109 protein-coding genes and 1 pseudogene (1 of these 110 running past the window's edge) are annotated in these 108890 nt (G+C 68.6%); 55 read left to right on the top strand and 55 right to left on the bottom strand.

Translation table 11 applies throughout. The features are described from left to right. The 6 genes from AC07ZS_RS02735 to AC07ZS_RS02710 form a co-directional block, all read left to right on the top strand. Nucleotides 1-257, top strand: the 3' portion of a protein-coding gene (locus AC07ZS_RS02735) for a CreA family protein (RefSeq protein ID WP_494797100.1). 217 nt of this gene lie to the left of the window's left edge; 257 of the gene's 474 nt are visible here — the last part of the coding sequence; its start codon lies off the left edge, out of view; the stop codon is at nucleotides 255-257. A gap of 34 nt (nucleotides 258-291) precedes the next feature. Further along, entirely contained in the window at nucleotides 292-771 is a 480-nt protein-coding gene (locus tag AC07ZS_RS02730) for a hypothetical protein (protein WP_494797099.1), read from the top strand. Further along, nucleotides 768-1079, top strand: coding sequence for a single-stranded DNA-binding protein (locus tag AC07ZS_RS02725; protein WP_494797098.1), 312 nt, complete (start codon nucleotides 768-770; stop codon nucleotides 1077-1079). Before AC07ZS_RS02730 ends, AC07ZS_RS02725 begins: the two co-directional genes overlap by 4 nt. A 44-nt stretch (nucleotides 1080-1123) precedes the next feature. Continuing rightward, nucleotides 1124-2404: a glutamate-5-semialdehyde dehydrogenase gene (locus AC07ZS_RS02720; RefSeq protein ID WP_494797097.1), complete on the top strand. Its 1281-nt coding sequence runs from the start codon at nucleotides 1124-1126 to the stop codon at nucleotides 2402-2404. Between the two features lie 23 nt (nucleotides 2405-2427). Next, on the top strand, nucleotides 2428-2703 hold the full coding sequence (locus tag AC07ZS_RS02715; protein ID WP_494797096.1) for a DUF2277 domain-containing protein: 276 nt from the start codon (nucleotides 2428-2430) through the stop codon (nucleotides 2701-2703). Between the two features lie 63 nt (nucleotides 2704-2766). After that, the gene (locus AC07ZS_RS02710) at nucleotides 2767-3537 is read left to right on the top strand and encodes a hypothetical protein (protein WP_494797095.1); all 771 of its coding nucleotides are present in this window, start codon (nucleotides 2767-2769) and stop codon (nucleotides 3535-3537) included. Between the two features lie 11 nt (nucleotides 3538-3548). Here AC07ZS_RS02710 and AC07ZS_RS02705 read toward each other — a convergent pair whose 3' ends face one another. Next, a complete protein-coding gene (locus tag AC07ZS_RS02705; protein ID WP_494797094.1) occupies nucleotides 3549-3836 on the bottom strand; it encodes a hypothetical protein in 288 nt (95 codons plus the stop codon). Between the two features lie 120 nt (nucleotides 3837-3956). Here AC07ZS_RS02705 and gshA point away from each other — a divergent pair, with 120 nt between their 5' ends. Together gshA and AC07ZS_RS02695 are read left to right on the top strand one after the other, a co-directional pair. Then, nucleotides 3957-5249: a glutamate--cysteine ligase gene (gene gshA / locus AC07ZS_RS02700; RefSeq protein WP_494797093.1), complete on the top strand. Its 1293-nt coding sequence runs from the start codon at nucleotides 3957-3959 to the stop codon at nucleotides 5247-5249. Nucleotides 5250-5382: 133 nt separating this feature from the next. Further along, complete coding sequence (locus tag AC07ZS_RS02695; protein ID WP_494797092.1) at nucleotides 5383-7251, top strand: potassium transporter Kup; 1869 nt, start codon at nucleotides 5383-5385, stop codon at nucleotides 7249-7251. Here AC07ZS_RS02695 and AC07ZS_RS02690 read toward each other — a convergent pair. Continuing rightward, the gene (locus AC07ZS_RS02690) at nucleotides 7248-7793 is read right to left on the bottom strand and encodes a cysteine hydrolase family protein (protein ID WP_494797091.1); all 546 of its coding nucleotides are present in this window, start codon (nucleotides 7791-7793) and stop codon (nucleotides 7248-7250) included. The two genes, AC07ZS_RS02695 and AC07ZS_RS02690, sit on opposite strands and share 4 nt — an antisense overlap. Before the next feature lie 127 nt (nucleotides 7794-7920). Here AC07ZS_RS02690 and AC07ZS_RS02685 point away from each other — a divergent pair, with 127 nt between their 5' ends. From AC07ZS_RS02685 to AC07ZS_RS02665, 5 genes are all read left to right on the top strand, one after another. Continuing rightward, a complete protein-coding gene (locus AC07ZS_RS02685; RefSeq protein WP_494797090.1) occupies nucleotides 7921-8889 on the top strand; it encodes a GlxA family transcriptional regulator in 969 nt (322 codons plus the stop codon). Nucleotides 8890-8953: 64 nt separating this feature from the next. Next, nucleotides 8954-10138 (top strand): benzoate/H(+) symporter BenE family transporter, encoded by a 1185-nt coding sequence (locus AC07ZS_RS02680; RefSeq protein WP_494797089.1) that lies wholly within the window; start codon nucleotides 8954-8956, stop codon nucleotides 10136-10138. A gap of 9 nt (nucleotides 10139-10147) precedes the next feature. Then, the gene (gene gshB, locus AC07ZS_RS02675) at nucleotides 10148-11095 is read left to right on the top strand and encodes a glutathione synthase (RefSeq protein WP_494797088.1); all 948 of its coding nucleotides are present in this window, start codon (nucleotides 10148-10150) and stop codon (nucleotides 11093-11095) included. Further along, nucleotides 11092-11346 (top strand): VF530 family protein, encoded by a 255-nt coding sequence (locus AC07ZS_RS02670; RefSeq protein WP_494797087.1) that lies wholly within the window; start codon nucleotides 11092-11094, stop codon nucleotides 11344-11346. Before gshB ends, AC07ZS_RS02670 begins: the two co-directional genes overlap by 4 nt. Before the next feature lie 72 nt (nucleotides 11347-11418). After that, the gene (locus AC07ZS_RS02665; RefSeq protein WP_494797086.1) at nucleotides 11419-11952 is read left to right on the top strand and encodes a MarR family winged helix-turn-helix transcriptional regulator; all 534 of its coding nucleotides are present in this window, start codon (nucleotides 11419-11421) and stop codon (nucleotides 11950-11952) included. Between the two features lies 1 nt (nucleotide 11953). Here the strand turns inward: AC07ZS_RS02665 and AC07ZS_RS02660 are convergent, their stop codons facing one another. Genes AC07ZS_RS02660 through AC07ZS_RS02635 form a run of 6 tightly spaced genes read right to left on the bottom strand, consistent with a single transcriptional unit; the run spans nucleotide 11954 to nucleotide 18125 of the window. Continuing rightward, nucleotides 11954-12355, bottom strand: coding sequence for a Na+/H+ antiporter subunit G (locus tag AC07ZS_RS02660; RefSeq protein WP_494797085.1), 402 nt, complete (start codon nucleotides 12353-12355; stop codon nucleotides 11954-11956). Next, complete coding sequence (locus AC07ZS_RS02655; protein WP_291116828.1) at nucleotides 12352-12630, bottom strand: K+/H+ antiporter subunit F; 279 nt, start codon at nucleotides 12628-12630, stop codon at nucleotides 12352-12354. The genes AC07ZS_RS02660 and AC07ZS_RS02655 overlap by 4 nt, the downstream gene beginning before the upstream one ends. After that, nucleotides 12627-13118, bottom strand: coding sequence for a Na+/H+ antiporter subunit E (locus tag AC07ZS_RS02650; protein ID WP_494797084.1), 492 nt, complete (start codon nucleotides 13116-13118; stop codon nucleotides 12627-12629). The genes AC07ZS_RS02655 and AC07ZS_RS02650 overlap by 4 nt, the downstream gene beginning before the upstream one ends. After that, entirely contained in the window at nucleotides 13115-14824 is a 1710-nt protein-coding gene (locus tag AC07ZS_RS02645) for a monovalent cation/H+ antiporter subunit D (RefSeq protein WP_494797083.1), read from the bottom strand. Before AC07ZS_RS02645 ends, AC07ZS_RS02650 begins: the two co-directional genes overlap by 4 nt. Nucleotides 14825-14832: 8 nt before the next feature. After that, nucleotides 14833-15177: a Na+/H+ antiporter subunit C gene (locus AC07ZS_RS02640; protein WP_494797082.1), complete on the bottom strand. Its 345-nt coding sequence runs from the start codon at nucleotides 15175-15177 to the stop codon at nucleotides 14833-14835. Beyond that, nucleotides 15177-18125 (bottom strand): monovalent cation/H+ antiporter subunit A, encoded by a 2949-nt coding sequence (locus AC07ZS_RS02635; protein WP_494797081.1) that lies wholly within the window; start codon nucleotides 18123-18125, stop codon nucleotides 15177-15179. The genes AC07ZS_RS02640 and AC07ZS_RS02635 overlap by 1 nt, the downstream gene beginning before the upstream one ends. Before the next feature lie 516 nt (nucleotides 18126-18641). Here AC07ZS_RS02635 and AC07ZS_RS02630 point away from each other — a divergent pair. The 5 genes from AC07ZS_RS02630 (at nucleotide 18642) to AC07ZS_RS02610 (ending at nucleotide 22904) form a co-directional block, all read left to right on the top strand. Further along, a complete protein-coding gene (locus tag AC07ZS_RS02630; RefSeq protein WP_494797080.1) occupies nucleotides 18642-19835 on the top strand; it encodes a Bcr/CflA family efflux MFS transporter in 1194 nt (397 codons plus the stop codon). Nucleotides 19836-19881: 46 nt separating this feature from the next. After that, a complete protein-coding gene (locus AC07ZS_RS02625; RefSeq protein ID WP_494797079.1) occupies nucleotides 19882-20238 on the top strand; it encodes a hypothetical protein in 357 nt (118 codons plus the stop codon). A gap of 130 nt (nucleotides 20239-20368) precedes the next feature. Continuing rightward, on the top strand, nucleotides 20369-21064 hold the full coding sequence (locus AC07ZS_RS02620) for a Bax inhibitor-1 family protein (RefSeq protein WP_494797078.1): 696 nt from the start codon (nucleotides 20369-20371) through the stop codon (nucleotides 21062-21064). Nucleotides 21065-21165: 101 nt separating this feature from the next. After that, the gene (locus AC07ZS_RS02615; RefSeq protein ID WP_494797077.1) at nucleotides 21166-22482 is read left to right on the top strand and encodes a hemolysin family protein; all 1317 of its coding nucleotides are present in this window, start codon (nucleotides 21166-21168) and stop codon (nucleotides 22480-22482) included. Then, nucleotides 22479-22904 carry a hypothetical protein gene (locus tag AC07ZS_RS02610; protein ID WP_494797076.1) on the top strand — a complete coding sequence of 142 codons (426 nt, stop codon included), beginning with the start codon at nucleotides 22479-22481 and terminating at the stop codon, nucleotides 22902-22904. Before AC07ZS_RS02615 ends, AC07ZS_RS02610 begins: the two co-directional genes overlap by 4 nt. 15 nt (nucleotides 22905-22919) lie before the next feature. On the opposite strand, the gene AC07ZS_RS02605 is transcribed toward AC07ZS_RS02610, so the two are convergent. The 5 genes from AC07ZS_RS02605 to AC07ZS_RS02585 are packed head-to-tail and all read right to left on the bottom strand — an operon-like array spanning nucleotide 22920 to nucleotide 26917. Further along, the gene (locus tag AC07ZS_RS02605) at nucleotides 22920-23255 is read right to left on the bottom strand and encodes a hypothetical protein (RefSeq protein WP_494797075.1); all 336 of its coding nucleotides are present in this window, start codon (nucleotides 23253-23255) and stop codon (nucleotides 22920-22922) included. After that, entirely contained in the window at nucleotides 23252-23911 is a 660-nt protein-coding gene (locus AC07ZS_RS02600; protein WP_494797074.1) for an RNA polymerase sigma factor, read from the bottom strand. The genes AC07ZS_RS02605 and AC07ZS_RS02600 overlap by 4 nt, the downstream gene beginning before the upstream one ends. A gap of 12 nt (nucleotides 23912-23923) precedes the next feature. Beyond that, entirely contained in the window at nucleotides 23924-24367 is a 444-nt protein-coding gene (locus tag AC07ZS_RS02595; RefSeq protein ID WP_494797073.1) for a DUF3106 domain-containing protein, read from the bottom strand. Next, on the bottom strand, nucleotides 24367-25581 hold the full coding sequence (locus tag AC07ZS_RS02590; RefSeq protein WP_494797072.1) for a DUF1501 domain-containing protein: 1215 nt from the start codon (nucleotides 25579-25581) through the stop codon (nucleotides 24367-24369). Before AC07ZS_RS02590 ends, AC07ZS_RS02595 begins: the two co-directional genes overlap by 1 nt. A 22-nt stretch (nucleotides 25582-25603) precedes the next feature. Beyond that, on the bottom strand, nucleotides 25604-26917 hold the full coding sequence (locus AC07ZS_RS02585) for a DUF1800 domain-containing protein (RefSeq protein ID WP_494797071.1): 1314 nt from the start codon (nucleotides 26915-26917) through the stop codon (nucleotides 25604-25606). A gap of 192 nt (nucleotides 26918-27109) precedes the next feature. Here AC07ZS_RS02585 and AC07ZS_RS02580 point away from each other — a divergent pair, with 192 nt between their 5' ends. Continuing rightward, complete coding sequence (locus AC07ZS_RS02580; RefSeq protein ID WP_494797070.1) at nucleotides 27110-27454, top strand: hypothetical protein; 345 nt, start codon at nucleotides 27110-27112, stop codon at nucleotides 27452-27454. A 76-nt stretch (nucleotides 27455-27530) separates the two neighbouring features. Here AC07ZS_RS02580 and AC07ZS_RS02575 read toward each other — a convergent pair whose 3' ends face one another. The 4 genes from AC07ZS_RS02575 to AC07ZS_RS02560 all read right to left on the bottom strand — a co-directional run bounded on the left by AC07ZS_RS02575 (nucleotide 27531) and on the right by AC07ZS_RS02560 (nucleotide 29663). After that, nucleotides 27531-27893: a hypothetical protein gene (locus AC07ZS_RS02575; RefSeq protein ID WP_494797069.1), complete on the bottom strand. Its 363-nt coding sequence runs from the start codon at nucleotides 27891-27893 to the stop codon at nucleotides 27531-27533. Then, nucleotides 27890-28162, bottom strand: coding sequence for a hypothetical protein (locus AC07ZS_RS02570; protein ID WP_494797068.1), 273 nt, complete (start codon nucleotides 28160-28162; stop codon nucleotides 27890-27892). The genes AC07ZS_RS02575 and AC07ZS_RS02570 overlap by 4 nt, the downstream gene beginning before the upstream one ends. Nucleotides 28163-28271: 109 nt before the next feature. Beyond that, entirely contained in the window at nucleotides 28272-28631 is a 360-nt protein-coding gene (locus AC07ZS_RS02565; RefSeq protein ID WP_494797067.1) for a hypothetical protein, read from the bottom strand. 105 nt (nucleotides 28632-28736) lie between these two features. Next, the gene (locus tag AC07ZS_RS02560) at nucleotides 28737-29663 is read right to left on the bottom strand and encodes a LysR substrate-binding domain-containing protein (RefSeq protein ID WP_494797066.1); all 927 of its coding nucleotides are present in this window, start codon (nucleotides 29661-29663) and stop codon (nucleotides 28737-28739) included. 112 nt (nucleotides 29664-29775) lie between these two features. On the opposite strand from AC07ZS_RS02560, the gene AC07ZS_RS02555 reads away from it, so the two are divergent. Both AC07ZS_RS02555 and AC07ZS_RS02550 read left to right on the top strand, forming a co-directional pair. Then, entirely contained in the window at nucleotides 29776-30864 is a 1089-nt protein-coding gene (locus tag AC07ZS_RS02555; protein WP_494797065.1) for a tartrate dehydrogenase, read from the top strand. 255 nt (nucleotides 30865-31119) lie between these two features. Next, nucleotides 31120-32106 carry a Bug family tripartite tricarboxylate transporter substrate binding protein gene (locus AC07ZS_RS02550; RefSeq protein ID WP_494797064.1) on the top strand — a complete coding sequence of 329 codons (987 nt, stop codon included), beginning with the start codon at nucleotides 31120-31122 and terminating at the stop codon, nucleotides 32104-32106. On the opposite strand, the gene AC07ZS_RS02545 is transcribed toward AC07ZS_RS02550, so the two are convergent. Beyond that, nucleotides 32078-32596 carry a MarR family winged helix-turn-helix transcriptional regulator gene (locus AC07ZS_RS02545; protein ID WP_494797063.1) on the bottom strand — a complete coding sequence of 173 codons (519 nt, stop codon included), beginning with the start codon at nucleotides 32594-32596 and terminating at the stop codon, nucleotides 32078-32080. The two genes, AC07ZS_RS02550 and AC07ZS_RS02545, sit on opposite strands and share 29 nt — an antisense overlap. 53 nt (nucleotides 32597-32649) lie before the next feature. On the opposite strand from AC07ZS_RS02545, the gene AC07ZS_RS02540 reads away from it, so the two are divergent. Beyond that, nucleotides 32650-34356 carry an FAD-dependent oxidoreductase gene (locus tag AC07ZS_RS02540; RefSeq protein ID WP_494797062.1) on the top strand — a complete coding sequence of 569 codons (1707 nt, stop codon included), beginning with the start codon at nucleotides 32650-32652 and terminating at the stop codon, nucleotides 34354-34356. Nucleotides 34357-34471: 115 nt separating this feature from the next. Beyond that, nucleotides 34472-35626, top strand: a complete 1155-nt coding sequence (locus AC07ZS_RS02535; protein ID WP_494797061.1) for an ABC transporter substrate-binding protein — start codon at nucleotides 34472-34474, stop codon at nucleotides 35624-35626. A gap of 3 nt (nucleotides 35627-35629) precedes the next feature. Here AC07ZS_RS02535 and AC07ZS_RS02530 read toward each other — a convergent pair whose 3' ends face one another. Next, nucleotides 35630-36103, bottom strand: a complete 474-nt coding sequence (locus AC07ZS_RS02530) for an acyl-CoA thioesterase (protein WP_494797060.1) — start codon at nucleotides 36101-36103, stop codon at nucleotides 35630-35632. Nucleotides 36104-36117: 14 nt separating this feature from the next. Continuing rightward, nucleotides 36118-37788 carry a SulP family inorganic anion transporter gene (locus AC07ZS_RS02525; protein WP_494797059.1) on the bottom strand — a complete coding sequence of 557 codons (1671 nt, stop codon included), beginning with the start codon at nucleotides 37786-37788 and terminating at the stop codon, nucleotides 36118-36120. Between the two features lie 193 nt (nucleotides 37789-37981). Here AC07ZS_RS02525 and AC07ZS_RS02520 point away from each other — a divergent pair, with 193 nt between their 5' ends. After that, nucleotides 37982-39496, top strand: a complete 1515-nt coding sequence (locus AC07ZS_RS02520; protein WP_494797058.1) for a hypothetical protein — start codon at nucleotides 37982-37984, stop codon at nucleotides 39494-39496. A gap of 36 nt (nucleotides 39497-39532) precedes the next feature. Here the strand turns inward: AC07ZS_RS02520 and AC07ZS_RS02515 are convergent. Then, a pseudogene (locus AC07ZS_RS02515) lies at nucleotides 39533-39787 on the bottom strand (aldehyde dehydrogenase family protein); the annotation flags it as partial. Between the two features lie 41 nt (nucleotides 39788-39828). Here AC07ZS_RS02515 and AC07ZS_RS02510 point away from each other — a divergent pair. Both AC07ZS_RS02510 and AC07ZS_RS02505 read left to right on the top strand, forming a co-directional pair. Continuing rightward, nucleotides 39829-40167 (top strand): hypothetical protein, encoded by a 339-nt coding sequence (locus tag AC07ZS_RS02510; protein ID WP_494797057.1) that lies wholly within the window; start codon nucleotides 39829-39831, stop codon nucleotides 40165-40167. A 152-nt stretch (nucleotides 40168-40319) separates the two neighbouring features. Continuing rightward, nucleotides 40320-41054, top strand: a complete 735-nt coding sequence (locus tag AC07ZS_RS02505) for a hypothetical protein (RefSeq protein ID WP_494797056.1) — start codon at nucleotides 40320-40322, stop codon at nucleotides 41052-41054. Here AC07ZS_RS02505 and AC07ZS_RS02500 read toward each other — a convergent pair. From AC07ZS_RS02500 to AC07ZS_RS02490, 3 genes are read right to left on the bottom strand one after another with little or no spacing between them, the layout of a single operon-like run. Further along, entirely contained in the window at nucleotides 41024-42361 is a 1338-nt protein-coding gene (locus tag AC07ZS_RS02500) for a sulfatase family protein (RefSeq protein WP_494797055.1), read from the bottom strand. The two genes, AC07ZS_RS02505 and AC07ZS_RS02500, sit on opposite strands and share 31 nt — an antisense overlap. Before the next feature lie 7 nt (nucleotides 42362-42368). Continuing rightward, entirely contained in the window at nucleotides 42369-43334 is a 966-nt protein-coding gene (locus AC07ZS_RS02495) for a Bug family tripartite tricarboxylate transporter substrate binding protein (protein WP_494797054.1), read from the bottom strand. Between the two features lie 31 nt (nucleotides 43335-43365). Continuing rightward, complete coding sequence (locus AC07ZS_RS02490; protein WP_494797053.1) at nucleotides 43366-44331, bottom strand: Bug family tripartite tricarboxylate transporter substrate binding protein; 966 nt, start codon at nucleotides 44329-44331, stop codon at nucleotides 43366-43368. A 100-nt stretch (nucleotides 44332-44431) separates the two neighbouring features. On the opposite strand from AC07ZS_RS02490, the gene AC07ZS_RS02485 reads away from it, so the two are divergent. Genes AC07ZS_RS02485 through AC07ZS_RS02475 form a run of 3 tightly spaced genes read left to right on the top strand, consistent with a single transcriptional unit; the run spans nucleotide 44432 to nucleotide 47144 of the window. Beyond that, nucleotides 44432-44929 (top strand): MarR family winged helix-turn-helix transcriptional regulator, encoded by a 498-nt coding sequence (locus tag AC07ZS_RS02485; protein WP_494797052.1) that lies wholly within the window; start codon nucleotides 44432-44434, stop codon nucleotides 44927-44929. Between the two features lie 13 nt (nucleotides 44930-44942). Further along, the gene (locus tag AC07ZS_RS02480; protein ID WP_494797051.1) at nucleotides 44943-46457 is read left to right on the top strand and encodes a BCCT family transporter; all 1515 of its coding nucleotides are present in this window, start codon (nucleotides 44943-44945) and stop codon (nucleotides 46455-46457) included. A gap of 3 nt (nucleotides 46458-46460) precedes the next feature. Further along, nucleotides 46461-47144, top strand: coding sequence for a MarC family protein (locus AC07ZS_RS02475; protein WP_494797050.1), 684 nt, complete (start codon nucleotides 46461-46463; stop codon nucleotides 47142-47144). Here AC07ZS_RS02475 and AC07ZS_RS02470 read toward each other — a convergent pair. The 4 genes from AC07ZS_RS02470 to AC07ZS_RS02455 all read right to left on the bottom strand — a co-directional run bounded on the left by AC07ZS_RS02470 (nucleotide 47107) and on the right by AC07ZS_RS02455 (nucleotide 49571). After that, nucleotides 47107-47781 carry a glutathione S-transferase gene (locus AC07ZS_RS02470; protein WP_494797049.1) on the bottom strand — a complete coding sequence of 225 codons (675 nt, stop codon included), beginning with the start codon at nucleotides 47779-47781 and terminating at the stop codon, nucleotides 47107-47109. The two genes, AC07ZS_RS02475 and AC07ZS_RS02470, sit on opposite strands and share 38 nt — an antisense overlap. A 10-nt stretch (nucleotides 47782-47791) precedes the next feature. After that, complete coding sequence (locus tag AC07ZS_RS02465; RefSeq protein ID WP_494797048.1) at nucleotides 47792-48085, bottom strand: GNAT family N-acetyltransferase; 294 nt, start codon at nucleotides 48083-48085, stop codon at nucleotides 47792-47794. 31 nt (nucleotides 48086-48116) lie between these two features. Further along, nucleotides 48117-48404 carry a GNAT family N-acetyltransferase gene (locus AC07ZS_RS02460; RefSeq protein WP_494797047.1) on the bottom strand — a complete coding sequence of 96 codons (288 nt, stop codon included), beginning with the start codon at nucleotides 48402-48404 and terminating at the stop codon, nucleotides 48117-48119. An 87-nt stretch (nucleotides 48405-48491) separates the two neighbouring features. Continuing rightward, the gene (locus tag AC07ZS_RS02455) at nucleotides 48492-49571 is read right to left on the bottom strand and encodes a patatin-like phospholipase family protein (protein ID WP_494797046.1); all 1080 of its coding nucleotides are present in this window, start codon (nucleotides 49569-49571) and stop codon (nucleotides 48492-48494) included. A 94-nt stretch (nucleotides 49572-49665) separates the two neighbouring features. On the opposite strand from AC07ZS_RS02455, the gene dinG reads away from it, so the two are divergent. Genes dinG through AC07ZS_RS02440 form a run of 3 tightly spaced genes read left to right on the top strand, consistent with a single transcriptional unit; the run spans nucleotide 49666 to nucleotide 54047 of the window. Further along, nucleotides 49666-51999, top strand: a complete 2334-nt coding sequence (gene dinG, locus AC07ZS_RS02450) for an ATP-dependent DNA helicase DinG (RefSeq protein ID WP_494797045.1) — start codon at nucleotides 49666-49668, stop codon at nucleotides 51997-51999. Nucleotides 52000-52023: 24 nt separating this feature from the next. After that, the gene (locus AC07ZS_RS02445) at nucleotides 52024-52494 is read left to right on the top strand and encodes a CopD family protein (protein ID WP_494797044.1); all 471 of its coding nucleotides are present in this window, start codon (nucleotides 52024-52026) and stop codon (nucleotides 52492-52494) included. Nucleotides 52495-52523: 29 nt separating this feature from the next. Continuing rightward, a complete protein-coding gene (locus AC07ZS_RS02440; RefSeq protein ID WP_494797043.1) occupies nucleotides 52524-54047 on the top strand; it encodes a phospholipase D family protein in 1524 nt (507 codons plus the stop codon). Here the strand turns inward: AC07ZS_RS02440 and AC07ZS_RS02435 are convergent. The 3 genes from AC07ZS_RS02435 to AC07ZS_RS02425 form a co-directional block, all read right to left on the bottom strand. Continuing rightward, nucleotides 54044-54433 (bottom strand): response regulator, encoded by a 390-nt coding sequence (locus AC07ZS_RS02435; RefSeq protein ID WP_494797042.1) that lies wholly within the window; start codon nucleotides 54431-54433, stop codon nucleotides 54044-54046. The genes AC07ZS_RS02440 and AC07ZS_RS02435 overlap by 4 nt on opposite strands. A gap of 6 nt (nucleotides 54434-54439) precedes the next feature. Then, nucleotides 54440-56068 carry a sensor histidine kinase gene (locus tag AC07ZS_RS02430; protein WP_494797041.1) on the bottom strand — a complete coding sequence of 543 codons (1629 nt, stop codon included), beginning with the start codon at nucleotides 56066-56068 and terminating at the stop codon, nucleotides 54440-54442. A gap of 216 nt (nucleotides 56069-56284) precedes the next feature. Next, a complete protein-coding gene (locus AC07ZS_RS02425) occupies nucleotides 56285-56773 on the bottom strand; it encodes an Lrp/AsnC family transcriptional regulator (RefSeq protein WP_494797040.1) in 489 nt (162 codons plus the stop codon). A 100-nt stretch (nucleotides 56774-56873) separates the two neighbouring features. Here AC07ZS_RS02425 and mdeB point away from each other — a divergent pair, with 100 nt between their 5' ends. After that, nucleotides 56874-59459 carry an alpha-ketoglutarate dehydrogenase gene (gene mdeB, locus AC07ZS_RS02420; RefSeq protein WP_494797039.1) on the top strand — a complete coding sequence of 862 codons (2586 nt, stop codon included), beginning with the start codon at nucleotides 56874-56876 and terminating at the stop codon, nucleotides 59457-59459. A gap of 3 nt (nucleotides 59460-59462) precedes the next feature. On the opposite strand, the gene AC07ZS_RS02415 is transcribed toward mdeB, so the two are convergent. From AC07ZS_RS02415 to AC07ZS_RS02405, 3 genes are read right to left on the bottom strand one after another with little or no spacing between them, the layout of a single operon-like run. Then, nucleotides 59463-60479 carry a metal-dependent hydrolase gene (locus AC07ZS_RS02415; protein ID WP_494797038.1) on the bottom strand — a complete coding sequence of 339 codons (1017 nt, stop codon included), beginning with the start codon at nucleotides 60477-60479 and terminating at the stop codon, nucleotides 59463-59465. A 23-nt stretch (nucleotides 60480-60502) separates the two neighbouring features. Further along, nucleotides 60503-61126: a dioxygenase family protein gene (locus AC07ZS_RS02410; RefSeq protein ID WP_494797037.1), complete on the bottom strand. Its 624-nt coding sequence runs from the start codon at nucleotides 61124-61126 to the stop codon at nucleotides 60503-60505. A gap of 57 nt (nucleotides 61127-61183) precedes the next feature. Then, nucleotides 61184-61780, bottom strand: a complete 597-nt coding sequence (locus AC07ZS_RS02405; RefSeq protein WP_494797036.1) for a DUF502 domain-containing protein — start codon at nucleotides 61778-61780, stop codon at nucleotides 61184-61186. A 139-nt stretch (nucleotides 61781-61919) separates the two neighbouring features. Here AC07ZS_RS02405 and AC07ZS_RS02400 point away from each other — a divergent pair, with 139 nt between their 5' ends. Next, on the top strand, nucleotides 61920-62273 hold the full coding sequence (locus tag AC07ZS_RS02400) for a hypothetical protein (RefSeq protein WP_494797035.1): 354 nt from the start codon (nucleotides 61920-61922) through the stop codon (nucleotides 62271-62273). 9 nt (nucleotides 62274-62282) lie between these two features. On the opposite strand, the gene AC07ZS_RS02395 is transcribed toward AC07ZS_RS02400, so the two are convergent. Genes AC07ZS_RS02395 through AC07ZS_RS02380 form a run of 4 tightly spaced genes read right to left on the bottom strand, consistent with a single transcriptional unit; the run spans nucleotide 62283 to nucleotide 66069 of the window. Beyond that, the gene (locus AC07ZS_RS02395) at nucleotides 62283-63206 is read right to left on the bottom strand and encodes a LysR family transcriptional regulator (RefSeq protein ID WP_494797034.1); all 924 of its coding nucleotides are present in this window, start codon (nucleotides 63204-63206) and stop codon (nucleotides 62283-62285) included. Between the two features lie 13 nt (nucleotides 63207-63219). Further along, on the bottom strand, nucleotides 63220-64017 hold the full coding sequence (locus AC07ZS_RS02390; RefSeq protein ID WP_494797033.1) for a maleate cis-trans isomerase family protein: 798 nt from the start codon (nucleotides 64015-64017) through the stop codon (nucleotides 63220-63222). Between the two features lie 16 nt (nucleotides 64018-64033). Beyond that, on the bottom strand, nucleotides 64034-65002 hold the full coding sequence (locus AC07ZS_RS02385; protein WP_494797032.1) for a Bug family tripartite tricarboxylate transporter substrate binding protein: 969 nt from the start codon (nucleotides 65000-65002) through the stop codon (nucleotides 64034-64036). A 29-nt stretch (nucleotides 65003-65031) separates the two neighbouring features. Next, complete coding sequence (locus AC07ZS_RS02380; protein ID WP_494797031.1) at nucleotides 65032-66069, bottom strand: glutamate cyclase domain-containing protein; 1038 nt, start codon at nucleotides 66067-66069, stop codon at nucleotides 65032-65034. Between the two features lie 149 nt (nucleotides 66070-66218). Between AC07ZS_RS02380 and AC07ZS_RS02375 the strand changes: the two genes are divergently transcribed. The 5 genes from AC07ZS_RS02375 (at nucleotide 66219) to AC07ZS_RS02355 (ending at nucleotide 71484) form a co-directional block, all read left to right on the top strand. Further along, nucleotides 66219-67154, top strand: coding sequence for a LysR family transcriptional regulator (locus AC07ZS_RS02375; RefSeq protein WP_494797030.1), 936 nt, complete (start codon nucleotides 66219-66221; stop codon nucleotides 67152-67154). 90 nt (nucleotides 67155-67244) lie between these two features. Further along, nucleotides 67245-68225: a Bug family tripartite tricarboxylate transporter substrate binding protein gene (locus AC07ZS_RS02370; RefSeq protein ID WP_494797029.1), complete on the top strand. Its 981-nt coding sequence runs from the start codon at nucleotides 67245-67247 to the stop codon at nucleotides 68223-68225. A gap of 33 nt (nucleotides 68226-68258) precedes the next feature. Continuing rightward, complete coding sequence (locus AC07ZS_RS02365; protein ID WP_494797028.1) at nucleotides 68259-68930, top strand: dienelactone hydrolase family protein; 672 nt, start codon at nucleotides 68259-68261, stop codon at nucleotides 68928-68930. Continuing rightward, nucleotides 68927-70252, top strand: coding sequence for a M28 family peptidase (locus tag AC07ZS_RS02360; protein ID WP_494797027.1), 1326 nt, complete (start codon nucleotides 68927-68929; stop codon nucleotides 70250-70252). The genes AC07ZS_RS02365 and AC07ZS_RS02360 overlap by 4 nt, the downstream gene beginning before the upstream one ends. Next, a complete protein-coding gene (locus AC07ZS_RS02355; RefSeq protein WP_494797026.1) occupies nucleotides 70249-71484 on the top strand; it encodes an NAD(P)/FAD-dependent oxidoreductase in 1236 nt (411 codons plus the stop codon). Before AC07ZS_RS02360 ends, AC07ZS_RS02355 begins: the two co-directional genes overlap by 4 nt. Before the next feature lie 19 nt (nucleotides 71485-71503). On the opposite strand, the gene rsmI is transcribed toward AC07ZS_RS02355, so the two are convergent. Then, entirely contained in the window at nucleotides 71504-72436 is a 933-nt protein-coding gene (gene rsmI, locus AC07ZS_RS02350; protein ID WP_494797025.1) for a 16S rRNA (cytidine(1402)-2'-O)-methyltransferase, read from the bottom strand. On the opposite strand from rsmI, the gene AC07ZS_RS02345 reads away from it, so the two are divergent. From AC07ZS_RS02345 to AC07ZS_RS02335, 3 genes are read left to right on the top strand one after another with little or no spacing between them, the layout of a single operon-like run. Then, the gene (locus AC07ZS_RS02345; protein WP_494797024.1) at nucleotides 72427-72831 is read left to right on the top strand and encodes a YraN family protein; all 405 of its coding nucleotides are present in this window, start codon (nucleotides 72427-72429) and stop codon (nucleotides 72829-72831) included. The two genes, rsmI and AC07ZS_RS02345, sit on opposite strands and share 10 nt — an antisense overlap. A 36-nt stretch (nucleotides 72832-72867) precedes the next feature. Beyond that, nucleotides 72868-73491, top strand: a complete 624-nt coding sequence (locus tag AC07ZS_RS02340; RefSeq protein WP_494797023.1) for an SIS domain-containing protein — start codon at nucleotides 72868-72870, stop codon at nucleotides 73489-73491. After that, nucleotides 73488-74147 carry a BON domain-containing protein gene (locus AC07ZS_RS02335; protein WP_494797022.1) on the top strand — a complete coding sequence of 220 codons (660 nt, stop codon included), beginning with the start codon at nucleotides 73488-73490 and terminating at the stop codon, nucleotides 74145-74147. Before AC07ZS_RS02340 ends, AC07ZS_RS02335 begins: the two co-directional genes overlap by 4 nt. Nucleotides 74148-74256: 109 nt before the next feature. Here AC07ZS_RS02335 and AC07ZS_RS02330 read toward each other — a convergent pair whose 3' ends face one another. The 3 genes from AC07ZS_RS02330 to AC07ZS_RS02320 all read right to left on the bottom strand — a co-directional run bounded on the left by AC07ZS_RS02330 (nucleotide 74257) and on the right by AC07ZS_RS02320 (nucleotide 77467). Then, nucleotides 74257-75159 (bottom strand): NAD(P)-dependent oxidoreductase, encoded by a 903-nt coding sequence (locus AC07ZS_RS02330; RefSeq protein WP_494797021.1) that lies wholly within the window; start codon nucleotides 75157-75159, stop codon nucleotides 74257-74259. A 105-nt stretch (nucleotides 75160-75264) separates the two neighbouring features. Next, nucleotides 75265-76401, bottom strand: coding sequence for a PilT/PilU family type 4a pilus ATPase (locus AC07ZS_RS02325; RefSeq protein ID WP_494797020.1), 1137 nt, complete (start codon nucleotides 76399-76401; stop codon nucleotides 75265-75267). Nucleotides 76402-76423: 22 nt separating this feature from the next. After that, nucleotides 76424-77467, bottom strand: a complete 1044-nt coding sequence (locus tag AC07ZS_RS02320; RefSeq protein ID WP_494797019.1) for a type IV pilus twitching motility protein PilT — start codon at nucleotides 77465-77467, stop codon at nucleotides 76424-76426. 39 nt (nucleotides 77468-77506) lie between these two features. Between AC07ZS_RS02320 and AC07ZS_RS02315 the strand changes: the two genes are divergently transcribed. Next, nucleotides 77507-78226 carry a YggS family pyridoxal phosphate-dependent enzyme gene (locus AC07ZS_RS02315; protein WP_494797018.1) on the top strand — a complete coding sequence of 240 codons (720 nt, stop codon included), beginning with the start codon at nucleotides 77507-77509 and terminating at the stop codon, nucleotides 78224-78226. Here AC07ZS_RS02315 and AC07ZS_RS02310 read toward each other — a convergent pair. Then, on the bottom strand, nucleotides 78210-78758 hold the full coding sequence (locus AC07ZS_RS02310) for a DUF3617 domain-containing protein (protein ID WP_494797017.1): 549 nt from the start codon (nucleotides 78756-78758) through the stop codon (nucleotides 78210-78212). The genes AC07ZS_RS02315 and AC07ZS_RS02310 overlap by 17 nt on opposite strands. A 147-nt stretch (nucleotides 78759-78905) precedes the next feature. Here AC07ZS_RS02310 and AC07ZS_RS02305 point away from each other — a divergent pair, with 147 nt between their 5' ends. Together AC07ZS_RS02305 and AC07ZS_RS02300 are read left to right on the top strand one after the other, a co-directional pair. Further along, nucleotides 78906-79436 (top strand): hypothetical protein, encoded by a 531-nt coding sequence (locus tag AC07ZS_RS02305; protein WP_494797016.1) that lies wholly within the window; start codon nucleotides 78906-78908, stop codon nucleotides 79434-79436. A 22-nt stretch (nucleotides 79437-79458) separates the two neighbouring features. After that, nucleotides 79459-81006, top strand: coding sequence for a hypothetical protein (locus AC07ZS_RS02300; RefSeq protein ID WP_494797015.1), 1548 nt, complete (start codon nucleotides 79459-79461; stop codon nucleotides 81004-81006). A 4-nt stretch (nucleotides 81007-81010) separates the two neighbouring features. Here AC07ZS_RS02300 and AC07ZS_RS02295 read toward each other — a convergent pair whose 3' ends face one another. Beyond that, nucleotides 81011-81475, bottom strand: a complete 465-nt coding sequence (locus tag AC07ZS_RS02295) for an Lrp/AsnC ligand binding domain-containing protein (RefSeq protein WP_494797014.1) — start codon at nucleotides 81473-81475, stop codon at nucleotides 81011-81013. A gap of 104 nt (nucleotides 81476-81579) precedes the next feature. Here AC07ZS_RS02295 and putA point away from each other — a divergent pair, with 104 nt between their 5' ends. Together putA and AC07ZS_RS02285 are read left to right on the top strand one after the other, a co-directional pair. Continuing rightward, nucleotides 81580-84552, top strand: coding sequence for a bifunctional proline dehydrogenase/L-glutamate gamma-semialdehyde dehydrogenase PutA (gene putA, locus AC07ZS_RS02290; protein WP_494797013.1), 2973 nt, complete (start codon nucleotides 81580-81582; stop codon nucleotides 84550-84552). A gap of 48 nt (nucleotides 84553-84600) precedes the next feature. Next, nucleotides 84601-85659 carry a cupin-like domain-containing protein gene (locus AC07ZS_RS02285; protein ID WP_494797012.1) on the top strand — a complete coding sequence of 353 codons (1059 nt, stop codon included), beginning with the start codon at nucleotides 84601-84603 and terminating at the stop codon, nucleotides 85657-85659. Between the two features lie 10 nt (nucleotides 85660-85669). Here AC07ZS_RS02285 and AC07ZS_RS02280 read toward each other — a convergent pair whose 3' ends face one another. Further along, complete coding sequence (locus AC07ZS_RS02280; RefSeq protein WP_494797011.1) at nucleotides 85670-88597, bottom strand: sensor domain-containing protein; 2928 nt, start codon at nucleotides 88595-88597, stop codon at nucleotides 85670-85672. Nucleotides 88598-88854: 257 nt separating this feature from the next. Here AC07ZS_RS02280 and AC07ZS_RS02275 point away from each other — a divergent pair, with 257 nt between their 5' ends. Together AC07ZS_RS02275 and AC07ZS_RS02270 are read left to right on the top strand one after the other, a co-directional pair. After that, nucleotides 88855-89157, top strand: coding sequence for an RNA-binding protein (locus tag AC07ZS_RS02275; protein ID WP_291121781.1), 303 nt, complete (start codon nucleotides 88855-88857; stop codon nucleotides 89155-89157). 121 nt (nucleotides 89158-89278) lie between these two features. Then, nucleotides 89279-91099 carry a carboxyl transferase domain-containing protein gene (locus tag AC07ZS_RS02270; protein ID WP_494797153.1) on the top strand — a complete coding sequence of 607 codons (1821 nt, stop codon included), beginning with the start codon at nucleotides 89279-89281 and terminating at the stop codon, nucleotides 91097-91099. A 24-nt stretch (nucleotides 91100-91123) separates the two neighbouring features. Here the strand turns inward: AC07ZS_RS02270 and AC07ZS_RS02265 are convergent, their stop codons facing one another. Genes AC07ZS_RS02265 through AC07ZS_RS02255 form a run of 3 tightly spaced genes read right to left on the bottom strand, consistent with a single transcriptional unit; the run spans nucleotide 91124 to nucleotide 97017 of the window. Further along, on the bottom strand, nucleotides 91124-91609 hold the full coding sequence (locus tag AC07ZS_RS02265; protein WP_494797010.1) for a response regulator: 486 nt from the start codon (nucleotides 91607-91609) through the stop codon (nucleotides 91124-91126). Next, a complete protein-coding gene (locus AC07ZS_RS02260) occupies nucleotides 91606-95463 on the bottom strand; it encodes a PAS domain-containing sensor histidine kinase (protein WP_494797009.1) in 3858 nt (1285 codons plus the stop codon). The genes AC07ZS_RS02265 and AC07ZS_RS02260 overlap by 4 nt, the downstream gene beginning before the upstream one ends. 51 nt (nucleotides 95464-95514) lie before the next feature. Then, nucleotides 95515-97017 (bottom strand): FAD-linked oxidase C-terminal domain-containing protein, encoded by a 1503-nt coding sequence (locus AC07ZS_RS02255; protein WP_494797008.1) that lies wholly within the window; start codon nucleotides 97015-97017, stop codon nucleotides 95515-95517. 206 nt (nucleotides 97018-97223) lie between these two features. On the opposite strand from AC07ZS_RS02255, the gene AC07ZS_RS02250 reads away from it, so the two are divergent. Next, on the top strand, nucleotides 97224-97616 hold the full coding sequence (locus AC07ZS_RS02250; protein ID WP_494797007.1) for an Hsp20/alpha crystallin family protein: 393 nt from the start codon (nucleotides 97224-97226) through the stop codon (nucleotides 97614-97616). A 6-nt stretch (nucleotides 97617-97622) separates the two neighbouring features. Here AC07ZS_RS02250 and AC07ZS_RS02245 read toward each other — a convergent pair whose 3' ends face one another. Together AC07ZS_RS02245 and purU are read right to left on the bottom strand one after the other, a co-directional pair. After that, nucleotides 97623-98492: a LysR substrate-binding domain-containing protein gene (locus tag AC07ZS_RS02245; RefSeq protein WP_494797006.1), complete on the bottom strand. Its 870-nt coding sequence runs from the start codon at nucleotides 98490-98492 to the stop codon at nucleotides 97623-97625. Beyond that, a complete protein-coding gene (purU, locus tag AC07ZS_RS02240; protein WP_494797005.1) occupies nucleotides 98489-99337 on the bottom strand; it encodes a formyltetrahydrofolate deformylase in 849 nt (282 codons plus the stop codon). Before purU ends, AC07ZS_RS02245 begins: the two co-directional genes overlap by 4 nt. 126 nt (nucleotides 99338-99463) lie before the next feature. Here purU and aptA point away from each other — a divergent pair, with 126 nt between their 5' ends. Continuing rightward, nucleotides 99464-100804: an omega-aminotransferase AptA gene (gene aptA, locus AC07ZS_RS02235; protein ID WP_494797004.1), complete on the top strand. Its 1341-nt coding sequence runs from the start codon at nucleotides 99464-99466 to the stop codon at nucleotides 100802-100804. 17 nt (nucleotides 100805-100821) lie between these two features. Here the strand turns inward: aptA and AC07ZS_RS02230 are convergent, their stop codons facing one another. Then, complete coding sequence (locus AC07ZS_RS02230; RefSeq protein WP_494797003.1) at nucleotides 100822-101628, bottom strand: ChaN family lipoprotein; 807 nt, start codon at nucleotides 101626-101628, stop codon at nucleotides 100822-100824. 60 nt (nucleotides 101629-101688) lie between these two features. On the opposite strand from AC07ZS_RS02230, the gene AC07ZS_RS02225 reads away from it, so the two are divergent. Then, nucleotides 101689-102759 carry an AbrB family transcriptional regulator gene (locus AC07ZS_RS02225; protein WP_494797152.1) on the top strand — a complete coding sequence of 357 codons (1071 nt, stop codon included), beginning with the start codon at nucleotides 101689-101691 and terminating at the stop codon, nucleotides 102757-102759. Between the two features lie 48 nt (nucleotides 102760-102807). On the opposite strand, the gene AC07ZS_RS02220 is transcribed toward AC07ZS_RS02225, so the two are convergent. From AC07ZS_RS02220 to AC07ZS_RS02210, 3 genes are all read right to left on the bottom strand, one after another. Beyond that, nucleotides 102808-103092, bottom strand: a complete 285-nt coding sequence (locus AC07ZS_RS02220) for a BTH_I0359 family protein (RefSeq protein ID WP_494797002.1) — start codon at nucleotides 103090-103092, stop codon at nucleotides 102808-102810. A 150-nt stretch (nucleotides 103093-103242) separates the two neighbouring features. Beyond that, complete coding sequence (locus tag AC07ZS_RS02215; protein WP_494797001.1) at nucleotides 103243-104424, bottom strand: DUF3108 domain-containing protein; 1182 nt, start codon at nucleotides 104422-104424, stop codon at nucleotides 103243-103245. Continuing rightward, nucleotides 104421-105302, bottom strand: a complete 882-nt coding sequence (locus AC07ZS_RS02210) for an IclR family transcriptional regulator (RefSeq protein ID WP_494797000.1) — start codon at nucleotides 105300-105302, stop codon at nucleotides 104421-104423. The genes AC07ZS_RS02215 and AC07ZS_RS02210 overlap by 4 nt, the downstream gene beginning before the upstream one ends. A gap of 229 nt (nucleotides 105303-105531) precedes the next feature. On the opposite strand from AC07ZS_RS02210, the gene AC07ZS_RS02205 reads away from it, so the two are divergent. Further along, nucleotides 105532-106542 (top strand): fumarylacetoacetate hydrolase family protein, encoded by a 1011-nt coding sequence (locus AC07ZS_RS02205; RefSeq protein WP_494796999.1) that lies wholly within the window; start codon nucleotides 105532-105534, stop codon nucleotides 106540-106542. Between the two features lie 119 nt (nucleotides 106543-106661). Here the strand turns inward: AC07ZS_RS02205 and AC07ZS_RS02200 are convergent, their stop codons facing one another. Next, nucleotides 106662-107102, bottom strand: coding sequence for a VOC family protein (locus AC07ZS_RS02200; protein ID WP_494796998.1), 441 nt, complete (start codon nucleotides 107100-107102; stop codon nucleotides 106662-106664). An 84-nt stretch (nucleotides 107103-107186) separates the two neighbouring features. Here AC07ZS_RS02200 and AC07ZS_RS02195 point away from each other — a divergent pair, with 84 nt between their 5' ends. Next, on the top strand, nucleotides 107187-108017 hold the full coding sequence (locus AC07ZS_RS02195; RefSeq protein WP_494797151.1) for an enoyl-CoA hydratase/isomerase family protein: 831 nt from the start codon (nucleotides 107187-107189) through the stop codon (nucleotides 108015-108017). 37 nt (nucleotides 108018-108054) lie between these two features. Next, nucleotides 108055-108882, top strand: coding sequence for a PhaM family polyhydroxyalkanoate granule multifunctional regulatory protein (locus AC07ZS_RS02190; protein WP_494796997.1), 828 nt, complete (start codon nucleotides 108055-108057; stop codon nucleotides 108880-108882). Nucleotides 108883-108890 lie beyond the last annotated feature (8 nt).

Here is a 108890-nt window from a genome sequence, read left to right as displayed (position 1 = left end):
AGGACAAGTCCGAGGCGTCCATCGCCTGCCGGCAGGTGGGCCCCATCGGCATCGCCAAGCCCATCAAGGCGCAGGAAGAAATCTTCAGCGAGCGCACCAGCCTCATCTTCAAGCGACTGCGCATCGTGCGCATGGTGGACGCGAAGCGGAATTCGCTGGTCTACCTCACGTACTCGGACCGCGTGATCGAGGGCTCGCCGCAGAACTCGGTGGCCGTGGTGGCGGTGGACCGCGCCACACCGATCCCGGTGAAGTGAGGAGATGGGTGGAGAGGGGGTTATCCTCGGTCGCATGACCGCTGAGACCCAAGACCCCATTCACGAAGACCGCCTCTGGAGCGACGAACACTGGACGGCCCGCGTCGTCAAGAACGAAGACGACGACGGCTGGGCCGTCGCCATGTATCTGGACAACGGGGCCGAGCCGGCCCTGGTGGGCCCCTGGACCATGGGGCGCGACAAGAAGAACCCCAAGCCGCTGGACGCCGCCGCGTTCAACACCCTGGTGAAGACCGCCAAGGAGGTGATTCGCCGTTCCGAGCAGCAACTGCACGCGCAGCTGAACAAGAACGTGACGGTGACGGTGGACGGGCAGCGCATCCGCGTGGCCCTGGCCATCGTGCCGGACGAAGAGGGCGCCACCGCCACGCTGCGTGCGCTGGACGAGCTCGACGAGGAACTGGCCTGCGTGCCGGTGCCGCCCACCTTCAAGCTCAACGTGGACAGCGCGTCGGCCTGGATCGCGGCGGGTTTCGAGAAGCCTTCGCGATGATCGACGGTCTGGTGGCCGGGCGCCTGATGGGCGAAGCCTCCCGGCGGGTGGACAAGGCGGGGCGCGGCTACATCGTGGCCCGGGTGCTGGCCCGCAACCGGGCGGACGAGGAGTTCATCGTCAACGTGATCGCGTTCGACGAAGCGGCCGGCCAGGCGCTGGTGGCGCTGCGCGACGGCGAGTCGCTCACGCTCTCGGGCGGGCTCACGCCCAAGGTCTGGACGGACAAGCAGGGCATCGTGCGCCCCAGCCTGGACATGGTGGCCACCCACGTGCTGACGGCGCACCAGGCCGACAGCGGGGCTTGACCCCGCATTCCCCAGGGGCGCGCGCCTCTGCGAAAATCCCGGGGATGAACGCGACCAACACCACCGAACTCATGAACACCCTGGGGCTGCAGGCCAAGGCGGCCTCGGCGCTCATGGCCAAGGCCAGCGCGGCCACCAAGATCGCGGCCTTGCGCGGCCTGGCCGCGCTGCTGCGCGCCAACGTGGACGCGCTGCAGGTGGACAACGCGAAAGACCTGGAGCGCGCCCGCGCCAATGGCCTGAGCGAACCGATGGTGGACCGGCTCAAGCTCACACCCAAGGTGCTCGAGACCTGCGCCCAGGGATGCGAGCAGCTCGCGGCCATGCCCGACATCATCGGCGACATCTCGGGCATGAAGCAGATGCCCAGCGGCATCCGCGTGGGCCAGATGCGGGTGCCGATCGGCGTGTTCGGCATGATCTACGAGAGCCGGCCCAACGTGACGATCGAGGCCGCGTCGCTGTCCATCAAGAGCGGCAACGCGGCGATCCTGCGCGGCGGCTCCGAGGCCATCGACTCCAACCGCGCCCTGGCCGCGCTGGTGCAGCGCGCCTTGACCGACGCCGGCCTGCCGGCCGATGCGGTGCAACTGGTGCCGACGACGGACCGCGCCGCCGTGGGCCAGCTCATCACCATGCCGCAGTACGTGGATGTGATCATCCCGCGCGGCGGCAAGGGGCTGATCGAGCGCATCAGCGCCGAGGCCAAGGTGCCGGTGATCAAGCACCTGGACGGCAACTGCCACACCTACGTGGACGACCCGTGCGACATCGCGCTGGCGGTGAAGGTGACGGACAACGCCAAGACCCAGAAGTACAGCCCCTGCAACGCCACCGAGAGCCTGCTGGTGGCGCGCAGCGTGGCGGCCGACTTTCTGCCGAAGATCGGCGCCATCTTTGCCGCCAAGGGCGTGGAGATGCGCGCCTGCGCCGAGAGCCGGGCGATCCTGGCGGCGGTGCCGGGCGCGAACCTGAAGGACGCGACCGAGGCCGACTGGTCAGAGGAGTACCTCGCGCCCGTCATCAGCGTCAAGCTGGTGGGCGGCGTGGACGAGGCCATCGCCCACATCAACCGCTACAGCAGCCACCACACGGACGCGATCATCACCACCGACCACGTGCACGCCCAGCGCTTCCTGCGGGAAGTCGACTCGGCCAGCGTCATGGTGAATGCGAGCACTCGCTTCGCAGACGGTTTCGAGTTCGGCCTGGGGGCGGAAATCGGCATTTCCACCGACAAGTTCCACGCCCGCGGCCCGGTGGGGGTGGAAGGCCTGACCTCGCTCAAGTACGTGGTGCTGGGCGAGGGCGAAGTGCGCGGCTGACACCACCGGGCAGGGAGGCGAGCATGTGCCGCAACATCAAGACCCTGTTCAACTTCGAGCCGCCGGCCACCGAGCTGGAGATCCGCGACGCCTCGCTGCAGTTCGTGCGCAAGCTCAGCGGTTTCAACGTGCCGTCGCAGGCCAATGAGGCGGCGTTCGACCGCGCGGTGGAGCAGGTGGCGGCCACGGCGCGCGAGCTCATGGCCTCGCTGCGCACCACCGCCGCGCCGCGCAACCGCGAGGTGGAGGTGGCCAAGGCGAAGGCGCGTTCTGCGGCACGCTTCGGCACGGGCGACTGAGCGCGAGTGGGGGAGCCGGCACAATGGTGCCGCCTTTCAACCTCAACCACGCTGCTCACTGCCATGAAACTGTTGTCCGTTGCCGGTACCTTCCTGATCGCACTCGCTCTCACAGGCTGCGCGAGCGCTCCGCGAACCATCGCCCCCGACGTGGCCGCCGGCATCAAGCGCCTGGGGGTGGCTTCCGTGACGGCCGACGAGCTCACGCGGCAGTACGTGGGGGTCACTGTGTTCGGCAACGAGCGCGAGAAGAAGTCCATTGCCGCCTGGAACCTCGACAAGGCCTATGAGGATCAGATCGGCGCCGCCGCCGAAAAGGTGTTCGGGGCCACGGTGGTCAAGGCGGCTTACCCGGCGGCCGAGTTCGCGCGGGTCAACGCGTTCAAGAATGGATGGGACGCGCCGGCTTACTGGGGGCCGCACTGGGATGTGATCGAGGCGCCGTTGCGGGACTGGTGTGCGGCCAACCGCCTGGACGCGGTGCTGGTGGCGGCACAGCAGCGGGACCTGGACCCGTTCTCGGGCACCAATCAGGCTGTCTCGGGCGCCGGCGTGTATTCGGCCCGGATGGGGGCTTCCGTGCTGCACCTGCTGTCGAGCCTGACCTTGCTGGACTGCAAGACGGGCAAGGTGCTGGTGACGCAGTGGGTCTACAAGCGCCAGGACGGCAAGTACCGGGACCGTCTGGTGGCGTCGCCCCTGTCGACCGAGGTCTCGCGCCTGCCGATGTCCGAGTGGACGCCGGACATCGAGAACCGCCTGCGGCTGGAGCTGCTGGAGCTGCCGAAGGCCGCCTGGACGAGCACCTTGCGAGCGATGGTGGCTCAGCCGTGAGCGCCTGAGCCTCAGCGCCGCCCCGGCCAGTCGGTCCCGCCTTCCCCTTCAAACACGGCCCGCGCCAGGTTGCCGGCCTGGGAGGCCAGGGTGAGCAGGCCCCAGATGAGCAGCCAGGGGCTGGCTTTGCCCGGCTGCATGCCGCTGTCCCAGGTGTAGGCGAAACCGCCGGCCAGGGTGAACAGGGCGCCCAGCAGCAGGAACACCACCATCAGCAGCACCCGCAGGCCGGTGCTTTCGGGCGGCCGCCACACGCTGAGCCAGGCGGCCAGGGCGGTCATCAGGGCGAAAAAACTCATCGAAGCACCTCCCGGGGCGAGAAAATCAGGTGTGGCCGAATGCCGAAACCGGCTTGAAATCGGCGTCATGCGCCCCCATTACACTGGTTGCCTTCCCAGCCGCCAATACCCCTCCCCCCTATGGTCCCGCACCTCGTCACCGCCCTGACCGGCCCCATCAACGAGCTTGAGCAGCGCATCCTCGAGTCCACCCCGGTGATCGAGCGCTGGTTCCGGCTGGAGTGGATGGAGCACACGCCGCCGTTCTACACCTCGGTGGACGTGCGCAACGCCGGCTTCAAACTGGCGCCGGTGGACACGAACCTGTATCCCGGCGGCTGGAACCACCTCACGCCCGAGATGCTGCCGCTGGCGGTGCAGGCCGCCATGGCGGCGATCGAGAAGATCTGCCCCGAGGCCAAGAACCTGCTGCTGGTGCCCGAGAGCACCACCGACATCTTCTACCTGAGCAACCTGGCGCAGCTGCAGCGCATCTTCTACATGGCCGGGCTCAATGTGCGCCTGGGCTCGCTCTCCAACGACATCAAGGCCCCCACCACCATCGAGCTGCCGGGCGGCGACAAGGTGGTGCTGGAGCCGCTGCTGCGCAGCAAGCGCCGCCTGGGGCTGAAGAACTTCGACCCCTGCACCATCCTGCTCAACAACGACCTGAGCGCGGGCGTGCCCGGCATCCTGGAAGACCTGCACGAGCAGTACCTGCTGCCGCCGCTGCACGGCGGCTGGGGCACGCGGCGCAAGAGCCACCACTTCAAGGCCTACGAAGAGGTGTCCAAGCGCTTCGGCAAGCTGCTGGGCATGGACCCCTGGCTCATCAACCCGATGTTCAACCAGTGCGGGCAGGTGGACTTCAACGAGGACGCGGGGCTCGAATGCCTGCGCAGCAACACCGACGCGCTGCTGGGCAAGATCCGCCGCAAGTACAAGGAATACGGCATCAACGAGAAGCCGTTCGTGGTCGTCAAGGCCGACAACGGCACGGGTGGCATGGGCATCCTGACCGTGCGCGACGCCAAGGAGATCGACAACCTCTCCGCCAAGACCAAGGCCCGCATGGCCGTGGGGCAGGCCGGGCAGGCCGTGCACGAGGTCATCATCCAGGAAGGCGTGCTGACCAACGAGCGCATCAACAGCGCGGTGGCCGAGCCGGTGGTCTACATGATGGACCGCTACGTGGTGGGCGGTTTCTACCGCGTGCACGCCGACCGGGGCGTGGACGAGAACCTCAACGCGCCCGGCTCCAGCTACGTGCCGCTGGCGTTCGAGCAGAGCGCGCAGCTGCCGCAGCCCGGCCAGAAGCCCGGCGCGAGCGTGCCCAACCGCTTCTACATGTACGGCGTGATCGGCCGTCTGGCCATGCTGGCGGCCAGCTACGAGCTGGAAGCGACGGACCCGGACGCCGAGGTCTACGAGTGAGTTGCTGCGGCGCAACATTTTCCGCAGACCCCTCCGTTTAGAGCGCTGAGCCGACAGACAAGGTCTGGCCGGCGGGCGCACAATCGCGTTCCCTCGACAACCGAACCCCGTGCCGACAGGCCGGGGTTGTTTTGTGTCCGCTTCCAAATCGTCACTGGCTGCGCTCACCCTCGGCGCTATCGGCGTGGTGTACGGCGACATCGGCACCAGCGTGCTGTACGCCGTGAAAGAGGTCTTCGGCTCCGGCCACGTGCCGTTCACCCATGCCAACGTCTACGGCATCCTGTCCATCCTGTTCTGGACGCTGACCGTCATCGTTTCGCTCAAGTACGTGGTGCTGGTGCTGCGCGCCGACAACAACGGCGAGGGCGGCCTGATCGCCATGCTGGCGCTGGCCTCCACGGCGGTGAAGGAGCGGCCGGCGCTGCGCCAGACGCTGCTGGCCATCGGCATCTTCGGCACGGCGCTGTTCTACGGCGACGGTGTCATCACCCCGGCGATCTCGGTGCTCTCGGCCGTCGAGGGCCTGGAGGTGATCTCGCCGCACTTCAAGCACTACGTGGTGCCCATCACCCTGCTGGTGCTGTTCGTGCTGTTCGCGGTGCAGAAGCGCGGCACCAGCGGCATCGGCCGCTTCTTTGGCCCGATCACGCTGGCCTGGTTCCTCACCATCGCTGCGCTCGGTGTGTCGAAGATCGTGGGCCACCCCGAGATCCTGGGGGCGCTCAACCCGCTGCACGCGCTGCGCTTCATGTGGGCGCAGCCGGGCACCGCCTTCATCATCCTGGGCGCGGTGGTGCTGTGTGTCACCGGGGCTGAGGCGCTGTACGCCGACCTCGGTCACTTCGGCAAGCGCCCGATCCGCCTGGCCTGGTTCTCGGTCGTCATGCCCTGCCTCACGCTGAACTACTTCGGCCAGGGCGCGCTGCTGCTGGAAGACCCGGCCGCGGTGAAGAACCCGTTCTTCAACATGGCGCCCGAGTGGCTGCTGCTGCCGCTGGTGATCATGGCCACCATGGCCACGGTGATCGCTTCGCAGGCCCTGATCACCGGCGCCTTCAGCGTGACCAAGCAGGCCATCCAGCTCGGCTATCTGCCGCGCCTGAAGGTCCAGCACACCAGCGTGAAGCACACCGGCCAGATCTACATGCCGTTCGTGAACTGGAGCCTGTTCACGGCGATCGTGCTGGCGGTGGTGATGTTCAAGTCCTCGTCCAACCTCGCGGCGGCCTACGGCATCGCGGTCACGCTGGACATGCTCATCACCACGGTGCTCACCTTCTACGTGGTCCGCTACAGCTGGAAGTACCCGCTGTGGCTGTGCGCGCTGGCCACCGGCTTCTTCTTCCTGGTCGACCTGGCCTTCTTCAGTTCCAACCTGCTCAAGCTCTTCGCGGGCGGCTGGTTCCCGCTGCTCATCGGCGGCGCGGTGTTCACGCTGATGATGACCTGGAAGCGCGGCCGTTCGCTCATGGCCGAGAAGCAGCACGCCGAATCGATCGAGCTGGGCAGCTTCCTCGACGCCCTGTTCATCGCGCCGCCGGCGCGCGTGGAGGGCACGGCGGTGTTCCTCACGGCCGACATCGGCACCGTGCCCAACGCCATGCTGCACAACCTCAAGCACAACAAGGTGCTGCACGAGCAGAACCTGTTCGTCACCGTGCGCAGCCACGAGGTGCCCTGGATCGGCCTGGACAAGCGCCTGCAGATCGAGCCGCTGGGGCACGATTGCTGGCAGGTGGTGGTGAACTACGGCTTCAAGAACGACCAGGATCTGCCGGAAGCCCTGTCGACCATGCGCGGGCGCGGTTGCGACATGGGCCCCATGACCACCAGCTACTTCCTCTCGCGCGACGTGGTGGTACCCACCATCGGCAGCGGCATGGCGCCCTGGCGAGAGAAACTGTTCGCCCAGATGCACCACAACGCGAGCGCGGCGGCGGAGTTCCTCAACCTGCCGAGCAACGCGGTGATCGAGCTGGGCTCGAAGGTGGAGATCTAGGCCAGGTGCGCGTCCGTGGTGGTGACGGTGGCGTACCCGAAGGCCAGCGCTGCCATGGCCGTGGCATGCACCTGGGCCGCCGGCACCTGGGTTGAACCGAACTCCAGCGGCAGCGTGGCACAGGCGTCGTGCACGACCGTGACGGGATAGCCGAGGTCGGCCGCGGCGCGGGTGGTCGCCTCGATGCACATGTGGCTCATGGCGCCGATCACCACCAGCTGTTCGATGCCTTCGGCGTCCAGCATCTGCTTCAGTGCCGTGTCGCGGAACGAGTTGGGGTGGTTCTTCACGACCACCGGCTCGCCCTCGGTGGGCGCCACCTGCGGCACGATCTGCACCGCGCTGGTCCCGGGCGCGAAGATGGGCGCGCCCGGCTTGGCGGATTCGTGGCGAATATGGATGACCCGTTGGCCTTGCGCGCGCGCGGCGGCCAGGATGCGGGCGGCGTTGCCCAGGGCGGCGTCGATGCCGGTCAGCGGCAGCTGGCCGGTGGGCAGGTATTCGTTCTGAAGGTCGACGATGAGGGTGGCGCGCTTGCTCATGGTGGGCTCTTTCTTTCAAGGAGGGTGGGCCGGATTGTCGAGACGGCTTGCGCCGGGCGCCATTGGCCTGGATGACACGCTTCAATAGAATCGGGCCAAACCACCTGTTGCCCACCCTGGAGATCCCGTGCCCCCTGTCCGCGTCGCCGTGCTGGCCTTCGAGGGGGTGAGCCTGTTCCACCTCTCTGTGCCGAGCATTGTGTTCGGTGCCGATCGGGTGCCGGACGGCCCGCCCCCGTACGAGGTGCTTTACTGCGCGCCGGAACCCGGGCGCGTGCGCACCGACCAGGGCATGGAGATCGAGGTGCCCGCCGGGCTGGAGGCGATGACCGCCGCGGACATCGTCTTGGTGCCGGCGTGGAACCACCCGGAGCAGGTGGCGCCGGTGGCATTGACCGATGCGCTGCGGCAGGCCCATGCCCGGGGCGCCCAGGTGGTCGGCCTGTGCCTGGGGGCGTTTGTGCTGGGCGATGCGGGGCTGCTCGACGGGCGGCGCGCGACGACCCACTGGGCTTGCCGGGGGCTGTTCGCGCGGCGCTTCCCCGAGGCCGACTTTCACCCGGACGTGCTGTACGTGGACGACGGCCACGTGATCACCTCGGCCGGGACGGTGGCCGCCATCGACTGCTGCCTGCACCTCGTGCGCCAGCGCCACGGCGCCGACGCGGCCAACCGCGTGGCGCGCCTGCTGGTGACGCCGCCGCACCGCCAGGGCGGCCAGGCGCAGTACATCGAACAGCCGGTGCCCTCACTGCCCAGCGAGCACCGCCTGCCGGGTGTCATGGAGTGGGCGCGCGAGCATTTGTCGCAGCCGTTGTCGCTCGATGTGCTGGCCGAGGTGGCCCGCATGAGCCGGCGCACCTTCACCCGGCGCTTTCGCGAGGCCACCGGCACGACGGTGGTCAAGTGGCTGGTGGCCGAGCGGGTGGCGAGGGCGCAGCAGTTGCTGGAGACGACCGACATGCCCATCGAGCGGCTGGCGACCGAAGTGGGCTTCGGCAGCGCGCTGTCGTTGCGGCAGCACTTCGCCGGCCAGATGCGCACCTCGCCGTCGTCTTATCGAAGGGCCTTCCGGGAAGGCCGGCAGCGCGCCTAAGCACATTGCCGGGTCGGCTTGCCCCGACGCAGCGCGGGTTGTTGCGCCCCGGCACAATCGCCCGATGTCCTTTTTTCGCGACGTGAACCTTTCGGCCGCCACGGCCGGCTTCGTGGCCGTGCTGGTGGGCTTCACCAGTTCGGTGGCCATCGTCTTCCAGGCCGCACAGGCCTTCGGCGCCACGCCGGCCCAGATCACCTCCTGGATGTGGGCGCTCGGCCTGGGCATGGGCCTGTGTTCGGCCATTCCCTCGCTGGTGCTGCGCCAGCCCGTCATGGTGGCCTGGAGCACACCGGGCGCGGCGGTGCTGGCCACGGCCGGCCTGGCCGGTGGTTTCACCATGGCCGATGCCGTGGGTGCTTTCCTGATCAGCGCCGCGCTCATCGTGCTGGTGGGGGCCACCGGCTGGTTCGAGCGGGTGATGAACAGAATTCCCATGGCGATCGCCTCGGCCCTGCTGGCCGGCGTGCTGGCGCGCTTCGGCCTGCAGGCCTTCGCCGCCGCACAGACGGCGCTGCCGCTGGTGGTGCTGATGCTGCTGGCCTACCTGCTGGGCCGGCGGCTGCTGCCGCGCTATGCGGTGCCGCTCACGCTGGCCGTGGCCATCGCCTATGTGGTGGCGCGGGGCCAGTTCAACGGCGGCGCGGTCAGCTTCGAGCTGGCCATGCCGGTGTTCACCCTGCCCACCTTCAGCCTGGCCGCATTCACCAGCCTGGCGCTGCCGCTGTTCGTCGTTACCATGGCCTCGCAGAACCTGCCTGGCGTGGCGGCGATCCGCGCGGCGGGTTACGACATGCCGATCTCCCGCATCATCACGCTCACCGGCGTGGTCACGCTGGTGCTCGCGCCGTTCGGCGCCTTTGCGCTCAACCTCAGCGCCATCACCGCCGCCATCTGCATGGGGCCCGAAGCGCATGCCGACCCGAAGAAGCGCTACACCGCCGCGGTGGTGTGCGGCGGCATCTATGTGCTGATCGGCCTCTTCGGTGCGGCCATCACCGGCCTGCTCATCGCCTTTCCGCGCGAGCTGGTCATGGCCATCGCCGGCATCGCGCTGCTGGGCAGCATCGGCGGGGGCCTGCACGCCGCGCTCAAGGACGATGCGCACCGCGAGGCCGCGCTCATCACCTTTCTCGTCACGCTCAGCGGCGTGGTCATCGGCGGCATCGGCTCGGCCTTCTGGGGCGTGGTCGCCGGCGCGATCGCGCTGCTTGTGCAACAGTACGGAATCCACTCGAAAAAGCCCTGAACGAACGCCATGAAAAAAATCCTCGTCGTCGCCGATCCGCTCGAAGCCTTCAAGATCCACAAGGACACCACCTTCGCCATGATGCGCGAGCTGCAGCGGCGCGGCCACACGCTGGCGGCCTGCGAGCCCGAGCACCTGCAGTGGCAGAGCGGCCAGCCCGTGACGGCGCAGGTGCGCCACGTCACGCTCACGGGCGACGCCGACGCCTGGTTCACCACCACGGGCGAAGGCCGCGAGCCGCTGCACAGTTTCGACGCCGTGCTGATGCGCAAGGACCCGCCCTTCGACAGCGAGTTCTTCTACGCCACGCACCTGCTGGAGCAGGCCGAGCGCGAAGGCGCGCGCGTGTTCAACAGCCCGCGCGCGCTGCGCGACCACCCCGAGAAGCTCGCGCTGATGGAGTTCGCGCGCTTCGCCCCGGCCACGCTGGTGACGCGCCGGCCCGAGGCGATCCGTGCCTTTCACGCCGAGCACAAGGACATCATCCTCAAGCCGCTCGACGGCATGGGCGGCATGGGCATCTTTCGCGTCGGGCCCGACGGCATGAACCTGGGCTCCATCATCGAGACGCTCAACCAGGGCGGCGCCACCAGCGTGATGGTGCAGCGCTACCTGCCGGAGATCGTGCTGGGCGACAAGCGCCTGCTGCTGATCGGTGGCAAGGTCGCGCCCTTCGTGCTCGCGCGCATCCCGCAGGGCAGCGAGGTGCGGGGCAACCTGGCGGCCGGCGGCAAGGGCGTGGCCCAGCCGCTGAGCGATGTGGACCGGGCCGTGGCCGAAGCCATCGCCCCCACGCTGGCCGCGCGCGGCCTGCTGCTGGTGGGGCTGGACATGATCGGCGACAAGGTGACCGAGATCAACGTCACCAGCCCGACCTGCTTCCAGGAGATCCAGCAGCAGACCGGTTTCGATGTGCCGGCCATGTTCGTCGACGCGCTGGAGGCGGCGCTCGCATGAGCGAATCAACGCCCAAGGAACAGCCGCGCAACCCGCTGCATGGCCTCACGCTGGAGGCCATCCTCACCGCGTTGGTGGCGCACTACGGCTGGGACGGTCTGGGCGAGCGCATCCCGGTGCGCTGCTTCAACATCGACCCGAGCATCCCGTCCAGCCTGCGTTTCCTGCGCAAGACGCCCTGGGCGCGCGAGAAGGTGGAAGGGCTGTACCTGTTCATGCTGCGCGAGCAGCGCCGCGCCGGCCGGGGCTGACCCGATTCGGGCGGGGGGCGCCATCCCCGCTACATTACAGCCCAGGTTCAATCACCGGGAAGTGGATTCACGATGGCGACTCGGCCAAGCAACACGGCAACGCGGCATGGACGCAAGGTGCTCAACCTCTCCGGCTACGTCTCCTACTATCTGACGATCCTGGCCAACAAGCTGTCCAGCGGGGCTTCGCGGCTGTACCTGGAGCACCACGACATCGGCATCATCGAGTGGCGCATGATGGCGATGCTGGCGCTCGAACCGGGCATCTCGCCCGTGCGCGTGTGCCAGTTCATCGGGCTGGACAAGGGGGCTGTCAGCCGCGAGATGCGCAAGCTGGAGGCCAAGGGCTACATCACGGTGGAGGATGACCCTGAAAGCTCGCGCCGGCGCAGCCTGGCCCTGACGCCCGAAGGCTATGCCCTCCACGACAAGGTTCTGCGCGTCGCGCTGGAGCGCGAACGCCGGCTGCTCAAAGGCCTTTCGGCCGCCGAGGTGCAGACGCTGCTGAGCCTGCTGGTGCGCACCACCGCCAACATCCCCTTCGTGAACGAATACGAACCGCCGGTGGAGAGCCCGGCGCCGCGTTCGCGGAAGAAGAAGGACTGACTCAGTCCCTGGGGCGTGCTTCGTCGCCCTCGCCGGGGCGGGGCACGACGTGGCTGAGCGAGGGCGGGATGTCGCCCGCGCCGGGGTTGCCGATGCGGCGGCGGAACAGCTCGGTGCGCGCCAGCAGGATGGTGGTCACGGGCACCGTGAGCGACAGGAAGATGATGATCAGCCAGGCGTGCAGCGAGAGCCGTGCGTCCTGGGCCGAGAAGTAGATGATGCTGGCCAGCGTGACGCACCAGGCCGAGAAGCTGAAGGCCAGCGCGGGCGGGTGCATGCGCTGGAAGAAGGTCTTGAAGCGCACCACGCCGATGGCGGCGGTGAGCGTGAAGAGGCCGCTGAGGATCAGCAGCAGCGCCACCGGGATTTCGACCCAGAGCGACACACCGGCGGGCATCATCATTCGATCACCTCGCCGCGCAGCAGGAACTTGGCCATGGCGGCCGAGCTGACGAAGCCGAACACGGCGATCAGCAGCGCGGCCTCGAAGTACATCGCGCTGCGGTAGCGGATCGCCAGCACCATCAGCACCAGCATGCCGATGGTGTAGATCAGGTCCATGGCCAGCACGCGGTCCTGCGCCGAAGGGCCCCGGTACAGGCGCAGCAGGCCCAGCGCCATGGCCAGCACGTAGCAGGCCAGCGCGAAGACGATGGCACCGAACAGGAAGGGGCTCATTCGAAGATCTCCATCAGGGGGCGCTCGTAGCGCTGCTTGATCAGCGCGATCTCGTGCTGCGCGTCTTCGAGGTCGAAGATGTGCACCAGCAGCGCGCTGCGGTCCAGCGCGATCTCGGACCAGATGGTGCCCGGGATCACGCACATGATGGCGGCCAGCACCGCCAGGCCGTTGGGGTCGCGCAGGTCCAGCGGCACGGTGATGAAACCGCCCTGCGGCATGTGCTCGCCGCGGCCCAGCGTGCCGCGCAGCACGCGCCAGTTCCACTCGATCACGTCGACGCCCACGCGCAGGAACAGCTTGAAGGCCACCCAGGGGTGGCTGAAGCGCACCGGCGTCGGGCGCAGCGACTGTGTGAGCAGCGGCACCGCGAAGCCCAGCAGCAGGGCCATGAGCCAGTGGCCCAGGCTGTAGGGGTTGTTGAGCACCAGCCACAGCGCGACCAGCGCGAGCGACAGCAGGGGGGCGGGGAACAGGCGCCGCATCATGGCTGCTTCTCCGGCACGGGCACGCCCAGGCGTTCGGCGTTGGTGGGGGTGGGCAGCGGCCGGGCCGAGAGCACGGCGTCGATGTAGCCGCGCGGGTGGTACAGCGCGCTGGCGGTGGCGGCGGTGTAGCGCATCACCGCCTCACCACGCACCGTGAACAGCACGCACAGCCCGATCAGCACCGCGATCGGCACGTACTCGGCCACGCGCAGCATGTGGCCGCCGCGCTCCATGGGGGCCCAGAAGAAACGGATGCCGGTGCGCGAGAGCGCCACCAGCGCGAACAGCCCCGAGGTGATGACCAGCCCCATCAGCATCCAGCTGGCGGTGCTCACGGCGGGCGTGCCGCTCTGCAGCGGCAACAGGGCCGAGAGCATGGCGAACTTGCCGATGAAGCCCGAGAGGGGCGGCAGGCCGGCGACCAGCACCGTGCAGCAGATGAAGGCCAGGCCCAGCAGAGCGGTGGTGGCGGGGATGGCGCGGCCGATCAGCACCTCCTCGTCTTCGTCGAGGTTGGCGGTCTTGGCGATTTCCAGGTCGGCCAGGGCGAAGGGCAGGTGGTCTTCCTCGTCTTCCGGCGCGCGCTGGCTCGCGGGGTCGGTGCGCGAGCGGTCCATGAGCTCGGCCAGCAGGAAGAACGCGGCCACCGCCATGGTCGAGCTCGGCAGGTAGTACAGCGCGCTGGCGGTGAGCTCGGGGCGCGCGAAGCCCAGCACCGCGAGCAGGGTGCCCGAGGAGACGATGACCGCGAAGCCGGCCAGCCGCGCCGGCCGCTGCGAGGCCAGCATGCCGATGGCGCCGAAGGCCAGCGTGGCCATGCCGCCCCAGACCAGCCACTCGCTGCCGAAGCCTGCCGAATGGCCGGCCTCGGGTGAGAAGAGCAGGGTGGACAGGCGCAGCAGCACGTAGATGCCCACCTTGGTGAGCAGCGCGAACATCGCCGCCGAGGGCGCGCTGGCGCTGGAGTAGGCGGGCACCAGCCAGAAGTTGAGCGGCCACATCGCGGCCTTGGCGAGGAAGGCCACGGCCAGGATGGCGCAGGCGGTGTGCAGCAGCGCTCGGTCGGCCGAGGCCACGTCCGGGATGCGCGCGGCCAGGTCCGCCATGTTGAGCGTGCCGGTCACACCATAGATCATCGAGGCGCCCACCAGGAACAGCGACGAGGCGGCCAGGTTGATCGAGATGTACTGCAGGCCGGCCTTCACGCGCGAGGGGCCCGAGCCGTGCAGCAGCAGGCCGTAGGACGCGGCCAGCATGACCTCGAAGAACACGAACAGGTTGAACAGGTCACCGGTCAGGAAGGCCCCGTTCAGGCCCATGATCTGGATCTGGAACAGCGGGTGGAAGTGCGCGCCGGCCTTGTGCCAGCGCGCCAGCGCGAACAGCAGCGCCATCAGCGCGACCATCGCGGCCAGCAGCAGCATCAGGCCCGAGAGGCGGTCGAGCACGAGCACGATGCCGAAGGGCATGTCCCAGTTGCCGGGCAGGTAGACGCCGAACGCGCTCGGCCCCTCGCCCTGCTTGCTCCACAGGAGCAACAGAATGGCCACCGCCAGGTTCAGCAGCGTCGCGCTCAGGCTGATGGTGGCCTTGGTGCGGTGCCGGCGGTCGCCCACGAACAGCAGCACGCAGGCGGTGACCAGCGGCAGCAGGATGGGCGCGATCATCAGGTGCGGCATGAGCGCCGCGGTGATCGCCTGGATCATTCCTCCCGTCACTCCGCGTCCCCCTGGCCGTCCACGTGGTCATTGCCGAAGAAACCGCGCTGCGCGAGCAGCACGACGAGGAACAGCGCGGTCATGGCGAAGCCGATCACGATGGCGGTGAGCACCAGGGCCTGCGGCATCGGATCGTCGTACTGCATCAGCGTGGCTTCCAGACCGGGCGTCAGCACGGGTTCGCTGTCCACGGACAGCCGACCCATGCTGAAGATGAACAGGTTGACGCCGTAGCCCAGCAGGCACAGGCCCATGATGACCTGGTAGGTGCGTGGGCGCAGCATCAGCCACACGCCGCAGGTGGTGAGGGCGCCGATGGCGATGGCCATGACAAGTTCCATCAGGGGGTTCCTTCGGGTTGGGTTTCCTGCTCGACCACCTTGGCCTGGCGGTGGCCGCGCACCGACTGGTGGCCCAGCGCCGTGAGGATGAGCAGGGTCGCGCCCACCACCAGGGTGAAGACGCCGATGTCGTAGAACAGCGCGCTGGCGACGTGGATCTCGCCCAGCAGCGGCAGGTGCAGGTGGGCCGTGTGCGTGGTCAGGAACGGGTAGCCGAACCAGAACGACCCCAGGCCGGTGGCGGTGGCGGTCAGCAGGCCGGCGGCGATCCAGCGCTGCGGCATCAGCTGCATGTTGGCCTCGACCCACTGCGTGCCCGAGACGATGTACTGCAGGATGAACGCGGTGGAGAGCACCAGCCCTGCCACGAAGCCGCCGCCGGGTTCGTTGTGGCCGCGCATGAAGAGGTAGACCGCGATCACCGACGCGATCGGCAGCAGCAGGCGCACCAGCACCGCCGGCACCATCAGGTAGCCCTGCGCGGTGTCTTCAGCCAGTTGCGGGTTGACCAGATCGGTGTCCAGGTCGGCCGGCAGCGCCCGCTGCTGGGCCGTGAGTTCGGCGCTCTCGGGCGCGGGGCGGAAGCGGCGCAGCAGCGCATACACCGTGAGCGCCACGATGCCGAGCACGGTGATCTCGCCCAGGGTGTCGAAGCCCCGGAAGTCCACCAGCATCACATTGACCACGTTGGTGCCGCCGCCTTCGGGCAGCGCGCGCTCCAGGAAGAAGGGCGAGATGCTTTGCGGGAAGTCGCGCGTCATCAAGGCGTAGGACAGGGCGGTCATGCCGCCGCCGGCGGCCAGCGCCAGCAGCAGGTCGCGCGAGCGCCGGGCCTTGGCCTTGGTGCGCTCCCACAGCGGTTCGCTGTCGTCCTGCACCTCCAGCCGCTTGGGCAGCCAGCGCAGACCCAGCAGGATCAGCACCGTGGTCACGGCCTCGACCGAGAGCTGCGTGAGCGCGAGGTCGGGTGCGGAGAACCAGGCGAAGGTGATCACCGTGGTGAGGCCCGACACGCTCATGAGCGCCAGCGCGGTGAGCCGGTGGTACTTGGCTTGCCAGACCGCGCCGATGGCCGCGCCCACGCCCACCACCCACAGCAGGGCGAACATGGGCGAGAACGGCAGCAGCGTGCGATCACCGGGCGCCAGCGACGGGTTCGGCACCGCCAGGCGGAACGCGGCCACCGAGCCCACCACGGTCACCAGCACCAGCAGGAACAGCTGCGGCTGCAGGCGGCGCGTGCCCAGCAGGCGCAGGGCGCTGCGGGCGGCGGCGGTGAGTCGGGCCATGGCGTGGTGGAACAGGCGCTTGCCGTTGAACAGCCCCACCAGTGGCGCGCGCTCGATGCGCCCGCTCTGCAGCGGCTTGCGCAGCAGCAGGTACAGCACGATGCCGCCGGCCAGCGCCAGGAAGCTCATCCACAGCGGCAGGTTGAAGCCGTGCCACACCGCGAGGTCGAATTCCGGCAGTTCCCCGCCCACCACCGGCAGCGCGGCGGTGCCCAGGATGTACTGGATGGACCACTGCGGCACGATGCCCACCACCAGGCAGGCCAGCACCAGCACCTCGATCGGCACGCGCATCCAGTGCGGCGGCTCGTGCGGCACGCGCGGCAGGTTGGCGCAGGTGTCGGGGCCAAAGAACACGCGCGCCGTGAAGCGCAGCGAATAGGCCACGCTGAACATGCCCGCGACCACCGCCGCGACCGGCAGCACGCGCTGGAACCAGGGGGCCGCGCTGACGAACACCGCCTCGGTGAAGAACATCTCTTTCGAGATGAAGCCGTTGAGCAGCGGCACGCCGGCCATGGCCGCGCCGGCCACCACGGTCAGCGTGGCGGTCACCGGCATGTAGCGGGCCAGGCCCGAGAGGCGCCGGATGTCGCGTGTGCCGGCCTCGTGGTCGATGATGCCCACCGCCATGAACAGCGAGGCCTTGAAGGTGGCGTGGTTGATGATGTGGAACACGGCGGCCACGGCGGCCAGCGGGCTGTTCATGCCCAGCAGCGTGGTGATCAGGCCCAGGTGCGAGATGGTCGAGTAGGCGAGCAGGCCTTTGAGGTCTTTCTGGAAGATGGCGGCAAAGCCGCCGATCAGCAGCGTGATCAGGCCCGAGCAGGTGACGATCCAGAACCACTCGTCGGTGCCGGCGAGCACCGGCCACAGCCGGGCCAGCAGGAACACGCCGGCTTTCACCATGGTGGCCGAGTGCAGGTAGGCCGAGACCGGGGTGGGGGCGGCCATGGCGTGGGGCAGCCAGAACTGGAACGGGAACTGCGCGCTCTTGGTGAACGCGCCGAGCAGGATGAGGATGAGCGCCGTGCTGTACAGCGGATGGGCGCGCACCACGTCGCCGGCCCGCAGCACCACGTCCAGGTCGTAGCTGCCGACGATGTGGCCGAGCACCAGCACGCCGGCCAGCAGGCACAGGCCGCCCGCGCCGGTGACGGTCAGCGCCATGCGGGCGCCGCGCCGCGCGTCGCGGCGGTGGTGCCAGTAGCCGATCAGCAGGAAGGAGAACAGGCTGGTGAGTTCCCAGAACAGCACCAGCTGGATCAGGTTGCCCGAGAGCACCACGCCGCTCATGGCGCCCATGAAGGCGAGCAGGAACGAGAAGAAGCGCGGCACCGGGTCGTCGGGCGACATGTAGTAGCGCGCGTAGAGCACCACCAGCGAGCCGATGCCCAGCACCAGCATGGAGAACATCCACGCGAAGCCGTCCATGCGCAGCACGAAGTTCAGGCCGAGCGAGGGCAGCCACACAAACTCCTGCCGGATCACGCCGCCGGCGGCGACTTCGGGGAAGTACATCGCGGCCTGCACGGCGCAGAACAGCGCGATGGCGCCCGCCAGTGTCGACTCGGTGTTGCGCGCGTTCGCGGGCAGCAATGCAGCCAGCAGGCTGCCCACGAATGGGAGGGCGACGAGGAAGATCAGGGAGACGTGCATGGGCCTTCGAGTTTAGTGGCATGAGTTTGCAGTGCCTCCAGGGTTCCCCTCCATGGGGTTTGTCTCGCGGTTTTTCTTTCTGCTGCTTCGCGGCGGGCCGGGGGTGGGGTCCGCCTGCTCCGGCCCTGCTCGCGGTCGTCTGCCCGGGCATGCCAGCACCGTTTCATCAACACCGGGCTGGCACTCAGCTTCTATGGCAATCGCGAATGGGGGCCTGCGCAGGCGGACCCCACCCCCGTCCCGCAACACACCTGTGCATACCAGCCTTGCGTGCCAACATCATTTCTGGGGCGGGTGGTCTGGGCATTCGGGCGCTGGCCCCATTCGCGGTTGCCACAAGCGCTGGCGCGCCAGCCCGGTGTTGATGAAACGGTGTTGGCGCGCCCGGGTACCCGTCCGCGAGCGGCCTGCGACCGAATGACCGGACCACCCGACCTCGCCCACCAGGAGGCGAGAAACGCATTCTTCTCTGTGTTGTGGCACCATGCCCGGTTGCCTTTCGCCAGACCCAGACCCATGACCGCCCCCCGCCACGGCCCTTTGATCGCCAACCTCGTCGCCCAGCTCGCCTTCGGCCTGCTGGCCATGACCATCTGCATCCCCTCGATGCAGCAGTGGGGCGCGATCTTCGGCTCCAGCCAGGCGGCGGTGCAGCTCACCTTCAGCGGCTACGTGGTGGCCTATGGTGGCCTGCAGCTGCTGTATGGCCCGTTGTCGGACCGGCTCGGCCGCAAGAAGATCCTGCTGCTGGGCATCGCCCTGGGCCTGCTCGGTTCGCTGCTGGCCGCGCTCGCCGGAGATCTGGTCATGCTCACCGCCGCGCGCGTCCTGCAGGGCGCCGGTTGCGCCGCCGGCATGGTGGTGGGGCGCGCCATGGTGCAGGACCTGTTCGACGGCCCCGAGCGCACGCGCGTCATGGCCTACATCGGCATGGCCATGGGCCTGGTGCCGCCGCTGGCCACCATCATCGGCGGGCAGCTGCACGTGCGCCTGGGTTGGCAGGCCAACTTCGTGCTGCTGACCGGGCTGTCGATCGTGCTGTTCATCGCCGCCTGGCGTGGCCTGCCCGACCACCCCGCAGCGACCGCACCGCAGCAGACGCACTGGCTGCGCGACATGGCCTCGTCGTACGCGCAGCTGGCGCGCGCGCCCGGCTTCCTGCTCTATGTGGCCCTGCTCTCGATGACCACCGCCACCTTCTATGCCTTCCTCGCGGGCGCCCCCATCGTGCTCGGCAGCTACGGCGTGGGCCCGGCAGGCATCGGATACCACATCATGGTGGTGCCGCTGGCCTACATCGTCGGCAACTACCTCACCACCCACCTGGTGCACCGCCTGGGCGAGCGCACCGTGATGCGGCTGGGGCAGGGCAGTTCGCTGCTGGGCATCGGCCTCATGCTCGCGCTCGCGCTGGCCGGGGTGGACACGCCGCTGGCGCTCTCGCTGCCCCTGCTGCTGCTGGGCATGGGCCATGGCCTGCTGGTGCCGCCCACGCTCATCGGCACGGTCGGCCTGCTGCCGGCGCTGGCGGGTGCGGCGGCGGCCGTGGCCGGTCTGATGCAGCAGCTTATGGGCGCGCTGGGCGGCTTCGTGGTGGGGCTGGTGCCGCACGACGGGGCGGTGAACCTGGGTTGGCTGATGCTCGCGCTCTCGGCCAGTGCCGCCGTGGCCATGGCGGCGCTCCAGCGCGGCCAGCAGGCGCGCGCCTGAGGCGCGCCGCCGCCGTGAAACGGCAGGCCGCTATACTGGACCGACCATGCGCCGTTGGCTTGTTGCCGTCTTTGCCCTGCACTTCTTCCTGAGTGTGGGTGCGTTCGCTTTCGGCCAGCTCCCCGGCGCACCCGCGTCGCAGGCCCCGGTGCAGGGCCTGGTGGCCGAAGCGGTCTCCGCCGCTCAGACGGCCCCGGACGACACCCTCAAGCCCACCCCCGGCACCGATCACGGTCTCACCGACACCCAGGCCGACCTGCCCGAGTGCCTGGACGCGACCATCGCCGCGTCCAGCCGGGGTGAGCACCTGCGCACCCCTTCGCCGCCCCTGGCGCAAGACCTGACCCCGCCCGTGCTCGACGGGCTCCAGCGACCGCCACGCGGTCCGCTCACCTTCGCCTGACGTTTCCGCCGCGCGCGGCGTCCAGGTTCCTCTTCGTCGCCAGGCCGCTGGCGCCCCGTTGCCGCAGCGGCTCGCCCCGGCAACGGCACCCGAACCCGCTTTCTTTTTTTCGTTGTTCCAAGGACCCACCATGAATCCGCACCTTGATCTGTCGTCCCCCGCCGCCACCGGCCAGGCTGTTGCCGTCGAACGCAACCGCGTGCTGCGCAACACCTACTGGCTGCTCGCGCTGTCCATGATCCCGACCGTGATCGGCGCCTGGCTCGGCGTGGTCACCGGCATCACCGCGCCGCTCACCGGCTTCCTCGGCATCGCCGTCTTCCTCGGGGGCGCGTTCGCCTTCATGTTCGCCATCGAGAAGACCAAGAACTCCGCTGCCGGCGTGCCCGTGCTGCTGGCCTTCACCTTCTTCATGGGCCTGATGCTCTCGCGCCTGATCGGCTCGGTGCTCGGCCTGGCCAACGGCGCCGGCCTGATCATGACCGCCTTCACCGGCACCGGCCTGATCTTCCTCGGCATGGCCACGCTGTCCACCGTCATCAAGCGCGACCTGGGCAACATGGGCAAGTTCCTGTTCATCGGCATGATCATGCTGCTCGTCGCCGGCATCGCCAACGTGTTCATCCAGTCGGGCGCGCTCATGATTACCCTCTCGGTGCTGGCCATCGGCATCTTCTCGGCCTTCATCCTGTACGACCTCAAGCGCGTGCGCGACGGCGAGGAAACCAACTACATCACCGCCACCCTGGGCGTGTACCTGAGCCTGTTCAACGTCTTCCAGAGCCTGCTGGCCCTGCTGGGCATCGCGGGCGGCCGCGAGGAGTGAGACCCCCGGCCTGAGGCCTCCGGCGCCATGCCGGGGCCTGGCCGTTTCCGATCCATTCCTCCCGCCCCCACTTTCGCTCGCTCCGCGAGCCTTCATCCTCCATGGAAATTGCCTTACTGTTCGCGCTGATCCTGCTCAACGGCGTCTTCGCCATGTCAGAGATCGCGCTGGTCACCGCCCGCAAGGTGCGCTTGCAGAAACTCATCGACGAGGGCGACGGCGCAGCCGCCGCGGCCGTCAAGCTCGGTGAGGACCCCACCCGCTTCCTCTCCACCATCCAGATCGGCATCACCTCCATCGGCGTGCTCAACGGCATCGTCGGCGAGGCCGCGCTGGCCGCGCCGCTGGCCCTGTGGCTGGCCGAACTCGGTGTGCCCGCGCCCTACAGCACCTACGGCGCCACCGGCCTGGTGGTGGTGCTCATCACCTACTTCTCCATCGTGGTCGGCGAACTCGTGCCCAAGCGCCTGGGCCAGTCGCACCCCGAGACGCTCGCGCGCCTGGTGGCGCGGCCGATCGACTGGCTGGCCGTGGCCACCAAGCCTTTCGTGCTGCTGCTCTCGGTGTCCACTCGCGCGCTCATGAAGGTGCTGGGCATCAAGGAAAACGGCGCCAGCGCGGTGACGGAGGAGGAGATCCACGCCATGCTGGCCGAGGGCACGACGGCGGGCGTGATCGAGTCGCACGAGCACACTATGGTGCGCAATGTGTTCCGGCTCGACGACCGGCAGATCGGCTCGCTCATGGTGCCGCGCGGCGATGTGGTGACGCTCGACCTGGACCAGCCATTCGAGGTCAACATGGCACGGGTGGACGCCTCCGACCACGCGCGCTTCCCGGTCGTGCGCGGCAGCCTGGGCAACGTGGTGGGTGTGGTCAATGCGCGGCAGTGGCTCTCGCAGGCGCTTCGCGGTGCGCAGCGCGAGCTGGAAAGCCAGCCGCTGCAGCCGCCGCTCTACGTGCCCGAGACGCTCACCGGCATGGAGCTGCTCGACAACTTCCGCCAGTCCGACGTGCACATGGCCTTCGTGATCGACGAGTACGGTGAGGTGCAGGGCATCGTGACCTTGCAGGACCTCATCGAGGCGATCACCGGCGAGTTCAGCCCGCGCGACCCCGAGACCTCGTGGGCCATGCAGCGGGAGGACGGCAGCTGGCTGCTCGACGGCCACATCCCCGTGCCCGAGCTCAAGGACCGCCTCGACCTGGGCAGCGTGCCCGACGAGGAGCGCGGGCGCTACCACACGCTCAGCGGCATGATGATGCTGCTCACCGGGCGCATGCCCCGCGTGGCCGACAGCGTGAGCTGGGAGGGCTGGCGGCTGGAGATCGTGGACATGGACGGCCGCACCATCGACAAGGTGTTGGCCACGCGCGAGGCCCAGGACGATGCCGCGCCGGCGGTCGCGCTGTCATGAGATGGGCATGCACGCTGGTGCTGGGCCTGGCGGCTTTGCTCGCCGGCTGTGCCGACGGCTACCCCAGCGAGGACGGTGCCCTGATCCTCAGCCACGACATGAAGCTGGACAAGGCCCTGGGCGCCATGCACCACCTGGGGCATCAGCGCCAGCTCAGCCACCATTGGCACTACGAGCTGCAGCCGGGCTGCGTGTTGCAGGCCCAGGCCCGGCGCTTCCTGCGCGACCGCGAACCGGTGCGCGTGGCGCTGCGGCGCTCGGTGGCCGTGGTGGAGAAAGACGCCACCAGCGGCAGCCACGCCGTGCGCGTGGTGCCGGCGGGAGAGGCGGAGGGCGTGCTGGTGCTCGATGGGGTGGATGCGCACGACGCCGCTCAGATGAAATGGCTGGTGGATTTCCTGCCGCGCCACTGCGGCGGCTGACACCTCACTGCCGCTTCACATCTCGCCCAGCGCCATCTCGGACAGCACGTCGAGCTGCATCAACTCGTCCATGGCCGGGTCGTGCCGTTGCCAGGCGACCACGGTGATGAGCAGCGCGGCCAGCAGCAGCGCACCACTGCCGAGCCACAGCGGACGCCGGCCCCTGCCGGGTGCGTGCAGCGCCGCACCGCCGGCCGAGGCCAGCACGGTGTCCGTCGCGGCATGGCGTTGCCGCCATTGCGCGAGCACGCGTTCTTCCAGTGCTTCGGTTTCTGCGGGCGCGTCGGCATCGAGCGCGGCACGCAGGCGGCCTCGCAGCGCCGGGTCCTGATCGCGGAGAGGACTTGTCATGTGGCGTTTCCCGACAGGGCCTGGCGCAGTCCTGCCTTGGCTCGGTGCAGCAACTGGTGCGCTCCGTTGGCATCGATCTCCAGCGCCTGGCCGATCTCGGCCGCGCTGGCGTCGGCGTAGGCCCACATCGCGATTGCCATGCGCTGGCGCGCGGGCAGGCGGGCCAGGGTGTCCAGCAGTTGTTGCGGTGTGACCGACGCGAGCATCTCGTGCGCGAGTCCGTCGGCCTGCGCCTGATTCCGCTCCTGCAGCGCGCGCAGGTCCTCCGGCTCCATGCCCAGTTCGCGGCGCCGCACCAGCTGTGTGCGGCAGCGGTTGAGCACGATGGTGTTGAAGTAGGTGCTGAGTTGCGCGCCGCGCGAGTTCTCGGGGCGGGCGCTCCATAGCCGCAGGAAGGATTCCTGCACGGCATCCTCGGCGTCCTCCTGTCGGCCCAGCATCTGGCGTGCCATCGCCAGCGCGGTGGGCGTGAGCAGCCGCACCAGGGCGCGTGCACTGCTCGGGTCGCCCTCGCAAGCGCGTCGCCACAGGGCCCAGCCGTCCTCCCGGGGCGAACCCCGTTGCGCGGCGTGGCGCACGATGTCGATCAGACTCAATGCGCGCGCGAGCTGGTCGCGCAGCGGCTCGTGGGGTGGGCGCAGGGTGAGAGCGTGCATGGTGGGCGGGCCTCAACGGGCGGGCAGTTTCTCACGCAGCGCGGCGCGTTCCTCGGGGCTCAGCCGCGAGAGCATCGCGCGGCGCTGTTCGAGCAACTGCCGGCGCTCCTGCGGTGCCATGGCCTGGATGCGAGCCCGGCGTTGTTCGGCCAGGTCCTGGCGCTCTTCGGTCGAGAGTGACTGCCAGCGCTCGCGCGTCTGGCCCACGAGCGCCTGGCGTTCGGTGGGCGTGAGTTTCTCCAGGCGTTCGCGCACGGTGGCGCGAAAGGCCTGGCGCTCGGCGGGGGTGGCCGCGTCGAGCTGGCGCTGGAGGCGTTCGCGCTGCTCGGCCTGTTGTCCCGGCGTGAGCCGGGCCCAGGCCTGGGGGTCGGGGGCCGGCGGTGCGGCGCGGGCGGCACCCACGCAGGCCAGCAGCGCGGCGAGGCACAGTCCCGATCGAAAGACATGCGTTCGCATCAGGTTCTCCACAGGCCGGTGGCGCCGGCCGGAGCGCCGGGCAGCACGCGCGCCATCTCCGCCTGGCCCACGCCGAGGTGGCGCTGCAACAGCGGCGTGAGGAGGCTGCGCACATCGCGCGTGGGGCGCAGATCGCGCCCGTCCAGCAGCGCGGGCCGGCCCAGGCCGGGCCAGTCGGTGAGCACCCGGCCGCCGGCCACCGCGCCCCCCGCGAGCAGGGCCACGCCCCCGGTGCCATGGTCGGTGCCGCCGCTGCCGTTGAGCGTGGCCGAGCGGCCGAACTCGGTCATCACGAGCACGGTGGTGTCGGCCCAGCGCTCGCCCAGGGACTCGCGCAGCGCGGCCAGGCCTGTGTCGAGCGCGCCGAGCTGCCTTTGCAGGCGACCCGCCTGCTGAGTGTGCGTGTCCCAGCCGTCGAAGTCGAGCCAGGCCACGTCCGGGCCGCCGGGCTCGGCCAGAAAGCGGCCCGCCTGCCGTGCCAGCCCCGCAAATGCCGCGGCACTGCCGGTGCCGCCGCCCATGCCGGGTTCGCGCGTGCCCGCGCCCAGCGTCTCGCGCTGGCCGAGTGCCTGCTCCAGCAGGCCGGCGAGCACCGGGTCGCTCTGGTAGGTCTGCGCGATGCGCGCCATCAGGTCGGCGTCCGGCGAGGCGCCGCGCGCAGGGGTCCAGGTGCTGGCCCCTTGCGCGCCGCGCAGCGCCACCGGCATGGCCGGGCTCAGTGCCACGCCCCGCTGCCCACCGGCCGCGAGCGCGCGGCCCAGCCAGCCGGTGGTGAGTTCGAAGGGGCGCTGCCCGCCGCTCTCCAGGAGTTGTTGTGCGTCGAAGTGCGAGCGCTCGCGGTAGGGGCTGGCCACCGCGTGCACCAGCAGCAGCTGGCCTTCGGTGTACCAGCTGTGCAGCCGAGGCAGGGCCGGATGCAGGCCGAACAGCCCGTCCAGCGGCAGGGGCGGTGCGGGGCTGGCGTTGGTCTCGGTGAGAGGCGGTCGCAAGGCGGCCCATTGCGGGTCGCCGATGGCCGGCACGGCGGCCAGGCCGTCGAGCGCGCCGCGCAGCATCACCACCACCAGCTTGCCGTGCGCTTGCGGCGTGGCCGCGAAAGCCGCCTGCAGGCCATGGCCCGCCATCAGCAGACCGGCGCCGGCAACCTGCAGCCATTGGCGGCGGCGCCAACCCGCGGTGAATGGTGGAGGGGAAGAAGACGGTTCGTGTGTCATGGAGGGCTCCGTCACGAGGAGGTCAACGGCGCTGGAACTCGGGGCTGGCCAACAACAGCGTGAGCGCCTGGGCACCGCTTTCGGCGCGCGCGATCTGCTGGCGGCTCTCGCTGGTGAGGGCCGGGCCCCACGCCAGATCCGCCAGCCGGCGCGCATCGGCCAGGTTGCCGGCACTGCGTCCCACGCTGGCGGCCCATTCCACGCGCTTGAGCAGCGCGTCCGGTCCCAGCCAGTCATCATGCCGATCGGGCCAGCCTTGCGGCGACGGTGCGCGGCCCAGGGGCTGGCCCATGGCGGTCAATGCGGCGAGCGTGCGATCGGGTTGACCCATGGGCAGCTGCAGCAAGCGGTGCGCCGAGAGCACGAGCTCTTCGGGCCGGCGCACCTTGCCGGGACGGTGAGCGGCCCAGGCCTGTTCATGGCCGAACAGCGCATCGGCCACCTGCAGAAGGTCACCGTCGGTGTCGCGGTAGCGGCGAGCCAGCGCCTGTACCAGGGCGGGCGGCGGGTCGTCGGCGACGAAGTGCCGGGCGAGTTTGTCGGCCAGGTGTTCGGCGGTGGCCGGGTGGCGGGCCAGGTCGGTCAACACCTCGTCCAGTGCCTGCGGGCCTTCGCGGTAGTCCCGGCCCAGCACCCGCTTGTTGCCGGGGTCGTGCAGCGCCGCGACGAAGCCAGGCCCGGGTCGCTGCGCGTTGCCCACGGTCCAGCCGGTGAGCAGGCGCGCGAGCTCGCGCACATCGGTCTGCGTGTAGCCGCCGTGCACGCCCAGGGTGTGCAGTTCCAGCAGCTCGCGCGCCAGGTTCTCGTTGAGCCCACGGCCGCGTCGCAGGCCTTGCCGCGAGTCCGGCCCGATGGACTGGGCGTTGTCGAGGTACAGCAGCATGCCCGGGTGCACCGTGGCCGCGCGCAGCAGCACGGCGAACCGGCTGGTGGCGTGAGGCCGGACAGCCTCGTTCTCGAACGGCCACACCATGCCGGCCGTGGTGGCCTTGGTGCCTGACACCGTGAAGTGGTTGGCCCAGAACATCACCCAGCGTTCATACACCGGCGTGGGGGTTTCGATCTGGTGCTGCCAACGCCGGCGCAGGGCCGACTGATTACCCTCGCGCAATTGACGGCGCGCCTCGCTCGTGGGTTCGGACATCTGCCGGATCTGGCGCGTGGTCTCGGCCACGGCTGCGCTGTCGGGCAGGCCGGTGAGGTCGAGCAGGGTGGGGCGCTGAAGCTGGTTCATGACCCAGGCGCGCGGATCGGGGCCCACGCTGGCCAGGCTGACCTGGCTCAGACCGAAGCGGTGTGAGGCGATGACCGGGGCGAAGGTGGCGTCGGGGGCCATGGACGTCGTGTGGGCTTGGTGGTGGGCGTGTACCGGTTGAACCCGGTGGGGGGGCTTCTCTTATGCCGGTGCCCGCAAACCCGAGTGGCTCGCAGGGGCTTGCGCGTGGAGGCCGTAAGCCCGGGTGGGGGCGGGCGGTTCAAGCGACACCGGGCCCGTACCCGGCACTGTGTTCATCACCAAGGATCCCCCATGTCGAACATCTCCTTTCGCGTTCTGTTGCTGGCGCTGGGCATGACGGCCGTGAGCGCCTTCCCGGTCCACGCACAGGGCCTTGCGCCCGGCGAGCGCGTGGACAACCGCCAGGAGCGGCAGGCCGCCCGCATCGACCAGGGCGTGGCTTCCGGCGAGCTCACGCGCCGGGAAACCGCCCGGATGGACGCGCAGCAGGCCCGCATCACCCACATGGAACACCGCGTCGAGGCCGACGGCAAGGTGACCGGCCAAGAGGCGCGGCGCATGGAGCGTGCCCAGGACAAGGCCAGCCACCGCATTGCGCTGCAGAAGCACGACCGGCAGCACCGTCCGTTGCGCTGAGCGCGCGCTCAGGCTTCGAGGATGAGCTCGAAGCCGCCGCAGACCATGCGCTGGCCATCGAAGGGGCCCAGAAACCTCAGGGCCGGATCGGCTGGCGAAGGCCCCGGCAGAAGCGCTTCGCCGCCGCCCTGTCGGGGTGCTCGATCTTCTCCTCGAGCTCGTCGAGCACGTCCATCACGGCGGGGTTGGCCTTGTACTTCTTCTTCAGCCTCGCCAGCTCGGCGTCCGTGCCCGTGCAGGTCCGGCAGACGCCCCGGTCGATGTCGCGCTGCCGCTCCTTGTCGTAGCCGGCCTCGCCGCGCCAGTGGTCGCATTCCTCGCGCCGTTCGAGGAACTGGCGCAGGTCCCCGGGGTGCTCCGCCGCCCGGCCGGGCAACCCACCGCAGAGCAGCAGCGCCAGGAAGACGAGTGAAGAGGCCCGCAGAACGGGCCGCGTCACTTCTTCTGTTTGGCGACGGCGCGCCCGTAGTCGGCCGACATTTTTTCCATGTAGTCGAGCGCGGCCTTGTGCTGCTCGGCATGGAACTGCATGAGTTTCTCGAACTGGTCGGCGGCCACTTCAAACGGCATGCCCACCCCGCGCATGGAGTCCAGCAGCGCTTTCTGGGACTTCAGCACCGTCCACCAGGCTTCATGGGCCTGCTGCGCGGCGGCTTTGGATTGTTCCCAGAGCGTTTTGGCCATGTCGGCCTGAGCCTTGTCGATCATGTGGGTCTCCAGCTTCGTTGAGGTGGGCGGGCGGGCGCGGTGACCGAGCCCTGACGAAGAATATCCCCAATGCCGCCGGCTGGATACCCGGGTTGTCCAGCCCGATGCTTCAGGCGGAAGCTGCCGTCCACAACGCCCAGATCTCGACCGACAGGTCGAGGTAGTGATCGCGCGGCCCGGCCGTCTCGGCGCCGAACCAGCGCACGAATTCCTCGTGCAGCACGCTGGCGAGTTCGTCGGACGACGCACACTCCTTCAACCGGGGGAGAACCGTGCCGGTCTCGGCGTCGTACTCGTCGGTGTTGAAGTGGTAGTTGATCTCGACCGGGTCGTGGCGGAACATGGCGCCCGACACCGCCGCGAACAGCTCGGGCTGGGCCTGGCGGACCTGCTCCCGCTCGGCCTGCGTCTGCAGGATCGCCTCGGTCAGCTCCGAGGGAATGTCGTCGGCGTTCGCGTCGTTCACCATGCTGCACTCCCTCCTGATAAGGGCAGTCTAGGGGCAGCGGCGGTCAAACCGATGCACACATGGGGGAAGAGTGGGGGGCGGGCGGCGCAGGAACATGCCGGGCGCTTACTTGCTGACCGCGGCCTGCTGCGTGAACGCCAGTGCCACGAAGTCCACAAAAGCCCGCACGCGCGCGGCCAGCTGGTGGCGCTGCGGGTACACCGCGTGGATCGAGGCGTCGGGCGTGAAGTACTGCGGCAGCACCTGCACCAGCCGCCCGTTGCGCAGGTAGCGCTCGATGTCCCATTCGGCGCGCATCAGCACACCATGGCCGTCCAGCGCCCAGTTGACGGCGATCTCGCCGTCGTTGGTGGTGAGGTTGCCGCGCGTTTTCACGGCCTCGGTGGTCACGGTCTTGCCGCGCCCGCTGGAGAGGCGCCACACGCCGTACGCCTCCTCGCCCTGGCGGATGCCGATGCAGTTGTGTCTGGTCAGGTCGTGCGGCACCTTGGGCATGCCGTGATTGGCCAGGTAGGCGGGCGAGGCACAGAGCAGGCGCCGGTTGGGCGCGATCTGGCGCGCGATCATGCGCGAGTCGGGTGGCGCGCCGAAGCGGATGCAGACGTCGAAGGCATCCTCGGTGAGCGGTGGCGGGTTCACCGAGAGCTGCAGCTGCACCTCCACCTGCGGGTGCTTGCGCACGAAGCGCGAGATGAGCGGCGCCACGTGGCTGCGGCCGAAGCCCAGCGTGGCGTTGACGCGCAGCAGGCCGGTGGGCGTGGAACGCGAGACGCCGAGCAGCTCCTCCATGTCGTCGATCTCGCCGAGGATGCGGCGCGCGTGCTGCAGATACACCTCGCCCTCGGGCGTGAGGCTCATGCGCCGCGTGGTGCGGTTGAGAAGGGCCACGCCCACGCGTGCTTCCATCTGCGCCAGGTGCTTGCTGACCGCCGGGGTGGTGATGCCGAGTTCGCGCGCGGCCGCGCTCAGGCTGCCGGCGCTGGCCAGCACCGAGAAGAAGCCCAGGTCGGCGGGCTGGATGGCGGAGCTCATGGCGGTCTCACTGTTGAATGCAGGTTAACGATGGATTCACTTTAGCGGTGTTTCGATGGCCTGTCGAATCCCTACAGTCCACCCATCGACCCACCCCCACACGAGAGACACCATGAAGACCTACGCCATCGCAACCATTCCCGGAGACGGCATCGGCAAGGAAGTCGTGCCCGCCGGCCAGCAGGTGCTGGAGGCGCTGGCCGCCACCAGCCACACGTTCCGCTTCCAGTTCGAGGACTTCGACTGGGGCGGCGATTACTACCGCGAGCACGGCGAGATGATGCCGGCCGACGGCCTGGATGCGCTGCGCGACAAGGACGCGATCCTGTTCGGCTCCGCGGGCGATCCGCACATCCCTGACCACATCACCCTCTGGGGCCTGCGTCTGAAGATCTGCCAGGGCTTCGACCAGTACGCCAACGTGCGCCCCACGCGCATCCTGCCCGGCATCGACGCGCCGCTCAAGCGCTGCAAGGCCGAGGACCTGAACTGGGTGATCGTGCGCGAGAACTCCGAAGGCGAATACGCCGGTGTGGGCGGCCGTGTGCACCAGGGCCACCCGATCGAGGCCGCCACCGACGTGACCATGATGACCCGCGTGGGCGTGGAGCGCATCATGCGCTTCGCGTTCAAGCTGGCGCAGTCGCGGCCCCGCAAGCAGCTGACCGTGATCACCAAGAGCAACGCGCAGCGCCACGCCATGGTGATGTGGGACGAGATCGCGGTGCAGATCGCAAAAGAGTTCCCGGACGTGACCTGGGACAAGGAACTGGTGGACGCCGCCACCGCCCGCATGGTGAACCGCCCCGCCACGCTGGACACCATCGTCGCGACCAACCTCCATGCCGACATCCTGAGCGACCTCGCCGCCGCGCTGGCGGGCAGCCTGGGCATCGCGCCCACCGGCAACATCGATCCCGAGCACCGCTATCCGTCGATGTTCGAGCCCATCCACGGTTCGGCCTTCGACATCATGGGCAAGGGCCTGGCCAACCCGGTCGGCACCTTCTGGAGTTGCGTGATGCTGCTCGAGCACCTGGGTGAGTTCGATGCTGCGTTGCGCCTCATGCAAGCCGTCGAGCAGGTCACGGCCAACCCCGCGCTGCACACCGGCGACCTGGGCGGCAAGGCCACCACCGCGCAGGTCACGCAGGCCGTGTGCGAGCTGCTCACCGCCAGCCTGCAGCGCAAGGCGGCTTGACGTGGACTCCCCCCTGCGCCGCTGCGCGGCTTCCCCCCTCTGTGGCGCGCCTTCGGCGCTTCGAGGGGGGACGGCATCTCGGGCCGGCAGAGCCGGACCCTTGATGCCTCTGGTGGCGTTGTCTCCGTGCGGTGCGGGTCGTGCGTCGGCTGGGTGAAACGCAGGGGTTTCTTTGTTTGATTTCGCGCATTCCGCGCAACGACCGGGCAGTTCGCCCGGCGACACACAGGCACACCGTGCCAACAGGAGACAGACATGACATCCATTCGCCCCTTCTCGCGCCGCCTCGTCCTTCAGGGGGCGGCCTTCTCCGCCGCCATGACCGTGACCGGGGCCATGGCCCAGGCCTGGCCCGCCCGCCCGATCACGCTCATCGTGCCGTTCCCGGCCGGGGGTACCACCGACGTGCTGGCCCGCGCGCTGGGCGAGCGCCTGCAGCAGAGCCTGGGGCAACCGGTGGTGATCGAGAGCAAGCCGGGGGCGGGCGCCACCATCGGCGCGGACTTCGTGGCCAAGGCCCGGCCCGACGGCTACACCCTGCTGGTGGGCGCGGTGCACCACACCATCGCGACCAGCGTCTACAAGAAGCTGCCCTACGACTTCCAGAAGGATCTTGCGCCGCTGACCACCATCGCCATGGTGCCCAATGTGCTGGTGGTCAACGCCACCACACCTGCAAAGACCGTGAACGAACTCGTGGCCCTGCTCAAGGCCGACCCCGCGAAGGCGAACTACGGCTCCAACGGCAACGGCACGGCCCAGCACCTGATCGGCACGCAGTTCCAGAACAACACCGGCGCCAAGCTCACGCACATCGCCTACAAGGGCAGCGGCCCGCTGGCGACGGACCTGCTGGGCGGTCAGATCCTGATGACGTTCGACACCATCACGCCGGTGCTGCCGCACATCAAGGCCGGCAAGCTGCGCCCGCTGGCCGTGACCACCGCCACGCGCTCGCCCGCGCTGCCCGATGTGCCGACGCTGGATGAGGCGGGGCTCAAGGGTTTCAACATCGGCACCTGGTTCGGCGTGCTGGCCCCGGTGGCCACGCCCAAGGACATCCAGGCGCGCCTGAGCAGCGAGATGGTGAAGATCATCAAGTCGCCCGAGTTCCGCCAGCGCATGGCCGACATCGGCGCCGACCCGATCGGCGACAGCCCGGAGCAGATGGCCCAGACCATCAAGGCCGAAACCGAGAAATTCGCCAAGCTCGTCAAGGACGCGAACGTGGTGATCGACTGAGCGGTGCATCCGCCACGCGGATGGACTCCACCGTGCCGCCGTAGCGCGCCAGGCCCTGAAGCAGCACCTCTGCCGCTTCGGGGCCGATGTCTTTCAGCATCTCCCGCTCGGCCTTCTTCACGGCCTGGCCGAAGGCCTTGAGCCATTCGCGCCCCGCGTCGGTGAACCGCACCGTGCGGGCGCGCTTGTCGGCCGGGTCGACCTCGCGCACCACCAGGCCCAGGCCTTCGCACTGGTCGATCAGCTCGGTCATGGCCGCGTTGGTCATGCGCGCCCGGCGCGCCAGCTCGGTGATGCGCGTGCCTTCCAGATCGAGGTGGCGGGTCAGGTTCACGTGCGAGAGCCGGGTGTCGGCGTGGCCGGCGGCGGCCATGAGTTCGAGCACGCGCGACTCGAAGCGCGTGACGGCATTGCCCAGGACGCGCCCCGCATTGCCCAGGCGCCAGGCATCGGGCGCGCGGCGCCGGGGTTGGGAGGTTTCGGTTTTCATGCGTACAATGGATTTGCTTAGGTTGCCTAATTAAATTGACGATGGAGACGGGCGTGGCGGAATTCTTGACGCTGGAGCAGGCGCAGGCCGAAGGCGGCGAACTGCGGGTGGATGTGCTGATCGCGGGCGCGGGCCCTTGCGGGCTGATGCTGGCCAACGAGCTCGGCCTGCGCAATGTACCGTGCCTGGTGGTGGACCCCAAGGCCACCACGGCCTTCAACCCGCAGGCCAACGCCACGCAGGCGCGCACCATGGAGCACTTCCGCCGCATCGGCATCGCGCGGCAGATCCGCGCGATGGGCCTGCCGGGCGACCACCCGACCGACATCGCCTACTTCACCCGTTTCGCCCGGCACGAGCTGGCGCGCCTGCGCCTGCCCACCGCCGCGCAGGCCACCGAGCAGATCAAGACCCTGGCCGGTTCCTGGAGCGCGGCCGAGTTGCCGCACCGCGTGTCGCAGAAGTACGTGGAGGCCGTGCTGCGCGAGCATGCCGAGCAGCGCACCGGCCGGCGCATCGGTTTCGGCTGGCGGCTGCAGTCGTTCGACGACACCGGCGACGGGGTGGTGGCGCAGGTCGCGCCGGCGGCGGGCGGTCACGCGGTCACGGTGCGCGCGGATTACCTGGTGGGCGCCGACGGCGCGCGCAGCGGCGTGCGCAGCGCGCTGGGCATCGAGATGGGTGGAGCCACCGGCCTGCAGCGCCAGTTCATGGGCGGCAAGATGTTCGCGATCTACCTGCGTGCGCCGGCCTTCTACGATCGGTACCCGCACGACATCGCCTGGATGTACGTCTCGGTGAACCACGAGCGGCGCGTGTTCATGGCCTCGGTGGACGGGCGCGGCGAGTTCGCCTTCCACGCCGCCGTGCACCCGCACGAAACGCCCGAGGACTGGACGCACGCCGACGCGCGCCGCATCTTTGCCGAGGCCAGCGGCATGGACATGGACTTCGAGGTGCTGTCCACCGGCGTGTGGATCGCGGGCCACTCGCTGGTGGCCGAACGCTACCAGCGCGGGCGGGTGTTCATCGCGGGCGACGCGGCCCATCTGTTCACGCCCACCGGCGGCCTGGGCTACAACACGGCGGTGGGCGACGCGGTCAACCTGGGCTGGAAACTCGCGGCGGTGGTGAAAGGCCAGTCGCATCCGACCCTGCTGGACAGCTACCAGCAGGAGCGCCGCCCGATCGGCTTGCGCAACACGGCCTATGCGCGCGAGTTCGCGGATTCGGTGGGCCTGTTCGAGGTGACGGCCGAGCTGGAGGCCGAGGGACCCGCCGGCGATGCGCTGCGCGCGCGGGCCAGCGAGGTGCTGGGCGCGCACGTGCGGCGCGAGTTCAACATCCCCGGCGTCACCTTCGGCGAACGGGTGGACGCGTCGCCCATCGTGTTCGGCGACCCGGCCCGGGCGCCGTCCGACCAGGCCAACGCGTATCACCCCTCCACCGAACCGGGCGGGCGCCTGCCGCACCGCTGGTTAAACGGCGAGCGCTCGCTGTACGACCTGCTGGGCTTCGAGTGGACGGTGCTGGCGCCGGCCCACGCCGCGGCCGAGGCCGCGCGCCTGGCCGACGCAGGCCGCACGGCTGGGCTGGACGTGTCCGTGTTGAGCCTGGCCGCCGAAGAGGGCGGGGACCTGCTGGCCGACGGCCTGTTGCTGGTGCGCCCCGATCAGGTGATCGCCTGGCGCGGCGCACAGGTGGGCGACGCGGCGGCGCTCTGGGCGCGCGTGGCCTGCCTGGCGCGCCGGAATCGATGAGCGGTTGAATCCGCGCGCCGGGTGAAGGCATGCCCGGTGGGGCGACTCGATAGGATGGAACGCGGGGCCGCACTTGGTGCGACGCCCCGCGCGATACCGACAAATGGAGCCCCACATGCACCCCTTCCGCCCCACGCCCGGCCTTACGCGCCGCCATTTCAACGGCCTGCTGGCCGGCGCGGCCATGCTGGGCACGCCGGCGTTGCGCGCGCAGTCGGGCAACCGCATCGTGCTCGGCCAGTCGGCCGCGTTCACCGGCGCGGCGGCGCAGCTGGGTATCCAGTTCCACGCCGGGGCCCGGCTGTTCTTTGACCAGCTCAACGGCCAGGGCGGGGTGAACGGCCAGCGCATCGAGATCGTGCAGCTCGACGACGGCTACGAGCCCGACCGCTGCGTGGCGAACACCAACCAGTTGCTCGACAGCGAGGTGTTCGCGCTGTTCGGCTACATCGGCACGCCCACCAGCCTGGCCGCGCTGCCGCTGGCCACCAAGGCCCAGACGCCGTTCTTCGCGCCCTTCACCGGCGCCATGGGCCTGCGCCAGCCGTTCAACCGGCTCGCCTTCCACCTGCGTGCCTCGTACAACGACGAGACCGCGCTGATCGTGCGCCAGCTCACCCACCTTGGTCTGAACAAGATCGCGGTGTTCCACCAGAACGACAGCTACGGCAAGGCCGGCCTGGACGGCACGGTGCTCGCGCTCGCGGCGCGCAACCTCAAGCCGGTGGCCACCGCCACGGTGGAGCGCAACTCGGTGGACGTGGCCCAGGCCGTGGCGACCATCAACGCCGCCAGACCCGATGCGGTGGTGCAGATCAGCGCCTACAAGTCGTGTGCGGCCTACATCCGCGCTGCTCGCGCGGCCGGTTATGGCGGCACCTTCTACAACGTGTCCTTCGTCGGCACGCAGGCCCTGGCCGACGAGCTGGGCAAGGACGGGGCGGGCGTGGTGGTGTCGCAGGTGGTGCCCACGCCGTACAGCGCGTCGCGCCCGATCGCGCGCGAGTTCATCGAGGCCATCGGCAAGGGCGGCAACAAGGTGCAGCCCAACTTCTCCAGCATGGAAGGCTTTCTGGCCGCGAAGCTGTTTGCCGAGGGCCTGCGCCGCGCGGGCTCGCGGGGCACGCGCGAGAGCTTCATCGCCGGCATGGAAGCCATCGGTGACATGTCCCTCGGCGGTTTCCAGGTGTCCCTGGGCCCGAACGACCACGTGGCCTCCAGCTTCGCCGAGCTGTCCATGCTGACCGGCGACGGCAAGGTGCGGACCTGATCCTCAGCGGATCGCCGCGTAGCGCTGCTCCATCTCCTGGCGCACGGTCTTGCGCAGTGCCGCCGCCGCGTGCCGGCGGTGCTCGTCGGACGTGGCCGGTTCGAGCGCGGGCACGGCCTGGGGCTTGCCCTGGTCGTCCACCGCGATCATGGTGAAGAAGCAGCTGTTCACGTGCCGCTGCACCTGGGTGCGGATGTTTTCCGCGATCACCTTGATGCCGACTTCCATGGACGAGGTGCCGGTGTGGTTCACGGCCGCCAGGAAGGTGAGCAGCTCGCCGACCTGGATCGGCTGTCGGAACATGACCTGGTCCACGCTGAGCGTGACTACATAGGACGAGGCGTAGCGGCTGGCGCAGGCGAAGGCGACCTGGTCGAGCAGCTTGAGCACGGTGCCGCCGTGCACCTTGCCCGAGAAGTTGGCGGTGTCGGGGGTCATCAGCACCGTCATGCTGAGTTGGTGGCGGGGCAGTTCCATGGTGGGGCGTGGGGTCAGATCGAAGGGTCTTCGGGGATCAGGTCCGAGGCGGCGCGCAGTCCCTCGGCCTCGGTGCGGTAGAGGTGCAGGCGCGGTCCCGCTTCCAGGTGCCCCGCCAGGCGCAGCACATTTTCCACCGGCAGCTTGATGCCGACCAGATGCAGTTCAATGTGCTGGTCGTCGAGTTGCGCGCGCAGCCGGCCGAAGGCCTCGGCGCCGGTGGCGTCGATCCAGTTGATCGGGTGCGCGATCAGCATCACGTGGCGGGTGTCGGGGTGGGCCGCAATGTGTTCGGACACCGCGCGCTCGAAGCCGTTGGCGGTGGCGAAGTCCAGCGCGGCGTCCATGCGCAGCGCATAGAGGTGGGGCGCGAGCGGGCGCAACTTCCAGAGGTGGCGATCGCGCAGGCTGCCGTCGGGGTGCAGGCCCACTTCGATGATGCGCGGGTGCAGCCGCAGGTAGAGAAAGTGCGAGAGCGCCATGAGCACGCCCGCCAGAACGCCCCAGTACAGGCGCGGCGCGGCCAGCAAGGTCACCGCGAAGGTGATGCCGGCGATGGCCGTCTCCACACGCGAGAGTTTCCACAGCTGGGTGAAGGCGCGCGGCTTGATCAGGCCGATGACCGCCACCAGCACGATCGACGCCAGCACCGCCAGCGGCACGTGGTGCAGCATCGGGATGAACAGCAGCAGGGCGATCAGCACCACGATGACCGAGAAGATGGTGGCCCAGCCGGTCTTGGCGCCGGCGTACAGGTTGAGCGCCGAGCGTGAGAACGACGAGCTGGTGGGGAAGGCGCCGCTCAGGCCCGAGGCCAGTTTGGCCAGGCCCTGGCCGATCAGGTCCTGGTCCTGGTCCCAGCGCTGACCGCGCTGCCCGTTGTCCACCTTGGCGCTGGAGGCGGTTTCCAGAAAGCTCACCAGCGTGATCACCAGCGTGGGCACCACCAGCTGGCCCAGGGTGGCCCAGCCTGGCCAACTGGGCCAGTAGGGCATGGGCAAGCCTTGCGGCAACGCACCGATGACCGCGCCGCCCTGGGCCTCGAAGCCCACTGCGTAGCTGATGGCCGCGCTTGCGACCACCACCGTGAGCACCGTTGGAAAACCCGGCCGCCAGCGGCGCGCGAGCACCAGCAGCGCGAGGCTGCCCACGCCGAAGAGCAGGGCCGGCCAGTGCACCCGGGGCTGCGTGAGCAGCGTGTCCCAGGCCGCGAAGCCCAGCAGGGCCGGCAGCTGCGAGGCGATGATGAGCACCGCTGCCGCCTGCGTGAAGGCCATGAGCACCGGGGAGTTGACCAGGTTGAGGAGCCAGCCGAAGCGCGCGAAGCCCAGCGCGATCTGCAGCAGGCCGGTGAGCAGGGCGAGCCATACCGCCAGTGCCACCCATTGCGCGCTGCCGGGTTCGGCCAGCCCGCTGAGCGAGGCGCCCACCAGCAGGCAGGTGAGCGCGGTGGGGCCGACGGCGAGGCGGGGCGAGGCGCTGAACAGCACCGCGATGAGCGCCGGCAGCAGCGAGGCGTAGATGCCGGTGACCAGCGGCATGCCGGCCAGCGCGGCGTAGGCCACGCCCTGCGGGATCACCATCAGGCCGACGGTGAGGCCGGCCATGGCCTCGCCGCGCAGCAGGGCGGCGTCGGGGCGGGGCCAGCGGAGGAAGGGGAATAGGTGCTGGAGGCGGGTGGACATGGCGTGGATCGTACTGAATTGAGGGCGCTCTGTTGGCCTGGGCCGTTTGTTCGTGCCGATACGGGGGTGAAGAGGTCTTGAATGGTGAGCGTCTCGTGACGAACACCGGATGAGTGGGACATGAACTTTGCGGGACGGACTGTCACTTTCTGCTTCGTTTCCATTCAACGGGCCTTGGCCAAGGAGTCTGAACGTGAAGCTGTTCTTGCACACCCCTGATCCCACTCGATATGCGCACGCCGACGACACGGGGCGTGAGGGGCCGTCCCATGCTTTGAAGCAGCGATGGGACAAGATGTCACGGGGCGATGCCTGCAGCCTGATCGATGACAAGAGCGTTCTCCATCTTCTGCGCGCCATGAGCGGTGACAGTGGCGTACAGGAGAAGAACTGCACCGAACTGGCCCAGTACCTGATGGGGGAGCATAGCTTCCCTCCCTACAGTGGTTTCAGGATGCCGATGGGTGGGATCACCCTTGCCGAGCACAGCAAAACGCTGCTTCGTAGGCTGTTGCAGGGCGAGACGGGCGAGGCACCTGGAAATTACCAGCACAAGTTGACGACGCTGCTGGACTTGCTGGAGCACTACGAAGAAACCCGGGTTCGGCATAAAAAAGCGGTGAACTTGAAGTCTGTGAAGCCAGAGTCATCCCATGGAGATATAGATGACGTCCCCGATGAGCCTTCGGACGAGTCGTCGATCGACATCGAGTTCCGAAACCCCGACAGCTTTAATCCCACCTCCAAGACAGTTCTCCAGCAGAAGCTGGAGAAGCTGCGGGAGACCTTTGAGGATAAGAGTGGTGAAGTCGAGTCCAAGAAGAGCACTTCGGCCACATCCAGCGTGCCGGGTGAAAAGCCTGAGCCCGTCGTGATCGTGATCAACGACGGGGCGCCCTCTCTTCGCCGTGAAGAGGACTTCGTTCCTTCATCGAAAGAAGCGTCGGTGAAGGATCTGGTTCCATCCGGCATGACCGCCCAGGACCTGACCGTCCAGCTCGTGGGCGACCCGAACCATTCGCCGCTGTGCGAGGCGCTGCACAAGGGCGATGCGCGGGCGCTCCAGACATTTGCCCGTCGCTTGCAAGAGGGACTTTCAGGAACAGCACCGTTGAAACTGTTTGACGATCCGGCCACGATCGCGGCGCTGCAGGCGTGCCTGTCCGGGGGACATGGGAAAGCCATGCCGGCGTTGGCCCGATTGATGAAGCTGGCCGGCGTGACACCGACACAACTGGTGGGTTGGATGACCAGCGGCGGCGCGGCCGACTGGCTGAAATCCGTCGACACCATCCGGGCGCGCAAAAACCTCATCCTGGCGATGGGCGGATTCAACAGCGAGCAGTTGCTGACGCTGCTCACGCCGCAGACCACCGCAACAGGCAATGCCAAGGGCCCGTCGGCTTTCAAGGCGCTGCTGGAGCCGCTGGCCACTTCGGATGAAGCGGTTCGGCGCAAGCGCGATGTCGTCAGGGTGTACGCATCCATGATCAGGGACGTTGTGCTGAAGAACGGCATGAATGGAAGAGAGCAGCGGCGCCTCTATGCCTATCTCCATAACAGCCAGGGGTCTATCGGCTTCTTTGGCGGCCTCACAAACAGCGATGGCTACAAGCAGGTGAAAGCCGACAGCAGCTTGTATAACGACTACAGCCGCCTGAAAAAAGACCTCTATGACGGCCGGATTTTCAGGCGCTCTGGTGCATGAACCGGGTATCCAGAAAGGCCTCCTGCTCTCGATACCCGATTCGCTGCCATAGCCGCTGTCCTTGACGCCGCCGAAGAGAGCCTCGGGCACCGAGACGCCCAGGTTGTTGACGGTCAGGCTGCCGACCTCCAGCCGCTCCGAGACAGCCAGGATGGCGCGTGCGCTGTCGGTGAACAGGTAGCCGGCCAGGCCGTAGGGGTTGTGGTTGGCCATGGCGATGGCGTCGTCCAGGGTGTCGAAGGGAACGGCGCAGTCCACTGGGCCGAATGGCTCTTCCTGCATGGTCGCCGCATCGGGGGGGGCACGTCGGCCAGCAGTGTGGGCGCCACGAAGTGGACGACTCCATCGCGCACAAGCGCTCGGCGTTCCGGAATTACCTCCGACTGCTCGCGCATCGCGCGCCCGGGCTCAGCCCCGATCAAGGAAAGCGCTTGCCTCGTGCGCTTCTCGACAGCCAGAAGGTGCCTGCCGCCGTGCTTGGTAGCACCGACAGCAAAGGGTACCGGCAAGTGATGAAGGACCAGGCGCTGTTTCAGGAATACACGATGCTGATGGCGTGCCTGGCTCATGGAACCCGGATGCAGGACACCCCCTTAGGCCAGATATTTCTCGCTCAAATGCAGCGCCAGAGCGGTCCCACCTGGGTCACCGATGCGCTGAGCGAGGAATAGACCGTCGCGCTCCTTTGATGGGCGCTGCGGTTCGTGTACGCGATCGCGGGCTTCGTTCCAGATGGGATGCAGGCGGACGCGCGACGCGAACAGCGGGGCAAAAGCCGGTCACTCTACGAACGTGCCCGTCGACAGCCACAAGGAGTCGCGCCATGTTCTCAAGCCTCATCAGCCGCTTCCAGGACGCCTTTACCCACTCGCAGTCCGATGCCGGTCCTTCCACCGGCATGCAGCAGCACCCGGCGTTCGCTCCGTCGCTCCCGGCAGACAACACCCTCATCGCCAACGACGACCTTCGGGGTTTCCTGAGCGCGGTGATGCGGCAGCACGAGGAGGGTCGCATTCCCGACGGCGAATGGCGGTCGATTGCCCGGTTCCTGACCGGCCGGGGGGAGTCGCTGCCGCCATCGGTGGTGCACCTCGCATCGCCATGGCCCCGCGCGTGTACCTCCGGGATGGCTGTGCACGAGTTCTTCCGGGCCGACCGTGCGGGCACGGACGACGCCCCCGAGGCCATCGTCGCCCGGCTCCAGACCCTGCTGGCGCACCTGAAGGAACATGCGCGGGCGCAGGAAGAATCCTGGCTGTCCCACGGTTTCAAGGTGGAGTTCCAGGCCCTGTGCCACGACCCCACCGTCGGACCGCTGGACCGCATCGAGGTGGTGGACATCGCCGTGCTCCAGCTCGGCCCCCTGGGGGGTGGGCAGCTCCGTGAATGCGTGCACCGCGTCGCCCGGCTTCTGGCGCTGCTGCCCGAGGATGTGTATCCCTGCATCCGCGATGTCCTGTCGAGAATCGCCAATGAGGCCAGCTGGCAGCTGGACCTGTTCGATCTGCCGGAGCAAGGGTCGCCGACTCAACGCTGCGGCATGTCCTTGGCCGAGTAGCCCAGGCTCACCGTCGCGTCCACCGGGATCGGCGGCACGCTTGCGTTCCAGCTCTCCCACTGTTCGCGCATGCGCGCCAGCCGCTCAGGCTCGCGCGCGGCCAGGTTGGCGCGCTCGCGTTCGTCCTTCGCGATGTTGAACAGGTACTCGTGGCCGTCCACCTGCAGGTACTTCCAGTCGCCTTCGCGCAGCGCGCGCTGGCCGCGGTGGTTCATGCGCCAGTACAGCGGGCGCTCGAAGCGCTGCGCGGGGTCTTGCAACACCTGGAGCAGGCTCACGCCGTCCAGCGGCCAGCCTGGGTCCGCCTGGCCGCCGCCGGCTTCGAGCAGCGTGGCCGACCAGTCCATGGTCATGCAATGCTGGGTGCTCACCGTGCCGGCCGGGATGGCGGCGGGCCAGTGCGCGATCCAGGGCACGCGGATGCCGCCTTCGGTCAGGTCCATCTTGCCGCCCACCAGCGGCCAGTTGTCCGAGAAGCGCTCGCCGCCGTTGTCGCTGGTGAAGACGATCAGCGTGTTCTCTTCCAGCCCTTCCTCGCGCAGCGCGGCCATGAGGCGGCCGATGCCTTCGTCCATGTGGTGGATCATGCGGCGGTAGGTCTGCACGTCGCCGCCGTGGAGGTGGAACAGGTTCTTTGCCACGTCCGAGGCCACGTGCGCGTCATCGCGCGTTTCCCAGGGCCAGTGCGGTGCGGTGTAGTGCAGGCTGAGCAGGAAGGGCTTGCCGGCCTTGGCGTCGGCCGCGCGCTGGCGCACATGGTCCACCGCGCGCTGCGAGAGCACGTCGGTGAGGTAGCCCACCTCGTGGTGCTCCTGCTCGTCGATGTAGAGGTCGTGCTCGCCGCTGGACGAGCAGTGGGTGAAGTAGTCCACACCACCGGCCATGATGCCGAAGAACTCGTCGTAGCCCGAGCGGCGCGGGCCGAACGAGGGCGGATAGCCCAGGTGCCACTTGCCGATGAGGGCGGTGTGGTAGCCCGCTTTCTTCAGCAGCGAGGGCAGGGTCGGCACCTCGGGCGGCAGGCCCAGCGTGGTGCTGCCCTTGCTGCGGCTGTTGATGGGTTCTTCCATCGCGCCGCGCAGCCGGTACTGGTAGCGCATGGTGATGAGCGCGAAGCGCGTGGGCGAGCACACCGGCGAGTTGGCGTAGCCCTGCGTGAACTTCACGCCGCCGGCGGCCAGGCGGTCGATGTGGGGCGAGACGGCGCCGAAGTCGGCCTCGCGGCCGCCGTAGCAGCCGAGGTCGGCGTAGCCGAGGTCGTCGCAGACGATGTAGATGAGGTTGGGGCGCTGCGGTGCTGCGGTCATGGCGTGCTCACTCCACCTTCATGCCGGTGGCTTTGACGATCGGGCCGTAGCGGTTGTACAGCGCGTCCATTCGCTGCACGGCTTGCGCGCCGGTGAGGCCCTCGAAGAACAGATCCAGGTTGGTCATGCGGGCCTGCACGTCGGGCCGCTTGAGGGCCTCCACGATGCCCTTCTGCAGCGTCTGCGCCACCGCGTCGGGCGTGGCGGCCGGCACCATCACGATGTAGAGCACCTCCTGCTCCAGGCTCTTGAGGCCGGCTTCGGCCACCGTGGGCAGCTCGGGCGCCAGGCGCGAGCGCTGGCGGCTGGTGACGGCCAGCGCGGTGATCTTGCCGGTCTGCACGTGCGGCAGCATGCCGGGCGTGGCGAGCACGCCGCCGTCGACCTCGCCCGAAAGCACGGCGGTGACGGCCGGCGTGTTGCCCCGGTAGGGCACGTGGGTGATCTTTGCCTGCGTGGCCTCCTTGATGACCTCCACCGCGAGGTGGCCGGGGCTGCCGCTGCCGGCCGAGCTGAAGTTCAGCCCCTTGGTCCTGGCCATCTCGACCATGCCGGTCAGGTTCTTGATGCCGGTGGCCGGGTTCACGCCCACCAGCAGGCCCGAGGAGGCCATCACCACCAGCGGCTTGAGGTCGCCGCGCTTGAACGGCATGCTGCCGTACAGGTGCGGGTTGACGGTGAAGGTGGTGTCGATGCCGAACAGCACGGTGTAGCCGTCGGCCGGGCCCTTGGCCACGTCGGTGGCGCCGATGTTGCCGGCCGCACCGGCCTTGTTTTCCACCACGAAGGGCTGCTTGAGCGTTTCCTGCAGCACCTGGGCCACCGAGCGCGCGAGCAGGTCCGAGGGGCCGCCGGCGGGAAAGTTGTTGACGAAGCGCACCGGCTTGGTCGGGTAGCTGTCTTGGGCGTTGGCGAAAGGCGCGGCGGCGGCCGCGATCAGCACCAGGGCGAGGCGCAGGGCAGGGATCTTCATGAGGGCTTGAAAAAGAAAGAGAAGAAAGGACTCAAGGCTGGTAGCCCGATTTCTGGACCACGGGGGCCCATTGCGCACGGTAGGCCGCGAGCATGCGGCGCGTCTGCTCGGGGGTGCTCGCCACCGGGCCCAGGCGCGCGTCGTTGAAGCGGCGCACGGTCTCGGGGTCCTGCATCACCTCGCGGATCGCCTGACCGAACTGCGCCACGCGGGCCGCGGGCATGCTGGCGGGGGCGAAGAAGGTGTTCCAGCCGTCGGCACCGAGGTCCAGCCCGGCCTCCTTGAAGGTGGGGATGGCGGGCGCGAAGGGCGAGCGCCGGGCACTGGAGACGGCGAGGATGCGGATCTTGCCGGCTTCGTGCTGGGGCAGCAGCGTGTCGAAGGTGTCGAAGGCCACCGGCACCTGGCCGCCCATCAGGTCGGCCAGCAGCGGGCCGGATCCCCGGTAGCCCACCACCTGGGCCTTCACGCCGGCCTTCTCGCCCACCATGAGGCCGAAGAAGTGCGGCAGGCTGCCGGTGGCCGGCACACCGAAGTTGGCCTGCTCGGGGTTGGCGCGCAGCCAGGCCAGCAGGTGGTTGAGTTCGCGCACCGGCACGCCCGCACCCACCGCCACGGCGAACTCGTAGCTGCTGGCCTGCGACACCGGCTGGAAGTCCTTGTCGGGGTCGTAGCCGGCGTCCTTGAACACCAGCGGCGCGACCAGCATCAGCGCGGGGTTGGCCAGCAGCAGCACGTTCTGGTTGGCCGGCGTGGTCTTGAGCTGCTGGGCCGCGATGCGCCCGCCGCCGCCGGTGCGGTTTTCCACCACCACCGTCACGCCCAGTTTGGGGCCGAGCTTGTCGGCCACCAGGCGCGCCACGCGGTCGGACGAACCGCCCGGCGCATAGGGCACCACCACGCGCAAGGGGCCTTCGATGGCCTGGGCCCGGGCCGGCAGGGCGGCAGAGGCGGCGAGCGCGGCGGTGAGGGACAGCAACTGGCGGCGGGTGGTCATGGCGGGTCTCCGGAGCGGGAACGGCTTTTTTTCGTGCAATCCAGCATCCTATGCAGCGACAATCAATTGCAGAAATCAATCATTGAGGGTGTTTTCCCTGATGAGCAACCGAATCACGGCGCCGCAACAACAGGCCGATCTGCTGCTGTACCGGCTCTACCGCATCCACACCACCGCCGGGCGGCTGGTGGTGCACATGTGCGAGAGTGAGTTCGGCATCACGCGCCGCGAATGGCGCATCCTGTCCTTCCTGGCCGAGCGCGAAGGCGCGCTCTCGTCCCAGCTGGCCGAACACGCCATGCTCGACCGCGCCCGCACCTCGCGCACGCTGAGTTCACTGGCCGCGAAGAAGCTCGTGGTGCGCCAGCCCCGCCCGTCGGACCGGCGCGAGGTGAACGTCTTTCTTTCCGACGAGGGCCGGCGCCTGTACGGCGAGATCTACCCACGCGTGGCGGCGATCAACCGCGAGCTGGTGGCCGGCCTCGATGCCGCGCAGCGCGACCAGCTCGACGCCATGGTGGACGCCCTGCAAGACCAGGCCGGCCGCATGGTGGCGGCGCGACCCGGGACACCCACACCGCCCGACGGTGGAGATTGAGGAGACCGTTTCCATGCAACTCATCGTTTCGGCCGGACTCATCCTGGCCATCGTCCTGTGGGGCGTTGTCGCTCCCGATGCTCTTGACGCCGTGTTCGAGGGCGCGCTGGCGGTCATCACGCGCGACTTCGGCTGGCTCTACCTGTGGGTGGTGCTGGGCCTGGTGGTGTTTGCGCTGGTGCTGGCGTTCAGCCGCTACGGCGATCTCAAGCTCGGCGGCGAGGACGACGAGCCCGAGTTCTCCATCGGCAGCTGGTTCTCCATGCTGTTCGCGGCCGGCATGGGCATCGGGCTGGTGTTCTGGGGCGTGGCCGAACCGATTTCGCACTACGGCACGCCGCCGCCCGGCATCGTGGCCCGCACGCCGGAGGCGGCCAACGCGGCCATGCGCTACAGCTTCTTCCACTGGGGCCTGCACCCCTGGGCGGTCTACAGCATCGTCGCGCTGTCGATCGCCTTCTTCCAGTTCCGCAAGGGCGGCACCGCGCTCGTGAGCACGGCGGTGCAGGCGCTGCCCTGGGCGCCGCTGCAGCGGCTCGGGCCAGTGGTGAACGTGCTCGCGGTGATCGCGACCGCCTTCGGCGTGGCGGCCTCGCTCGGCATGGGTGCGCTGCAGATCAACAGCGGCCTGCACGCGCTGCTGGGCCTGCCGGTGGGTGAGGTCCAGCAGGTCGGCATCATCGTGGTGACCACCGTGCTGTTCCTGGTGTCGGCCGTCAGCGGTGTCACCAAGGGCATCAAGTGGCTTTCCAACATCAACCTGGTGCTCGCGGCCTTGCTGGCACTGGTGGTGTTCGTGGTGGGGCCCACGGTGGTCATCATCGACGCCTTCACCTCCACGCTGGGCAGCTACGTGAGCGAGCTGGTGCGCATGAGCCTGCGCATGACGCCGTTTCGAGACAGCACCTGGGTCGGCGGCTGGACCATCTTCTACTGGGCCTGGTGGGTGAGCTGGTCGCCCTTCGTGGGCCTGTTCATCGCACGCGTCTCGCGCGGGCGCACCATCCGCGAGTTCGTGCTGGGCACCATGCTGGCGCCCAGCCTGGCGGCCTTCGTCTGGTTCTCGGTGTTCGGCGGCACTGCGCTGCATCTCGAGATCATGCAGGGCGTGCCGGTGGCCGACGCGGTGCGCGCCGATGTCTCCACCGCGCTGTTCGCGATGTTCAAGGCGCTGCCCATGACCGCGCTGATGTCCGGCGTGGCCACCGTGCTCGTGCTGCTGTTCTTCGTCACCTCGGGCGACTCCGCCACCCTGGTGCTGGGCATGATGAGCACGGGCGGCGAGGAAAACCCGAGCGCCCGGGTCAAGATCGCGTGGGGCCTGCTGATTTCGGGCATCGCCATCAGCCTGCTGCTGGCCGGCGGCCTCAAGGCGGTGCAGACCGCCACCATTGTGTTCGCCCTGCCGTTCGCCGTGGTGATCGTGCTCATGGCCATCGCACTGTGGCGCGGCGTGCGCGACGACTGGGACGAGGAGCAGCGGCGCGAGCGGGCGCTGCGCCGGCGCATGCGCGAAGTGTTGAAATGAGCCATGACCCTTGAATTCGCCCTGGCCTTCGGGAAGAGCTTTCTCTTCGTCTTCGCCGCCATCCTGCCGATCCTGAACCCCGCCGCCACCGCGCCCATCTTCCTCGGCCTGACCGAAGGCGCTTCGCCGTCCACGCGCGCGCTGCTGGCGCGGCGCATCGCGCGCAACATGTTCGCGCTCATGGTCGGCTCCATGCTGGTGGGCTCCTACGTGCTCGACTTCTTCGGCATCTCCCTGCCCATCGTGCGCGTGGGCGGCGGGCTGATCGTGGCGGCCTCGGCCTGGCGCCTGCTCAACGCCAGCCACGCCAGCGAGGACAGCCGCACCGAGCTGGCCGAGGCCTTCACGCCCGAGCAGGCGCGCCGGCAGGCCTTCTACCCCCTGACGTTTCCGATCAGCTGCGGCCCGGGCTCCATCGCGGCGGCCATCACCGTGGGCGTGGCCCTGCACGACCAGCGCTTCGCGCTCTCGCTCGCCCGCATGGGCGGCGGTGTGCTGGCGCTGTTCGTCATCGGCGTGCTGCTGTACCTGGCGTTCCGTTACGCCGACCGCCTGCTCAGGCCCCTGGGCGAAGCCGGCACGGTGATCTTCCTGCGGCTGTCGGCCTTCATCCTGCTCTGCCTGGGCGTGCAGATCGTGTGGGACGGGGTCAGCGAGCTGTTGCGGGGCTTGCTCGTGGCGGCGTGAACGCCGGCCCGGGCGGAAACCGAACCACCTGCCCGCTGGGCAGCTTCGCCATGGCGGCGGTGAACAGGGGGTGAGACAGCCATCCGGTCAACCAGGCCTTCAGTGCGGGCAGGGGCTGCTGCTCGAACCAGCCGGGGTCCACGGCGGCGAACTGGCGCACGAAGGGAAAAATGGCGAGGTCCGTGGCGCACGGCAAGTCGCCGCCCAACTGGGCGGCCTCTTGCAGGCGGGCGTCCAGGGGTTGCAGCAGCACGTCCACCGCTTGCGCGCGGTGCAGCGCGGGGTCGGCACCGTCGAAACGGTCGGGGTACTTGGTGCGGTCCAGATGGTGTTTGAACGGGCCGTCGCAGGCCGACAGCAGCGCCAGGTTGGTCGCGCTTTGCGAGCGTGCCCACCCGCTCGCCGGGTCGTGCACCGAGAAGGCCCAGCGCATGATGTCCAGGCTCTGTTCCAGCACCTCGCCGTCGGGCAACACGAGCACCGGCACCGTGCCCTTGGGCGAGCGCGCCAGCATCTCGGCCGGCTTGTCGCGCAGCACGATCTCGTGTGCATCGAATTCGATGCCCGCCACCAGCAGCGCCATGCGGGCGCGCATGGCATACGGGCAGCGGCGGTAGCTGTACAGCAGCGGGACCATGCCCGCGCCCTCAGGCCCGCAGCACGTCGCGGATCGACGGGTCCTTGTCGAACTGCGACTTCGCGAACGGGCAGAGCGCGATCACCTTGGTGTTGGTCGAGCGCACCCAGGCCACCAGGGCGTCGAGCAGTTGGCGGCCCACGCCCTGGCCTTTGAGGCTTTCGTCCACGTGGGTGTGGTCAATGATGATCAGTGTGGGGTTGGTGCGGCTGTAGGTCATCTCGGCGATGCGCTGGCTGCCTTGCTCGACGAAGAAAGCGCCGGTGGCGTCCTGTTCCTGGTGTTGGATGGAATGCGTGGTCATGGAAGGTGTGGAGGGGGGTGAAAAAAGGTGCTCAGGCCAGAACGTCGCGGATTGACGGATCGCGGCTGAACTGGGCCTTCACGTAGGAACAGACAGGCACGACCTTGTTGCCCGTCTGGCGGGCCCAGGCCACCAGCGCGTCCTGCAGGTGCTGCGCCACGCCCTGGCCTCGCAGGCTGGGGTCCACGTAAGTGTGGTCCACGACCACCAGCGAGGGGTTGGTGCGGCTGTAGGTCATCTCGCCGACGCGCTGGCCACTGCGAAGGATGTGGAAGGCGCCTCGCGAGCCGGCTTCTTCGTGTTCGATGGCATGTTCCATGGGGAGGGTCTCCGGTGAAGGATGAAGGGAAGGCTACCACCCCAGGCCGGGGCAAGTGGCGTGCCGGGTTACTCGCCGGTGCCCGCCTTACACGCCGGTCAGCACCGGCGCGAGGTCCAGCGTGCTGCGTTTCCCCAGATCCTTGCGGTGCTCGCGCAGCCAGCGGTCCGCCGCTTCGCGCCCCATGGCATGCAGGTTCGACAGAAAGGCCCACTGCGTGTTGGTCTTGCTGCCGGCGCCCAGCGCGGCGAGCGACTCGCCGCCTTCGATCAGGTGCACGCGCAGTTGCTGCACACGCCGCAGCAGCGCGGGGCGGCCCGGTGCGGGGGGCTGGTCGCCGATCAGTTCCTTCAGCAGGGCGAGCGTGCGCAGCTCCTTGATCAGGCTGGCGTTGAAGGTCACTTCGTTGATGCGGTCGAGGATGTCGCGCGCGCTGGTGGGCACGGCCTCGCGCTGCGTCGGGTTGATCTGCACCAGCAGCAGGTCTTGCGCGTGGGTCTCGCTCACCAGCGGCAGCAGCGTGGGGTTGCCGGCGTAGCCGCCGTCCCAGTAGGCCTCGCCGTCGATCTCCACCGCCTGGAACAGCAGCGGCAGGCAGGCCGAGGCCAGCACCATGTCGGGCGTGAGCGCCTGTTGGCCGAACACGCGCAGCGCGCCGGTGCGCACCTGCGTGGCGGCGATGAACAGCTGCGTCTTGTGGCAGCGGCGCGCGCGCTCGAAGTCGATGGTCTCGACCAGGATGTCGCGCAACGGGTTGAGGTTGAGCGGGTTGAGCTGGTAGGGCGAGAGCGTGTGGCCGAAGGCGTCGGCGGCCTGTTGCAGGGGATCGGTCCAGGGCTTGAGCCAGGGCGCGAGCCAGTCGTTGGCCGGGCCCATGAGCGCGCCGATGGGGCTGGTCTGCAGGCGGTGGAAAGGGGAGAGTTCGGCCACGCGGGTCCAGAACTGGCGCAGCACGCGTTGTGCGCCTTCGCGCCCGCCGTCCATCAGGCCCGAGGCGAGCGCCACGGCGTTCATGGCGCCGGCGCTGGTGCCGCTGATGGCGGCGATCTCCAGCGTCTCGTCCTCCAGCAGGCGGTCGAGCACGCCCCAGGTGAAGGCGCCGTGCGAGCCGCCGCCTTGCAGCGCGAGGTCAATCGGGTGTTTGCCGGGGCGGGTGTTCTGGGCCATGGATTGCATTGTCGGGGCGGAGGGGGTGCATTGCACCATGGCCCGGTGACACCCGGCCCGGTCTGGGACAATCGGCGTTTGCTTTTGCGCCCGCATGTCCACCCCTACCCTTGAGCCCTCTTCCGCCGACACCGGCGCATCCGCCGCGCCGGTGGCCGGCCCGCTGGCGCGCGAGGCGATCGCCCTGGCCGCGTTCGACCACGTGGTGGCGCACGCGCCCGGCTACCGCGCGCGGCCAGGCCAGCGCGAGATGGCGGCACACATCGCGCACACGCTCTCGGGCGTGTCGCTGGGCGACGGTGCGGTGGCGAGCGACGCGGCGCTGCCCGCGCGCGGCATCGCGGTGGTGCAGGCGGGCACCGGCGTGGGCAAGTCGGCGGCCTACGCATCGACAGTGATCCCGCTGGCGCTGGCGCAGCAGAAGCGCGTGATCATCAGCACCGCCACCGTGGCCTTGCAGGAGCAGCTGATCGCCAAGGATCTGCCGGCCCTGGCCGCCTCGCTGCCGCAGCCTTTCAGCTTCGCGCTGGCCAAGGGGCGCGGGCGCTACGTGTGCCGCCTCAAGCTGGATCAGCTGAGCGGGGGTGATGCGGCCAGTGCGGACCTGTTCGAGAGCGACGACGGCAGCGCTTCCGACACCAGCGCGGCCGGTGTGGCGGCGCAGGCCGTGGCGTCGGCCGCCGCCGCGGCCCGCTGGCAGGAGCGCGGCGTGCAGTACACCGCCTGGGCCGATGCGCTGGACGACGGCAGTTGGGACGGCGACCGCGACCGCCTGGACACGCCGCCCGACGGCGGCCTGTGGGGCCCCGTGGCCGCCGAGCGCCACACCTGCACCGCGCGCCACTGCCCCAGCTACAACAGCTGCAGCTACTACCAGGCGCGCGCCAGGCTGGCGCAGGCGCAGGTGATCGTGGTCAACCACGACCTGCTGCTCTCCACGCTGGGCCTGCACGCGCTGCCCGCGCCGCAGGACTGCTACCTCGTGTTCGACGAGGCGCACCACCTGGGCTCGGTGGCGCAGGGGCAGTTCACCGCGTCCATGGACCTGATGCGCGGCCACTGGCTGGACAAGCTGCCGCGCGCGGTGGACGAGGTGGCCACCGCGATCGACCACCGGCCCACGATCGACGTGGCCGCGTTCACCAAGGAGCTCAAGAGCGCCCAGACCGAGCTGGCGCGGCTGGCGATGCAGCGCATCGGCTCGCTGCCGGCCTGGCTGGACCTCACCGGTCGCTCCGCTGGCCGCTCGCCGGCCCGCCCGGGCGGCGGGGCTTTCAACGAAGCCGGCGCGCCGGTGGTGGACCGTTTCGAGGGCGGCGTGCTGCCGGCGGAGTGGCTGGAGGTGGTGGGCAAGCTGCACGCCAACGCCAGCAGCCTGCTCAAGGTGTTCGAGGCCCTGGCCGCGCAGCTCAAGGCGAACGCGCGCGAAAACCCTGGCGATGCGGCGCGCTTCGCCAAGCTCTACAGCCGCCTGGGCGTGCTGGCGCCGCGCCTGCAGAGCGCGCAGGAAACCGCCAGCTACTGGCAGCAGGTGGCGGGCGACGGGCAACCGCCCCTGGCCAAGTGGCTGGAGGCGGGCGTGAGCCACGGGCTGGTCACGCTGACCGCGCACGCCTGCCCTCTGCAACCGGGCAGCCTGCTGCGCAACCACCTGTGGAACCAGGTGCGCGCGGCGGTGGTCACCTCGGCCTCGCTCACCACCTGCGGCACCTTCGATCACTTCCTGCACGAGTCCGGCCTGGCCTGGGACGGCGCGGTGGCCGCGCGCGAGGTGCAGAGCCCGTTCGACCACGCGCGCCAGGGCCGCCTGGTGGTGGTGCAGACCACGGCCGACCCCAAGGACGTGGACGGCTACACGCGCGAGATGCTGGCCCTGCTGATGGCCGACCTGCGCGAGGTGGAGCGCGGCGCGCTGGTGCTGTTCACCTCGCGCGCGCAGATGCGCCAGGCCCAGGGCCTGCTGGAGCGCGGCGAACACGGCGCGCTGCGCGACCGCGTGCTGGTGCAGGGCGAGGCCTCGCGCACCGTGCTGCTGCGCCGCCATGCCGAGCGCGTGGCCGAGGGCAAGCCCTCCGTGCTGTTCGGCCTGCAGTCGTTCGGCGAGGGCCTGGATCTGCCGGGTGAGCTGTGCGAATGGGTGTTCATCACCAAGCTGCCGTTCGCCTCGCCCAGCGACCCGGTGGGCCAGGCGCGGGCCGACTGGTTGAAGAGCCAGGGCCGCGACCCGTTCAGCGAACTCGTGGTGCCCGCCACCGGCGCGCGCCTGCTGCAGTGGACTGGGCGCGCGCTGCGCACCGAGGCCGACGAGGCGGTGGTCGTTTGTTACGATGCCCGCTTGCTGCGCCAGTCCTACGGACGGCGCATGCTCAAGGGCTTGCCGCCCTACCGGCTGCAGCGCCGCGTGGACGGCGTGCTGACCGAAGCCTGACCTTCCTCACCGAAAGCCCCGCGCATGATCTTCTCCGCCCTCAAACTCATCCACGTGCTGGCCGTCATCCTGTGGGTGGGCGGCATGGCCTTCGCGCACTTCTTCCTGCGCCCCTCGGTGCAGACGCTGGAGCCGCCGGTGCGCCTGCGCCTGTTGCAGACCGTGATGCAGCGCTTCTTCTCGGTGGTGCTGTGGGCCTCGCTGGTGGTGCTGGTCACAGGCCTGTGGATGATCGGCCGCGTGGCGAAGGAGACGGTGCAGGCGGGCCTGAGCTTCAACATGCCGCTGGACTGGACCATCATGGCCACCCTGGGCATCGTGATGATCGCGATCTTCGGCCACATCCGCTTCGCGCTGTTCAAGCGCCTCACACGCACCGTGGCCGCCAGCGACTGGCCGGCCGCTGGCGCGGCGATGGCCTCCATCCGAAGCTGGGTGTTCGTCAACCTGTGCATCGGCATCGCGATCGTCTGCGTGACGCTGCTGATGGGCTGAATGTCCGCCGCGGTCCAGGCGTGCCTGCCATGTCGTTCTTCAAGCCGGGTGTCTGGGCCATGGCGCTGCTGACCGCACTGCTCACCGGCTGCGCCCTGCCGCCGCTGGACGGCCGCACCGAGACCCAGGCCCTGCCGCCGACCGAAGCTGCCGCCACCGCGCTGGGCCGCGCGCTGAGCGCCCAGGTGCTGGGCCATCCCGGCGAATCCGGCATCCTGCCGCTGGCCGATGCGCTGGAGTCGTTCGCGGCGCGCGTGCTGCTGGTGCGCGCGGCCGAGCGCACGCTGGACGTGCAGTACTACATCTGGCGCGACGACCTCACCGGCAACCTGCTGCTGAACGCGCTGCGCGAGGCGGCCGACCGCGGCGTGCGCGTGCGCCTGCTGCTGGACGACAACGGCGTGGCCATGGACGCCAAGCTGCTCGCGCTGGACCGGCACCCGGGCATCGAGGTGCGGCTGTTCAACCCGTTCTCGATCCGCCAGCCCAAGGCGCTGGGCTACCTCACGCATTTCAGCCGCGCCAATCGGCGCATGCACAACAAGGCGCTGATCGCGGACAGCCAGGCCGCCATCGTGGGCGGGCGCAACGTGGGCGACGAGTATTTCGGGGCCACCGACGGCGTGCTGTTCGCCGACCTCGACGTACTGGCCATGGGGGCCGTGCTGCCCGAGCTCTCGACCGATTTCGACCGCTACTGGGCCAGCGCCTCGGCCTATCCGATCGACCGCATCGTGGTGCGCGAGGCGGCGGCGCAGGACGCCGCGGCGCAACCCGAGCGCGACCCGCGCGCCGCGCGCTACCTGGAGGCCTTGCGCCAGTCGCGCTTCGTGTCGGACGTGCTCAGCGGTGGCCTCGTTCCGCAGTGGGCGCGCGTGGAGATGGTGAGCGACGATCCGCGCAAAGGCCTGGGCCAGGCGGAGAAGGAAGGGCTGGTGACCCACCAGCTGGCCCAGGTGCTGGCCCGCCCGCCACGGCGCTCGCTCGATCTGGTCTCGCCGTACTTCGTGCCCACGGCGGCGGGCGTGGAGGTCTTCGAGCGGCTCGCGGCCAGTGGAGTGCGCGTGCGCATCCTCACCAACGCGCTGGAAGCCACCGATGTGTCGGCCGTTCACTCGGGCTATGCGCGCTACCGCAAGGCCCTGCTGCGCAGTGGCGTGGAGCTGCACGAGATGCGCCGCGGGGCGGTGGTGATGGGGCGCTCTGGCGTGCTGGGCAGCTCGGGCTCCAGCCTGCACGCCAAGACCTTCGCGGTGGACGGCGAGCGGGTGTTCGTGGGGTCGATGAATTTCGACCCGCGCTCGGCGCATCTGAACACCGAGCTGGGTTTCATCATCGACAGCCCGGCCATGGCGCAGGCGGTCGGGCAGGTCTTTGACAGCGAGGTGCCGGCCGCCGCATTCGCCGTGCGGCTGGACGAGCACGGCGACCTGGTGTGGATCGAGCGCCGCGAAGGCCAGTCGATCCTCCACCCCCACGAACCCGGTGCCACCTTCGGGCGGCGGGCCTGGATCGGCCTGCTGTCGGTGCTGCCGATCGAGTGGCTGCTTTAGTCCGAAGCGGCCAGCAGACGCTTCGCATCGGCCACGTTGAGCGGCTTGACGAGGTAGCTGTGGACGGCGGGCAGTGACCGTGCCATCTGCTGGTCTTCTGCGGCGTCGGAAGAGCTCAGGATGTGCACCTGAAGATCGGCGCTCAGCAGCGACAGCGCCTCCAGTTTCGAGACCGTCTCGAAACCGTTCAGCAACGGCATGTTGATGTCGACGAACAGCAGGGTCGGCTTCGGCGGCGGGCCCTTCTGCAGGAAGTCGATGAGCTGAACACCGGACTCCAGCACCATCAGCTCGCCGGAGAAGCCGGCCTTCTTGAGCACGATGCTGTGGTACGTGTTGTCCAGATCGTTGTCGTCGACCAGGATGACGCGTTCGATGGGGGGCATGGCGTGTCAACCTCCGGGCACACGAACGGCCCCGGGAAGTTCGACCGCGAAGGTGCTTCCTGCGCCTTCGATCGAGCTCACGGTGATGGCCCCGCCGTGCATTTCCGCGATCCGTTTGCACATCGCGAGCCCGAGCCCCGATCCCGGGCTGATCCTGCGCGAGTGCAGTCGCCGGGAGGGCAGGAAAATTTCCTCGTGGTGTTCGCGCGGGATGCCGATCCCGTTGTCGGCCACGCGAACCACCAGCGTATCGCCGCGGATTTCGCTGGACAGCGTCACCTGCGGTGCGACGCCCTCGCGCGCGTACTTGACCGCATTGGCGAACAGGTTCTGAAACAGGATGCGCAGGAGTGAGGGGCTGCCCTGGATCTCTGGCAACGCCGCCACGGCGAGTCGGGCATCCGGCCACCGGATCGCGCTGTTCAGGTCCTGCCAGGCCTGGCCGATCACCTCGTTCAGGCTCACCGGCTCGATCGCCATCTGGTAGGACTCGATCTCCATGAAGCGCCGCAGGTCGTCGATCAGGGCGCGCATCCGGTCGCTTCCCTGGATGGCGCTGTCCACGTGGCGCCGGCTGTCCTGCGGCAGGATGTCCGCGCACTCCATCTGGAGCAGCCCCATGAAGTTGCGGATCGCGTTCAGCGGCTCCTTCAGGTCATGCGACAGCATGTGGAAGTACTTCTGCTGCTGCAGCGTCTTCTGCTCCAGCAATTCGACGGTGGCCTCGAGTTGCCGTTCGCGTTCCTTGAGGTCTTCGATGTCGTGGATCCGCGCCACGACACCCACGGGAGGGTCCGTGCCGTCGATGCAGTCCGGGAGGTAGGTGACCTGCACATGCCGAGGCCCGGCTCTTGAAAACTCGATCACGGTTTCGAACCGGACTTCCTGCCCCGTCAATGCGTGGTCCAGGTGGGGTGCCACCACCGACTTGTAGATGCCCTCCGGCAGCAGCTCGCCCACTTTCAAGCCGGTCATCTGGCCGCGGCTGAGTCCCCAGTAGTCGAGGTAGCTGCGGTTCACGTACCGGTAGGTGTGGTCCTTGTCGATGTAGGCCTTGAGGTCGATGCCCGCCGCCCCCACCGCCTGCATCACGGTTTGCTGCCGGTTCCAGCGGTCGGCCTGGTTCGACATCGAATCCAGCACGGCGTCCGAGTGCTGGATCATGCTCTGGACCATGGTCGCCATGGCCTTGAGGGCCTCGATCTGCCGCGCCGAGAGTTGCCGGGGCACATGGTCGATGACGCAGACCGTCCCCAACGCCAGGCCGTCCGGCGTGACGATCGGTGCGCCCGCGTAGAAGCGGATGTTCGGTTCACCCGTGACCAGCGGGTTGTCGGCGAACCGCTCGTCGCGAAGCGCGTCTTCGACGAGCATCACGTCCTCGGGCTGGAGGATGGCGTGGGCGCAGAAGGCGAACTCCCGTGCGGTCTGCGTGACGGGCAGGCCCACCCGGGATTTGAACCACTGCCGGTCTTCGTCCACCAGGGAGATGAGTGCGATCGGTGACTCGCAGATCTGTGCGGCGAGTTCGGTGATGGCGTCGAACGCCGCATCGGGCAAGGTGTCCATGATGCCGAGTTCGCGCAGGCGCTGAAGGCGCTTGGCCTCGAACGGAGAGGGCGGGGCTACTTTCATTCTTTTTCTTGACGGAGTTGGGTCGACTGGACACACAGGGTGTCCATCCAGGAGTCCCGCCTGAGGGACGGTTTTCAATGTCTCGCGTGACTGGTTCTTTCTGGCCTCCACTGACTCGGACAATTCATTCCATGCTGCGCCTCTGCCCCGCCGGCGTCATCGGGGCCATCACTCTTTTAAAACGCCCGGAAGTGAGGCACATTTCTGTGTTGTCGATCAGGCGCCGCCCGGCAGCGGCAGCGCCGTCTTGTAGCGAACCTGCTTGAGCGCGAAGCTGGAGCGGATCTTTTCCACCTGTGCGATGGGCGAGAGTTGCTCCAGGATGAAGCGCTCCAGCGCCGGCATGTCGGGCACGGCCACGCGCAGCAGGTAGTCGGCGTCGCCCGTCATCAGGTAACACTCCATCACTTCGTCGCGGATGCCGATCCGCGACTCGAAGGCTTCCAGGGCCTCGCGGCTCTGCTGCTTGAGGCTGATGGAGATGAACACATTGAGGTGCAGCCCCAGCTGCTTCGCGTCCAGCAGCGCCACGTACTGGCGGATCAGTCCGCGCGCCTCCAGGGCCCGCACCCGCGCCAGACAGGGGGACGGGGAGAGATGCACGCGTTTCGCCAGCTCGACGTTGGACAGGCTGGCGTCCTGCTGCAAGGCTTCCAGAATCCGGTAATCGGTGGCGTCCAGGTGGTTTGTGCTGTCATTTTTCATGTCGGTGGCAGTATATGCCGCACAGGGGCCGTGTCGCGTGGTTGATCGATAGCAACTTCGGAGCGCCTCCACCTACAGTGCCTGACTGAGGAGACCCACCATGACCGACGTTTCAACACAGCAGCATTTCGGCGACCCGGACCCCGCAGAGACCCTCGAATGGCGCGAGGCCCTGCTCTCGCTGACGGCCAGCCAGGGGCCGGCGCGCGCGCGGCAGATCCTCGACGAGCTCGCCCGTCTGGCGCGCCAGCAGCGCATTGGCTGGCAGCCCGAGCTGAACACGCCTTATGTGAACACCATCGCGGTCGAAGACCAGCCCGCTTTCCCTGGCGACCTGGCCGTCGAGGAGCGCCTGGCTTCGCTGATGCGCTGGAACGCCCTGGCCATGGTGGTGCGCGCGAACCAGGCCTATGGTGAACTCGGCGGGCACATCGCCAGCTACGCCAGCGCGGCCGACCTGTTCGAGACCGGCTTCAACCACTTCTTCCACGCCCGCAGCGAACAACACGGTGGCGATCTCGTGTTCTTCCAGCCCCACAGCGCGCCCGGTGTGTACGCGCGCGCCTTCCTCGAAGGCCGGCTGAGCGAAGCCGATCTGCGGCACTACCGCCAGGAAATCACCGCACCGGCCGATGGTGCGCGCGGCCTCTCGAGCTACCCGCACCCCTGGCTCATGCCCGATTTCTGGCAGTTCCCCACCGGCTCCATGGGCATCGGCCCGATCAGCTCGATCTACCACGCGCGTTTCATGCGCTACCTCTCGCACCGGAACCTGCAGGACTGCACAGGCCGCAAGGTCTGGGGCGTGTTCGGCGACGGCGAGATGGACGAACCCGAGAGCATGAGCGCGCTCACCCTGGCCGCGCGCGAGAGGCTCGACAACCTGGTGTGGGTGGTCAACTGCAACCTTCAGCGCCTGGACGGCCCGGTGCGCGGCAACGGCCGCATCATCGACGAGCTGGAGAAACTCTTCGCCGGCGCGGGCTGGAACGTGATCAAGCTGGTCTGGGGGAGTGACTGGGACGGCCTGTTCGCGCGCGATGTCACCGGCGCGCTGGTGCGTGCCTTCGCCCACACGGTGGACGGCCAGATGCAGACCTTTGCCGCCAAGGACGGTCGCTTCAACCGCGACAACTTCTTCGGCCAGAACGAGGAACTGGCCCGCCTCGCGCAGGGCATGACGGACGAGCAGATCGACCGTTTGAAGCGCGGCGGCCACGACCTGGTGAAGATCCACGCCGCGTACGCCGCGGCGGCGGCGCACACCGGCCAGCCCACCGTGATCCTGGCGCAGACCAAGAAGGGCTATGGCATGGGCAGCGCGGGCCAGGGCAAGATGACCACGCACAGCCAGAAGAAGTTCGACGGCGCCGACCTGATCGAATTCCGCAACCGCTTCAACCTGCCGCTGAGCGACGAGCAGGCCACCGGCCTGGCCTTCTTCAAACCGGCCGACGACAGCGCCGAGATGCGCTACCTGCGCGAGCACCGCGATCGCCTGGGCGGTGCCATGCCCCGGCGCGAGACCGTGTGCGAACGGGTGCCGGTGCCCGCGATCGGCGCCTACGCCAGCTTCGCGCTGAAGGCCGACGGCAAGGAGATGAGCACCACCATGGCCTTCGTGCGCATGCTCGGCAGCCTGCTCAAGGACGCGCAGCTTGGCCCGCGCATCGTGCCCATCGTGGCCGACGAGGCGCGCACCTTCGGCATGGCCAACCTGTTCAAGCAGGTCGGCATCTACAGCAGCGTGGGCCAGCGCTACGCGCCCGAAGACATCGGTTCGGTGCTGAGCTACCGCGAGGCACTGGACGGGCAGATCCTGGAGGAGGGCATCAGCGAGGCCGGCGCCATCGCGAGCTGGACGGCCGCCGCCACGAGCTACAGCGTGCACGGGCTGGCCATGCTGCCGTTCTACATCTACTACTCGATGTTCGGCTTCCAGCGCGTGGGCGATGCGATCTGGGCCGCGGCCGACCAGCGCGCGCGCGGCTTCCTGCTTGGCGCCACCTCGGGCCGCACCACGCTCGGCGGCGAAGGCCTGCAGCACCAGGACGGCAGCAGCCACCTCGTGGCCGCCACCATTCCCAATTGCAAGGCCTACGACCCGGCGTTCGCGGGCGAGCTGGCGGTGATCGTGGACGCGGGCATGCGCGAAATGCTGGTCGAGCAGCAGGACGTGTTCTATTACGTCACGCTCATGAACGAGAACTACGCCCAGCCCGACCTGCCCGAGGGCGTGGCCGGGGACGTGCTCAGAGGCGGCTACCGTTTCGGCCGTTTCGGGCCTGAAGGGGCTGCGCAGCAGGTGAGCCTGCTGGGCTCGGGCGCGATCTTCACCGAGGTGCTCAAGGCTGCTGAGCAATTGGCCGCGCAGGGGGTGGGCGTGGAGGTGTTCAGCATCACCAGTTGGAGCGAGCTCGCGCGCGACGGCGTGGCGCAGGGGAGGGACTCGCACCTCACGCGCCTGCTGGCCGGGGGCGAGGGCCCGGTGATCGCGGCGACCGACTATGTGCGCAGCGTGCCCGAGAGTGTGCGAGCCTTCATGCCCGAGGGGCGGGGTTACCGCACGCTGGGTACCGACGGCTTCGGCCGCAGCGACACGCGCGCCGCGCTGCGCGCGTTCTTCCAGGTCGATGCGCGGAGCATCGCGAATGCCGCCCGGGCGGCCTTGGCAGGCCCGGGCTGAACGTCAGGGGGTGGACACAGCCGGCATCGAACGGTCGCCCCCGATGCGCCGCCACAGCCAGGGCAGGGCCTGGGCCAGGTCGGGCCGCGAGCCTTCCAGCGTGGGGCGGTACCCGCCCTGGGCGCGCGCCGCGTCGGTGCCGAGGTCGAAGCGGAAGGTGTAGTGGGGCTCCTGGCCCATGCGCAGGTCGGTCACGAAAAGGTGGCCGTCGATGGCCGACACGCGGTAGAAGCCGTGGGTGAAGGCTGCCATGCGGGCGAGGTAGGGCTCGTCGCGGTGTTGTGCCATCAGGTCGGCACCGCGCCCGTGCACCGTCCAGGTGATGCGCGGGCTGTCGTCCAGCAGCGAGTAGAAGCCCTCGCGGTACTCGGTGGGGGTGGTGGCCACGAGCCGCCACAGCACGGTGTTGAACGGCGACGGCGTGACCAGCAGGCCGTCGGCCGCGATGCCATCGGCCTGCAGCGAGGCGCGCGCGACCTGGGTGACGTGCTGTTGCGCGCCCACGCTCCAGGCCAGGTAGAGCGTGCTGAGGACCAGCCCGGCGGTGTTCCAGCCCAGGCCGCGAGCCGACTTCAGCCGCAGTGCCGCGATCACGCCCACGATCAGCGGCAGGGTGTAGGCCAGGTCGATGATGAAGACGCTGCCTACCGCGAACGGATAGTCGCTGAAGGGCTGCAGCAGCTGGGTGCCGTACACCGTCATGGTATCGAGCAGCGGGTGGGTGATGAGCACCAGCCACATCGCCAGCCACCAGCGCTTGAACAGTGCGGCCTCGCCATGCACGCGCGAGACGATCCAGGCGAGCACCGGCGCGGCCAGCGTGAGCACGAAGAGCGCATGGCTCTCGGCGCGGTGGCGCGTCATGTTGAGGACGGCGTCGCCGTGGTTGATGAAGGCGTCGAGGTCGGGCAGGGTGCCGCCGATGGCACCCCACAGCGCGGCCTTCCACACAGCGGTGCGCCGGCCCATCACGGCCACGCCCACGGCCGAGCCGAGGGCAATCTGGGTCAATGAATCCATGCGGCGAGCTTAGCTGCCCGCCATCAAGCCTGCACGGCGATGGGAAAGGTGGCGCGCAGGCCGTCGCTGCCCGGCGCAAACGGCACGGTGACGGCAGCGCGGGCCTCTTCGCTCATGCGCCGCCAGATACCGTCGCGCTCGTTGCCCGGGTCGCCAGCGACGTACAGCTGGGTGGTCAGCAGTTCCCGCCGGTCGAGTTTCACCTTCACGTGGATGTGCGGCGTGCGGCCGGTGTAGGGCACGGGCTTGAGGGTGCGGAAGCGGTAACGCCCGTCGCGACCCACGGTGACTTGGCCGAACCCCTGGAACGCCGGGTCGGCCTTGCCGCCGTCGCCGGGGTGGTGGTAGTGGCCTTCGTGGTCGCACTGCCAGATCTCCACCACTGCGCCCGCCACGGGCAGACCGGCAAGGTCGGTCACCGTGCCGTCCACCCAGGTGGGCTGGCCCTTGCCATAGACCGCCTTGCCGTTGCGCAGCAGGTCGGCATCCGAATCGGCGGGCAGGGCGACGGGGTAGAACGGGCCTTCGGTCTGGCTCGGCGTGGGGCGCAGGGACTTGCCCTGCGCCAGCGCGGGCGAAAGCCAGGCCGGGGCGGCCACGGCGGCGGCGCTGGCGATGAGGATGCGGCGGCGGGGCAGGGTGGGCATGAGGGTCTCCAGGCGACGGCAGTCTGGTTGGAAACGCCACCCGGGCGCAAGTTCCGCTCAGGGCGGGTTGCGGCTGGCCGAGGCCATCCATGCCAGGAGGGAAGCTCGCATCGCTTCTTCGACCGACATGTCGATCGGCGTGGTCCAGCTGCGTGGCACGAACACGGTGTAGCCGCCGATCATGTAGCCCATGGGCAGGTAGACCGCCACATGGTCGAGCTCGGCCAGCCCGGGCGGCAGGCCTGCCATGTTCTGGCGCGTCACCAGGCCGACGATGGTCATCTCGTTGTCCGGCATCTTGAGCATCACCACCTGCTGCTGCGCGTCTTTCTTGTTGGGCGCGAAGTAGTCGGCAAAGCTCTTGAGCGAGGAGTAGATGCTCTTGACCACCGGCAGGTTGGTGAACGGCAGCTCCACCCAGGAGAGCATGCGCGCCGTCACGGGCTGGGAGATCAGGAAGCCCAGGCCGAAGATCATGGCCGCGCCGATCACGATGCCCAGGCCGGGCAGGTAGAAGTCACCGACCAGCGGCCGGATGGCCCACATGGCGATGGTCTCCACCCAGACGATGAACAGGTACAGCACGTAGACCGTCAGCGCCACCGGCAGGAAGGTGATCAGGCCGCGGAAGAAGTACTGGTAGATCGGTTTCACACGCGGGAGCATAGCAGCCGGGTGGCTTGAAAAGGCCCAGAATGGCCCCATCTGCCCGCTGTTTGCCCCGCGCCGGGTGGCATGCCTGGTGTTCGCGCCAGTTCAGGAACTCCCTTGGGGCCAGGAGGCTCTCTCATCCATGAACGGACTCTTCGACTTCTTCGGCCGCGTGCTGCGCGGCGTGCTCCGGCTGGCGCTGGCCCTGGCCGCCCTGGTCTTCGTGCTCAGCCTGTTGCTGGCGTCCCTGGTGGTGGTGGTCGGCGTCTCGCTCTGGGCGCTGGTCACGGGCCGCAAGCCCGCGCCGGCGGTGGTGTTCAGCCGCTTTCGCCAGACCTCGCAGCGTTACACGCAAGGCGTGTGGCCGGCCGGCGCGCGCCAGCCCACGGGCGAGGTGGTCGATGTCGAGGCCACCGAGGTGCCCGAAGGGCCAGCCTCTTCGCGCGAGCCCGGCTCGCGCTCCGGTCCCGACACGATCGCGCGCGTGATGCGCTGAGCCGCCCGATCAGGATTTGTTTCGCGACAGTTGCCGCAGCTCGTCGGCCACCACCCGCTTGAGCAATGCGGTGAGGGCCAGCGCGATCCTGGAGCGCGGTGCGTTGCGAAGGTAGGCCGCGGAGAAGTCCATCGAGATGGTCGGCTTGAAGGGCCGTATCGCCAGTTCGCGGGCCAGCGGACCGATCAAGGCGATCGGGTCCGTGATGGCGATGCCCACGCCGTGGAACACGTGGCTGATCACCGAGGAGGAGTGCAGGGTCTCGACGCGGATGTTGGGCCGCACCCCCGCTTGCAGGATGGCCAGGTTCAGCTGCATGCGCTGGCGGCTGTTGGGGCCCAGGGCCACGAAGTCCTGGTCGTGCAGGTCTTTCACCGCGATCTGCCGCTTCTGCGCCAGCGGGTGGTCCTTGGGCATGATGCACAGGGCCTGTGTCGCGGGAAAGGGATCGTGATCGATGTCCCCGGCGTCCGGCGGCGGGAAGCCGTATGCGACGTCCAGCTGTCCATGGCGCAGCATGGACATGAGGTTGACCGAGCTGTCAGGGTGGATGGAGACCACCACCTCGGGGTACTCCTTGAGCAGCTTGCTGATCGCCTCCGGCAGACAGTGGGCCGACAGGTTCGGCATGGCCCCTACATGCAGGTAGCCCGCGGTGGACAGGCGGATCGCGCGCGCGGCCTCCCGGATGCGGTCGGCGCCCGCGAAGTGGCGCTCGATTTCCCGGTAGAGCTGGTGGGCCTGCTCGGTCGCGACGATGTGGATGCCCTGGCGCTGGAAGAGCACGAGCTGGAGTTCGCCTTCCAGGTCGTGGATCAAGCGCGAGACCGCCGGCTGGGAGATCGCCATCGAGTGCCCGGCACCGGTCATGCTGCCCGTCAGCATGACGGCGCGAAACGCTTCAAGCTGCCGGAAGTTCAGGGGCCGGGGCACGGTGACTCGTTCATCAGGTCATTGGGAGCGCCGATGATACGGTGAAGCTGGCGTCGTCGATGGGGTCCAGACAGTGGCTGAGCAGCCGGCCGAACCCCTGAACGGGATCGCGCAGGCCCAGCCTTCGCAGACACGCCCAGAAGCAGGCCTGGTTGCTGGTGATGACCGGTTTGCCCAATTCGTCTTCCAGGCGCTGGATGACGCCCAGCGAGGCGAGGTTGGTGCAGGAGATGAACACCACGTCCGCATCCGGTCGGTCCGCCAGTCTGGCCAGCCGGTAGATGGCCTCGGGTGGAACACGCCCGATGGCGCGCCGTTCTTCCTGCGTGTGGCCCAGATCCAGCGCTTCGAGGGACGCCAGGTCGAAGCCATGCTGCTGCAGGAACTCGCGCTCGCGCTGGTTCACGAACTCGACATAGGGCGTGGCCAGCGCCACCCGCCGGGCGCCCAGGGCCCGAAGGGCGGCCACCACGGCGCCCGCCGCCGCCAGCGCGGGCTTGCCCGTGCGCGTCTGCATGTCGTCGATCAGGTCTTCCATCGGGCAGACGAAAGACCCCGAGGTGCAGCCGTAGGCCACGATGTCCACCTCGGCGGTGGCCAACTGGTCGGCGGCGCCGCTCACGGCCTTCGCCATCTCGAAGTAGGACTCCGGCGTCGCGCGCCCCAGCAGCATGGCGCGGGCGGCGAAGATGCCGACACCCTCCGGGGCCATGCGCCAGAACTCGGGTTCGTTGATGGTGTTGGTCGACGGAACGATCAGTCCGATCCGGGCTTTCCAGCCGTAGGGCGAGTACAGGGAGACTGCTTTCAAAAGGAACTCCTGCCGCTCAGTCCAGCTTGATGCCCATGTCCCGGATCAAGGTGGTGAAGCGCTTCTCCTCCTCGACCAGCAGGGCGCCGAGTTCCTCCGGCGTGCCGCCCACCACCTGGGCGCCGGCATCTTCCAGCCGCTTCTTGATGGACGGCACGTTCAGCGCCGCCACGATCTCCTTGTTGAGCTGGCGGATGCGGGCCGGGGGCGTGCCCGCCGGCGCCAGGACCGCGCCCCACGACTCGGCCCGGAAGCCGGGATAGCCGGACTCGGCCACGGTGGGCACGTTCGGGTACTGGGGCAGTCGCTGGGCGCCCATGGCCAGCAGCTTGAGCCGGCCCGCCGCGATGTGGGGTTGCACCGCGCCCAGGGTGTCGAAGACGATCTGCGTGCGCCCGGCCATGAGGTCGGGGTGCGCCGCCGCGCTGCCTTTGTAGGGCACGTGGTTCATCTTCACGCCCGCCAGGTCGGCGAACCACTGGCCGAAGATGTGCACGTTGCTGCCCTGTCCGGCCGAGGCGAACGAGAGTTCGTTCGGGTGCTGCTTGGCGTACGCGACCAGCTCGGGCACATCGCGCACCGGCAGTGAAGGCGTGGCCACCAGGACCATGGCGGTGCGGGTGGCGAGCGTGACGGGCGCGAAGTCCTTGACGGGGTCGTAGGGCAGGGTCGGCATGAGCGCCTTGCCAAATGCGTGGGAGCTCACCACCAGAGCGATGGTGTTGCCGTCCGGTGGCGCCTTGGCCACCTGGGCCGCACCGATGGAGCCGTTGGCACCGGGCTTGTTCTCGACCACCACGGCCTGGTTCAGGCGGGTGGTCAGGTTCTCCGCGAGCAGGCGCGCGGTGATGTCGGCCGTGCCACCGGGGGCGTACGGCACCACGATCCGCAACGTGCCGCTGTTGGCGACCTGGGCCTGTGCCAGGCCCGCCGTGAGGGTCCACACGACCAGGCCGGCCGAGAGGGTTCTGAAAACCTTGCGCATACGAAACTCCTTGCAGATGGACAGTGGGGTCAGCGATCGATTCGGCCGTGCGAGAGGCCTCGGTCCGGGGTCGCGATGTTCACGCGGACCATGTCGCGCAGCAGTTGCACGATGGACATCGAGCTCTCCCCTTCGGTCCCGTCGACGATGAAGCGGTTGGTGCAATAGCGCATCTCCCAGCCACCGGCATTCAGGCAGGCGCGGATCACGTCGGCGGCGATGGCCGGGGTGTGCAGGGACTGCAGGTCGCCCCGCAGGTAGGCCAGCATGGCGCTCAGGCCGTAGGCGCCCCAGTTGGACACGGAGGCGGGCATGAAGATGTCGGTGGCGACGGTCGTCGGGACGCCGGTCCCGCCTTCGTACTGGCAGCGCTGGCCGTAGGGGTGGAAGGTCTTCATGAAATCGAAGATGCGGCCGAAGCCGATTTCATTGCCGTTGTCGCCGATGCCGATGGACAGCACCTGGCGGCGCGCCGCTTCGGCGAACAAGGGGGCGATGTCGACGCAGTTCTTCGGCCGCACGCCGGTCGAGTAATGCAGGATGCCCTGTTCGTTGGGGCCCAGGCGCTCGATGGAGACGATGGCGGTGGGTTGATAGCGATCGAAGACCGCGGCGGCCCAGTCCTGGATCTCGTCCTGCTCGGTGGGCGACTCCGCGAGTGCTGCGCCCATGCGGCGGTCCCGCGCCAGTTCGTAGTCGCGCACCATGATGCCGGCGGCCTGGCTGCTCGCGACCACGGGCGGTGCATGGCAGGGTTCGCACACGTAGACGGGCACGGCCTGCAGGCCCCAGAACAGCGTGTAGGCCAGGGCGGCCGCGCCGGGCGGGCCGTCGCTTTCGCCGTTCGGCGCTTCGGGTGCATAACCCGCGCCGGTGACGATCAGCACGCGGTCGCCGGGCTTGACCGCCGCCGACAGCGCCTCGGCCGCGCGGGCCACGATGGGGCGTCCGCCCCCCTCGCGCCGGGCTTCATCGTAGATGCCCCGGATGATGTTGTGGTTCATCGCGCGGTTGCGCATCTCGACGGTGGTGAGGCGATCAATGTTCTCGCCAATGATGTCAGGCATGGGGGTCCGAAATGAAGAATTGAACAGGTGACGATCGATTCTTGCGCAGCACCTTGGCCTCCACCTAATCGAATCTTTGGCGGTATCTAGAACCAGATGTTATGAATGCCCTGTGCGGGCTGCTACCTTGTCCATCAGGAGCCCACCGCATGAGCATTCCATCGACGTCCACGTTGAGAACCTTCGTCGAAGTGGCGCGCAGCCAGAGCTTCACGCGCGCGGCCGAGACGCTGTGCCTGTCGCAGAGCGCGGTCAGCAAGCAGATCCAGTCGCTCGAGGAACAGGTGGGCGTGCGCCTGTTTGTCAGAGGGGAAAAATCGCTGAGCCTGACCGCCTCCGGGCGCGCTTACCTGTCCTTTGCCAGCGAGGCCCTGGCGATGCTGGACCAGGGCCGCGCGGCCGCGCAGATGGCGGCGGGCGAGAAGGAGCCCGCCGCGTCCGTGGAGATCGCGACATCGCCGGCCTTTGCGGCGCAGTGGCTCGTGCCGCGCCTCCAGGGATTCCGCGCGATCGCACCGCAGACCCGCCTGGTGCTGCGACCGCGCCTGCCCGACAGCGCATCGCCGTCGGAGCGCTTCGATCTCGAAGTCCGGGTCGGTGCAGGCCGTTGGGCGGATGCCCGCGCGACGTACCTGATGGGTCGCGAGATGGCCCTGGTGGCCAGCCCGGGCCTGGTGGGCCGAGGCACCCTGATGTGGAAAGACCTGCTGGCCTTTCCCTTGCTGCAGCGGGCCCAGCGCGGCTACGACTGGGCGGAGTGGGGCGCCACGATGGCGCCCGGCTGGAGGACGCCCGAAGCGACCAGCCTGCTCTTCGAGGGCTTCTCGGTGCTGGTGCCGGCGGTCACGGCGGGCCTGGGCCTTGCGGTCTGTCCGCTGTTCCTGGTCATCGATCAGCTGGAGGCGGGCACGCTGGTGCGACCACTCGGTGAATGCGTGCACAGCCGCGAAGCGTTTCATGCCGTGCTGCCTGCCGGCTCCGGCGACCACACCACGCGAGACCGCTTGCTGGGCTGGCTGCACAGCGAGGCGCAGCAGACCAACCAGCGCATTCAGCAGCACCTCGCGGCGCCGCATTCCGCCTAGGAATGGACGTGGTCTTTTTTTCGTTTGACCCCGGTGCGCCCTGCCCGGGACATTAGCGCCCTCTGCTAGTCATCGACGGAAGGAAACGCAATGGAATGGCGCACGCGCTGGAGATTTCTGGGGGCCCTGGCCGCAACGGCCTGGGCGCTGGGTGGGACCGCGGCTCAGGCCAACGAGGCCTACCCGGCCAGGCCGATCGAGTTCGTCGTGCCCTACGCGCCGGGCGGGGCGTCGGACATCATCGTCCGCGCGCTCGTGCCGCACCTGCAGAAGCACCTGGGCGGTGCCTCCATCGTGGTGATCAACCGGGCTGGCGCCAACACGGCCATCGCGGCCACGCAGCTCGCGCGGTCGGCGCCGGACGGCTACACCCTCATGCTGGCCGACGCGGCGCTGGTGCTGAACGCGGCCATCCGCTCGACCTCGCCTGGCTACGACCTGGACAAGGACTTCGCCATGGTCACGCAGATCGGGTCCGCCTCCCTGGTCCTGTTCGTTCCTGAGTCCGGTGCCCGCAACCTGGCCGGGTTCCTGGCTCAGGGCAAGGCGCGCGGCGCCAACATCGCCAATGCCGGGGCCGGTTCGCTCGGGCACCTGGCGGCCGAGTTGCTGCAGATGCGCACCGGGACCTCGCTCACCAGCATTCCCTACCGGGGATCGGCGCTGGCACTCAACGAGACCATCGCCGGCCAGGTCGATGCGACGTTTACCAGCACCGCATCCGGCATGCCGCTGGTGAAGACCGGCCGCCTGCGCGCCCTGGCGGTGGCCGCGCCCCAGCCCATCGCAGCCTATCCCGAGATTCCGACCTTCGAGCAGCTGGGTGTGCCGGGCGTGCAGGCCATCAACTGGTGGGGGCTGATCGCGCCCGCAGGTTTGCCCAGGGACATCGCCGCCAAGCTCTCGAAAGCCGTCCAGCTGGCTGTGCGCGAGCCGGCGCTGGCCGAGCGTTTCGAGGCCCTGGGCATCGTGCCCACCCTGCGCGATGCCCAAGGATTTTCCGCTTTGATGAAAGACGACCTGACCCACTGGAAGAGCGTGGTGCAGCGGGCGAACATCAAGCTGGACTGAGCTGTCTCACCACAAAAAAGGAGCTTTTCAACCATGAGTGGACAAACGCAGCGCATGACCGCGGCCGACGGCTTCGAGTCGTCGGTCTATGTCGCCCGGCCTTCGGGCCCGGCCCGGGGCGGGGTGGTCATCCTGCCCGAGATCTTCGGCGTCAACGCGCACATCCGGGCGGTGACCGATCGTTATGCCGCCAGGGGCTACCTCGCCGTGGCGCCCAGCGTGTTCGATCGGGTGCAGCGCGACCTCGACCTGGGCTACGGCGACGACGACGTCCGCCAGGGCCAGGCCCTGATGCGGGAGATCGACTGGGACCACGCGGTGATGGACATCGAGGCCGCAGGTGCGCTGGCCGCCGAGGCCGGTGCCGTGGGCATCGTGGGCTTCTGCTGGGGCGGCACGGCCGCCTGGGTCACGGCCGCGCGCGGGCAGGGTTTTGCCTGCGCGGTGTCGTACTACGGCAATGCCATTCCCACCGTGCTCCGGCCCGTGCCCCGCATTCCCATGATGTTGCATTGGGGGGAGCGCGATCACCTGGTGTCCCTGGACCGCATGAAGGAGCCGGGCCAGGCGGCGCCCGAGGCCGAGGTGCACTTCTACGCCACGGGCCACGGCTTCAACTGCGACGCCCGCCCGCTCTACCACGCGCCTTCTGCGCAACTGGCACAGGAGCGCACGCTTGCCTTCCTGGAAAGGCATGGCGTTTGAAACACCACCACGCACCAGCCCTCTCGCCCGCGACGGCGGAGGGCTTCGAGACCGTTGCCGCCGACCTGCGCTCGGATGCGGATCTCTGGAACGGCTTTGTCGATCTGTGCGCCATGGGCGGGCGCATGGCGGGCTCCGCCAGCGAAGCGCTGGCCCAGGACTGGGCCTTCGAGCGGCTCTGCGCCATCGGCCCCCTGGTCCGGCGGGACCCCACCGCCTACGCCGGCTGGCGCTGTGACCACAGCTCGCTCGTGTGCGAGCCGGACGGCCTGGCGCTCGACGCGGTGCCGCTCTTGGGCACGGCCTTCACGCCCGAGGCCGGGCTGGTCGCCCCGGTGCTGAACCTGGGGAGGGGAACGCCCGCCCAGATCGCCGAAGCGGGCACGTCGGTGCGCGGCAAGGTCGTGATGGTGGCGCATGAGTACCCGTTCTCCCTCGAGACGGTCCATCGCCGGGTCAAGCTGCAGGCCGCACAGGCGGCGGGCGCGGTCGGGTTCCTGATCGTGCAGCCCGAAGCCGGCATCGGCCCGGTGTCCGGCTCCTCCGGCCGCGCGGGCGGCCCGGGCATCCCCGCCATGGGCATTTCCGCCGAAGCCGCGCAGCAACTGGATCGGCCCGGCGCGCAGGTGCGCATGCGCGTGTTGGGCGAGGACCTTCCCGGGGCGAAAACCGACACGCTGGTGCTGGACCTGCCGGCGGGCGCCGGGGCCCGGGCCGAGCGCGTGGTCCTGTCGGCCCACCTCGACGGGCACCCGCTGGCTCAGAGCGCTCTGGACAACGCCACCGGCGTGACGGCCGTCCTGGCGATTGCGCGGGCGATGGCGCCCCACATGGCCCAGATGCGGCGCGGGCTGACCGTGTGCCTGTTCAGTGCCGAAGAATGGGCGCTCAACGGCTCCCGCGAATGGCTGCGTGCCTTGCCCGAGGAACAGCGGCGGTCCATCGCCCTGAACGTCAACCTGGACTCGCTCGATGGCTCGCCCTCGCTGACGGCGCTCACCTCCGGCTTCAGCGAACTCGGCGGCTTTGCCCGCGAGGGGGCCCAACGGGCGGGTGTCGAACTCGGGGTTCATCTGCCGCTGATGAGCAACAGCGACCACGCCAACTTCGCCGATGTGGGCATCCCCGCGTTGCGGCTGATCGCCGGCTTCAACGAGCCGGCCAGCTCGCTGCGCTGGCTGCTGACGCGCGCCGACACCTGGAAGCTGGCGGACAAGCACCGCCTGCTGCGGGCCACGCAAGCGTCGGCGGGGGTGCTGTGGCACGCGCTCAGCGCCCCCGATCTGGGGTTCCTCCGGCCCTCGCGCGGGACCGCGCCATGACGCGGACCGCCACGGTTGTCGGCGCCGGCCTGGTCGGGCTGAGCTGCGCCCGCGCGTTGCAGCGAGAGGGCTATGCGGTGACGGTGCTCGACCGCGAAGGCGTCTGCGCCGGCGCCAGCTTCGGCAACGCGGCGCACATCGCCACCGCCTCGGTGCTGCCCCAGGCCGCGCCGGGCATCCTGCGCCAGTTCTGGCGGCTGGCGCGCGACCCGGAAGGCCCCCTGATCGCCCGTCCGGGCTATGTGCTTCGACGGGCCGACTGGTTCGCGCGCTTCCTGGCGCAAGCGCGGCCGTCGCGCTACCAGGCCGGGGCGCAGGCCATGGCGGGCTTGATGGCCCAGGCCTGGCCCGCCTGGCGGACCCTGCTCGCCGACACCGCCGCCACGGACCTCATGCGGGAGACGGGCGCCTTGCATGTGTTCGGCTCGCCGGCCGCGCGGGCGCAGGCACAGGCCGCCTATGCGCTGCGCCGCCAGCTGGGCGTGCCGTGCGAAGACCTCACCGGCGACGAGGCCCGCGAACTCGAACCCGCGCTGGGTCCAAGCGTTCAGGCGGCGGTCCACATTCCCGGCATGGGGTTCGTGACGGACACCCAGGCGCTGGCGCATCGGATCGCGGCCCGCATTCAAGCCGAGGGCGGCCGCATCGAGATCGCGGAAGTCACCCAGATCGGCCCTCAGGGCGTGCAGGTGGCCGGCGCCGGGCGCGTGGCGGATCTCACCGTGCTCGCGGCGGGCGCCTGGTCCGACCGGTGGGCCCGGGCGCTCGGCATCGACGTGCCGGTGGTGGCGGAGCGCGGCTATCACCTGATGCTCCCTGCGACAGCCAGTGCGCTGAAGATGCCCGTGCTGCTCACCGAGAAAAAGATCGCGGTGACGCCCATGCGCCAGGGGTTGAGGCTCGCCAGCGTGGCCGAATTCGCGCCACCCGATGCGCCGCCCGACTTCGATCGGGCCTCCCGCGTTTTTCAGGGGCTGTCGGGCTGGGTGCCCGGTCTGGAGCAACCCGCCGTGTCCGCCTGGGTGGGCCCGCGCCCTTCCACCCCCGACAGCCGGCCCATCATCGGGCGCTCACCCCGGTTCCCGAGCGTGATCGCCGCTTGCGGGCACGGCCACCTGGGGCTCTCGCTCGCCGCCATCACGGGGCAGGCGGTGGCCGACCTGGCGCTGGAGAGACCGTCTTCGGTCCCCGAGGCGTGGGTCTCACCCGTCTGGCAACAGCGCAGCCGCTGACGCGCGTCCCGCCGTTTTCTTAGCTTTCGGCCGCCCCTGCCTGGCGCCGCGCCAGGGCCGCGTCGTAGAGCGCGTTGCGCGGCTGGCCGGTGATTTCCGCGCACAGGCGCACGGCCGTTTTCAGCGGCAGTTCGGCCAGCAGCAGGTCCAGCGTGCGCAAGGCCGCCGCGTCCACCGCCCCGGCCTCGGCGGCCTCGGCCGTCAGCGGATGCACCACCAACACGAACTCGCCGCGCGTGCGGTGCGTACCGCTTTGCAGCCAGCCGGGGAAGGCTTCGGCGGGCATGGGCGCGATCTCCTCGAACTGCTTGGTCAGCTCGCGTCCCACGGTGAGGGTGCGCTGCCCCAGCGTGGCCAGTTCCCTGGCCAAGGCCTCGATGCGGTGCGGAGCCTCCAGCAGCACACAGGCGCGGGCGTCGGCGCCGATCTGCTGCACTTCGCGCTGGCGCTCGGCCGCCTTGGGCGACAGGAAGCCGGCGAACACGAAGCGGCCGTCCCAGCCGCTGTGCCCAGCCACGCTGAGCAGCGCGGTGATGCTGCTGGCGCCGGGGATCGGCAGGCAGCGCAGGCCGGCGGCGGTCGCCGCCGCGACCAGGCGCGCGCCCGGGTCGCTCACGCCCGGCGTGCCGGCGTCGCTCACGTAGGCGATGCGCTGGCCTTCCTGCAGGCGCTGGACGACGGTCTGCGCGGCCTCGGCCTCGTTGTGCTCGTGCAGCGCCAGCAGCGGCTTGTGCAGACCGTAGCCCTGCAGCAGCGCGGCGGTGTGGCGCGTGTCCTCGCAGGCCACCGTGTCCACGAGGGAGAGCACCTGCAGCGCGCGCAGCCCGATGTCGGCCAGGTTGCCGATGGGGGTGGCGACCATGTAGAGCGCGCCCTGCGGATAATGCTGGTGCCCCGCGGCGTCACGGGCGGCGGCCAACAGGGATGGAGTGCTTGCAGACAATGTGGACATCCAGAAATCAGACCACCCGGGACCGGGGTGCTGCGGCAGAAGATGCGGCCCTGGCCCACTTGCTGTGCCATGGCCTGGCGCTGGTGCAGCGCAACTTCAGGACCCCGGGCCGCGGTGGCGGCGAAGTCGATTTGATTATGCGCGAGCCCGACGGCACGCTGGTCTTTGTCGAGGTGCGCCAGCGCGCCAGCCAGCGCCACGGGGGCGCCGGGGCGAGCATCACCGGGGCGAAGCAACGGCGCATCGTGTTCGCCGCGCGGCACTTTTTGCTGCGATGGGGCTCAGAGCCTGCATGCCGCTTCGATGTGGTGCTGATCGAAGGCGCGTTCGACGCGCCGACGCCGGCTCGCATCGAGTGGCTGCGCGCCGCTTTTGATGCCTCTGCGGCATTCTGAGCAATTTGATACACCCCTCACCGCTATGATCGCGCCATGCTTCTGCAACGCATCCAGCAACAGTTCATCGACAGCGCCGACCTGAAGTACCAGTGCGCGCAGTCCCTGGCGCCGCTGGTCGAATCCGCCATCGCCGCCGTGCTGGCCAGTGTCACCGGTGGTGGCAAGGTGCTGGCCTGCGGCAACGGTGCTTCGGCCGCCGCCGCACAGCACTTCGCGGCCAGTTTCATGGGGCGCTACGAGCGCGAGCGGCCCGAACTGGCCGCGCTTTCGCTGTCGTCCGACGCGGCGGTGCTGACCGGCATTGCCAACGATTTCGACGCCCGCGCGGTGTTCGCCCGCCAGGTGCGGGCGCTGGGCCAGGCCGGCGACGTGCTCCTGGTGCTGTCCACCAGCGGCAACTCGGCCAACGTGCTGGCGGCGGTGGAAGCCGCGCACGAGCGCGAGATGATCGTGGTGGCGCTCACGGGCGCGCGCGGCGGCCGGCTCTCGATGCAACTGCGCGACACCGACGTGCACCTGTGCGTGCCGCACGAGCTGCCGGCCCGCATCCTCGAAGTGCAGCACCTGGTGCTGCACTGCCTCTGCGACGGCGTGGACGCCCAGTTGCTGGGTCTGCCCGACGAGTCCAACATCCCTATGGAGAGTGCTTCATCATGAACCGTACCGACACCCCTTCCTTTCACCGCATCGCCGCCGCCGCGCTCGCCGTGGCCGCCCTGGGTGCCACGCTGAGCGCCTGCGCGCCGCTGGTGGTGGGCGGCGCGGCCGTGACCGCGCTGGTGGCGGTGGACCGGCGCACCTCGGGTGCCCAGCTGGACGACCAGGGCATCGAACTGCGCGCGTCCAACCGCCTCAAGGACGAGCTGGGCGACGCGCACGCGCGTTACGCCATCTCCAGCTACAACCGCCGCGTGCTGATCACGGGCGAGGCCTCCAGCGAGGCGGTCAAGACCAAGGTCACGCAGATTGTGACCGGCGTGGAGAACGTGCGCGAGGTCATCAACGAGCTGGGCGTGACCAACAGCCCCTCGCTCAAGGAGCGCGCGAGCGACACGCTGATCACCGGCCGGGTGAAGGCGTCGCTGGTGGACGCCAAGGACCTCACGGCCAGCGCCTTCAAGGTGGTGACCGAGCGTGGCACGGTGTACCTGATGGGCCGGGTGACGCAGCGCGAAGCCGACCGCGCCACCGACATCGCACGCAACACGCAGAGCGTGTCCCGCGTGGTGCGCGTGTTCGAGATCATTTCCGAGCAGGAACTCGTCAACATCGGCGCCGCCAAGCAGCCAGCGCCCACCAACCCCACGAAGTAAGCAAACAGCGGCGCCGGCGGTGGCGCCATCCAGAACACGGCGGAACCGGCTTCGCCGGGCCGCACGTGTTGCCCCCTGGGGGGTGACGCCGAAGGCGGCGCGGGGGGAGCTACTTCAAGCGTTTGATCAGGCTTGAGGTGTCCAGGCGCTGGCCGCCCATGGCCTGCACGTCGGCGTAGAACTGGTCCACCAGCGCGGTGACCGGCAGGCGCGCACCGTTGCGCTTGGCTTCGTCGAGCACCAGGCCCAGGTCCTTGCGCATCCAGTCCACGGCGAAGCCGAAGTCGAACTGGTCGGCCACCATGGTCTTGCCCCGGTTGTCCATTTGCCAGCTCTGGGCCGCGCCCTTGCCGATCACGTCGAGCACCTGAACCATGTCGAGCCCGGCCTTCTGGCCGAAGGCGATCGCCTCGGACAGGCCTTGCACCAGGCCGGCGATGCAGATCTGGTTGACCATCTTGGTGAGCTGGCCCGCGCCGCTCTCGCCCAGGCGGGTGAAGGCGCGCGAGAAGGCCATGGCCGCCGGCCTGACCGAGTCGAACGCCGCCGTTTCGCCGCCGCACATCACGGTCAGGGCGCCGTTCTGCGCACCAGCCTGACCGCCCGAGACGGGTGCGTCCACAAAGGCAATGCCCAGGGTCTTGCCCGCGCCGTGCAGCTCGCGCGCCACGTCGGCCGAGGCGGTGGTGTGGTCCACGAACACCGCGCCGGGGGCCATGCCGGCGAAAGCGCCGTCGGCACCGAGCGTGATCGAGCGCAGGTCGTCGTCGTTGCCCACGCAGGCGAACACGATGTCGGCGCCCTGGGCCGCTTCGCGCGGCGTGGGCTTGTGCGCGCCGCCGAATTCGGCCACCCAGGCCGCGGCCTTGGCGCCGGAGCGGTTGTAGACCGTGACGGTGTGGCCGGCGCGCGCCAGGTGCCCCGCCATGGGATAGCCCATGACGCCCAGGCCGATGAAGGCGACCTTGCGCGCAGGGGTGGATTCGTAGGTGCGTTCAGCGATGCTGGTCATGTGAAGAAGCTTCCAATACAAGAAATGTCGCGGAACCGGCTTTGCCGGGCCGCAGACATTGTCCCCTTGAGGGGGTGACGCGCGCCAGCGCGGCGCGGGGGTGGGTCAGACTATCGTGAGGTGCTCGGTGCCCGCGGCCAGGTCGAGCGACTTGGCGCGCTGGCTGTTGAGCTTGATCTGCAGGCGCAGGTCGTTGAGCGAATCGGCGTTGCGCAATGCGTCTTCCAGCGTGATGAGGTTGGCCTCGAAGGCGTTGAACAGCGCCTGGTCGAAGGTCTGCATGCCCATCTGGGTGCTCTTCTTCATGATCTCCTTGATCTCGGCGACATCGCCCTTGAAGATCAGGTCGGAGATCAGCGGCGAGTTCAACATGATCTCCACCGCCGCGTGCCGGCCCTTGTTGTCCTGGCGCGGCACCAGGCGCTGGGAGATCAGGGCGCGCAGGTTCAGCGACAGGTCCATCAGCAGTTGCGCACGGCGCTCTTCGGGGAAGAAGTTGATGATGCGGTCCAGCGCCTGGTTGGCGCTGTTGGCGTGCAACGTGGCCAGGCACAGGTGGCCGGTTTCGGAGAACTGGATCGCGTGCTCCATGGCCTCGCGGTCGCGGATCTCGCCCATCAGGATCACGTCGGGCGCCTGGCGCAGCGTGTTCTTCAGCGCGGCCTCCCAGCTGTCCGTGTCCAGACCCACCTCGCGCTGCGTCACCACGCAGTTCTTGTGGGGGTGCACGAATTCGATCGGGTCTTCCACCGTGATGATGTGGCCGTGGGTGTTCTCGTTGCGCCAGTCCACCATCGATGCCAGCGAGGTGGACTTGCCCGAGCCCGTGGCACCGACCAGGATGCACAGGCCCCGCTTGGACAGCGCCACGTCCTTGAGCACCTGGGGCAGGCCGAGCTTGTCGATGGTGGGCAGCACGGCGGGAATCGTGCGCAGCACCATGCCGACCTTGCCCTGCTGGATGAAGGCATTGACGCGGAAGCGCCCGATGGCGGGCGGCGAGATCGCGAAATTGCACTCCTTCGAGCGCTCGAACTCGGCGGCCTGCTTGTCGTTCATGATGGCGCGCGCCAGCGCCAGCGTGTGCGTGGCGTTCAGCGGCTGCGGCGACACCTTGACGATGGAGCCGTCGACCTTGATCGCCGGCGGGAAGTCGGCGGTGAGGAACAGGTCGCTGCCCGAGCGGCTGAGCATGAGGCGCAGCAGGTCGTTGATGAATTTGGATGCCTGGTCGCGTTCCATGGTGCCTGCCTTCCTTGGCTGATCAGCCGGGGAAATTTTCCGGGATCTTCGCCTTGCCGCGCGCTTCCGCCGGGCTGATGACGTTGCGCTTGACCAGGTCCGAGAGGTTCTGGTCCAGCGTCTGCATGCCCACGCTGTTGCCGGTCTGGATGGCCGAGTACATCTGCGCCACCTTGGCTTCGCGGATCAGGTTGCGGATCGCGCTGGTGCCCAGCATGATCTCGTGCGCCGCGACGCGGCCCGTGCCGTCCTTGGTCTTGCACAGCGTCTGGGAGATCACCGCCACCAGCGATTCGGACAGCATCGCGCGCACCATGTCCTTTTCTTCGGCCGGGAACACGTCGATGATGCGGTCGATGGTCTTGGCCGCGCTGGAGGTGTGCAGCGTGCCGAACACCAGGTGGCCGGTTTCGGCGGCGGTCATGGCCAGGCGGATGGTTTCGAGGTCGCGCATTTCACCGACCAGGATCGCGTCCGGGTCCTCGCGCAGCGCCGAGCGCAGCGCGTTCGAGAAGCTCAGCGTGTGCGGGCCGACCTCGCGCTGGTTGACCAGGCACTTCTTGGACTCGTGCACGAACTCCACCGGGTCTTCCACCGTGAGGATGTGGCCGTACTCGGTTTCATTGAGGTGGTTGACCATGCCGGCCAGCGTGGTGGACTTGCCCGAACCCGTGGGCCCGGTCACCAGCACCAGGCCGCGCGGGCGCAGGGCGAGGTCGCCGAAGATCCGGGGCGCGTTGAGCTGCTCCAGTGTGAGGATCTTGCTCGGGATGGTCCGGAACACCGCGCCGGCACCGCGGTTGTGGTTGAACGCGTTGACGCGGAAGCGGGCCAGGCCTTCGATCTCGAACGAGAAGTCGCACTCCAGGAATTCCTCGTACTGTTTGCGCTGGCTGTCGTTCATGATGTCGTACACCATGCCGTGGACCTGCTTGTGGTCCAGCGGTTCGACGTTGATGCGTCGCACATCACCATGCACCCGTATCATGGGTGGAAGACCGGCCGAGAGATGAAGATCGGATGCTTTGTTCTTGACGCTGAAGGCAAGCAGTTGGGTGATATCCATCCCGGGGTCCCGTGCGGTGTTGAGGTATGACGGCAGATTATGACGACCATTGAACGCAATCTCCAAGGGTTGAAGGAGCGCATCGCACGGGCGTGCGCGCAGGCCGGACGCCCTGTGGATGAGGTGGTTTTGCTCGCGGTGTCCAAGACCTTCGGGCCGGAGGCCGTTCGTCAGGCGCAGGCTGCCGGCCAGCGGTGTTTTGGTGAAAACTACGTGCAGGAAGGCGTCGAGAAGATCCTTGCCTTGCGCGAGTCGGCTGTTGCGCCGATGCCAACGGAATGGCACTGCATCGGTCCTCTGCAAAGCAACAAGACCCGCCTGGTGGCTGCGCATTTCGACTGGGTGCAATCGGTCGACCGGCTCAAGATCGCCGAGCGCCTGAACGAGCAGCGGCCCCAAGGGCTGCGGCCCTTGCAGGTCTGCCTGCAGGTCAACGTGGACGGGGGTCTCACAAAAGCGGGTGTGGCCCCGGCCGAATTGCATGAGCTGGCCCAGGCGGTGGCGCGTTTGCCGAACCTGCGGCTGCGCGGCCTGATGTGCATACCCGAGCCGGCCGAGACCTTCGAGGCGCAGCGCGCGGTGTTCCTGCAGGCCAGGACCTTGTTCGACGAGCTCAACGGTGCCGGCTTTGCGCTCGACACGCTCTCGATGGGCATGAGCGACGACCTGGAAGCGGCCATCGTCGCCGGCTCGACCATGGTGCGCGTGGGCCGCGCCGTGTTCGGCGGCCGCCCCGCCAAAGTCACTTCGCCGGCTTGACCGTCCCGCAGTCCGCCGAGAGCCACTTGCCCTGACCGTCCATGGTCGTGGTCTGGGGCTTGCCCTGGTGCATGCTGTTGATCACCATCTTCATGGTGTAGGCGGTGTCGCCGCTGAAGGTGTAGGTGCCTTCGCCGGAGGACGGCGGCTTCTTGCAGACGAAACTCATCTTCAGCGTGCTGGCGCTGCGCGAGGTGACGGTGCTGGTGCATTCGCCCTGCATCGGCAGGTCCTGCTTCGCGGCCATCTCGGGCGTGATGCAGACCTTCATGGCCATGCCGCCGCCCGAGCCCTGTGCGGGCATGCCCATGCCCTGCTTGGCCAGCATGTCTTCCATCTGCTTGCGCTGCGCCGGTGACATGCCGGCCATCTGCTGCTGCATCTGCGCCCTGGCCTGGTCCATCTGGGCGTTGCCGCCCATCTTCTGGCTCATTTCCCACAGGCCGGGCTTGATGCTCTGGGCGTGAGCGGTGGCGGCTGCGAGGGTGACGCCCGACAGCAGGGCGGCGAGGGCGGTGGTGATGCGGCGCATGGCAGCTCCCGGGAGTGAGAGGGCCATTGTGCTGCGCCGAATGCCACGTTGCCGAGAAATGCCCCCGGGGGGTATGTGTAGTTCTAATTAACTATATTGGGGTTGGCCAAGCGGATGGCTGCTTGGCGATTCAGGGAGGAACGCACGATGATGAAAAATGGCTGTGCCACGCGCCCGGGGATGTGGGCACTGGCGTTGGCGTTTGCGCTGGCGGGTTGCGGCGGTGGGACGGGTAGTGAGGGCGCGTCGCGCACACCGCAGGAGGAGATTGCCCGGCTGGAAGCCAGTGGTGAGTTGCCGGTGCTTGAACGCGAGCCCACGCTCGCCGGGATTGATGCGAACGCCAACGGTGTTCGGGATGACATTGAACGGTACATCGAGAAAAAGTATGCGGAGCCCGCGCAGCGCAAGGCGGCGATGCAGACGGCACGGGCGTATCGACGAATGCTGTTGGTGGACACCAGCAATCCGACGGTAGTGGACGAGGCTGTAGAGGCCAGCGCCCGAGCCGTTGATTGTGTCTTTGACACCTTCGCAGGGGTAGAAGCTTCTCAGCTGTCTGGGGAGATTGAGTCGATGTCCACCAACACCAAAGACCGGTTGAAGGCTTACATCGCATTCAACAAGGCCGCCAGCGGCTCAGTGTCGAGCTCGTTCAAGGGGCGCGGCTGTGATTGAAGTTTTTTCCCAATGGCCACGTATGTGGCTTCTGTTTTTTTCTTTTGTAGTGCCTCTATCGGCAGTGGCAGGAGATCAATGCGAAAAGAGTGGCGTGGTGTTCGGATTCTTCAATGGGGTCCAGACCACACTGCCTCAAGCGAGTGAGGCTCGAAGAAGGCTGGAGGATCTCTACGGTCCCGCGACACCTCAAGGCGAGTCCATCACCTACCAGCTCTTCTACAACGACACCCAAGGCTTCGCCGATTTCGTGGAGACCTTCGACCAGCGGCTGAACGAACATGGAAGCCTGCTGGCCGGTCGGTTCGAACTGTTCTTTTCAGCGGCGCGAGGAGAAGGTTTCTGGTGGAAGGCGCTGACCTTGGCCATTCCCAGCCTGGTGCAATTCCTCGATGACCTGTTCGATCTGTCGCGCGCAGCGCTGATGCGCGAACTGACCGCCAGTCTAGGGAGCCCCAGTATGGGTGAGGTAGCCGCTCGACATCGCGATCAGATCGATCTCTGGACGGGCCAGCAGAAGAAGATGCTGTTCTTCGCCCATTCCCAGGGCAACCTCTTCGTGAACCGGGCGTATGCCCATGCCGCGAGCAAGAGCGAGGGCAAAGACGTGCGGGTGGTGCACGTGGCGCCCGCGTCACCGACGCTTTCCGGCGCCCACACGCTCGCGGACAAGGACATGGTCATCAACGGCTTGCGGCTCATCGGCGCCGTGGTGGCCAACACCACGGAGATACCGCCGTACATGAGCCGACCAGCGGGGCTCAATGGCAAAGGGGACCTGATCGGCCATGGGCTTCTCGAGATCTACCTCAATCCCGCGTTGGCCACGGCGGGGCGGATTCGCGAGCATGTGCTGACTGCGCTGCGAGAGCTGGACGCCTTGCCGAGCAAGCCCATGCCGCCGTTTCCGGACTTTGTGGCAAGTCCGTGGGAGGGGGGCCAAAGACCTTGGGAGCGTCGTGCTCCGCTTGAATCCACACACCGGCTGGAGAAGGTCACGTACGAAAGCACCGCGCCTCAGACTTTCGTTTGGACCCTATACGGATGGTCACATCAATCGATCGAGGACAGGAGACCTTACACAGAAACGTGGACCTTTTGGGGGCCTGGCATGGGCGGCCAAAAGAAATGCGAATGGGCTGAACATCCCTATCCTGCAGATGATGAGACGCTGTATGCGAGGACATGCACGTATGACAGGGTCCCCTGGGATATGCCTTACATCAGCTTGGCCAACGCCGAGGAGTTGAGGGCGCTCCCCGAAGTTCGCGTCGGCACGGAGGTCAGCTTGACCAAGTTCACCATTCCAGCTTACTTGAGCATTTCCATAGACGTTATCCGGTTTTTCTCCGGCTATGACGGCCTTTGGAACCAATACGAACGGCGCTACTGGCAGGAGCCCTACCGAGTTCGCGATCCTCATATGGTGCTGAACGAGCCAGAAATCCGTGCATGGGACGCCGCCTACGAGGCCTATCGGCAGGAGGACGCCCGTCGCTACGACCGGCATCTCGCGGCAAAGGCTGAGTATGAGGAAAAGCGGCGCCGCTGTGCGGCGCCTGCGGCGTGACGCGTCACAACGGCAGCCTTGAGCTGTTCTTCACCTCTTCCATCACCGCATAGGTCCGCGTCTCGCGCACCCCCGGCAACTGCCACAGCACGCTGCCGGCGAAGTCGCGGTAGGCGGCCATGTCGGCCATGCGGGTCTTGAGCAGGTAGTCGAAGCCGCCGGCGACCATGTGGCATTCCATGATTTCGTCGCGCACCTGCACCGCGGCCTTGAACTCGTTGAACACGTTGGGGGTGGTGCGGTCGAGCAGCACCTCGACGAAGACCATCATGCCCCGCCCGAGCTTGAGCGGGTTCAGCCGCGCCTCGTAGCCCAGGATGTAGCCGTCGCGCTGCAGGCGCTGCGTGCGCGCGAGCACGGCGGTGGGGGAGAGCGCCACCGCCTCGGCGAGCTTGAGGTTGGTCAGCCGGCCATCGGCCTGCAGGAGTTGCAGGATCTTCAGGTCGATGCGGTCGAGTTCGTCAGGCATGTTGGTGAATTATCCGGTTTGATGGCAAATCTTTGGTGAAAAACTCGTCTGAATGAGCGGCAACATGCGTGAATTCACCGATCCATCGCTTTCTGGAGCCCTCCATGCCCCGTGCCCAAGACCGCCTGCCGTTTCCCTACCGCCCGGAGGCCGGCGTGCTGGCTCAGCGACTGGGGGCGCTGAAGGGCGCGCTGGACTGGGCGGCGGCGGCCGGCGACGCGGCGCCCTGGGTGCGTGCGGTGCGCGAGAACCCGCCGCCGTTCTGGGCGATGGAAAGCCTGCTGAAGGAATACCCGATCTCCAGCGCCGAAGGCCTGGCCCTCATGCGGCTGGCCGAGGCGCTGCTGCGCGTGCCCGATGCCGAGACGGCGATCGCGCTCACCGCCGACCAGCTGGGGAGGGCCGATTTCGACGGCGCGGCCGACTCGACGCTGGCGCGCCTATCGTCCACGGCCATTGCCATGTCCAAACACTTCCTGCCGTCGGTGGGCAGCGAGCCCGGCCTGATGGCCAAGCTGGGCGCCAGGACCGTGGTGGCCGCCACGCTGCGCGCGGTGCAGTTGCTGGGTCGCCAGTTCGTGCTGGGGCAGACCATCGTCGAGGGCATGAAGGAAGCCGCCGCGGCGCGCAAGCGCCAGGCCAACCTGCGCTTCAGCTTCGACATGCTGGGCGAGGGCGCGCGCACCGATGAAGACGCCCTGCGTTACCTCGAGAGCTACCGCAACGCCATCGCCGCCATCGCGCGCAGCGCCGACCCCGCGCGGCACCCGAGCCAGAACGACGGCATCTCCATCAAGCTCAGCGCGCTGCACCCCCGCTACGAGGACGCGCAGCACGATCGTGTGATGCGCGAGCTGGTGCCGCGCGTGTGGTCGCTGTGCGAGGCGGCGGCTGCCGCCCACCTCAATCTCACCATCGACGCGGAAGAGGTGGACCGGCTCGAGCTGTCGCTGGCCGTGTTCGAGGCGCTGGCAACGCGGGTGGCGCAGCACTGCCCGCAATGGCAGGGCTTCGGCCTGGCCTTGCAGGCCTACCAGACGCGGGCGGTGGAGCTGATCGAGCACGTGGCGGACCTGGCGCGGCAACACCGGCTCAAGTTCATGTGCCGCCTTGTGAAGGGCGCCTACTGGGACGCCGAGATCAAGCGCGCGCAGGAGCTGGGCCTGCCGGCCTACCCGGTGTTCACGCAGAAGCCGCACACCGATGTGAGCTACCTGGCTTGCGCGCGCGCCTTGCTCGCGGCGCACGATGCGATCCACCCGCAGTTCGCCACGCACAACGCGGGCACCATCGCGGCCATCCTGCAGATGGCGGGAAAGCAGGGCACGCCCTTCGAGCTGCAGCGCCTGCACGGCATGGGTGAGGGTATCTACCGCGAGGTGCTGAAGAACCCGGCCGTCTCGTGCCGCGTCTATGCCCCGGTGGGCGCGCACCGCGACCTGCTGGCCTATCTGGTGCGCCGCCTGCTGGAGAACGGCGCGAACTCGTCGTTCGTGCACCAGCTGGCCGACGAATCGGTGGGCATGGATGAGCTGCTGGTGTCGCCGCTGGCGCAGTCCCGGCCGGAGGCCGTCGCGTCCTCGCTGCCCCTGCCGCCGGATCTGTACGGACCGGCGCGCCCCAACAGCCAGGGACTGGACCTCGCGGTGGCCGCGCACCGCGAGCCGCTGCTGGCCGCGCACGCGGCGCTGGTGGTGCCGGCGGTGGCCGAGTCCCGTGCCGCCGACGCGCCGGCCGCCGTGGAGGCCGCCGTGCGGGCCTTTGCCGGCTGGAACCATGCGCCGCTGACCGAGCGCGCGGCCGTGCTGCGACGTGCGGCCGATGCGCTGCAACAGCAGATGCCGCGCCTGTGTGCGCTGCTGGTGAAGGAGGCGCACAAGGGCTGGGGCGATGCGGTGTCCGAGGTGCGCGAGGCGATCGACTTCCTGCGCTACTACGCGAACGACGCCGAGCGCGTGATGGCGCCGCAGACGCTGCCGGGTCCCACGGGCGAGAGCAACACGCTGCGGCTCGAAGGGCGCGGCGCCTGGGTGTGCATCAGCCCGTGGAATTTCCCGCTGGCGATCTTCATCGGCCAGGTGGCGGCCGCGCTGGTCACCGGCAACACCGTGCTGGCCAAGCCCGCCGAGCAGACCCCCGCCATCGCGCTCGAAGCGGTGAAGCTGCTGCATGCGGCGGGTGTGCCGGCCGAGGCGCTGCAATTGCTGCACGGCCCGGGCGACACCGTGGGCGCGGCCCTGGTGGCGCAGGCGGGTGTGGCCGGCGTGGTGTTCACCGGTTCGACGCAGGTGGCCAAGCTGATCCAGCGCGCGCTGGCCGCGAAAGACGGTCCCCTCGTGCCGCTGATCGCCGAGACCGGCGGCATCAACGCCATGCTGGTGGACAGCACGGCCCTGCCCGAGCAGGTGGCCGACGCCGTGGTGCAGAGTGCGTTCCGCAGCGCCGGCCAGCGCTGTTCGGCGCTGCGCCTGCTGTGTGTGCACGAGGCCGTGGCCGACGGCGTGATCGCCATGATCGGGGGCGCCGCGAGCGAACTGGTGGCCGGGGATCCGTCGGCGCTGTCGACCGACCTGGGCCCTGTCATCGACGCCGAGGCCTTCGAGGGCATCGCGCGCCATCTTCAGCGCCTGCGCCAGCAGGCCCGGCCCCTGCTGGAGGCGCGCCCCTCGACCGATCTGCCGCAGCTGGTCGCGCCGCAGATGTTCGAGGTGGGGGACATCGCCGAGGTGGGGCAGGAAATCTTCGGCCCGGTGCTGCAGGTGGTGCGCTGGAGCGGCGATCCGATGGCCGTCATCCAGCGAATCAACGCGCTGGGCTACGGCCTCACGCTGGGCATCCAGACCCGCATCGACAGCCGTGCGCTGGCACTGGCCGGCGCGGCCCGCGTGGGCAACGTCTATGTGAACCGCAACATGATCGGTGCCGTCGTGGGTGTGCAGCCTTTCGGCGGGGAAGGCCTCAGCGGCACCGGCCCCAAGGCGGGCGGCCCGCACTACCTGCAGCGCTTCTGCGCCGAACAGACGCTGACCATCAACACCACGGCGGCCGGTGGCAATGTGGCCCTGTTCACCGGGTAACAATCCGACGCGTTTCGACACACGGCCGGTGCGATACTGACCGGCGCCATGAACCCGTCCACCATTCCCGCCGCACCCAAACCGCTGGAAGCCATCGCCTACCGCCCGCTGGATGCGGGCTGGCGGCAATGGATCGCCGAAAACCGGCTGCGCCAGTGCACACCCGAATCCATGCTGGTCACCATGACCGAAGCCGGCCTGGACCCGGCCGAGTGCGAACCCGCGATCCGGGCCATGGAGAGCGACCCGGCGTTTCTCGCGGCGCGCAAGTTCCAGCAGCTGCAGACCAAGCTCGAGTCGGTGATGGCCAACCAGCAGAAGCTGCTGGAGCTGAACCCGCGCTATGGCCAGGTGGAGAAGCGCGGCGATGTGCCGCTGGACGAGTTCGTCGAGAAGTACGTGGTGGGCAGCCGCCCCCTGGTGCTCACCGGCGCGGCGCGCGACTGGCCGGCCATGCGGCGCTGGTCGCCGCAGGACCTGCGCGAGCGCTTCGGCCACCTGCAGGTGGAGATCCAGGCCGAACGCGGCGCGGACCCGAACTACGAGGTCAACAAGATGGACCACCGGCGCCAGGTCCGCCTTGCGGACTTTGTCGACCAGGTGCTCGCCGGTGGCACCACCAACGACTACTACCTCACCGCCAACAACGAGATGCTGGCGCGGCCCGAGTTCGCGCCCATCCTGGCCGACATCGGCAGCCTGCCCGCGTTCTGCGATCCCTCGCAGCTGGCGCGCCGCGCGTCGTTCTGGTTCGGCCCGGCGGGCACGGTCACGCCGCTGCACCACGACACGCTGATGCTGTGCCACACCCAGGTGGTGGGGCGCAAGCGCTGGCGTTTCATTTCACCGCTGCAGACGCCGCTGCTCTACAACCACTTCGAGGTCTACAGCCCGATCGATCTCGACCGGCCCGACCTCGCGCGTTATCCGCTGTTCAGCCAGGCCACGGTGCTCGAGGTGATCGTCGAGCCGGGCGAGACGGTCTTCCTGCCCCTGGGCTGGTGGCACCAGGTGACGGCGCTGGACGTGAGCCTGTCGTTCTCGTTCTCCAACCTCGCGCTGCCCAACCACTACAGCTTCCAGAACCCCACCATCACCAACTGGTGAGGGCCACGGGTCAGGACAGCACCAGCATGCCCGCAGTCGGGTTCTGCAGCAGGGCGTCGAGCGCCTCGATGGGCAGGGGCTTGGCGAACAGGTGGCCCTGGAACTGGTCGCAGCCCTGGTAGGCCAGGAAGTCGCGCTGTTCCTGCGTTTCCACGCCTTCGGCCACCACCTGCAGGCTCAGGCTCTGCGCCAGCGCGATGATGGCGCGCGAGATCGCGGCGTCGTTCGGGTCGGTGAGCACGTCGGCCACGAAGCCTTTGTCGATCTTGAGCTGGTCCAGCGGCAGGCGCTTGAGCACCGAGAGCGACGAATAGCCGACGCCGAAGTCGTCCAGCGAGAGCGTCACGCCCAGGGCCTTGAGCATGCCCATCTTGTCGATGGTGATCTCCATGCGGTCGGCCAGCAGGCTCTCGGTGAGTTCGAGCTTGAGCTTGTGCGGGCGGATGCCGGTGCGCGTGATGGCGGCCATCACCATGTCGACGAAGTCGGGGTGGCGGAACTGGCGCACGCTCACGTTCACTGCGATGCTGAGGTTGGCCGTCTGGGGCCGGTCGGCCCAGGCCGCGAGCTGTTCGCAGGACTTCTCCAGCACCCACTGGCCCAGCGGCAGGATCAGGCCGGTGTCTTCGGCCACGGGGATGAAATCGGCCGGGAATATCAGGCCGCGCTGGGGGTGTTGCCAGCGCACCAGCGCTTCCACGCCGGTGATCACGCCCACGCGGTCCACCTGCGGCTGGTAGTGAACGACGAACTGCTGCTCGCTCAGCGCCACCCGCAGGTCGGAGCTCACGGTGGCGTTGGCGCTCACCGTGGCCGCCATGTTGGGGTCGAAGAAGCACAGCGTGTTGCGGCCCAGCGACTTGGCCTGGTACATCGCCAGGTCGGCTTGCTTGAGCAGTTCGCCCACGTCGCTCTGCTGGCCGTTGAACGAGGTCACGCCGATGCTGGGCGTGGCGAAGTGCTGGTGGCCGGTGAGCTGGAAAGGCTCGCGCAGCGTGTTGAGCACTTTCTCGGCCAGGGCGGTGGCCTTGAAGGCGGCGGCGTCCGGGTCGGTGCTCAGGTCGTCGACCATCACCACGAACTCGTCGCCGCCCAGGCGCGCGACCATGTCGGTCTTGCGCACGCTGCGGGTCAGGCGCGCGGCCACCTTCTGCAGCAGCTGGTCGCCCATGTGGTGGCCCAGCGTGTCGTTGAGGATCTTGAAGTTGTCCAGGTCGATGAACATCAGGGCGCCGTGCTGGCCCGAGCGCGCGCTGGCCGCCAGCGCCTGCTGCAGCCGGTCCAGCAGCAGCTGGCGGTTGGGCAGGTCGGTCAGTGCGTCGTAGAACGCCAGGTGGCGGATCATGTCCTCGGCGGTCTTGCGCTGCGTGATGTCACGCCCCACCGCCACCCAGTGCGTCACCTCCTCGGCCGTGGCCTGCACCGACACCACTTCCAGTTCCACCCAGAACATGGCGCCGTTCTTGCGGCGCACCATCAGTTCGGTGCGGGCCTGGCGGGTCTGCTGCAGGCCTTGCGCGAGTTCGCGCAGCTTGGGAATGGCCGGGTCGAGTTCAAGCAGCATGCGCGGCGTCTGTCCCAGCACCTCGGCACGGCTGTAGCCGGTGTGCTGCTCGAAGGCGTCGTTCACGAACACGATGCGCGGCTCCTGGTCGTCGCTGCCCGCACCGGTCTCGGCGATCGCCACGATGTCGTTGAGCCGGGACACACTGGTCTCCAGCAGCATGAGCTGTTCCTGCGAGCGCCGCCGTTCGGTGACGTCGCGGAAATAGACGGCCAGGCCTTCGGCGAACGGGTAGGCCCGCACCTCCAGCCATTTGCCCAGCGTGGGAAAGAAGTCTTCCAGCTCCACGCGGCGGTTGGTGTTGAGCGATTTCGTGAGCTGGTCCTTCAGGCGCTGCGAGAGGCCGGCGCTGAAACCTTGCCAGACCTCCAGGCCCAGCAGGTCGGCCGTGGTCTTCTGCAGCAGCCGTTCGCTTTCCTGGTTGAGGTAGGTGAAGCAGCATTGCCGGTCCAGCGTGACGAAGGCTTCCGTGATGCTGGCCAGGGTGGTGGTCAGGCGCATCGCCAGGCGCAGCGTGTCCTGCTGGGCCTGCTTCTGGGCCGAGATGTCCTGGATCGCGCCCTGGATGCGCACGATCTGGCCGTTGGCGCGCCGCACGGCAGTGCCCACGGTGCGCACCCACTTGGGCGCGCCGCCCTCGACCATCACCTGGATCTCTTCGTCGAAGCCCTCGCCGTACTGTGCGCAGCGCTCCAGGCGCTGGCGGATGCCGTTGCGCCACTCGGGGGAGTAGCGCTGCACCATGTCTTCGAGGTTGCGCACCTGGCGGTGATCGGCCAGACCCAGGATGGTGGCGAACTCGTCCGAGTGCACCACCTCGCGCGTGGACAGCTGCAGCGACCAGCTGCCGGCGCCCGCCGTGTGTTCGGTCAGGTTGAGCCGGCTTTCGCTTTCGCGCAGCACGTTGGCGTTGTACTGCTCGCTCTGTTCGCAGCGGCGCGCCAGCGCCAGCACATCGGCGGCGTGTTGCGCCAGCAGCTGCAGCGTGGGCGCGCCGATGGCCGGCTGCTCGCGGGGTGCCGGGTCGAGCAGCAACAGGCCGGACTGTCCGACCGCGTCGAACACCGGCAGCCAGTGCCCGTGCAGGGGGCCGGCCGTCAGCCAGCGCTCGATGTCCGTGCGCTCGCGAAGCTGCGGTGTGCAGGCTTCCAGGGTGCTGGCCGTCTGGTCCGGGTCCAGGCCGTGTGAGCCCATGACTTCGGGCGCCTCGTGGGACAGGTCGAGCAGCAAAGCCGCCGAGGTGCCGGCGAGTTGCGCGGCCATTTCGGCCAGACGGTCCAGCTCGCCGCGCTGATGCGGCACGGTCCAGGCGCCGGCGCGCTCCAGGGCGTTGTCGGCGATCAGCGGGGGGCGGTTGTCAGATCCAGGGCGCATGGCAAGGGTGTCGATGGTCGAAGGTGCAGCATACAGACCGACTGTCATCTGTTGCACACATGGCGGGCGTAAGGTGGTTCAGGGCGTGTGAACTTCCGCACGACCTACCCAAATGTGGGGAAAATTTGTAACGTGAATGTTAGATTTTGTTGCTATTGTTCTAACATGGCCCCATCGCCGATGCCAAGCCTGCGTTTTTTCCCCATCCCCGCGCTACCGCATCGCCACCGCCGTTTCGAACTTTGAGGGAGTTGATTGTGAGCACACTCGCAGAACTCAGGCAATACAGCGACGTTTCCAGTCTGAAGTCCGCGCTGCACCAGCTGTGCAGCGAGTTCGGGCGCATCACGCGGCTCGACATCCTGACCGCCATGCACGAAGGCACCAAGCAGGCCATCTGTTTCCTGCGCATGGAGCGCCCCGAGCAGGAACAGGTGCTGATGAAAAGCCTGGGCGTGGGCCGCTTCGGCGGTGAAGTGGTGTTCGTGCTCAACCTCAACGTGCCCGTGACGGCCGAGGACGGCCCGTCGTCGCAGTGGGCCGACTCCGACATCTACTGAGCCCCTCCTGGCTCGCGGCCCGGGGCCGCCGCGACCCGTTCTTCTCGCTTCCTCCCCCCTCCCTGTCTCCCGATTGACCTGCGCGCGCCCGGGTGCCGCGCAGAATCGGTGCATGAATTCCCTGCGTTCTCCCCTGGCCGCCCAGATCGTGCAATGGCTGGTCGCCCCTGGCGACCAGGTGCGCCAGGGCGACGTGCTGGTGATCCTCGAGGCCATGAAGATGGAGCACGAGCTGCGCGCCGAAACGGCTGCGCAGGTGCTGGAGCTGCTGTTTGCGCCGGGTGAGTCGGTGCAGGTGGGCGATGTCCTGCTGCGGGCGACGCCCGCTCGCCCGTCCGACCTGCCGGCCGCCGCCTCCGCGGAGGCGCCCGCCGCCGCGGCCGGGCCGGCCGCACTCCGGCCCGACCTTCAGCGCCTGATCGACCGCCAGGCCCGCACGCTCGATGCGGCCCGGCCCGAGGCGGTCGCGCGCCGCCACGCCCTGGGCCTGCGCACCGCGCGCGAGAACATCGCCGACCTGTGCGACCCGGACAGTTTTCTGGAGTACGGCGCGCTCGCGGTGGCCGCGCAGCGCAACCGCCGCAGCGAGGAAGACCTGGTGGCCAACACCCCGGCCGATGGCATGGTCACCGGCATCGGCTCGGTCAATGCCGCCCAGCACGGCGCCGAGCGCTCGCGCACGGCGGTGATGGCCTACGACGCCACGGTGCTCGCCGGCACGCAGGGCATGCGCAACCACCAGAAGACCGATCGGCTGCTGGGCATTGCGCTGGAGCAGCGCCTGCCGGTGGTGCTGCTCGCGGAAGGTGGTGGCGGCCGCCCGGGCGACACCGACATGCCGATCGTCGCCGGCCTGCACGTGGGTACTTTCGCGGCGTTCGCGCGCCTCTGCGGCCAGGTGCCGGTGCTGGGCATCGTGAGCGGTCGCTGCTTCGCCGGCAACGCCGCCTTGCTGGGCTGCTGCGACGTGGTGATCGCCACCCGAGGCAGCAACATCGGCATGGGCGGCCCGGCCATGGTGGAGGGCGGCGGGCTGGGCGTGTTCCGGCCGGAGCAGATCGGGCCCAGCGCGGTGCAACACGCCAACGGCGTGATCGACGTGCTGGTGGAGGACGAGGCACAGGCGGTGGCCGCCGCCCGGCACTACCTGTCCTTCTTCCAGGGGCCGGTCGACGGCGGGCGAGCACCCGATGCCCTGGCCCTGCGCGAGGTGGTGCCCGAGAACCGGCTGCGTGTGTACGACACCCGGGCGGCGATGGACGGGCTGGTGGATGCCGGCAGCCTGCTGCCGCTGCGCACCGGCTTTGGCATCGGCATCCACACCGCACTGGCGCGCATCGAGGGCCGCGCGGTGGGGGTCATGGCCAACAACCCGCTCCACCTGGGCGGCGCGATCGATGCCGATGCCGCGGACAAGGCCGCTCGTTTCATGCAGCTGTGCAACGCGCACGGCCTGCCCATCGTGAGCCTCGTCGATACCCCGGGTTTCATGGTCGGCCCGGACATCGAGGCGCGTGCGCAGGTGCGGCACGTCAGCCGCCTGTTTGTCGGCGCGGCGAACCTGCGCGTGCCGTTCTTCAGCGTCGTGCTGCGCAAGGGCTACGGCCTGGGCGCCATGGGCATGACGGCGGGCGGTTTCCATGCGCCGGCCTTCACCGTGGCCTGGCCCACGGCCGAATTCGGCGCCATGGGGCTGGAAGGCGCGGTGCGCCTGGGTTACCGCAAGGAGCTGGAGGCGGTGCCGCAAGGGCCGCAGCGCGACGCGCTGTTCGAGCGCCTGCTGGCGCAGCAATACGCCAACGGGTCGGCGGTGCAGATGGCGACCACCCTGGAGATCGATGCCGTGATCGACCCGGCGCACACGCGCGACTGGCTGGTCAAGGGGCTGGCAGGGGCCAAGGTGTCGGCGCACCGAGCGGGGCGCTTCATCGACACCTGGTGAGGCCGGGGCCGGCGGCCCCGGGGGTCAGATCAGGTCGCCGAAGCCGGTGGTGCGCACGCCCGCGTTGGGCAGTTGCGGGGCGGTCTGGTTGATGTTGATCCAGAACTCGCACACGTGCTTCATCGCGCTCAGGAACTGCGAGAACTCGGTGGGCTTGGCGATGTAGGCGTTGGTGCCGGCATCGTAGGCGCGCAGCAGGTCGCTCGGCTCGGTCGACGAGGTCAGCACCACCACCGGGATGTGGTGCAGGTTGTCCGAGCCCTTGATTTCCCGCAGCACGCCGATGCCGTCCAGCAGCGGCATCTTCAGGTCCAGCAACACGAGCATGGGGTTGCTGCCCGAGCGGTTGGTGAAACCGTTGCGGCGGTGCAGGTAGTCCAGCGCCTGCATGCCATCCGACACGTGCGTGACCCGCCCGTCCAGACCATGGCGGGCCAGGGCCAGCTTGGTCAGTTCGGCATCGTCGGGATTGTCTTCAACGAGAAGAATGGCGTCGGCGTTTTTGCTCATGGTTCCAGGGCGGCCGGCATGGAATCGGGGGGCGACTCGATTCCATGGGTGCCTTCAAAAGGTAGCGAAAAATAGAACACACTGCCCTCTCCGAGCTGGCTTTCAGCCCAGATGGTGCCGCCGTGTCGCTCAATGATGCGCCGCGTCAGTGCCAGGCCGATGCCGGTGCCTTCAAACTCCGAGGCGCGATGCAGGCGTTGGAACACGCCAAACAGCTTCTGGGCGTATTTTGTGTCAAAACCGACGCCATTGTCACGAACAAAGAACGTATAGCCGACAACTGGGTCCATGCTCCAGCCCACCTCGATGCGCGTTCTTTCACGCGGACGGGTGTACTTGTAGGCATTGCCCAACAGGTTGGCCCAGACCTCGCGCAGCAGCAGGGCGTCGCCCTGGACCACCGGCAGGTCGGGCGCCACGACCCAGTCGACCACCCGGCCTTCGGTGTCGTGCCCGATCTGGTTGACCACCGCATCCACCAGCAGCGTGAAGTCCACCGCCGTGAGGTTCACGGCCGATCGGCCCAGGCGCGAGAAGGCGAGCAGGCCGTCGATGAGCTGGCTCATGTGCCGCGCCGAATTGCCGATTGTGCTCAGGTAGCGGGCGCTCACCTCGTCGCAGTTGCCGCCCAGGTGCTCCTCGAGCAGGCTGACGAAGCTCGAGATGTGGCGCAGGGGCGAGCGCAGGTCGTGCGAGACCGAGTAGGAGAACGATTCGAGGTCCTTGTTGGCGGCCAGCAGCTGTTCGGTGCGCTCGACCACCCGGTTCTCCAGCTCGTCGTTGATGTTGCGCATCAGGTCGTCGAGCCGTTTGGCGTCGGTCATGTCCCGGTTGATCTTGGCGAACCCCTTGAGCTCGCCGCTGTCGTCGCGCAGGGCGATGAGCACCGAATGCGACCAGTACTGCGAGCCGTCCTTGCGGGTGTGCCAGTTGTGCAGCTCGTGCTGTCCGCGCGAGGCCGCCAGGCGCAGCATCTGCATGGCGCTGACCTTGCCGTGGTCGGGGTTGGCGGGGTCGAACAGCACGCCGTAGTGGCGGCCCAGCATCTGTGTCGGCGAATAGCCGTCCATGCGCTGGGCGCTGTCGGTCCAGTCGGTGATGATGCCTTCGGCATCCATGAAGAAGATGCAGTAGTCGCGCAGGTTGTCCACCATGAGGCGGAAGCGCTGCTCGCTTTCCAGCAGCTCCAGCGAGCGTTCGCTGATGCGCTGCTCCAGCTCCTCGTTGAGGTGGATCACCCGTTCCTCGATGCGTTTGCGGTCGGTGATGTCGATGATCTGCACGAACAGGCCCTGCACCGTGCCTTCGTCGTTGAAGTCGGGCAGGTAGCTCGCGCTCACGTAGATCTGCTGACCGTCGATGGTGGGGCGCCAGGTCTCGAAGTGGTGGGGCTGGCCGGCCAGCGCGGTGCGCATGCGCGGCTCGATGTCGGCCCAGATCTCGGGCGCCACGCATTCGCCGATGTGCCGCCCGATGATGTATTGCGGGTCCATGCCGTACACGCGCAGGTGTTCGGCGTTGGCGAAGCGGAAATGCAGGCCGGCGTCTAGGTAGGCCATCAGGCCGGGGACGTGGTCGGTGATGGTCTGCAGGAAACGCTGGTTGTCGCGCAGCGCCATCTCGGCCGCCTTGCGCCGCGTGATGTCCACCACGGTGGTGTTGCTGCGCAGGAACTGGCCGTTGGCATCGCGCACCGCCGACGACGAGAGCAGGGCGTGGAAGGTGCTGCCGTCGCGGCGGCGCATCTCGTACTCCACCGCTTCCAGCGCATCGTCCTTGAGGATCTTCTGCATGCGGCGCTCGAGCAGATCCGAGTGCCGGGGCGCCATCATGTCGCGGAAGGCCATCTTGCCCACCACTTCCTCGCGGCGGTAGCCCAGCCAGTCGAGCTCGGTGTCGTTGATGGACACGTAGATGCCGTTGACGTCGAGCGAGTGGTAGCCGCAGGGGGCGTTGTTGTAGAGATCCTGCGACTGCCGCAGGGCGCTGTTGAGCTGGCCGTTGGCCTGGCGGACCTGGTCTTCCGACGCCTTGCGCTGCGAGAGGTCGATCATCTGGATGATGATCCCCTGCACCTGCCCGGCCTGCCAGTACGGCGTGTACTCGATGCCGGCGTAGAAGCTGTGGCCGTCGGGGAAGGCGCGTTCGCCCTCGAAACGCTGGATCTCGCCGGACAGCGCAGCGGCCAGGTGGAGGCGGGAGGCCTCGAAGTCCTGCGGGCGTGCGATCTGGCTCAGGTGCATGCCCACCAGCTGCCGCGTGTCGCCCTGCACCCAGCGGGCGTAGCTCGCGTTGGCGAAGCGGCAGATCATGTCGCGGTCGTAGAACGCCAGCTGCACCGGCACGCTGTTGGTGATGGCCTGCAGGAAGTTGCGTTGCCCGGCCAGGGCATTCTCGGCGGCCTTGCGCTCGGTGATGTCCACCAGGGTGTTGTTGGTGCGGACGAAGCGGCCTTCTTCATCGACGACGGCGGTGCTGCTGAGCAGGGCCAGGAAGGTGCTGCCGTTGCGCCGGCGGATGGGGAACTCGGCGGGCTCCAGCTTTTCGCCGCGCGTCATGCGGGCCAGGCGTTCACTGACCAGGTGCTGATGTTCGGGTGCCACGATGTCGTGGAAACGCAGCTTGCCGACGATCTCGTGGTGCTCGTAGCCCAGCCAGTCCAGCGCGGTCTGGTTGATCAGCACGAACACGCCCTCGGCATCCACCGAGTGGTAGCCGCAAGGGGCCTGGTTGTAAAGCGCCTGGGCGTCGCGCAAGGCCTGGTGGATGCGTTCCTTGGCCTCGGCCAGTTCGTCGGTGCGCTGCCGCACGCGGTCTTCCAGCTCGGCATTGAAATGCTGGATCTCTTCCTGTTGCCGGTGCAGCGCAGTGATGTCGCGCGAGACGGCCAGCAGCATCACGGGCCGGTTCTGGGCGTCGCAGATGGGGGTGACGACGGTGTCCCACCACTTGGGCGTGCCCTTGAAGGTGTTGCCGAAGGCCACGAAGCGCGCGCTCTTGCCCTGGCGGGCGCTCTCCAGGGCCTCGCGCGACAGCAGGGCGCCGTCGTCCGGCCACCAGGTGGTCCAGTCGCTGTTGCGCACCTGCTCGAAATCGTCCACCTCGACCAGCCGGCAACCCTGGGCCGTCATCTGCACCACGCGGCCTTGCAGGTCGAGCACCTTGGTGCAGTCGGGGCTGCTGGCGATGATCTGGCGGTTCAGCTCGTCCTTGATGCGCGCATCGGCTTCCAGCGCGCGCATGGGCGTGATGTCCTGCATGAAGCCCAGCTGGCTGACGACCGCGCCGTTGGCGTCGCGCAAGGGGGCGTTGCGCACCAGCACATGGACGATCTCGTCGCCCGGGCGCACCAGGCGGAACTCCACGCTGAGGGTTTCTGCCTCCGAGATGGCCCGGAACCAGTGCTGCTGCACGCGCTCCAGGTCGTCGGGATGCACACGGCTGAGCCAGCCGAAATTGGGGAAGTCCTGTTTCTGCAGCGCGAAGATGGCCTGCAGCTTCTCGTCCACATGGGTGAGCACGCCCGCGTGGTCGGTGCGAAAGACGCCGATCGGGAACACGCTGGCCAGGGCCGAGAACAGCGCTTCGTACTCGATCTGGGCGGTGTGGTCGGCGGTGTTCGCGCTGGCCGGGCCGAGCGCGGTTTCGAGCGCCAGCGGCAGGTTCGGCTGGCGCTTCAGGTCCGGGGAGCCGGGCTGGCCGCTGAGCCGCTGCGCGTAGCTGCGCCGCAGGTGCTCGTTTTCGGCGCGAAGGGTCTCCAGTTCCAGCAGCAGGGCACGCTCGCGCTCCACAGCCGCGCGCTCGGTTCTGTGGCTGTCAACGCGTTTGTCCTCCGACGGGAAAAGGGTGCTCATCCGGCACAACTGTACCCCAGGGCCTTCTTTCCCCAGCGTGATATTTGACAGCTAGAAACGCGGTAGCTCAGGGTGCGCCAAAGCCCCGGCGCGCACCAGCATCCGCCCGTATTCAGCACATCGTTGCAAGGTCGGGATGACCTTGCCCGGGTTGAGTAGCCCGTTGGTATCAAAGGCGCGCTTGACGGCGAACATTTGTGCGTTTTCCTCCGCGGAGAACTGGACGCACATGCTGTTGAGCTTTTCCACGCCCACGCCATGCTCGCCGGTGACCGTGCCACCCATGGCGACGCTGGTTTCGAGGATCTCGGCGCCGAACAGCTCGCAGCGGTGCAGCTGGTCGGCGTCGTTGGCGTCGAACATGATCAGCGGGTGCAGGTTGCCGTCGCCGGCGTGGAACACGTTGGCGCAGCGCAGGCCGTACTTCTTTTCCATGCCGGCGATGGCCAGCAGAATGTCGGCCAGGCGCTTGCGCGGGATGGTCGAGTCCATGCACATGTAGTCGGGGCTGATGCGCCCGCTGGCCGGGAAGGCGTTCTTGCGGCCGCTCCAGAAGCGCAGGCGCTCGGCCTCGTCGCGGCTGACCGCGATGGCCGTGGCGCCGCATCGGCGCAGCACCTCGCTCATGCGGCCGATCTCTTCCTCCACTTCCTCCGGCGTGCCGTCGCTCTCGCACAGCAGGATGGCTTCGGCGTCGAGGTCGTAGCCCGCGTGCACGAAGTCTTCCACCGCCGCGGTCATGGGCTTGTCCATCATCTCGAGCCCGGCCGGGATGATGCCGGCGGCGATGACCGAGGCCACCGCGTCGCCGGCCTTGCGCATGTCGTCGAAGCTGGCCATGATGCAGCGCGCCAGCAGGGGCTTGGGCACCAGCTTGACCGTGACCTCGGTGGTGACGGCCAGCATGCCCTCGCTGCCGATCACCAGCGGCAGCAGATCCAGGCCGGGCACGTCGAGCGCATCGCCCCCGAAGGTGACGGGCTCGCCCTCCACCGTGAAGCCGCGCACCGACAGCACGTTGTGCAGGGTGAGGCCGTACTTGAGGCAGTGCACGCCCCCCGAGTTTTCCGCCACGTTGCCGCCGATGGTGCAGGCGATCTGGCTGCTGGGATCGGGCGCGTAGTACAGGCCATGCGGGGCCGCGGCTTCGGAAATTGCGAGGTTGCGCACGCCGGCCTGCACGACGGCGGTGCGCGCGCGCGGGTCGATCCGCACGATGCGGTTGAACTTGGCCAGCGAGAGCGTGACGCCCAGCGCATGCGGCATGGCGCCGCCCGACAACCCGGTGCCCGCGCCGCGCGCCACCACCGGCACGCCCAGGCCGTGGCAGGCCTTGAGCACGGCGGCGACCTGGTCCTCGGTCTCGGGCAGCACCACCACCAGCGGGCGCTCGCGGTACGCGGTCAGGCCGTCGCATTCGTAGGGCACCGTGTCTTCGGCCTGCCAGAGCAGCGCATGCGTCGGCACCACGGCCTGCAGCGCGCGCACCACGTCGGCCTGCCTTTGTGCGCGTTGCAGGAAGGTGTTCTCGGCGGGGAGGGCGGGTGCGTTCATGTGGGGCCAGTGCGGGTCGGATCAAGGGGCTGCTCCAGTCTAGGCCAAAGCTTGCGCGCCGGATTGAAGAAACTTGCAGCGCTTTGTGAACGCTTCGGCGGACAGCGACGAAGGGCCCTTGAAATCGGCGGACGACGGCATCAAGTTGTGTTCACCGCAGGACGCCTGTCGCGCCCTGGAACCTCATCATCCACCAGGAGTTTTTCATGAGCAGCTTCGTTGTCAACCGCAACTTCCTCGACTTCTTCAACGACGTTGCGCCCGCTTCCCTGCCCGCGCAGATCCGTGTCGATGTGAAGGAAACGCCCGAGGCCTACACCCTACAGGCCGAAGTGCCTGGCGTCTCGAAGGACGACATCCACGTCAACGTCGATGGCAAGCTGGTGACCTTGCGCGCTGAAATCAAGCCGCAGTCCAACCCGGCCGAAGGTGGCAAGCTGCTGCGCAGCGAACGCTACTACGGCGCCGTCTCGCGCAGCTTCCAGCTGCCGGTCGACGTGGACAACAGCGCGGCGAAGGCGAAGTACGAGAACGGTGTGCTGCAGCTCACGCTGCCGAAGAAGACCGCCGCTGCGGCCCAGCGCCTGGCGATCGAATAAATCGGATCAGTTCACGCTTTTTTTGAGCCACTCGGCGAACGCCGCGCATTCCCACCGCTCCATCGCACCGGCTTGCCAGCACAGGTAGTGTGCATGGGGCGAGGGGATGTTGCGTTCCGAGAGGCGTTCCAGCGAGCCGTTCTCGATCCAGGGCGCGCCCAGCTTGAGGCGCACCAGAGCGACGCCCAGGCCTTGCGCCGCGGCGTCGCACATCAGCCCGATGTCGTTGAACGAGGAGCCCTCGACCGGCTCGGGCCAGTCGAGTTCGTGGGCGGCGAACCAGGTGCGCCAGGGTTCGAGCGGGCTGCGCAGCAGGGCGGCGCGCTGCAGGTCTTCCACCGCGTCGAACGGACCGTTCTCGCGGATGTAGGCGGGCGACGCCAGCGGTGTCACCTCGTCCTTCAGCAGGCAGATGTGTTCCACGTCGGCGTACCGGCCGGTGCCGTAGCGCACCGTGAGGTCGGCGTCTTCGGCGACCACGTCCAGCAGCGGGATCGAGACCTGCAGCGTGAGGTCGATCTCCGGGTAGGCCTCGGTGAACTGGCGCAGGCGCGGCATCAGGATGGAGCGCGCGAAGGTCGGTGTGACGGCCAGTTTGAGCTTGCGTTTGCCCGGCGCCGTGTTGCCGCCCGGGAAGCGCTGCAGGATGCCCAGGCCCTCGCGCACGTGGGCCAGGTACTCGCTGCCCTCGGTGGTGAGCGAGAAGTCGGCGCGGCCGAACAGTTTGGTGCCCAGGATCTGCTCCAGCTGGCGCACGCGGTGGCTCACCGCGCTGGGCGTCACGTTCAGTTCCTCCCCCGTCTGCGTCACGCTGCGCAGGCGCGCCAGCGCCTCGAAGGTCAGCAGGCACTGGATTGGGGGGATTCTGATGGTCACTTGAACACCACGGTCTTGTGGCCGTTGAGCAGCACGCGGTGTTCGCTGTGCCATTTCACGGCGCGCGCCAGCACCTGGCTTTCGGTGTCGCGGCCGCGCGCGGTGAGGTCTTCCACCGCGTCGGTGTGGTCCACGCGGGCCACATCCTGTTCGATGATCGGGCCTTCGTCGAGGTCGGCCGTCACGTAGTGGGCGGTGGCGCCGATCAGCTTCACGCCCCGGTCGTGCGCCTGGTAGTAGGGCTTGGCGCCCTTGAAGCTGGGCAGGAAGCTGTGGTGGATGTTGATCGCCTTGCCCGAGAGTTCGCGGCACAGGTCGTTGCTCAGCACCTGCATGTAGCGCGCCAGCACCACCAGCTCGGCGCCCTCGTTCTGGATGATTTCCAGCTGTTTCGCCTCGGCCTGAGGCTTGGTGGCGGCGGTCACCGGGATGTGGTGGAAGGGCACGTTGTAGCTCGCCGCGAGCTGGTAGAAGTCGCGGTGGTTGCTGATGATGGCGCGGATGTCCAGCGGCAGCAGACCGCTCTTCCAGCGGAACATCAGGTCGTTGAGGCAGTGGCCTTCCTTGCTGACGAAGATGACGGTGCGCACCGGCTCGGCCAGCGGGTGCAGGCTCCATTGCATGGCGAACGGTTCGGCGAACAGCTTCAGGTGCAGGCGCAGGTCGTCCTGGGTGAGCTGGCCGCAGGCGAACTGCACGCGCATGAAGAACAGGCCGGTAGCGTGGTCGTTGTACTGGGCGGCTTCCTCGATGTTGCCCCCGTGCTCCAGCAGGAAGCCGGAAACGGCGTGCACGATGCCCGGGCGGTCCGCGCAGGACAGGGTAAGAACGTAGGTGTGATTCATGGCGTGCGAATTGTCGCAGCATGGCGCGGTGGGCCTCGCCGGAATCCTCGCAGTGGAGCCCCCTGAGGGGGAGGGCGGGTGACAAAATGCCGCTTCCCCCGTCCTTTTGCCGCAGGAGACGCCCGCATGGCCTACAACGATTTCCGCATGGACAACCAGTGGTTGCCCTTCACCCCCAACCGCAGTTTCCAGAAGGACCCCCGGGTTTTCGTCGCGGCTGAAGGGATGTACTTCACGACGCACGACGGGCGCCAGGTCATCGACGGTATCTCCAGCCTGTGGTGCGTGGGCGCGGGCCACAACCGCAAGCCGATCAACGAGGCCATCAAGCAGCAGCTGGACACGCTGGACTACAGCACCGCCTTCAGCATCAGCAACGACAAGGCGTTTCGCGCCGCCGAGATGATCGCCGAGCTGGCGCCGGGCGACCTGAACAAGGTGCTGTTCTGCAACTCCGGCAGCGAGGCCGCCGACACCTCGATGAAGGTGGCCCTGGCCTACCACCGCGCGCGCGGCGAAGGCCACCGGAATATCTTCATCGGCCGCGAACGCGGTTACCACGGCGTGGGCTTTGGTGGCATGAGTGTGGGTGGCATCCCGGCCAACCGCAAGGTCTACGGCGCCGCCCTGCTGCCGCGCGTGGACCACCTGCGTTTCATCCACGACCCGGTCAAGCACGCCTATGTGCACAACACCGAGCCGGTGTGGGACGAAGACCTGCTGCTGGAGCTGGAGAACCGCATCCTGCCGCTGCACGACCCGAGCAACGTGGCGGCCGTGATCGTGGAACCCGTCGCCGGCAGCGCGGGCTGGTACGTGCCGCCCCAGGGTTACCTCAAGCGCCTGCGCGAGATCTGCGACAAGCACGGCATCCTGCTGATCTTCGACGAGGTGATCACCGGCTTCGGCCGCCTGGGCACGGCCTTCGCCTCGGACTATTACGGCGTGCAGCCCGACATGCTGAACTTCGCCAAGGCCGTGACCAACGGCGTGTTTCCCCTGGGCGGGGTGGTCTGCACCGACCGCATCTACGACGCCATGATGGGCGCGCACGGCAGCGCGCCGGACCACGCCATCGAGTTCTTCCACGGCTACACCTACTCGGGACATCCCGTGGCCTGCGCGGCGGCCATCGCCACGCTGGACCTGTTCCGCGAGGAAAACCTGTTTGCCCGCGCGGGCGAGATGGGCCCGGTGCTGGGCGACGCGATGCACAGCGCGCTCAAGGGCTTGCCCCACGTGATCGGCATCCGCAGCTTCGGGCTGGCGGCGGCGGTGGAACTCGCGCCGCAGCCGGGCATGCCCGGCAAGCGCGCGTTCGACGTGTTCATGGACTGCTTCCACCGGGGCGTGCTGGTGCGCAACGCCGGTGACAACCTGGTGTTCGCGCCGCCCTACATCGTCGATCGCGCGCAGATCGAGACCATGGTGGGCACGCTGGCCGACGCCATCAAAAGACTGGGGTAAAGGCGCCCTCGTCGACCTCAGCGCTTCATCTGCTGCTTCAATTCGGCGCAGTGGTCGCGCGGGGGCAGCGCGGGGGTCTGCCACACCGCATCGGCCGGCGGTGCGCCGGCGTCCTTCGGGGTGCCGGCCTGCGCCATCACCACCTTGCGGCCGACGGACGCGGGCAGGTGCAGGGGCACACCGAGGTCTTCACGCACATGGCCGTTGCCGGCCACCAGCAGCACCGTCTTGCCCGGAATGACCGCCTGCGCGGCCGTCTGCGCCATGGACCGGTCGCGCGCCAGCTGGATTCGTGTCATCGGCGCGATCTGGCTCTCGGGCAGCAGGCCGCAATGGCTTTCGCGGATGCCGTCGCGCTGGCGCTGCAGCACGCTATCGCTCACCAGCCCGTCCAGCTCGGCCTGGCCCATGGTGCTGCGCATCTGCGCGCGCGGCAGGTTGCCGCCGATCACGGGCACGCCGCTGCGCACGGCGGCCATCACCACCGGGCCGTACACCGGCCAGGGCCAGCCGCTCTGGTCGGTCCAGCCCAGGGCCTCGCGCACGCTGGCTTCATCGGCGGTGCCGGGCAGGCCCTGGGTGCTGCGCCCTTGTTCGATCATTTCCATCACGACCGCGCCCAGCTGGTCGCGCCGGGCCAGGGCCAGCACCACGTCGCGCTGAAGGGCCTGGTGCTCGGCGGCGTCGTGCTGTTCGCCCAGCATCAGCACCGGCGCCGGCATCACACGGTCGAGCAGGGCGGGCACGGTGGTGGGCGGGCGGTGCGCACAGGACACCAGCAGGGAGAGGCCCAGGGTGAGGGCGACAGCGGTTCGACAGGTCATGCGTGGATACTAAGCGCACCCCAGGTCCCTTCACCTTTGTCCTCTTTTCGCGTGTCTTTTCTGCCTCTCTGGCGGCCCGCCTCGTGGTCGCGCGTCTGCCTCACCCTGATGATCGCCCTGGCCGCCGCCCTGCTGTGCCGCTGGCTGCGCACGCCCATTCCCTGGATGATCGGCCCGCTGCTGGCGACCGCGCTGGTGTCGGTGCTGGGCATGCGCACCGAGAGCTGGACGCCCTTGCGCAACGGCGGGCAATGGGTGATCGGCACCGCACTGGGTCTGTATTTCACGCCGGCCGTGGGCGCGCTGGTGGCCAGCCTCTGGTGGGCGATCGCGCTCGGCATCGCCTGGGCACTGGCCCTGGGGCTGGGGTTCGCGGCCTGGCTGCGCTGGCTGCATGCGGGGCATCTGGTGGCCTTGACCCCCGAGGAGCTGCGCTGCACCACCTACTTCGCCGGGGCGATCGGCGGCGCGTCTGAAATGACGCTGATCGCGGAACGCCAGGGCGCGCGCACCGATCTGGTGGCCGCTGCGCACAGCCTGCGCGTGTTGCTGGTGACCGTCACCATTCCGTTCGCCCTGCAGTTCGCGGGCGTGAGCGGGCTGGACACCGCGGCGGCAAGCGTGCGCGACGTGCAGCCCGTGGGTTTGCTGGTGCTGACGGGGCTCACGCTGGCGGGCGCGCTGGCCATGCAACGCCTGGGCCGGGCCAATCCCTGGTTCATGGGGGCGCTGGTGGCGACCATGGTGGTGACCTTGAGCGGGCACATCCTGTCGGCCATCCCGCAAAGCCTGTCGAACGCGGCGCAACTGGTGATCGGCGTGAGCCTGGGCGTGCGTTTCACGCCGGCTTTCGTGCACACCGCACCGCGCTGGCTGGCGTCGGTGGCCTTCGCCACGCTGGTCATGATGGGCCTGTGCGCCATGTTTGGCTGGGTGCTGGCGCAGCTGACGGGCCTGCACCCGGTCACCCTCTTGCTGGGCACTGCGCCCGGCGGCATCGCCGAAATGGCCATCACCGCGAAGGTGCTGCAGCTCGGCGTGCCGGTGGTGACCGCGTTCCAGGTCTGCCGGCTGGTGGCGGTGCTGGTGCTGGCCGAGCCGCTGTACCGCTGGCGCTATGCCCGGGAATGAAAAAAGCCGCTGCGGTGCAGCGGCTTTTCGTGCAAGGCGCGGGCGCGTTCAGTGCATGACCACCGGCATCTGGGCCAGGCTGGCGTAGCCTTCGAGCGTGTCTTCCACCTCTTCCTGGGAGGGCGTGCTCTGTTGCCAGGCGGTGATCTGGAGCTGGAACATCTCGGCCCAGGAGCCGTCGAGGTAGACCTCTTTGCCCGAGCGCTTGTCCACGATCTCGAAACCGTGGCGGGGAATCTGCGGGCCGTCGGCCACTTCGTTGTCGCCCTCGACGGGCGCATTGGCCAGGATGTGGACCACAGCGAAGGCATCCGAGTCGTAAAGCATGTGCATGACTGACATCCTTGAATAGAAAAAAACTGCGTCCTGACAACCTTATATCGGCAAATAGGCGCCGATTTATAGGTCAGATGCAGCTTTACTTGGAGACGTTCCCCCAGACTTCAAGATGCGTGTCATTTTTGGCACAGACGGGTGTTTGTCCTACGGCATCTGGCTGAGCTGCTGGTCGGCCACGTCGCCGTTGGCCTGCTGCACCCGCAGGCGCACGGGCAGGTGGTGCAGGCTGGGCGCCAGCCACATCTCGACCGTGCTGTCGAACTCCTTGCGGGGCTGTCTCACCAGGTGGCGCACCTTGAATTCACCAGCCGGCAGCGACATCGTCGATTCCTCGCCCACCTCGAAGCGCCAGACGGGGGCGTCTCCCGTGCTGGCGACCTGCATGTCCACGGTCTGGCCCGTGGTGTAGGCCTGGGGGCGGGCCTGCAGCAGGCTGGCGAGTTGCAGGAACAGGCTCAGCCGGTCCTGCGCGCCGGCTTGCAAGGGCACTTCGGGCGCGTTGCTGCTGAAGCGGATGCGTTGTTGCGCGGCATCGAAATGGGTGGCCTTTTCGCTGCGACTCTTGTCGGCGAAGCGCTCGGGCATCAGGCCGTGGGGGCCGATGTGGCCTGTGCTGGTCTGCGACCGGCTGCCCAGCAACAGCACGCGCATCTCCATGCGCGCCTCGTAGCGCCCGTCGGCCACGGTCCAGTCCAGGGTGCCCTGGGCCTTGTAGCCGATCCCCCTCACGTTGCCGGTCACGTCGTAGAGCAGGCGGGTGCCGGGCGGCGGCGTGGCCGGCGGCAGGGCGGGACCGGCGCTGGCGGGTTCGCTTGCCGGTGGCGTTTCGGGCCCGGCCGGCGAGGCCGCCACGGGCTCCATGGGTGCCGGCGGCGGCGCGGCAGGTTCGGTCACGGCGACATCCTGTGGTGCGGGTGCGGGTGCTTCGGTCGCGGCCGCGACCACGGTCTCGGCAGGCTGTGCCGGCGGTGCCTGGGCGGTGACGGGTTCCGGCGCCGGGACCGCGCGGGGAGCCGGCGCCGCCTTCGGCTTGGCCCGGGGCGCCGGCGTCACCTGCGGTGCGGGCGCTGGCACGATCCAGCGCACTGTGCTGACCTGCACCGCGGGCACGCGCGGCACCGCTGCGGTGGGTCGGACGGACTCGGCGTCGGTGGTGGATGCGGTGAAGTCGGGCGGGCGGAGGTCTGGCGCCGGCTTGGCGCCAGGCAGGTTCAGGGTGATGCCGCCGGCGATCAGGACCAGGTGCAGGCCGAGCACCAGCGCCACCAGCACGGCAAGCACGGCGCCGCGCGGCGAGGCAGAGGGCGTGGGTTGGGTCGGGGTCACGGGACGGCGGTGGTGGGGCGGTACCCCAGGTCGGCGCTGAGCTGCCGGGCACAGCGCAGCACGGCGGTGGCGGGGGCGCCGTGCCAGTCGGTGTCCAGCGTGGCCACCGAGCCCAGCACCACCAGCCCCAGTGCGAGCCGGCCCTGGGCGTCGAACACCGGGGCACAGAAACCGCCCACGCCGGGCAGCAGGCTGTGCACCACGCGTCCCAGGCCCCGGCGCCGGGTGTCTTCGAGCAGGGCTTGCACCTCTTGCAGCGAACGGGGCACGTCCACCAGGGGCAGGTCGCCCTGGAGGGGCAGCTTCTTCAGGCGCGCGAGCTCGTCGCGCACCATGGGGGCCATGCGCTGGGCGTCGCGCCCCTCGCTGCCCATGAAGGCGGCAAAGCAGCGGCCGGTGGCCGAGGTCAACAGGGGCATCACATCGCCCAGGCGCAGGGTGACGGGCACGGTCTGGGGCGCCTCGATCCAGTGCACCATGGTGGGGCCCTGGTTGCCCCACACGGCGATGGCCAGGGTGTGGCCGGTCTCGCTCAGCAGGCCGTCAATGCGCTCGCGCGCGAACTTCACCGCGTCGAGGCGCGCGAGGCTGGCCAGCCCGATGCGCAGCGCGGCCGGGCCGAGGTCGTAGCGCGTGCTCACCGGATCCTGCACCACCAGGCCCATGCGCTGGAAGCTCACCAGGTAGCGGTGGGCCTTGGCCGCGCTCATGCCGGCGGCGGCAGCCAGATCACGCAGCATCAGGGCCCCTTCCGCCTGCGACAGGGCTTCGAGCAGCTCGAAGCCTACCTCCACCGACTGGATGCCCGCGCGCACGGGTTCGGCGTCGTCGCGGGATTCCGCTTCAGCTTCGATGTCGGGGCGTTTGGCAACAGGCATGTGAAGGAGGGGCACGAAGGGTTGGACGGGACTGCGGGCTGTGGGTTCCCCCGTGAAGGCGGGGGTCTTGCAGCGGTTCTCGGGGCTTTCGTCTAGAATTCCGCGTTTACGAATAGGTGAATCAATTTCACTATTCGTAATTCATGGGCCTGAACGGAGTGTGCCACTGATGCGCATCCAAGAGGACAATGTGCCCGCTTTTACCCCAACCTGACAGCAGGAGATAGGCATGAAACTCGCCACGTACAAAGACGGCTCGCGCGACGGACAACTGGTGGTAGTTTCCCGCGACCTGAGCACGGCGCATTATGCGACCGGCATCGCCCACAAGCTCCAGCAGGCGCTGGACGACTGGAACTTCATCAGCCCCCAGCTGCAGGACCTGTACGTCACCCTCAACCAGGGCAAGGCGCGCCATGCCTTCCCGTTCGATCCCACCCAGTGCATGGCACCGCTGCCGCGCGCCTACCAGTGGGCCGACGGCTCGGCGTACATCAACCACGTGGAGCTGGTGCGCGCCGCGCGCGACAGCGAAGTGCCGCACTCGTTCTACACCGACCCACTGATGTACCAGGGCGGCAGCGACGATTTCATCGGCCCATGTGAAGACGTGGTGGTGGTCAGCGAAGACTTCGGCATTGACTTCGAGGCCGAGATCGCCGTCGTCACCGGCGACGTGCCGATGAGCGCCACGCCCGAGCAGGCGCTGGAGGGCGTGCGCCTGCTGATGCTGGCCAACGACGTGTCGCTGCGCAACCTGATCCCGGCCGAGCTGGCCAAGGGCTTCGGCTTTTTCCAGAGCAAGCCGGCCACGGCCTTCAGCCCGGTGGCGGTCACGCCCGACGAGCTGGGCGATGCCTGGCAGGGCGGCCGGGTGCACCTCACGATGCAGTCGACCTGGAACGGCCGCAAGGTCGGCATGTGCGAGGCCGGTCCCGAGATGACCTTCCACTTCGGCCAGCTCGTGGCCCACATCGCCAAGACGCGCAACGTGCGCGCCGGCTCCATCGTGGGCAGCGGCACCGTGAGCAACAAGGGCACGGAAGTGGACGGCCGCAAGGACTGGCCCAAGGGCTACAGCTGCATCGCCGAGAAACGCGCGATCGAAACCATCCTGGACGGCAAGCCCTCGACCGCCTTCATGAAGTTCGGCGACACCATCCGCATCGAGATGAAGGGCAAGGACGGACAGTCCGTGTTCGGCGCGATCGACCAGAAGATCGCACCGCTGGAGGCGTAACCGTCAACGAGCGGCAGGCGGCGCGCCCTGAGACCCAGCCAGGGCACCGCGGAACCGGCTTTGCCGGGCCGCCAGTGCCGCCCCCTGGGGGGTCGCGCGCAGCGCGGCAGGGGGGCTTTCTAGCTTGCGTAGAGCTGCTCGATCGAGGCGAAGCCCTTGACCTCGATCGGGTTGCCGAAGGGGTCGCAGAAGAACATCGTCCACTGCTCCCCGGGCTGCCCCTCGAAGCGCACCTGGGGCGGCAGCACGAAGTCCACGCCCGCGGCCTGCAGCCGCGCGGCCAGGCTTTTCCATTCCGGCAACAGCAGCACGAGGCCGAAGTGCGGCATCGGCACCAGGTGCTCGCCCACACGGCCGGTGCGCTGCGTCCTGAGCGGCTCGCCCAGGTGCAGCGAGATCTGGTGGCTGAAGAAATCGAAGTCCACCCAGGTGTCGGTGCTGCGGCCCTCGGCACAGCCAAGCACGCCGCCGTAGAAGCGGCGCGCGGCGTCCAGGTCGGTGACGTTGAAGGCGAAATGGAACAGGCTTCGGGTGTGCAGTGGGGCGGTGGTCGGGTTCATGGCCGCCAGCATAGACGCTGGCGCGCGGTCGAGCACAATGTTCGGCAGAACCAAGCCCTTCAGGAGACCCGCATGACAAGCCCCGTGGACTACAGCCGCTACCAGACCCTTGCCATCACCCGCCGCGGCCCTGCCGTGAACGGCGTGCCTTCCGTGCTCGACATCCAGATGCGCGCCGACGGCCCGGGCGGCAACGGCAAGCTGCCCACGGCCGGCCACGACGGCCATTGGGAACTGAGCGAGATCTGGCGCGACGTGGGGCGCGACGACAGCGTGCGCTGCGCCGTGCTGCGCGGCAGCGGCATGGGCTTCTCCGGCGGCGGCGACCTGGCGCTGGTGCAGGACATGGCGACCGATTTCGAGGTGCGCACGCGCGTCTGGAAGGAGGCCCGCGACCTGGTCTACAACGTCATCAACTGCGACAAGCCCATCGTGAGCGCCATGCACGGCCCGGCCGTGGGGGCGGGCCTGGTGGCCGGCCTGCTGGCCGACATCTCCATCGCCGCCAAGAGCGCGAAGATCGTCGACGGCCACACCCGCCTGGGCGTGGCGGCCGGCGACCATGCGGCCATCGTCTGGCCCCTGCTGTGCGGTCTGGCCAAGGCCAAGTACTACCTGATGCTGTGCGACCCCATCAGCGGCGAAGAGGCCGAGCGCATCGGCCTGGTGTCGCTCGCGGTGGACGACGCGGCCCTGCTCGACAAGGCCTACGAAGTGGCCGACCGCCTGGCCAGCGGCAGCCAGACCGCGATCCGCTGGACCAAGTACTCGCTCAACAACTGGTTGCGCCAGGCCGGTCCTGCGTTCGACACCTCGCTGGCGCTCGAATTCATGGGTTTTGCCGGGCCCGATGTGCGCGAAGGTGTGGCATCCTTGCGTGAGCGCCGGGCCCCTCGGTACGGCGTGGACGGCTGAGACAGACAAGACCTAGACGGCACGACAGGAGATCTCCATGAGCGACGGCCCCGGCAGCGGTTTCGGCAAATTCGTCCCCGGCTTCGAGTTCCTGCAGAACCTCGCGGGCCAGGCCGCCGGCGGGGTGGCGCAGGGCATCAGCCAGAACATCCCCCAACTGCCCAACCTGGGCAGCTGGGTGGCGCCCACTTTCAACGTGGAAGACCTCGAAAAACGCATCGAGGAGCTCAAGGCCGTGCACTTCTGGCTCGACCAGAACGCCAAGGCGCTGGGCGCAACCATCCAGGCGCTGGAGGTGCAGAAGATGACGCTGTCCACGCTCAAGACCATGAACTTCAGCATGGGCGATGTGGCCAATGCGCTGAAGATCAAGGCCGCCGACACGCTGGCGGGCTTCACGGGCGCGCCCGCTGCGGCGCCCACGCCGTTTGCGGGCCTGGAGATCCCGCCGCGCACCTACGGCAGCAGCTCCGCCGAGCCCGAAGCCGCACCCGCAAGCCCGCCGGCGCCCCGCAAGAAGAAGGCGGTTCGCAAGACCGCCGCACCGGCACCAGCCGCCGGCGGTGTGGTGGACCCGATGCAGTGGTGGGGTGCGCTGTCGCAGCAGTTCCAGCAGATCGCGAGCAACGCCATGAAAGACGTGGCCAAGCAGACCGCGCTCGACACCACGCGGCAGGTCGCCAGCGGCCTGACCGATCAGGCCCTGAAGACCGCCACCGGCATGGCCGGCAAGGCGGCTCGGGGCGTGGGGCGTGCCGCCGCGCGCGCCGTGGCCCGGCCACCTGCCGAGCGCCCCGCCGCGAAATCCGCGGCCAAGCCGGCCGCCAAAAAGGCCCCGGCCCGCAAGGCCGCCAGCCGACGTTGATCCCCTCC

This window comes from Hydrogenophaga sp. GW456-12-10-14-TSB4 (assembly GCF_059424305.1).
This window is presented reverse-complemented; position numbering and strand designations above follow the sequence as displayed.

Excerpts from the sequence above, each read along its gene's own strand:
- AC07ZS_RS02730 (WP_494797099.1), top strand. The coding sequence starts at position 292 with ATGACCGCTGAGACCCAAGACCCCATTCACGAAGACCGCCTCTGGAGC.
- AC07ZS_RS02725 (WP_494797098.1), top strand. The coding sequence starts at position 768 with ATGATCGACGGTCTGGTGGCCGGGCGCCTGATGGGCGAAGCCTCCCGG.
- AC07ZS_RS02720 (WP_494797097.1), top strand. The coding sequence starts at position 1,124 with ATGAACGCGACCAACACCACCGAACTCATGAACACCCTGGGGCTGCAG.
- AC07ZS_RS02715 (WP_494797096.1), top strand. The coding sequence starts at position 2,428 with ATGTGCCGCAACATCAAGACCCTGTTCAACTTCGAGCCGCCGGCCACC.
- AC07ZS_RS02710 (WP_494797095.1), top strand. The coding sequence starts at position 2,767 with ATGAAACTGTTGTCCGTTGCCGGTACCTTCCTGATCGCACTCGCTCTC.
- AC07ZS_RS02705 (WP_494797094.1), bottom strand. The coding sequence starts at position 3,836 with ATGAGTTTTTTCGCCCTGATGACCGCCCTGGCCGCCTGGCTCAGCGTG.
- gshA (WP_494797093.1), top strand. The coding sequence starts at position 3,957 with ATGGTCCCGCACCTCGTCACCGCCCTGACCGGCCCCATCAACGAGCTT.
- AC07ZS_RS02690 (WP_494797091.1), bottom strand. The coding sequence starts at position 7,793 with ATGAGCAAGCGCGCCACCCTCATCGTCGACCTTCAGAACGAATACCTG.
- AC07ZS_RS02680 (WP_494797089.1), top strand. The coding sequence starts at position 8,954 with ATGTCCTTTTTTCGCGACGTGAACCTTTCGGCCGCCACGGCCGGCTTC.
- gshB (WP_494797088.1), top strand. The coding sequence starts at position 10,148 with ATGAAAAAAATCCTCGTCGTCGCCGATCCGCTCGAAGCCTTCAAGATC.
- AC07ZS_RS02670 (WP_494797087.1), top strand. The coding sequence starts at position 11,092 with ATGAGCGAATCAACGCCCAAGGAACAGCCGCGCAACCCGCTGCATGGC.
- AC07ZS_RS02665 (WP_494797086.1), top strand. The coding sequence starts at position 11,419 with ATGGCGACTCGGCCAAGCAACACGGCAACGCGGCATGGACGCAAGGTG.
- AC07ZS_RS02660 (WP_494797085.1), bottom strand. The coding sequence starts at position 12,355 with ATGATGATGCCCGCCGGTGTGTCGCTCTGGGTCGAAATCCCGGTGGCG.
- AC07ZS_RS02655 (WP_291116828.1), bottom strand. The coding sequence starts at position 12,630 with ATGAGCCCCTTCCTGTTCGGTGCCATCGTCTTCGCGCTGGCCTGCTAC.
- AC07ZS_RS02650 (WP_494797084.1), bottom strand. The coding sequence starts at position 13,118 with ATGATGCGGCGCCTGTTCCCCGCCCCCCTGCTGTCGCTCGCGCTGGTC.
- AC07ZS_RS02645 (WP_494797083.1), bottom strand. The coding sequence starts at position 14,824 with ATGATCCAGGCGATCACCGCGGCGCTCATGCCGCACCTGATGATCGCG.
- AC07ZS_RS02640 (WP_494797082.1), bottom strand. The coding sequence starts at position 15,177 with ATGGAACTTGTCATGGCCATCGCCATCGGCGCCCTCACCACCTGCGGC.
- AC07ZS_RS02635 (WP_494797081.1), bottom strand. The coding sequence starts at position 18,125 with ATGCACGTCTCCCTGATCTTCCTCGTCGCCCTCCCATTCGTGGGCAGC.
- AC07ZS_RS02630 (WP_494797080.1), top strand. The coding sequence starts at position 18,642 with ATGACCGCCCCCCGCCACGGCCCTTTGATCGCCAACCTCGTCGCCCAG.
- AC07ZS_RS02625 (WP_494797079.1), top strand. The coding sequence starts at position 19,882 with ATGCGCCGTTGGCTTGTTGCCGTCTTTGCCCTGCACTTCTTCCTGAGT.
- AC07ZS_RS02620 (WP_494797078.1), top strand. The coding sequence starts at position 20,369 with ATGAATCCGCACCTTGATCTGTCGTCCCCCGCCGCCACCGGCCAGGCT.
- AC07ZS_RS02615 (WP_494797077.1), top strand. The coding sequence starts at position 21,166 with ATGGAAATTGCCTTACTGTTCGCGCTGATCCTGCTCAACGGCGTCTTC.
- AC07ZS_RS02610 (WP_494797076.1), top strand. The coding sequence starts at position 22,479 with ATGAGATGGGCATGCACGCTGGTGCTGGGCCTGGCGGCTTTGCTCGCC.
- AC07ZS_RS02605 (WP_494797075.1), bottom strand. The coding sequence starts at position 23,255 with ATGACAAGTCCTCTCCGCGATCAGGACCCGGCGCTGCGAGGCCGCCTG.
- AC07ZS_RS02600 (WP_494797074.1), bottom strand. The coding sequence starts at position 23,911 with ATGCACGCTCTCACCCTGCGCCCACCCCACGAGCCGCTGCGCGACCAG.
- AC07ZS_RS02595 (WP_494797073.1), bottom strand. The coding sequence starts at position 24,367 with ATGCGAACGCATGTCTTTCGATCGGGACTGTGCCTCGCCGCGCTGCTG.
- AC07ZS_RS02590 (WP_494797072.1), bottom strand. The coding sequence starts at position 25,581 with ATGACACACGAACCGTCTTCTTCCCCTCCACCATTCACCGCGGGTTGG.
- AC07ZS_RS02585 (WP_494797071.1), bottom strand. The coding sequence starts at position 26,917 with ATGGCCCCCGACGCCACCTTCGCCCCGGTCATCGCCTCACACCGCTTC.
- AC07ZS_RS02580 (WP_494797070.1), top strand. The coding sequence starts at position 27,110 with ATGTCGAACATCTCCTTTCGCGTTCTGTTGCTGGCGCTGGGCATGACG.
- AC07ZS_RS02570 (WP_494797068.1), bottom strand. The coding sequence starts at position 28,162 with ATGATCGACAAGGCTCAGGCCGACATGGCCAAAACGCTCTGGGAACAA.
- AC07ZS_RS02565 (WP_494797067.1), bottom strand. The coding sequence starts at position 28,631 with ATGGTGAACGACGCGAACGCCGACGACATTCCCTCGGAGCTGACCGAG.
- AC07ZS_RS02560 (WP_494797066.1), bottom strand. The coding sequence starts at position 29,663 with ATGAGCTCCGCCATCCAGCCCGCCGACCTGGGCTTCTTCTCGGTGCTG.
- AC07ZS_RS02555 (WP_494797065.1), top strand. The coding sequence starts at position 29,776 with ATGAAGACCTACGCCATCGCAACCATTCCCGGAGACGGCATCGGCAAG.
- AC07ZS_RS02550 (WP_494797064.1), top strand. The coding sequence starts at position 31,120 with ATGACATCCATTCGCCCCTTCTCGCGCCGCCTCGTCCTTCAGGGGGCG.
- AC07ZS_RS02545 (WP_494797063.1), bottom strand. The coding sequence starts at position 32,596 with ATGAAAACCGAAACCTCCCAACCCCGGCGCCGCGCGCCCGATGCCTGG.
- AC07ZS_RS02535 (WP_494797061.1), top strand. The coding sequence starts at position 34,472 with ATGCACCCCTTCCGCCCCACGCCCGGCCTTACGCGCCGCCATTTCAAC.
- AC07ZS_RS02530 (WP_494797060.1), bottom strand. The coding sequence starts at position 36,103 with ATGGAACTGCCCCGCCACCAACTCAGCATGACGGTGCTGATGACCCCC.
- AC07ZS_RS02525 (WP_494797059.1), bottom strand. The coding sequence starts at position 37,788 with ATGTCCACCCGCCTCCAGCACCTATTCCCCTTCCTCCGCTGGCCCCGC.
- AC07ZS_RS02505 (WP_494797056.1), top strand. The coding sequence starts at position 40,320 with ATGTTCTCAAGCCTCATCAGCCGCTTCCAGGACGCCTTTACCCACTCG.
- AC07ZS_RS02500 (WP_494797055.1), bottom strand. The coding sequence starts at position 42,361 with ATGACCGCAGCACCGCAGCGCCCCAACCTCATCTACATCGTCTGCGAC.
- AC07ZS_RS02495 (WP_494797054.1), bottom strand. The coding sequence starts at position 43,334 with ATGAAGATCCCTGCCCTGCGCCTCGCCCTGGTGCTGATCGCGGCCGCC.
- AC07ZS_RS02490 (WP_494797053.1), bottom strand. The coding sequence starts at position 44,331 with ATGACCACCCGCCGCCAGTTGCTGTCCCTCACCGCCGCGCTCGCCGCC.
- AC07ZS_RS02485 (WP_494797052.1), top strand. The coding sequence starts at position 44,432 with ATGAGCAACCGAATCACGGCGCCGCAACAACAGGCCGATCTGCTGCTG.
- AC07ZS_RS02480 (WP_494797051.1), top strand. The coding sequence starts at position 44,943 with ATGCAACTCATCGTTTCGGCCGGACTCATCCTGGCCATCGTCCTGTGG.
- AC07ZS_RS02475 (WP_494797050.1), top strand. The coding sequence starts at position 46,461 with ATGACCCTTGAATTCGCCCTGGCCTTCGGGAAGAGCTTTCTCTTCGTC.
- AC07ZS_RS02470 (WP_494797049.1), bottom strand. The coding sequence starts at position 47,781 with ATGGTCCCGCTGCTGTACAGCTACCGCCGCTGCCCGTATGCCATGCGC.
- AC07ZS_RS02465 (WP_494797048.1), bottom strand. The coding sequence starts at position 48,085 with ATGACCACGCATTCCATCCAACACCAGGAACAGGACGCCACCGGCGCT.
- AC07ZS_RS02460 (WP_494797047.1), bottom strand. The coding sequence starts at position 48,404 with ATGGAACATGCCATCGAACACGAAGAAGCCGGCTCGCGAGGCGCCTTC.
- AC07ZS_RS02455 (WP_494797046.1), bottom strand. The coding sequence starts at position 49,571 with ATGGCCCAGAACACCCGCCCCGGCAAACACCCGATTGACCTCGCGCTG.
- dinG (WP_494797045.1), top strand. The coding sequence starts at position 49,666 with ATGTCCACCCCTACCCTTGAGCCCTCTTCCGCCGACACCGGCGCATCC.
- AC07ZS_RS02445 (WP_494797044.1), top strand. The coding sequence starts at position 52,024 with ATGATCTTCTCCGCCCTCAAACTCATCCACGTGCTGGCCGTCATCCTG.
- AC07ZS_RS02440 (WP_494797043.1), top strand. The coding sequence starts at position 52,524 with ATGTCGTTCTTCAAGCCGGGTGTCTGGGCCATGGCGCTGCTGACCGCA.
- AC07ZS_RS02435 (WP_494797042.1), bottom strand. The coding sequence starts at position 54,433 with ATGCCCCCCATCGAACGCGTCATCCTGGTCGACGACAACGATCTGGAC.
- AC07ZS_RS02430 (WP_494797041.1), bottom strand. The coding sequence starts at position 56,068 with ATGAAAGTAGCCCCGCCCTCTCCGTTCGAGGCCAAGCGCCTTCAGCGC.
- AC07ZS_RS02425 (WP_494797040.1), bottom strand. The coding sequence starts at position 56,773 with ATGAAAAATGACAGCACAAACCACCTGGACGCCACCGATTACCGGATT.
- mdeB (WP_494797039.1), top strand. The coding sequence starts at position 56,874 with ATGACCGACGTTTCAACACAGCAGCATTTCGGCGACCCGGACCCCGCA.
- AC07ZS_RS02415 (WP_494797038.1), bottom strand. The coding sequence starts at position 60,479 with ATGGATTCATTGACCCAGATTGCCCTCGGCTCGGCCGTGGGCGTGGCC.
- AC07ZS_RS02410 (WP_494797037.1), bottom strand. The coding sequence starts at position 61,126 with ATGCCCACCCTGCCCCGCCGCCGCATCCTCATCGCCAGCGCCGCCGCC.
- AC07ZS_RS02400 (WP_494797035.1), top strand. The coding sequence starts at position 61,920 with ATGAACGGACTCTTCGACTTCTTCGGCCGCGTGCTGCGCGGCGTGCTC.
- AC07ZS_RS02385 (WP_494797032.1), bottom strand. The coding sequence starts at position 65,002 with ATGCGCAAGGTTTTCAGAACCCTCTCGGCCGGCCTGGTCGTGTGGACC.
- AC07ZS_RS02380 (WP_494797031.1), bottom strand. The coding sequence starts at position 66,069 with ATGCCTGACATCATTGGCGAGAACATTGATCGCCTCACCACCGTCGAG.
- AC07ZS_RS02375 (WP_494797030.1), top strand. The coding sequence starts at position 66,219 with ATGAGCATTCCATCGACGTCCACGTTGAGAACCTTCGTCGAAGTGGCG.
- AC07ZS_RS02370 (WP_494797029.1), top strand. The coding sequence starts at position 67,245 with ATGGAATGGCGCACGCGCTGGAGATTTCTGGGGGCCCTGGCCGCAACG.
- AC07ZS_RS02365 (WP_494797028.1), top strand. The coding sequence starts at position 68,259 with ATGAGTGGACAAACGCAGCGCATGACCGCGGCCGACGGCTTCGAGTCG.
- AC07ZS_RS02355 (WP_494797026.1), top strand. The coding sequence starts at position 70,249 with ATGACGCGGACCGCCACGGTTGTCGGCGCCGGCCTGGTCGGGCTGAGC.
- AC07ZS_RS02345 (WP_494797024.1), top strand. The coding sequence starts at position 72,427 with ATGTGGACATCCAGAAATCAGACCACCCGGGACCGGGGTGCTGCGGCA.
- rsmI (WP_494797025.1), bottom strand. The coding sequence starts at position 72,436 with ATGTCCACATTGTCTGCAAGCACTCCATCCCTGTTGGCCGCCGCCCGT.
- AC07ZS_RS02340 (WP_494797023.1), top strand. The coding sequence starts at position 72,868 with ATGCTTCTGCAACGCATCCAGCAACAGTTCATCGACAGCGCCGACCTG.
- AC07ZS_RS02335 (WP_494797022.1), top strand. The coding sequence starts at position 73,488 with ATGAACCGTACCGACACCCCTTCCTTTCACCGCATCGCCGCCGCCGCG.
- AC07ZS_RS02330 (WP_494797021.1), bottom strand. The coding sequence starts at position 75,159 with ATGACCAGCATCGCTGAACGCACCTACGAATCCACCCCTGCGCGCAAG.
- AC07ZS_RS02325 (WP_494797020.1), bottom strand. The coding sequence starts at position 76,401 with ATGGAACGCGACCAGGCATCCAAATTCATCAACGACCTGCTGCGCCTC.
- AC07ZS_RS02320 (WP_494797019.1), bottom strand. The coding sequence starts at position 77,467 with ATGGATATCACCCAACTGCTTGCCTTCAGCGTCAAGAACAAAGCATCC.
- AC07ZS_RS02315 (WP_494797018.1), top strand. The coding sequence starts at position 77,507 with ATGACGACCATTGAACGCAATCTCCAAGGGTTGAAGGAGCGCATCGCA.
- AC07ZS_RS02310 (WP_494797017.1), bottom strand. The coding sequence starts at position 78,758 with ATGCGCCGCATCACCACCGCCCTCGCCGCCCTGCTGTCGGGCGTCACC.
- AC07ZS_RS02305 (WP_494797016.1), top strand. The coding sequence starts at position 78,906 with ATGATGAAAAATGGCTGTGCCACGCGCCCGGGGATGTGGGCACTGGCG.
- AC07ZS_RS02300 (WP_494797015.1), top strand. The coding sequence starts at position 79,459 with ATGTGGCTTCTGTTTTTTTCTTTTGTAGTGCCTCTATCGGCAGTGGCA.
- AC07ZS_RS02295 (WP_494797014.1), bottom strand. The coding sequence starts at position 81,475 with ATGCCTGACGAACTCGACCGCATCGACCTGAAGATCCTGCAACTCCTG.
- putA (WP_494797013.1), top strand. The coding sequence starts at position 81,580 with ATGCCCCGTGCCCAAGACCGCCTGCCGTTTCCCTACCGCCCGGAGGCC.
- AC07ZS_RS02285 (WP_494797012.1), top strand. The coding sequence starts at position 84,601 with ATGAACCCGTCCACCATTCCCGCCGCACCCAAACCGCTGGAAGCCATC.
- AC07ZS_RS02280 (WP_494797011.1), bottom strand. The coding sequence starts at position 88,597 with ATGCGCCCTGGATCTGACAACCGCCCCCCGCTGATCGCCGACAACGCC.
- AC07ZS_RS02265 (WP_494797010.1), bottom strand. The coding sequence starts at position 91,609 with ATGAGCAAAAACGCCGACGCCATTCTTCTCGTTGAAGACAATCCCGAC.
- AC07ZS_RS02260 (WP_494797009.1), bottom strand. The coding sequence starts at position 95,463 with ATGAGCACCCTTTTCCCGTCGGAGGACAAACGCGTTGACAGCCACAGA.
- AC07ZS_RS02255 (WP_494797008.1), bottom strand. The coding sequence starts at position 97,017 with ATGAACGCACCCGCCCTCCCCGCCGAGAACACCTTCCTGCAACGCGCA.
- AC07ZS_RS02250 (WP_494797007.1), top strand. The coding sequence starts at position 97,224 with ATGAGCAGCTTCGTTGTCAACCGCAACTTCCTCGACTTCTTCAACGAC.
- purU (WP_494797005.1), bottom strand. The coding sequence starts at position 99,337 with ATGAATCACACCTACGTTCTTACCCTGTCCTGCGCGGACCGCCCGGGC.
- aptA (WP_494797004.1), top strand. The coding sequence starts at position 99,464 with ATGGCCTACAACGATTTCCGCATGGACAACCAGTGGTTGCCCTTCACC.
- AC07ZS_RS02230 (WP_494797003.1), bottom strand. The coding sequence starts at position 101,628 with ATGACCTGTCGAACCGCTGTCGCCCTCACCCTGGGCCTCTCCCTGCTG.
- AC07ZS_RS02220 (WP_494797002.1), bottom strand. The coding sequence starts at position 103,092 with ATGCACATGCTTTACGACTCGGATGCCTTCGCTGTGGTCCACATCCTG.
- AC07ZS_RS02210 (WP_494797000.1), bottom strand. The coding sequence starts at position 105,302 with ATGCCTGTTGCCAAACGCCCCGACATCGAAGCTGAAGCGGAATCCCGC.
- AC07ZS_RS02205 (WP_494796999.1), top strand. The coding sequence starts at position 105,532 with ATGAAACTCGCCACGTACAAAGACGGCTCGCGCGACGGACAACTGGTG.
- AC07ZS_RS02200 (WP_494796998.1), bottom strand. The coding sequence starts at position 107,102 with ATGAACCCGACCACCGCCCCACTGCACACCCGAAGCCTGTTCCATTTC.
- AC07ZS_RS02190 (WP_494796997.1), top strand. The coding sequence starts at position 108,055 with ATGAGCGACGGCCCCGGCAGCGGTTTCGGCAAATTCGTCCCCGGCTTC.